The sequence below is a fragment of the Streptomyces sp. NPDC021115 genome, assembly GCF_044333065.1.
Classification (GTDB): Bacteria; Actinomycetota; Actinomycetes; order Streptomycetales; family Streptomycetaceae; genus Streptomyces.
Genome location: NZ_JBIRQF010000002.1, coordinates 1 through 112,492, shown reverse-complemented (window position 1 = coordinate 112,492; position 112,492 = coordinate 1). Strand labels below are relative to the sequence as shown.

The window sequence follows — 112,492 nt, the reverse complement described above, 5'->3', positions numbered from 1 at the left end:
TGGGGCACTTCGCCCTCACGCTGGGGCTGCGACCGGCCCTGGCGGCGGCCGACGGCGCCCGGGTCGTCTCGGTCAGCTCCGCCGGGCACCTGCTCTCGCCGGTCGTCTTCGACGACCCCCACTTCGCCTTCCGGCCGTACGACCCGTGGCAGGCGTACGGCCAGTCGAAGACCGCCAACATCCTCTTCGCCGTCGGCGCCGCCGCCCGGTGGGCCGACGACGGCATCGTCGTCAACGCCATCGCCCCGGGCTCCGTCCCGACCAACCTGACCCGCCACATGGACAGGGCCCCGGGGACGGTCGCGGAAGGGCTGCGCAAGACGGTCGAGCAGGGCGCGGCCACCACGGTCCTGCTGGCCGCCTCGCCCCTGCTGGAGGGCGTCAGCGGACGCTACTTCGCGGACTGCGCCGAGGCCCTGCCGGTCACCCGGCGCCCGTCCATGGCCCCGGTCACCGCCGAGTTCATGAACGCCGTCGCCCCCTACGCCCTCGACCCGGCGTCCGCCGACCGGCTGTGGGAGGAGTCCGTCACCGCCCTGCGTAGCGCATGAAGCGGGCCGTCTCGGCCAAGAGCAGAGACGCGCCCGGAACGGCGCAAAGCACGAAATCCCACCGAGCGGGTGAATCGGGACCCATCCGGTAATCTGAACCGCTCACATTCTGGGGGGACTTGTGCGACAGACATCGACCACCGTGACGGCTGCGCTCGCCTGCCTGGCGCTGGGTGCCGCGCTCGCCGGATGCACCCACGGTGCCTCCGCGGAGGCACCCTCCCCCTCGAAGGAGCCCACGGCCCGGCAACTGATCGACACCGCGAACGACACGATGAAAGCGCTCACGTCGGTGACCATCGACGCGAACTCCTTCGACGCCTCCGGCGAAGACCGTTCCACCCGCCTGAGGACCGACCTCAAGGGCAGGTGCGCGTACAAGACGACCTGGCCCGCGGGTCCGCGCATCGAACAGATCCGGATCGGCGAGACCGACTACGTCCGCACCAATCGCGCGTACGACAAGCGGTGGCCGGGCAAGGGCGGGCCCGACACCCACGACTCGAACCGCTGGATCACGTCGCCCTCAAGCGAGGCGCCCGACAACGGGCTCGCCGACTGCACATGGGACTTCACCACCTTCGGCGTGGCGAAGAAGCGCGGACCGAGCGAGGTCGACGGCCGCCCGGCGATTCGGTTGATCGTGACGGACAAGGAGGACGAGGGAGGGGCCTACAACTTCCACATCGCCACCGAGGGCAAGCCGTACATCCTCAAGGTCGTCTACGAAGGCGCTGAGTACCACAGCGTGACAACGTTCAGCGCCTTCGACGAGCCCTTGGACGTACGGCCTCCGGCCAAGGCCGTCGGGGGCTGAGCCGCCGGGACCCGTCAGTCCCGCGTCAGATCCCAGGCGTTGCCCAGCCAGCCGTCGTGGGAGCCGAGGAGGGCGACGAGGGCGGCGGTGGTGCGGGGGTCCCACCAGTCGGCGAGCACTTCCAGTTCGAAGGCGCTGCCGGAGCCGCTGTGGTAGTCGAGGACGACGCGGCGGTCGACGCGCCACTTGGTGCGGCGCGGCGGGCGGGCGACGTCGCCGCTGCCGCTGACGATGCTGCCGACCGCGATGGCCAGTTGGAGGGGCGAGATCAGCCACCACATGAACCACCAGATGGGCCGCCCCTTAAGCCCGACCGCGGGCGCCGCGCCTGCCTGCTGGACGGTCCAGCGGGTGCGGACCCGGCCTCCCCTCATGGCGGGTTCGCGGGTGATGCGGGCGACCGGTTCGTTGGCGGCGCCCAGCACCTCGTACGTGGCCGGGCCGCCCTTGGCCGCCGAGGCGGTGACCACGTGCGCGAACACCTGCTGGCGGTGGTGGTCGGCCCAGAGGGTGAAGGCGCGGGTGCCGTCCTTGCGGGCGGCGCGGTAGGCCTTCAGGTCGCCGCCCGGCGGGTCGCGGCGCTCAGGGAAGACGGCGGGATGAGTGGTGCGGCCGGGCTGCGGGGCGCTGTCGGAGATCCGTATCTTCCAGGTGACGCGCCCGTCGTTCGGCGGTTGTTCGTTCTTGCTCAGGGTCCGACCGCTCAGCCATAGGAACTGACTCATCCCCGTATTCCCCCGTTGGTGTGCCACGTTGACCCGGTGTTGGAGCGGACTCTATCGGTCCGGTTGAACCGGCGACGCGTCAGGCGAAGGCGGACAGCAGCAGGGTCATGCCGAGGCCGAGCACGCTCACCATCGTCTGCACCGCGGTCTGCGTCTTCGCGGCCTGCGTCAGGCTCATCCCGAAGGACTCCTTGACCAGCCAGAATCCGGCGTGGTTGACGTAGTTCAGGCCGAGCGAGCCCGAGCCGATGGCTATCACCAGCAGGGACGCCTCCAGGCCGCCGCCGGTGCCGATCAGCGGGGCGACGATGCCGGTGGCGGAGACGATGCCGACGGTGGCGGAACCGGTGGTGAGGGACAGGAGCAGGGCGACCAGCCAGCCCAGGACGATCAGGTTCATGTGGGCGCCCTCGGCGGCCGAGGCGATGGCGTCGCCGATGCCGGAGTCCTGGAGGACCTGATTGAACGCACCGCCACCGCCGATGATGAGCAGGATGGAGGCGATGGACTGGAGGCTGCCCGTCATCGAGCGGCGGGTCTCCTCGCCCTGGCCACGGGCGCTCAGGACGGTCAGGCCCAGGGCGAAGAGGAATCCGGCGAGCATCGCGATGAGGGGTTCGCCGATGAAGATCAGCGCGGAACCCAGCCGACCGGATTCGTCCAGCGTGGTCTCGGCGAGGGTACGCAGCAGCATGAGGACGACGGGGATGAGGACGGCGCACAGGGCCAGCCCGGTGGGCACCCGGCGGCGGTTCGGGGCGTCCGGGCTGTCCGGGCTGCGCTGGGCGCCGGGACCGCCCGCGTCCGCGGTGGCCGGGGCACCGGACCGCGGTCCGGTGCCGGTGAACTGGGCCACCAGCTCCGTGTCCGGGCGGACGTCGGCGAGCCGGGGCGCGATCCACCGGGCGTAGACGGGACCGGCCAGCACGATGGTGGGGACGGCGCAGATGGCACCGGCCAGGAGGGTGAGGCCGAGGTCGGCGTGGAGTCCGGTCATAGCGGTCAGCGGGCCGGGGTGGGGCGGCAGCATGCCGTGCAGCGTGCAGAGCGCCGCGATGGCGGGCACGCCCAGCAGGACGTACGGGGAACCCTTGGTGCCGCCCTGCGCCTCCAGCCTGCGGGCCACGCTGAAGATCAGTGGCAGCAGCACGATCAGACCGACCTCGAAGAACATCGGCACGCCGATGACGAAGGCGGCGCCCGCGACGAGCCACGGCAGCCGCCGGGTGCTGGACCGGTCGACGATGGCGTGGGCGATGGCGTCGGTCGCACCCGAGTCGGACAGCAGGCGGCCGAGCATGGCGCCCAGCGCCAGCGTGATGCCGACGTCGCCCAGGGTGCCGCCCGCGCCCTCCTCGATGGACCCCGCGAGTTTGCTGACGGGTTCACCGGCCGCCAGTCCCGTGCCGACGGTGACGACGATCAGTGCGACGAACGGGTGGAGGCGCAGGCGGGAGTTGATGAGGAGGATCAGCGCTGCGATCGCCACGGTCAGGATGAGCAGCAGTGACCAGGCGTGCGTGGTCATCGGGACTCCTTCGTGGATACCCCGGCCTTCAGGCCGGGGAGGAAACGAAGCTCCTGCGGGGCAGGGCAAGGGAAGAAGAATCGCCGCCAGGGCGATTCGGCGTCTGGGGCCATCCACCAACAGGCGTTTTTCACACGGGAGCTGATAGCGTGTGAGGTATGACGCGGCAGGTCAAGCGGGCGTTCAAGTACCGCTTTTACCCCACGGACGAGCAGGCGGCCGAGCTGTCCCGCACGTTCGGCTGCGTTCGCCTCGTGTACAACAAGGCTCTGGAGGACCGCACCCGGGCCTGGTACGGCGAGCAGCGCCGCCTCTCCTACGTGCAGTCGTCCGCCGCACTGACGGAGTGGAAGAAGACAGAGGAACTGGCCTTCCTGACGGAGGTGTCCTCCGTCCCGCTCCAGCAGGCGCTGCGGCACCTGCAGGCGGCGTTCGGGAACTTCTTCGCCAAACGCGCGAAGTACCCCCGGTACAAGAGCCGGAAGAGGTCCCGGGCGTCTGCCGAGTACACCCGCAGCGCCTTCACCTGGCGCGACGGGCGACTGACGCTTGCCAAGATGGCCGGGCCTCTCGATATCCGCTGGTCGCGTCCCCTCCCCGAGGGGGCGGAGCCGACGACGGTGACCGTCTCCCGTGACAGCGCCGGACGCTGGTTCGTCTCGATGCTGGCCGAGGACACCATCACCCCGGCACCCGCCACTGGCACGGCGGTCGGTCTGGATGCCGGGATCACCTCCCTGGTGACGCTGTCCACCGGGGAGAAGATCGCCAACCCGAAGCACGAGCGGCGTGACCGCGCTCGTCTCGCGAAGGCGCAGCGGGAGCTGTCCCGCAAGGCGAAGGGCTCCGGCAACCGGGCCAAGGCCCGGGTGAAGGTGGCCAGGGTGCATGCCCGGATCGCTGACCGGCGCCGGGACTTCCTGCACAAGCTGTCGACTCGGCTCGTCCGTGAGAACCAAACGGTCGTGATCGAGGACCTCACCGTCCGCAACCTGCTGAAGAACGGCAAGCTCGCGCGCGCCATCTCGGATGCGGCCTGGACGGATCTGCGCATGATGCTGGAGTACAAGTGCGCCTGGTACGGGCGCGAACTCGTGACGGTCGACCGCTGGTTCCCCAGCTCCAAGCTGTGCGGGGCCTGCGGCACGGTTCGCGAGAAGCTGCCGCTGAACGTCCGCGAGTGGACGTGCGACTGCGGCGCTGCGCATGACCGCGATGTGAACGCGGCACGCAACATTTTGGCCGCCGGGCTGGCGGTGTCTGCCTGTGGAGACGGTGTAAGACCTCAACGGGAGTCCTCCCGGACGGGGCGGTCGTCGGTGAAACAGGAACCCCAGCGGGCGACCGCTGGAATCCCCCGCCTTTAGGCGGGGGAGGAAGTCAAACGGTGGTGCCTTTCAGGAGGTGCGGTGCGCGCGCCTCGTCGGCGCGAGGTGCGGGGGTGTCGAGTTCCCGGTGCGAGGTCTCGGGGAGGAGGGCGACGGCGATGACGGCGAGCCCGTAGGCGGTGCCCGCGAACAGGCCGATGCTGGTGCCCATCCCGAGCCGGTCGCTGAGGAAGCCGACGAGGGCGGGGAAGGCCGCCGCGACGATGCGGCCGAAGTTGTAGCAGAAGCCCTGCCCGGTGCCGCGCACCGCGGTCGGGTACAGCTCGGCGAAGATCGAGCCGAGCCCGGCGGGGATGCCCGCGGAGAAGAAGCCGAGCGGCATGCCGAGGAAGAACATCTGGGGGTGGCTGATCGGCAGGAACAGATAGATCACGACCGAGACCAGGCACAGCACCGCGAAGAACATGATGTTCTTCCGGCGGCCGATCCGGTCGGCCAGGACCCCCGAGGTGAGGTAGCCGAGGAACGAGGCGGCGATGAACGCCGCCAGATAGCCGCTGGTCTCCAGCACCGACAGGCCGTGGGTGGTGCGCAGATAGGTGGGCAGGAAGGTGGTGAGCGCGTAGTAGCCGCCGTGGCTGCCGAGGCCCAGCAGCGCGCCGAGGAGCGTGACCCGCAGCAGGTCCGGCTTGAAGATCCGCAGCAGCGACACCCGGTTCCCGGCCCGCTCGGCCCGCTGCCGGTACAGCGGCGGATCGGTGACCTTGCGGCGGATCATGACGACCAGTACGGCCGGCAGCGCACCGAGCCAGAACATGACCCGCCAGGCCCACTCCTCGGGGAACAGGCTGAACAGGACGGTGTACGTCACCAGGGCGAGCCCCCAGCCCAGCGCCCATCCGCTCTGTACGGACCCCAGCGCCCGGCCGCGGTGGCGGGTCCCCATGTACTCGCTGACCAGGACGGCCCCGGCCGCCCATTCGCCGCCGAACCCGAAGCCCTGCACACTGCGCAGCACCATCAGTTGGGGGTAGTCGGCGGTGAAGCCGATGAGGACCGTGGCGACGGAGTACACGACGATCGTCCACCGCAGCACCCGGACCCGCCCGTAGCGGTCGGAGGCCCAGCCCGCCAGCCAGCCGCCGACGGCCGTGAAGAGGAGGGTGACGGAGGCGAGCGTGCCCGCGGCTCCGGTGCTCAAGTGCCAGCTGGCCAGCAGCGTCGGCAGGACGAGCCCGAACATCTGGGCGTCGGCTGCTTCGAGCGTCCAGCCGCCGAAGGCGGCCCAGAACGCGCGTTTCTGTGGGGCGTCGGTGTCCCGGTACCAGGCGAACATGCGGCGGCTCTCTTCAGTGGTGCGGGGAGCGTGAGCGAGAGGGGGCGGGTCAGCGGATGTCGATGCGGTAGCGGAAGGTGTGCGCCGGTCCGCGCGAGCGGCGGTACTCCAGCGGCCTGGCGTCATGGGAGCGGGCGACGCGCTCGACCACGGCCACCGGCTCGGAGCGCCCGCAGCCGAGCAGCAGCGCGTCGGCCGCGCTGGCCGCCTCGATGGTCAGCTCCTCCGTCGCGGCCGCGACGATCTGACCGCAGTGGCGTTCGTACGTCGGGTACAGCAGGTCGCCGAGATCGTCGGCGCCGATGCGCTCCAGCGGCTCGAACAGCGGAAGCGGAAGCCAGATGTCCTCGACGAGGACGGGCTGCTCGTCGTAGAGCCGCAGCCGGTGGAGGTGCAGCACCTCGCTGCCGGGGGCGAGCTGGAGAGCGGACGCGATGGCCGGCGTGCTCACCTGCCGGGCGGCGGAGAGGATGCGGCTCTGCGGGAAGCCGCTCCCGGCGGTGCCGAACCGGAAGAAGCGGAAGAGGGACGCGTCCAGGGACGCCCGCCGGACGAACGTCCCGGTGCCCTGGCGCCGCTCCAGCAGCCCCTCGTCCACGAGGTCGCGGAACACCCGCCGCATGGTCCCCAGGGACACCCCGTAGTACGCGACCAGGGCTGATTCGGCGGGCAGCGGCTCATCCGGCGACCACTCCCCCGACCGGACGCGCTCGGCGATCACCTCCCGGAGCCGGGCGTGCAGCGGCAGCCGGGGGTCGGTCCGGGCGAGGGCGGCCGCTCCGGGGCTGTCCGGCGTTCCGGGGCTCCCCGGTGCGGGTGAGATGGAGTGCATGGCGAGACAGCATGGTCCGGATTCCTGCTGACGTCTAGTCCTTCATAGGACTATTCTTCGTGTGATGACCTTCACCGAGCCCCCGCCGCCGCCCGCCGCCGTCGACACCCACGCCCATGTCTTCGCGCGCGGACTGCGGCTGGCGGACGAGCGGCGGTACAGCCCGGACTACGACGCCACGGTGGACGCCTACGTATCGCTGCTGGACGCCCATGGCCTCGCGGCCGGGGTCCTGGTCCAGCCGAGCTTCCTCGGCACGGACAACGCGTATCTGCTGGCCGCCCTCCGCGCGGCGCCGGACCGGCTGCGCGGCGTGGCCGTCGTCGGCCCCCGGACGCCGGGGGACGAGCTGGACCGGCTCGCGGAGGCGGGCGTGCGCGGCATCCGCCTCAATCTGATCGGCCGCCCGGTGCCCCCGCTCGGCGAGGAGCCGTGGCAGCGGCTGGCCCGGGAACTCTCGTCGCGCGGACTCCATGTGGAGGTGCAGGCGCGGCAGCGGCAATGGGCGGAGCTGGAACCGTGGCTGCTGCGCTGGCCGGGCCCGGTGGTCGTCGACCATCTGGGGCTTCCGGCGCACCCCTCGCTCTCGTACCCCGGCGCGGGCGCGCTCTCCCGGCTGTTCGCCGCCCCGCAGGTGTGGGTGAAGGCGGCCGCGCCGTACCGTTCGGCGCCCCGGGCGGCCACGGCGATGCTGCGGCGCCTGCTGGATGCCGGGGGCGTCGAGCGGATGGTGTGGGGCAGCGACTGGCCGTGGACCCGCCATGAGGAGGGCCGGGTCTACGGCACCACCCTGACCTGGCTCACGGCGGAGCTGAGCGCCGCCGAGACCCAGCGGGTGCTGTGCGCCAACCCGGCCCGGCTGCTCGGCTGGACGCCGCCCTTCGCGGCAGCTGACCGCACCCGCACGGCGGCCGCCCGGCGCGCGTAGGCTCGCGGCATGAGCAGCGAGACGATGAGCGGCGGGACGACGCGCAAGCCCCTCGTCGCGATCCTCAGCGGGGCGGGCATCTCGACGGATTCCGGCATCCCCGACTACCGCGGCCCGCAGGGGCTGTGGCGGCGCGACCCCGACGCCGAGAAGCTCGTGACGTACGACTACTACATGACCGACCCGGACATCCGGCGCCGCTCCTGGCAGATGCGACGCCAGAACCGGACGCTCCGGGCGGAGCCGAACGCCGCGCACCGGGCGGTGACCGAGCTGGAGCGCTCCGGGGTGCCCGTGCGGGTCATCACGCAGAACGTGGACGGGCTGCACCAGCTGGCCGGAATGCCCGAGCGCAAGGTGCTCGAACTGCACGGCACCGCGCGGGTCGTGCAGTGCACCCACTGCGAGGAGCGCTCCGGGATGGACGAGGCGCTGGAGCGGGTCGAGGCGGGTGAGACGGACCCGGCGTGCCGGGAGTGCGGCGGCATCCTGAAGTCGGCGACGGTGATGTTCGGGCAGAGCCTGGACCCGGAGGTGCTGACCGAGGCGGTCGCGGTGGCGCGGGCGTGCCAGGTCTTCATCGCCGTCGGCACCAGCCTCCAGGTCCAGCCCGCCGCTTCGCTCGCCGGGATGGCCGCCGAGAGCGGCGCCCGGCTGATCATCGTCAACGCCGAGCCGACGCCGTACGACGCGCTCGCGGACGAGGTCGTCCGCGAGCCCATCGGTACGGCCCTGCCGACGCTGCTGCGCGGACTGGGCGCCGGGGGGCACGAAGCGCCCTAGCAGGGCCCGGGGCGCGGCCTACGGCATCGGCCGAACGGACGACCGGTCAGCAGCGCCCTCAGAAGAGGCCGGTCGGTTGCCGCCGGGCCTCGAAGTCCAGCAGCCGCCGCTTGCGGTCGAGCCCGCCGCCGTAGCCGGTGAGGCTGCCGGTGGAGCCGACGACGCGATGGCAGGGGACGATGATGCCGACCGGGTTCTTGCCGTTGGCCAGGCCCACGGCGCGGGAGGCGGTGGGCTGTCCGATGTGGTCGGCGAGCATCCCGTACGTCCAGGTCTCGCCGTACGGGATGCCGCGCAGCGCGTCCCATACGCGGCGCTGGAAGGGCGTGCCGGTCAGCCGGAGCGGCAGGTCGAACGCGGTCAGCTCGCCCGCGAAGTAGGCGGTGAGCTGGGCGACGGTGGCGGCGAAGGGGGCGTCGTCGGGGTCGCCCGGGGCGCCGAAGGTCTCCTCGGGCGGGCGGTGGCGCTGCTCGGTCATGTAGAGGCCGGACAGCTCGGCGCCGGTGGCGACCAGGGTGAGCGGGCCGTACGGGCTGTTGACGACGGTGTGGGTGCGGGTCACGGGGCGATTCTCCTCGTTCGTACGAGCCCGGCGCAGGCGGTTCAGGCGGGCAGGCGGTTGATGGCGTGGCCGTCGTCGTCGGCCCAGAGGTACTGGACGGCGTACGCGCGCCAGGGCCGCCAGCGGGCGGAGTGGCGGGTCAGGGCCCCGGGCGTGGCGGGCAGCCCGAGACCGGCGGCGGCCTTGCGGACGCCGAGGTCGGTGGCGAGGAACGCGTCCGGGTCGCCGAGTCCGCGCATCGCGATGACCTCGACGGTCCACGGCCCGAGCCCGGGCAGCGCGGTCAGCCCGGACCGGGCCTCGTCCCAGTCGCTGCCGACGCCGAGCGCGACCCGCCCCTCGGCGAGCGCGCCGACCAGCCCGGTGAGGGTGGCGCGGCGGGTGCGCGGCATGGCCAGCGCCTCGGGGTCGAGCCCGGCGAGGGCGGCGGCGGTCGGGAACAGGTGGGTGAGCCCGCCGCCGGGGTCGGCGACGGGGTCCCCGTGCGCGGTCACCAGGCGGGCGGCGAGGGTGCGGGCGGCGGCCGTGGACACCTGCTGCCCGAGGACCGCGCGCACCGCGAACTCCTCCGCGTCCACCGACCGCGGCACCCGCCGCCCCGGCGCCTTGTCGACCAGCGGTTGCAGCTGGTCGTCGGTGCGCAGCAGATCGTCCACGGCGGCCGGGTCGGCGTCCAGGTCGAGCAGCCGGCGGCAGCGGCTGATCGCCCCGGACAGGTCCCGCAGGTCGGCCAGGGACAGCTGGCAGGCGATGTGGTCGGGGCGCGGGGCGAGCGCGACGACCCCGGGCCCGTACGGCAGCCGCAGGGTGCGCCGGTATGCCCCGTCGCGCCACTCCTCCACCCCGGGTACGGCGGTGGCGGCGAGGTGGCCGAAGAGGTTGTCCGGGCACAGCGGGGCCCGGAACGGCAGCCGCAGCGTCAGCGCCCCCGGCACGGCGGGCAGCGGCCCGCCCGCGGCGCGCTGCCGCAGCTCGGTCGGGGAGAGCGCGAAGACCTCCCGTACGGTCTCGTTGAACGCCCGGATGCTGGCGAACCCGGCCGCGAACGCGATGTCGGCCATCGGCAGCCCGCTGGTCTCGATCAGCAGCCGCGCGGTCTGCGCCCGCTGCGCCCTGGCCAGCGCGAGCGGCCCGGCGCCCAGCTCGGCCAGCAGCTGCCGCTCGATCTGCCGGGTGCTGTAGCCGAGCCGCCCGGCCAGCCCCGGCACCCCCTCCCGGTCGACGACGCCGTCGGCGATCAGCCGCATGGCGCGGGCCACGAGGTCGGCCCGCTCGTTCCACTGCGGCGATCCGGGGCTGGCGTCGGGGCGGCACCGCTTGCAGGCCCGGAAACCGGCCTGCTGGGCGGCCGCGGCGCTCGGGTAGAACCGCATGTTCTCGGGCTTCGGACCGACGACCGGGCAGCTCGGACGGCAGTAGATGCGGGTGGTGACGACGGCGATGAAGAACCATCCGTCGAAGCGGGCGTCCTTGGCCCGTGCGGCCCTGAGGCACCGGTCGGTATCGGTGTACATGCGTCCAGCATCGGCCACCGCGCGCCGCCGGGCTCGCGGGAATCCGACATCGACGTCGGCGCCCGGCCACCGCCGGGCAACCGGCGCCCCCATCCGGGGATTTTGCGACGGAACAGCAGACCGGAGCCCTGGTGATCGGCATGATGAAGAGGTGACGGAACACCGAGAGATACCCCTGGCAGACGGCACGTCCGTACGGCTGGAACTCGCCCCCGTGGGCGACGCCCCGCTCACGGACGCCTACGGGGACGTGGGCGGCGTCGGAGGCGTGACCCCGGTGGGGCGGGGGACCCGGGCCGCGGCGGCGCTCGCCGACGCCGGGCTCGGCGTCGTCCTCCAGGGTCTTGGCTCGGTGCTCCAGGACGTGCACGACGCGGTGCGCTCGGCGCCCCATCCGCCGCAGGAGTTCACCGTCCAGTTCGGGGTGCAGGTGGGCCAGGACCTCAAGCTCGGCATCGTCGGGGCGAACGGGAACGCCAGCCTCACCATTTCGGCCACCTGGCGGCCGGACGAGCAACCGGGGCGGACACCACCGCCGCAGCCGCCCTCGCCCGACCCCGCGGGCTGACCCATGGGCTGGTTCCACCCGCGCGGGTCCGTGCCGCGGCCCGCCGTGTCGATCCTGGCCAAGGACGACGGAAGACCCGCGGGCGCCGGGGTCCTGCTGCCCGGTCAGCATTTGCTGACCTGCGCCCATGTGGTCAACAGCGCCCTCGGCAAGGACATGCTGGCCCCCGATCACCCGGGAGCGGTCACCGTCGCGGTACGGATGCACGGACCGGAGCACACCGTCGAGGCCGACGCCGAGCTGACGGCCTGGATCCCGCCCCGGAGGGACGACGGGGGCCTGGGCGCCTTCGAGTGGAACGGCGACCTGGCCGTCCTGCGGCTGCCCGGAGCGCTGCCGCCCGTGTTCGAGCCGCCGCGCTGGCACCCCATGGCCCGGCGGCAGTTCGTCCGCGCCTGGCACGGCAGCGGCGAGCCCGGGGTCTTCGCCGACGCCGAAGTGAGTGAGTGCGACGGGCGGTTCGGCTACTTCGACGGGGCCGAGCGCGCGTTGGACATCGAACCCGCCTACAGCGGCGGCCCGCTGTGGTCGAACGAGGAGCGCGCCGTCGTCGGGCTGGTGACGGCGAAGCTGCGCGTCCGGGGCGAGCTGCGGCGCGCCTGGGGCATTCCCTGGCAGCGCGTGGCGTGGGAGCTGCGCCGCGCCGGAGTGGACCATCTGCTGCCGCGGCCCGACGAGGACGTACGCGACCAGCCGGTCTACGCGGAGCTGGCCGCCCTGCTGGACGGGCCGCTGTCGCTGTCCGAGGGCTGGGTGCGGTGCTGCCGCGCGGTCGCCCGCCAGTGCGGCCTGGACCACCGCGCGGACGGCGCGCCGACCGCCGACGAGTTCGCCCTGCTGCTGCTCACCCGGGGGCGGGCCCTCCCGGCGCTGGTCGAGGCGGTGCGCCCGACGGCGGGGCAGATCGCCGACGAACTCCTCGCGCTGGGGCGCCGCCACGGGCTGCCCAAGCTGCTCACCCCGGTCGAGTACGAGCGGTTGCTGCGGCTGCTGCGCGCCCTGCCCCCGGCTTCGGCCGCCGGTGTCCCCGGGGCCGTCCGGGCGGCGCTGTCGCTGGCGGCGGCGCTGCCGGGCGCGATGCTGGCCGGGTTCGGCGCCGAGGACGACGACGGCGGCAGGGGCGGCAGGGGCGACAACGGCGGCAGCGGGCCCTTCGAGGCGCTGATCGCCCGTCTTGAGGGCCTGTACGGCGACAGCGCGGCGACCGACGACGGCCGCACGGCCGTCCCCGGGCTGCTGCGCGCCGTGGAGTTCGTGGCCGCCGGCTGCTGCCCGTCGGCGGAGCGGCGCGCCGAGCTGTGGGCGTGGAACCAGGCCGTGGCGCGCCGCCTCGGCGTCCATGACGCGGCGTTGCGGGACCGCCGCCATGACGCCGAGCGGTGGGCCCGGGGCGCCTCCCGGGGCTCCGGGCCGCCCCGGGTGGTGGCCGAGCTGTCGTCCTGCGGGCCCGCGCCGGTGCCGGACGGTGAGGAGCGCTACCGGCTGCGGCTGTGGTGCGACGACGGGGACGGGCTGCGCCAGGTGTCCGACGACAGCGAGCGGCCCCGCGGCGCGGAGGAGGCGGCGCGGGAAATCCTCGACGCGGTCGGCTCGTTGCGGCGTCCGGACCCGGCGGGCCCGCGCTTCGTCATCGAACTGATCGTGGACCGGGACACCTTGGAGGTGCCCGCCGACGCCTGGAAACCGGCCGGGGCGGGCGCGCTGCTCCCCCTCCCGCTCGGCGCGCCGTATCCGCTGGTCGTCAACTGCCCGGAGCTGCGCGAGCTGAACGGCGAGGCGATGCTGGACCAGTGGCGGGAGCGCTGGGCCCGGCTCGACTCCGAGGAGCCCGTGCACATCGACGACGCCACGGCCCCCGACCCGGAGGCGGTGTGCGGGCTGCTGATGGAACGGCTCACCGCGCACGTCACGGTCGATGTCGCGGCCCATCGCCGGGCGGGGGTGGTCCAGATGTGTCTGGCGGCGGGCGTTCCGGTGGTCCTGTGGGACCGCAGCGGGCAGCCGGGGTCACCGGCCGTGCGGCACGCGACCGAGGTACGGGCGCGGGAACTGCCGGAGGCGATACGGACGTACCGCACCAGGACCCTCCAGCGACCGGCCGACTACCCCGGGCGGCCGGTCCTCGCCTGGGCCGACGCCGGGCGGGCGCTGCCCCGGCTGGACCTGGTGGACCCCACGGAATGACGCGGCGCACGGGCCGAAAGCAGGGACCGAGAGGAAGGTTCACGGATGAACGCACGGGAACAGCAGGGCTGGCGGCTGTTCCGGGGGGACGGCGTACCCCGGCAGGTGGAGATGCCGCCCGCACCGCCGTGGCGCCGCTTCGGCAGCGGTACGGGAGACGCGGACCGGGCGGCTTCCGGCGCCGCCCGGCCGTCGCCGTACCTGATCTCGCCCGAGCACGCGGACGTGGTCAACGCGGCCCTGCATCTGCGCCGCCCGCTGCTCGTCACCGGCAGCCCGGGCACCGGCAAGTCGTCCCTCGCCCGGGCGGTCGCGCACGAACTGGGCCTCGGCGAGGTGCTGCGCTGGCCGGTCAACAGCCGCTCCACCGTGCAGGACGCGCTCTACCGTTACGACGCGATCGGGCGGCTGCGCGAGACGGCCCTGACGCGCGACCGCGGCGAGGCCGAACCCGGCATCGGCACCTTCGTACGGCTCGGCCCGCTGGGCACCGCCCTGGTGCCGGGCGAACGGCCCAGGGCGCTGCTCGTCGACGAACTCGACAAGGGCGATGTCGACCTGCCGAACGACCTGCTGACCGTGTTCGAGGAGGGCGAGTTCGAGATCCCCGAACTGGCCCGGCTGCCCGAGGACCAGTCGGAGGTGGACGTGCTCACCGAGCGCCCCGGCGAACGGGCCATGGTGCGGCGGGGGCGGCTGGTATGCGAGGAGTTCCCCGTCGTGGTGATCACCAGCAACGGCGAGCGCGACTTCCCGCCCGCCTTCCTGCGCCGCTGCGTACGGCTGGAGCTGCCCACTCCCGACGAGGAGCGGCTGCGGGCGATCGTCACCGCGCATCTGGGAGAGGAGGCGCTGGAGGAGGTCGATCAGCTCCTGGATGTCTTCCTGCGGCGGCGCGCGGCGCGCGAACTGGCCACCGATCAGCTGCTGAACGCCGTGTTCCTGCGGTCCGGCGGGGTGGACGTGACGGGCGAGGGGCTGCTGGAAGCGGTGCTGCACCGGCTGGGCGGGGCGGTGTGACGCATGGGCGGCGGCGACGGGCGGCGGGAGCAGCTGGAACGGCTTGACGAGGCCATCACGGTCCTCGCCGCCGGGGGCCTGTACATGTCCCGGGAAGAGCTGCTCGACGCCCTCTGGCTGGCCGGGCGGCTGCCCGAGCACGACGCCGAGGGGGCGCCCCTGGAGCGCGCGACGGCGCGCGACGGCGCCGTGCTCCCCGACCCACGCCCCGCCGTCCCGGCCGTACCCGCAGCCGTAACCGCACCACCCGTCCCGGCCCCGCAGGCCCAGCCCCCACGGCAGGACACTCCGCCGACCGCCCCACCGCCGGAGCGGGAAGCACCGGCGGCACCGCCACGGGACCGTCGCCCCGCCGACCGCGCCCCGCGCGGCCTCTACGGCGGCGGCCACTCCCCCGACGCGCCCGGCCCGGACACCGAGTCACCCGATGTACGGCGCGGGCTGCCGCTGCGCGTGCCCGAGGACAAGGCGCTGCACCAGGAACTCTCCATCGGCCGCGCCCTCCGCCCGCTCAAGCAGCACCGCCCCAACCCGCTCAAGCGGGAGTTCGACGAGGTCGCCACGGCGGCGGCGCTCGCCGAGACCGGGCTGCCCGATGTGGTCACCCGGCCCGCCCGCGAACGCTGGCTCGACCTCGCGCTCGTCGTCGACGACGGCACGTCGATGCTGCTGTGGCGGCGGCTGGCCGTCGAGCTGCGTACGGTGCTCCAGCGCTCGGGCGCCTTCCGCGTCGTACGGGTGCTCGGCCTGCACACCCGCGGCGCCGACGCCCCCGCGCTGCGCACCCGGGCGTACGATCCGGACGCGCCCCACCTCCCCACGACGGCGCTGTCCGACCCGTCCGGGCACACGCTGGTGCTGGTCGTCAGCGACGGGGTGGGCTCGGCGTGGCGCGACGGGCGGATGGCCCAGGTGCTGGCGCGCTGGGCGGGCGTGGGGCCCACGGCGGTGGTGCACGCCCTGCCGCCCCGGCTGTGGGACAGCTCCGGCATCCGTACGCGGCGCTGGCAGGTGCGGACCCGCAGGCCAGGCTCGGCCAACACGGACTGGACGGTCGCCGATCCGGTGCTGCCCGCCGCCCTGGCCCGGTTCGACGGGGTGCCCGTGCCCGTGCTGGAACCGGAGGCCGGACCGCTGGCCGACTGGGCGCGGCTGATCGCCTCCGCGAGCGGCACGGCCGTCCTGCCCCTCCTGGCCCCGCCACGCGGCGGCCCGGTGGCCGTCCGCCCGGCCCCGGCTCCGGCTCCGTCTGCGGCCGACGAACTGAGCCGCGTCCAGCTGTTCCGGGACGCGGCGTCCCCGGAGGCGTACCGCCTCGCCGCCCATCTGTCGGCGGTCGCCCCGCTGCCGGTGCCGGTGATGCGGATGGTGCAGAAGGCGGTGGAGGGGCGGTCCGACACCGGTCGGCTGGCCGAGGTGTTCCTCGGCGGGCTGATGCGCCCGGTCGAGCCGCCCGCGTCGGCGGGCCAGGACCCGCTGCCGCCCGAACACCGGCCCTTCGCCTTCACCGACGCCGCCCAGCGGGCGCTGCTGGGCGCGGTGCCACTGGCCGAACTGGTCGCCACCAGCCGGACGATCGGCCGCCGCCTGGAGGAACTGGCGGGCCGCTCCCCCGACTTCCCCGCCTGGCTCGCCCACACGGCGGGCCCCGACCGCCTCCCACCCGGTGCCCGCCCGTTCAGCACGGTCGAACGACGCCTCGCGGCCCGCCTGGGCGCGCCGCCGCAGTCCTCGGCGTCCGAGAGCCGTTTGGCGGCGCAGCACTGGCGTCGCGTGGGGCCCGACGATCCCCGCACGATCGGCCCGTACCGGCTGACCATGGCCGGACCGCCCGGATCGCGGATCATCCCTTATCTGGGCCGGGACGCCTACGGTGCGGAAGCCGTCGTCCAGATCGCCCAGCAGACGAGCGGCAACGAGGCCGCCGAGCTGCTGGCCGTGCAGGCGGAGGCGCTGCGCCGCATGGACGGCCGCTACGCCCGCCGTCTGCTGCGCGAGGGACTGGACGACGACGTTCCGTGGATCGCGGAGGAGCTTTTCCTCGGGGAACGGCTGGACTCCGTCCTCCACGGCAGCACCAAGCCGCAGGACGGCCATGCCGCTCTCGCGCTCGCCCGCAAGGTCGTGGACGCGGTGCGCCTGTGCGCGGACGCGGGCATGGTGCACACCGACCTCACCATCAGCACGGTGCATGTCGCCGGTGAGGACATCATTCTGACCGGCTGGTCGTCGGCCACCATCGACGGCGTGCCGTCCCCGGCGGTCCCCGCGGCCTGGCGCCCCGTGGACAACGTCGAGGCGCTGGGCAACATCCTGCTGAGCCTCGGCGGCGGGTGGGGCCCGACGCCGACCGGCGATGACGGCGACATGCCGCTCTGGGACGGCCCCGCCTGGGAACCGCTCCGCAGGCTGGTGATCGCATGCCTGGACACGCGCGACCACCCCACGGTGGGCTACGTCTGGGGATTCGTCACGTACTTCCAGCCGAAGGCGCCCGAGGCGCCGAGTCCCCCGCTCCGCGTCCCCGCGCGCGAGGACGTCCACGAGCCGACGCCCCCCGTACGGGAGGCCGAACCGAGCGGCAGCCTGCCGTCGTTCGACGAGTACCAGGCCCACCGCAGGCTCGGCGGCAGCGGGGGGTATGACGTCTATCTGGCCCGTGAGCGGCGCAGGTCCCGCGATGTGGTGATCCGTACCGCCCCGGGCGCTCATCAGGAGTTGCGGGCCGAGAGGGAGGCGCTGCGGCGGATGTCCGGGCACTACGCGCCGAGGTGGGTCGCCGGGGGAACCCATCCCTCCCCGCCCTGGATCGTGACGGAGTACGTCTGCCTCCCCGGCGGCTCCCCGGCCCCGACGCTCTCCTCGCTCCTGGCCGACGGGGCACCCCAGCTGGACCCGGTGTACGCCGCCACCATCGGGCTGCGCCTCGCCGAGGCGGTCAACATGTGCGCGCTCAAGGGCATCGTGCTCAGGAAGCTGACAGCGGACAGCGTGCTCGTCGTCGGCCGCACGGTGAAGCTGACCGGCTGGACGGACGCGGCCATCGACGAGCGCGGCATCAGGGCTCCAACCCACGCGGACAACGTCTACGCCCTGGGCTGGATTCTCCGCGCCATCGCCGACGCCCAGCCGACCCCTTCGATCTTCGCGGACGAACAACTGTGGCGCGATCCCCAGCTGCTCTCGATCATCGGTGCCTGCCTCAGCGAGCGCCGGGGCCGCCCGACCGCGGGCCAGGTGGCGGATGTCTTCGTACGGTGTCTGCCGTCCGCGTCCGGCTCCCCCATGCCGTACGACGTTCAGTCCACGGACACCCAGATCCCCGACGACACACCGGCCGTGCCCGCCCCCGGACCTCAGTCCCGCCCCCGCCGTCTGGCCTCCCGCTTCCGCTTCGGCGGAAGGGCCCGTGACGCCGAGCGGCAACGCAGACTCGACCTGATCCGTACGCCGTTGACGACCACCCACCGCATCGTCGTGACCGAGCCGGTGGGGACCGGGCGGACCGCGACGACGCACGTGCTCGGTGCGATCCTCGCGAGCGAACGCGAGGACAAGGCCATCACGGTCGACGCGCTCACGCTCGGCACCTCCATGCCTTTCACCAGACAGACCCCGTCCGGGCTCGAGATCCTCATGGGGATCTCCCACGAGGACCACCGCCGCGTCATCACCGAGCTGAGCGACCGGTACGCGGTCGTCCTCGCCGCCACCGGTACGTTCCTCGACACCAGACGGGGAATCTTCGACCTCGCCGACCAGCTGATGATCGTCACCACGACATCCGCGGAGCACCGGTGGAGCGCGCACGCGATCCTGGACCGGCTGGAGGAGAACGGTTACGAAGAGCTGGTACGCCGCGCCGTCACCGTGATCGAAAGATCATCGGAGACCGAGGCCCGGCCGAACGACGACCTGGCCGAGCGGTTCCGGGCGCGGTGCCGCGGTGTGGTGGTCGTGCCGTACGACGAGCACACCGCCACGCAACACGACATCGACCTCGACCAGCTAGCCCCCAAGACCCTCGACGCGTACCTCGACCTCGCGGCGCTGGTCGCGGAGGGGTTCCCCGGGGCCGCGCGATAGCGCGCTCGCGGAGGGCCTATCCTCTACGCCATGTCGTCCGCCGAACTCATCCGCATCGTCTCCCGTTCCTCCCCCATGGCCCTGGCCCAGGTCGAGCGGGTCCGCGCCGAGCTGGCCGCGCTGCGGCCGGGTATCCGTACGGAGGTCGTGCCGGTCACCACCTCCGGCGACCGGTGGATGGGCGATCTGTCGAAGCTCGGTGGGAAGGGCGCGTTCACCAAGGAGGTGGACGCCGCGCTGCTGGCGGGCGAGGCGGATCTCGCGGTGCACTGCATCAAGGACGTGCCCGCCGACCGGCCGCTGCCCGCGGGCACGGTCTTCGCGGCCTACCTCAAGCGGGACGACATCCGGGACGCGGTGATCCACCCCCAGGGGCTGACGCTGGACCAGATGCCGGAGGGGACCAGGATCGGCACCTCGTCCGTGCGGCGGGTCGCCCAACTGGCCGTCACCCACCCCCACGTGACATGCGTGCCGATGCGCGGCAACGCCAACCGGCGGCTGGAGAAGCTGTACGCGGGCGACTGCGAAGCGCTGATGCTGGCCGTCTCGGGGCTGGAGCGGATCGACCGCACCGACGTGATCAGCGAGATCCTGCCCGTGGAGACGATGTGCCCGCCCATCGGCGCCGGGGTCCTGGGGCTCCAGTGCCGGGAGGACGACACCGCCACGATCGACGCGGTCGCCGGGCTCGGCGACACCGACGTGTGGAAGGAGACCACGGCCGAGCGGATGCTGCTGCACGTGCTCCAGGGGCACTGCAACTCCCCCATCGCGGGCTACGCCAAGGCCGAGCGGGACGGGCGGCTGTCGCTGCGCGCCCGGGTGTTCAGCCCGGACGGCAAGACGGTGCTGGACGCGCACGAGTGGGCGGGCCCGCTGGACCCGGCCACCCTGGGGACGTCGGTCGCGGTGGCGCTGCTGCGGCAGGGCGCGCGCGAGGTCATCGACAGCATCCCGCACTAGGATTTCCGCACTTTACGATCTGGATTGGTCAGGTAGGCACGCACCAAGGTCATGGCGGACCGGGTCGCGACTGGGCAGCCTTAGAGGCGCTTTCAGCGCATTCGCACCCATCCGACCTCCGGGAGGAAGACGGACATGACCTCGATGACGAACCGGGCCGGGAAGGGCCCCCGCCGACGCGGCCTGCGGCGCACCCTCTTCGGCGCCGCCCTCGCGTTCGGCCTGGCGGCCCTCACCCCGCTCACGGCCGAGGCCGCGGCCTCGCAGAGCGCGAGCTACGGCACTCTGCCGGGCGAGGGCAAGTACCCCGAGCAGACCGCGTGCTCCGGCCGCTACACCCAGCCGAACGTGCCCGGCGGGGCGACGAAGAGAGCGGTCTACCAGGGGCGCACCATCACCCTCAGATACCTCTACAACTCCGGCTGCGGTTCGTACGCCCGCATCGAGAACGCACCGCAGGGCTGCGCGGCGCACAGCAACCGGCTCGACGGCTCCAAGATCGTGTGGGTGCTGGAGACGGTGGCCCCCGGGACCGACTCCGCCTCCACCAAGGTGATCAGCAAGGTCGACGGCCGGAAGACCCGGGCCGTCCTGATCTGCGACGACCAGACGCTGGCCGCGACGGCCTGGTACTGACGGTTCAGTCCCGCGCGAACCGCACCCGCAGCGAGCCCGGTCCACGGGTGAACACGCCCCGCTCGGGCGGCGGGGCGCCGTCGGCGAAGGTCATCTCGGGGAAGGCGTCGAGGAGTTGGTTGACGCCCACCTCGACCTCGGTCTTCGCCAGCAGCGCCCCCACGCAGAAGTGCCGGCCGAGCGCAAACGCCAGGTGGTCGGCGGCCGCGGAGAAGGCGCTGCTGGTGGTGAGGTCGTCGCGGAAGATGTCGAAGGTGTCGGGGTCGGCGTAACGGCTCTCGTCGCGGTTGGCGGCCCCGATCAGACAGGTGACGGTGGCGCCCGCCGGGATGGTGCCGCCGCTCACCTCCACGTCAGCGGCCGTCTGACGGAAGATCATGTGCACCGGTGGGGTGTAGCGCAGCGTCTCGGCGAAGGCCGCCGGGATGAGCGAACGGTCTTCGCGGACGGCCGCCAGCTGCTCGGGGTGGGCCAGCAGGTTGCGGAAGAGCCCGGCGATGGCCTTGTCCGTGGTCTCGCCGCCTGCGGCGAGCAGCAGGCTGACGAACGCCTTGATGTCCTCGTCGCTCATCGCCGTGCCGTCGATCTCCGCGGTGCACAGGACGGACAGCAGGTCGTCGCCCGGGGCTGCGCGGCGGCGCTGGATGATCGGGATCATGTACGCCGCGAGTTCATCGTGGGTGCGCAGACCGGCCGCCGTCACCTCGGGGTCCTGGCTCAGATTGCCCAGGAAGTCGATCATCGAGGTGTACCAGGCGTGGAACCGGTCGTGGTCCGCCCGGTCGAGGCCGAGCATGTCGACGATCACGTTGATCGGGAAGCGGGTCGCGTACTGGGCCACCAGATCCGCTTCCGGCGCGTCCCGGAAGCCGTCGATCAGCTCCCGGGAGTTGCGCTCGATGGCGGGCAGGAACTTCTCCCGCAGGTCCTTCCCCCGGAAGGCGGGCGCCACCAGGGCGCGGCGTACGGAGTGCTCGCGCCCGTCCATCTGGACGATGGTCCGGCCGTGCACCGGCTCCAGCTGCCACTCGTAGTTGTCGCTGGTGAACGCCGGGTCCTTGAACGCCCGGGCGACGTCCTCGTAGCGGGAGACCCCTCTCCTGGGCGGGCGTTCGCGGCCGCCGGCCCCGAGGCGCCCGATGACCATGAGGGCCCGACTTACTTGATCGAGTGTCAGGTCGGGCTCAAGGCTAGGTACGGCGGAACGGCGCGTCCAGATCGCCTCCCCGGTCTCCCCTCGGCGCGCCCCTACCGTCCCCGCAGCCGCCGCCACACCGCGCGGGCCGCGTGGTGCCCCGACATGCCGTGGACACCGGGGCCCGGCGGAGTGGCGGAGGAGCAGAGGAAGACCGCGGGGTGGGGGGTGGCGTAGGGGACGCGGGCGAGCCGGGGGCGGATGGCGGCCTGAAGGCCCTCGAAGGCGCCGCAGGCGATGTCGCCGTCGATGTAGTTGGCGTTGCGGGCGGCCAGTTCGGGGGGACCGGCGACCGCGCGGGCCAGCACCAGATCGCGGAAGCCGGGGGCGAAGCGGTCGAGCTGGCGCTCGATGGCGTCGGTGAGGTCGCCCGTCCAGCCGCTGGGGGCGTGGCCGTACACCCAGAAGGTGTGCTTGCCCTCGGGGGCGCGGGTGGGGTCGATCAGGCTGGGCTGGGCGGAGATCAGGAAGGGGACGTCCGGGGCGTGTCCGTCGAAGGCGGCGCGCAGGGCGGTGCCGATCTCGCCCGCGCTGGGGCCGATGTGGACGGTCCCGGCGCGGTGTGCCTCCGGTGCGGTCCACGGCATCGGGCCGTCCAGCGCGTAGTCGATCTTGAAGGCGCCGGGCCCGTAGCGGTAGCGGCGGTACGCGTTGCCCAGCCCCGCGATCCGGGCCAGGGCACGCGGTGAGGTGTCGAAGATGTACGCGCGGGCCGGGGGCAGCTCGTCGAGCCGCTTGACCTCCGCGCCGGTGTGGACGACCCCGCCGTGCTCGCGCAGATACGAGCCGAGCGCGTCCGCGATCGACTGCGAACCGCCGCGCGGGATCGGCCAGCCGACCTCATGGGCCGCGATCGCGAAGATGAGGGCCAGTCCCCCGGTGGCCGGGGCGCTGGTGGGCGCGATGGCGTGACCGGCGAGCCCGGCGAGCAGGGCCCGCGCCTTCTCGCCGCGGAAGCGGCGGCTGAGGACAGAGACCGGCAGGACGGCGTTCAGCCCGAAGCGGGCCCAGGTCAGCGGGTCGCGCGGCACCCCGTCCCACTGGGCGCGCAGTACGTCGGGGGCGAAGGTGGACCATTTGCCGAGGTAGGGAGCGAGGAGGCGGCGGTACGCACCCGCGTCGCGCGGGCCGAGCGACCGGGCGGTCTCACCGACCGAGCGGGCCAGCACCGCGGCGCTGCCGTCCGGGAAGGGGTGGGCGAGCGGCAGCTCGGGATGCAGCCACTCCAGGCCGTGGCGGGCCAGCGGCATCCGGTCGAACGCCGGGGAGCCGATGGCGAGGGGGTGCACGGCGGAGCAGGGGTCGTGCCGGAAGCCGGGCAGGGTCAGCTCCTCGGTGCGGGAGCCGCCGCCGATCGCGTCGGCGGCCTCGAAGATCTCCACCGCGCAGCCGCGGCGGGCGAGTTCGACCGCCGCGGTCAGCCCGTTCGGCCCGGCACCCACCACTACCGCGTCGAGCATCGACGGCACGTCGGCTCCTCCTCGTCCTCGCCTTTGAGGACCGGCCCCTTCCGGGACCGGTGGATCCCGGTGGATCCGGTGGATCAGTCAGCCGGCGGCGGCCAGCAGGCCCAGGATATGCCGTACGGTCGCCTCGTTCCGCGCGGCCGTGAAGGGAAGCGCGTTACCTCCGGCGATACGGAACGGCTCGCCCGTAAGCGTCGCGCTCGCCCCGCCCGCCTCGGCGACCAGCAGCAGCCCGGCGGCGTGATCCCAGGCGTTCTCCCAGGTGAAGGCGATCGCGTCGAGGTGGCCACGGGCGATGTTCAGATACTCCAGGCCCGCCGAGCCGCACGGGCGCGGTGCCACACCCTCGGTCCGCAGCCCGGCCAGGGCGCGCTTCTCCCCGTCGGTGGTGAAGTCGTAGTGGGATATGGCGACTTCGAGCGGCTTGCCCGGCTCGGGCGCACCGGCGCGCAGCGGCTCCCCGTTGAGCACCGCGCCCCCGCCGCGCCGTGCGACGGCCATCAGGTCCTGTGCGGGCGCGAACGTCCAGGAGGCGAGGAGTTCGCCGTGGTGGGCGAGGGCGACGAGGGTCGCGAAGCCCGTGTCGCCGTGGACGAACTGCCGGGTGCCGTCCACCGGGTCGACGATCCATACGGGCGCGTCCCCGCCGAGGTGCTTGAGCAGCCCGGGATCGGCGTGCACGCCCTCCTCGCCCACCACGACCGAACCGGGCAGCAGCGCGGTGAGCGAGGCGGTCAGATGCTCCTCGGCCTGCCGGTCGGCGGTGGTCACCAGGTCGTGCGGGCCCTTCTTCTCCACGATCTCGTGGGCGGCGAGCTGCCGGTAGCGCGGCATGATCTCCGCGGCGGCCGCCGCACGCACCGCCTGCTCCACCTCGGAGAGATCGCCGGCAAGAAAGTCATCGAACATGTGGTCATCGAATCACGTGCCGCCGACAACCGGTGACCGGGCGGCGGCGGGGCGGTGGCATCGGCGTGAACCGTTCCCAGGGAGCCGCGGAGGCCCTTGCGCAATCCCTCTGCGCAATCCATTGACACCTGGCTGAAACACGACCTACGTTCCTGGCAACACAATTCACTAGTGAATAGATATTCACTCCAAGGACGTGCAGATGCTCAGCACAGACCCAGCCGGCGCCGCGCGGTTCCGGGCGCGCCGCCGCCGTATCGCCGACGAAGACCCGGACGCACAGGTCCGCGAGCTGCGGCAGCTGGCCGCCGAGGTGCGCCGGACCGTGGTGCAGATGATCGACAGGGCGCAACTCGGCCACATCGGCGGCGACCTGTCGGTGACCGACATCCTCGTCACCCTCTTCGGCGGGGTGCTCGACGTGGATCCCGCGCAGCCCCGCAGGCCCGACCGCGACCGGTTCATCCTCAGCAAGGGGCACTGCGCGGCCTCGCTGTACGCCACGCTCGCCCACTGCGGCTACTTCCCGCTGTCCGAGCTGTCCACGTTCATGGCCCCGCTCTCCGCGCTCAACGGCCATCCGAACCGGACCAAGGTCCCGGGCGTCGAGACCAACACCGGGCCGCTGGGCCACGGCTTCCCCGTCGCGGTCGGCTGCGCCCTGGCCGCCCGGCTCGCGGGCCGCCCGTACCGCACGTACGTCGTCCTCGGCGACGGCGAGCTCCAGGAGGGGAGCAACTGGGAGGCGGCCATGACCGCCGCCCACTACGACCTCGGCTCCCTCACCGCGATCGTCGACCGCAACCGCCTCCAGCAGGGTGCCCGTACCGAGGAGACCAAGCGCCTGGAGCCGCTGGCGGAGAAGTGGACCAGCTTCGGCTGGGAGGCGCGCGAGGTGAACGGGCACGACCACGCGCAGCTGCTGTCGGCGATGCGCCCCTCCCCCACCGGCAGGCCGGTCGCGATCATCGCGAACACGGTCAAGGGCAAGGGCGTGTCGTTCATCGAGGACCGCGTCGAGTGGCACCACAAGGTGCCCGACACCGGGCAGGTGCGCGCGGCGCTGGAGGAGTTGAGCCGATGACCGCAGGACTCATACCGGAGAACGCCGCGCAGACCTACGACTGCCGCCAGGCGTTCGCCGAGGAACTGATCGCCCTGGCCGCCGAGGACCCGCGCATCGTCGCCGTCTGCAACGACTCGGTCGGATCGAGCAACCTGGTGCGCTTCCGGGAGCTGTACCCGGACCGCCTGATCAACGTCGGCATCGCCGAGCAGGACCTCGTCGGCGTCGGAGCCGGGCTCGCCAACGGCGGGCTCGTCCCCTTCGTGAGCGCGGCGGGCCCGTTCCTCACCGGCCGGGCCACCGAGCAGATCAAGACGGACGCCGCCTACAACGGGCTGCCCGTCGTCCTGTGCGGCCAGAGCCCCGGCATGGCGTACGGGGAGCTGGGGCCCACCCACCACTCGATCGAGGACCTGTCGTGGATGCGGGCCATCGCGGACCTGGCCGTCGCGGTCCCGGCCGACCCGGCACAGACGCGCGCCGCCGTCCGCTGGGCCGCCTCCCATGACGGCCCGGTCTATCTGCGCATCCCACGGTTCAAGATCCCCGCCGTCACCCCGCAGGACGCGCCGTTCCGGCCCGGGCACGCCCTCCAGCTGACCGACGGGGACGACATCACGGTGATGGCCGTCGGCACGATGGTCTCCCGGGCGCTCACCGCCGCGGAGACGCTGCGCGCCGAGGGGATCGGCGTCCGCGTGCTGAACATGACCTTCGTCGAGCCGATGGACCTCGACGCGGTGCTGCGTGCCGCCCGCGAGACCCGCGGCATCGTCACCGCCGAGGAGGCCACCACCACGGGCGGGCTCGGCGCGGCGGTGGCCAGCGTCGTCGCCCAGAACCGTCCGGTGCCCATGCGGATCCTGGGGGTGCACCGCAGGTTCGCGCCCACCGGCAGCGCCTCCTTCCTGCTGGAGCACTTCGGCCTGACCGCCGACGGCATCGCCGTCGCCGTCCGGGAGTTGCTGGCCCATGAGCACCGCTGAACCACTCGTCCTCGCCATCGACCAGGGCACCAGCGCGACCAAGGCGATCCTGGTCGACCGGACCGGGGCCATCGTCGCCCGCGGCTCGGTCCCCCTGGAGCTGTCCACCCCCGCCCCGGGGTGGGTGGAACAGTCGGCGGAGGAGATCTGGGACGGCTGCGGGCGGGCCGTCGCCGCGTGCCTCACCGGCCGGGACCCCTCGTCCGTCGCGGCCATCGGCCTGAGCACCCAGCGCGAATCGCTGCTGCTGTGGGACCGGGCGACCGGGGAACCGCTGAGTCCGCTGGTGAGCTGGCTGGACAAGCGCACCGCCGGCGATCCGGCGCTGGTGCGGGCCGTACCGCACGCGGAGCTGGTCCGCGAGGTCAGCGGGCTGCCGCTGGACCCGATGTTCTCGGCCCCGAAGGCCGCCTGGCTGCTGGACCGGTACGACCCCGACCGCCGCCGCGCCCGCGCGGGCGAGCTGTGCCTGGGCACGGTCGACTCCTGGCTGCTGTTCAAGCTCGGCGGCGCCCATCTCATCGAGGTCGGCAACGCGGCGCGCACCCAGCTGCTCGACGTGCGCCGGTGTGCCTGGGACCGGCGGCTGACCCGGATCTTCGACGTACCGCTGGAGGTGCTGCCCCGGGTCGTACCGTCGCAGGGCCCGTTCCCCGGCACCCGGGGGCTGGCACCGCTGCCCGACGGGGTGCCGGTCACCGCGGTGCTCGGCGACTCCCACGCGGCGCTGTTCGCCCACGCGGGCTGGGCGCCGGGGACGGTCAAGGCGACGTACGGCACCGGGTCGTCGGTGATGGCGGTGGTCCCCTCGGCGGCCCGGGTCTCCTCCGGGCTGTGCCTGACCGTCGCGTGGCAGACCGGCTCCGGCCCGACCTGGGCGGTGGAGGGGAACGTCCGCTCCACCGGCGCCACCGTGAACTGGCTGGCGGGCGTGCTCGGCCACGGCCCCGCCGAACTGGCCGAACTGGCCGAAGACAGCAGCGAGGGTGTGGTCGTCGTCCCCGCCTTCGGCGGACTTGGCGCCCCCTGGTGGGACGAGAACGCGGTGGGCCTGATCAGCGGGCTCACCCTGGGCACCCGCGCCGGGCACCTCGCACGCGCCGCGCTGGAGTCGATCGCGTTCCAGGTCGAGGACGTGGTGGCGGCGGTCGAGCGGGAGACGGGCCCGGTCACCCGGCTGCTCGCGGACGGCGGTCCGACCGGCAACCCGGTACTGATGCGACTCCAGGCCGACACCGGCGGGCGGCTCGTCGAACGGGCCCTGGCCCGCGACCTGTCGGCCCTCGGCGCGGCCCATCTCGCGGGGCTGACCCGCGGGGTGTGGGACCGGGCCGCCCTGGAACGGCTGGACCGGCCCCGCGAGAGCTACGCGCCGAGCGGCGACGAGACCACCCGGGCCCACCGGCTCGCCCACTGGCACACCGCGGTACGCCGCGCCCGACTCCAGGCCGCGACCGGCGAGGACGCCCCGCCCACCGCCGTACCGCACCGCACCCCCGCACCCCCGGCCGCCCAAGGAGCGTCATGACAGCCAGATACGCCGGACAGGGCGTCGTGGTCACCGGGGCCGCGCGCGGCATCGGCCGGGGGATCGCCGCCCGGTTCGCCGGTGAGGGCGCCGATGTGCTGCTGGTGGACACCTCCGCCTCCGTCGAGAACACCGCCCGGGAACTGGCCGCCGACAGCGGCACCCACACCCTCGGCGTCCGGGCGGACGTCACCTCCCCCGACGACGTGGCCCGCGTCGTCGCGCTCGCCGAGTCCGCCTGGGATCGGCTGGACGTCCTGGTCAACAACGCGGGCGTCATCACCATCAGCAGGCTCGAAGACCTCACCCTCGACGACTGGCAGAAGGTCCTCGCCGTCAACACCACCGGCACCTTCCTGTGCGCCCAGGCCGCCGCGGCCGCCATGCGGCGGTACGGACGCGGCGGACGCATCCTCAACGCCGCCTCGGGACAGGCCCGGCAGGGATTCCTCTACACACCGCACTACGCGGCCAGCAAGTTCGGGGTGGTCGGCCTCACCCAGTCCCTGGCCAAGGAGCTGGCCGGGGACCGGATCACGGTCAACGCCTACTCCCCCGGGATCGTCGGCAGCGAGATGTGGGACTACAACGACCGCGCGTGGGGCCGGCTGCTCGGCCGTTACGCACCCGGCGAGCTGATGGCCGAGTGGATCGCGGGCATCCCCCTCGGACGCGCCGGAACCCACGACGACATCGCCAACCTGCTGCTCTTCCTCGCCTCGCGGGAGGCGGAGTACATCACCGGCCAGACGATCAACGTCGACGGCGGGATGTTCATGAACTAGCTCCGACGACGTCGGAGGACCACTCGGAGGTTTCGATGAGCACGACCGGCAAGGCCGCCACGGCCGTTGACGCCGCACCACCCCCCTCGGACGCCCAGCGGCCCCGACTGCCGTCCTGGGTGACGGGAGTCCTCACCGGATCGCGCGGCCCCGCCCTCGGCCTGCTCGCCATGTGCGTCGTCTTCTTCATCGCGACGCCGTACTTCCTCACCCAGAGCAATCTGCTCAACATCGTCGACCAGACCGCCGTCCTCGGTCTGCTCGCGCTCGGCATGACCGCGGTCATCGTGATGGGCGGCATCGACCTCTCGGTCGGCGCCACCCTGGCCCTCGCCACCATGGTGGTCGGCTGGCTCTCGCACGACCAGGGATGGCCGCTGTGGCTGAGCGCGCTGACCGCCATCGGCGTCGCGGGCGGCTGCGGGCTCGCCAACGGACTGGGCATCACCTACACCAAACTGCCGCCGTTCATCGCCACGCTGGCGATGATGTCGATCGCCCGCGGCCTGGCCAACGTCATCACCGACGGACAGCAGATCGTCGGGTTCCCCGACTGGTTCGACAACCTGTCCACCACCCGGTACGTCGGCATCTTCACCGTCTGCACCGCCGTGCTCGCCGCGCTGTACGTGGCGGGGTGGGCGTACATGCGCTACCGGAGCGGGGGCCGCGCCCTGTACGCGATCGGCGGCAGCTCCGAGGTCGCCCGGCTCGCCGGGATCGACGTCAAGCGGCGGACCGTGCTCGTCTACACCGTGACCGGTGTGCTGGCGGGCCTGGCCGGGGTCTTTCTGACCATGCGTCTGGACTCCTCGCAGCCGAGCGCGGGCACCGGTTACGAACTCGACACCATCGCCGCCGTGGTGATCGGCGGTGCCAGCCTCAGCGGCGGCGTCGGCTCGGTCACCGGAACCCTGATCGGCGTACTGATCATCGGCGTGCTGCGCAACGGCCTCAACCTGCTGGGGGTATCGCCGTTCATCCAGCAGATCGTCATCGGCCTGGTGATCGCGCTGGCCGTGATGCTCGACGTGCTCCGCCGCCGCGAAGCGCGCTGACCCGCACAGACCCCGCACACCCCAAGGAGTGGTTCCCATGAGGACACGAGCTTTTCCGAAGACATCCATGACCACGCGCGGCGTGATAGCCACCGGCGTCGCGGCCGCCATGGTGGTCGGCGTCACCGCCTGCGGACGCGGCGGCAACGGCGCGAAGACCGCCGACGGCAAGCAGATCACCATCGGTCTTGCCGTGGCCAACCTCCAAGCCGACTTCTTCAACCAGATCAAACAGTCCGTGACCGCCGAGGCCAAGAAGAAGGGCATCAAGGTCGTCGTCTCCGACGCCCACGGCGACGCGGCCACCCAGGTCAACCAGATCCAGGACTTCATCAGCCGTCAGGTCAGCGCCATCATCTACATCCCCGCCGGTGCCACCGCCGCGGGCGTCCCCGTGAAGGCGGCCAACCGCGCCAAGATCCCCGTGGTCACCGTGGACCGCAACCCACCCGGCCAGCCCGGCAAGTCGTTCATCGCCAGCGACAGCGTCGCGGCCGCGCGGACGCTGGGCGACTACGTCGTCAAGGAGTCCGGCGGCAAGGGCCAGCTGGCCATCCTCCAGGGCCAGATCGGCACCACACCGCAGGTGGACCGGCAGAAGGGGTTCGGGCAGGCCCTCAAGAAGGCGCCCGGCATCAAGGTGGTGTCCCAGCAGCCCGCCGACTGGGCCCAGGACAAGGCGTACTCCGTCGCCCAGGACATGCTCCAGGCCCACCCCGGCATCGACATCCTGTGGGGCCAGGCCGACGCGATGGCACTCGGCGCCGCCCAGGCCGTCAAGGCGTCCGGCTCGCACAAGAAGCACCTCATCGTCGGCTTCGACGGCGACGTCGCCGGGCTCAAGGCCGTCCGCCGGGGCACCGTCGACGCCACCATGGTCCAGCAGACCCGCAAGATGGGCCGGATGTCGGTGAACACCGCCGTGGACATCATCAAGGGCAAGAAGGTCCCGGCCGAACAGCTCCAGCCCGCCTTCCTCCTGACCAGCAAGGACAAGAAGAAGGCCGACCAGTACATCAAAACCCACCCGTAGACGAGGCGTGGAGGAGACGCGGCGATGACGAACACCGTCAAGCACCCGGCGCCCGGCCCCGCCCAGGGCCTGGTCGTACGGGGGATATCCAAGCGGTTCGGGGTCACCCAGGCGCTCGACCGGTTCGACCTGGAGGTGCGCCCCGGGGAAGTGGTGGCGCTGCTCGGCGAGAACGGCGCGGGCAAGTCCACCGTGTCCAACGTCATCGCGGGCACCTTCCCCTCCGACACCGGCGATATGACGTGGCAGGGGCGGCCTTACGAGCCGAAGTCCCCCGGCGACGCCATCAGCCACGGCATCGGCCTGATCCATCAGGAGATGCGTCTGCTGCCGGACCTGTCGGTGGCCGAGAACGTGTTCCTCGGGCGGCTGCTGCGCCGGGGCGGGCGGATCGACCGGGGCGAGATGAACCGGCGGGCCCAGGAACAGCTGCGGCGGCTCGGCCTCGACATCTCCCCGACCCGCCTGGTGCGCACCCTGCGGGTGGCCGAGCAGCAGCAGGTCGAGATCGCCAAGGCGCTGACCCTGAAGGCGCGCCTGCTGATTCTCGACGAGCCCACGGCCGCCCTCGGCGGCGAGGAGACCGATCACCTCTTCGAGCGGATCGACGCCCTCCGCGACGAGGGCATGTCGTTCGTCTATGTGAGCCACCGGCTGGAGGAGATCGCCCGCATCTGCGACCGCGTCGTGGTGATGCGCGACGGACAGCTCGTCGCCGCCCATGACACCGCGCAGGTGCCGGTGGTCCAGCTGGTGGAGGAGATGGTCGGGCGCAGCATCGAGCGCATCTTCCCCGACACCGGAACCGCGGGCGCCCGTGAGGTACTGCGGGTGCGGAACCTGACCGGGCCGTCCTTCCAGGACGTGTCGTTCGGCGTCCACGAGGGCGAAGTCCTCGGCATCGCGGGCATCGTGGGGGCGGGCCGCACCGAACTGGTGCGGGCCGTAGCGGGCGTCGATCCGGTGACCGGGGGAACGGTGGCCGTCGACGGCCGGGACCTGCGGCTGCGCGGGCCGAAGGACGCCATCGCCGCGGGCGTGGTGCTGGTGCCGGAGGACCGCAAGGGCCAGGGCGCCGTCCTGGACCTGTCGATCGGCGACAACGTGGCCCTGCCCAACCTCGACCGCATCTCCCGCCGCGGCTGGCTGGGCCCGCGCCGGGTGGCGGCGGTGGCCTCGGAGGCCATCGGTCTGCTGACCGTCAAGGGGCGGCCCGGACAGCCGGTGCGGACGCTGTCCGGCGGCAACCAGCAGAAGGTCGTCATCGCCAAGTGGCTGGAGCGCAGGCCCAAGGTGGTCATCCTGGACGAGCCGACCCGCGGCATCGACGTCGGGGCGCGGGCCGCGATCTACGAGGTCATCGCGGACCTGGCCCGCTCCGGCATGGCCGTCGTCGTGGTCAGCTCCGACCTCGACGAGGTCCTGGGCCTCTCCCACCGGGTGCTCGTGCTCAGCCGGGGGCGGCAGCGGGGCATCCTCCCGGCGGCCGAGGCCACCGACGCCGCGGTCATGCACCTCGCCACGGCATGATGCGGCTATGAATCCCCACAACCGGACCGGCACCCCCGCGACCCGCACCACGCGCATGGCGACCAGCGACGAGCAGCTGCGGCTGATGACCCGGATCGCCCGGCTCTACCACGAGCAGGGCATGCGGCAGCCGCGCATCGCCGAGGAGCTGCACATCTCCCAGGCGCGCGTGTCCAGGCTGCTCACCCAGGCCGCCAAGCTCGGCATCGTGCGCACCATCGTGGTGCCGCCCGAGGGGGTCTTCGCCGAGCTGGAGGAGGAGATCGCGGCCCGGTACGGGCTGCGCGACGTGGTGGTCGTCGATGTCGAGGGCGAGGCCGACTCCGTCATCCCGGCGCTCGGCGCGGCGACCGCGGTCTATCTGGAGACCACGCTCATGGAGGGCGACCGGCTGGGCATCTCCTCGTGGAGCGCCACGCTGCTCGCGGCGGTCGAGGCCATGCGCTCCCGGCCGGGCGGGCGGTTCCTGGAGGAGGTCGTCCAGCTGATGGGCGGGGTGGGCGATCCGCAGGTCCAGGTCCAGGCGACCCGGCTGATGGGACGGCTCGCCGAACTGACCGGTGCGGAACCCGTCTTCATGTCGGCCCCCGGGCTGGTCGCCGGTGCCACCGTACGGGACGCCATCCTCGCCGACCCCAAGGTGAGCAGCGTGGCCGCGGCGTGGAAGAACCTCACCATCGCCATCGTGGGCGTCGGCAGCCTCGAACCCTCGCCGCTGCTGCGCCGCAGCGGCAACATCTTCTCCGACGACGACCAGGAACAGCTGCGCGCGCTCGGCGCGGTGGGCGACATCTGCCTGCACTTCTTCGACGAGCACGGCACCCTGCTCGACACCGAGCTGAACGACCGCGTCATCGGCATCACCCCCGAGGTCTACCGCGCCGTGCCGCGCCGCGTCGCGGTGGCCGGAGGCGACCGCAAGTACGCGGCGATACGGGCCGCGGTGCTGGGCGGCTGGGTCGATGTCCTGATCACCGACCTGGGAGTGGCCCGCAGGCTGGCGGGCCGCCCCGACCGAACCGAACGACAAGCGACCTGAAGCCCGCCGCGGCGGCCGCACCCACCTCTTGAGGAGCTCCCATGTCCGTCCCCCTCCTCCCCTCCTTCCGTCTCGACAACAGCGTGGCCCTGGTGACCGGAGCGGGCAGCGGCATCGGCCGACGGCTGGCGATCGGGCTCGCCGGGATGGGGGCCGATGTCGGCTGCCTGGACCTGCCGCACAGCGATCTGGCCGGTACGGTCGAGGCGATCGGGGCCGCGGGGCGGCGCGCGGTCGCCCTCCCCGCCGATGTGACCCGAGCGGAGGACCTGGCGGAAGCGGTGGCCACGGTCGAACGCGACCTGGGCGCCCTCCGGCTGGCCGTCAACGCCGCGGGCATCGCCAACGCCGCCCCGGCCGAGGACATGCCGCCGGAACAGTGGCAGCAGGTCGTGGACGTCAACCTGACCGGGGTGTTCCTCTCCTGTCAGGCGGAGGGCCGGGCGCTGCTGCGCAACGGCGGTGGTTCCATCGTCAACATCGCCTCCATGTCCGGCACCATCGCCAACCGGGGGCTGACCCAGGCCCACTACAACGCCTCCAAGGCCGCCGTGATGCACCTGACGAAGAGCCTGGCCACGGAGTGGTGCACCCGCGGCATCCGGGTCAACAGCGTGAGCCCGGGCTATACCGCCACGCCGATGAACCTGCGCCCCGAAGTCGCGACGCGCGTCGCCCAGTTCGAGGCGGACACCCCGCTGGGCCGGATGGCGACGGTGGACGAGATGGTCGGCCCCACCGTGTTCCTGCTGAGCGACGCGGCGAGCTTCGTCACCGGAACGGACCTGCTGGTGGACGGTGGGGTCACCTGCTGGTGACCCCACCGCACGGGGTTCAGGCCCAGCGGGACAGGCCCGACGCGGCGAGCCAGGCGGCGTTGCCCGCCAGCAGCTCGAACGGGTCGTGGTCGGTGATGTCGATCTCCGCGACGTGCCAGACCGGCCCGGCCCCCGCGGCGCGGACGGCCGCCGGGGTGTCGACGTCGCCGGTGCCCAGCGGGGTCTGCGGCGCGTCCCGCCGCGCGGGCCCGTCCTTGAGGTGGACGGACACGGCGCGGGCCCCGAGCCGTGTCAGCACCTCGGCGGGGTCGGCTCCGGCCACGGTCGCCCAGTAGACGTCGAGTTCGGCGAGGAGCGCGTCGTCCGCCGAGGCCCAGAACGCGTCGTAGCCGGTGCGTCCGTCGGGCAGCGCCGCCCACTCGAAGTCGTGGTTGTGGTAGCCCAGCCGCAGCCCGGCACCGGCCAGCGCCTGCCCTGCCGTGTTCATGGCGTCCGTGAACGCCGCCACCCGGCCGGGGTCGCCGAAGACGTCCTCGTCGAAGCCGCTGACCAGCCGGGGATGCGGTACGAACACCGTGTCCGCGCCGATCTCGGCGCACTCCTCGGCCAGCGAGCCCACGTCGTCGGGCAGCCCGGCGTGGGTGGCCGAGACCCGCAGGCCCGCGGCGTCCAGCCCGCGCCGCAGCGCCTTGGCCGCCGCCAGCCGGTCCGCGGCGCTCCGGTGCGCGAAGCCGAGGCCGAAGGGCTCGACGTAGCGGAAGCCGATCTCCGCCAGGCGTGCCAGCGTGCGGTCCTGGTCCTCGGCGAGCGCGTCACGGACGCTGTACAGCTGTACAGAGAGCAGACCTTGCCGGTCCATGGCGCTCCTCTCGTGGGGCGGGGCGCGGGCTCAGCCGATGACGAGCGGGCGCAGGGTGCGGTGGGCGATCCGCAGCCCCTGGATCACCTTGTCGTCCGTCCCGCCCCAGACCGGGTCCTCGTGCTCGACGGAGAGCGTTCCGGTGAAGCCGTGCTCGTAGAGCCGGTCGACCACGCGCGTCCAGTCGACCTGCCCGAGACCCGGCACCCGGTAGCGCCACCAGCCGTTGTCCCAGGGGTCGGGGCGATCGACCGCCTTGCCGAAAACGCCGTACCGGTCGATGTCGCCGCTGCCCAGCTCGACGTCCTTGGCCTGGGCGTGCACGATGCGGTCGATGTAGGGCGCGATGGTCTTCACCGGGTCGATGCCGATCCAGGTGAGGTGCGAGGGGTCCCAGTTGAGGTAGAGGTCCAGCGAGAACATCCACTCCCACAGCTCAGGGGAGTAGGCCAGGTTGCCCGGATAGCCGTCGGGGTGCCAGCCCTCCATGACGCAGTTCTCGATGATGACCTTCACGCCGCGCTCGCCCGCGTAGTCGACGAGTTCGGGGAAGACGCGCTCGGCCTCCCGCAGGTTGTCCGTGACGGGCCTGGTCCAGTCCCGGCCGATGAACGTGCCGACGTAGGGCACGCCGAGCGCCGCGGCCGCGTCCACCGCGTGCTTGAAGTGGGTGCGGATCTCCGCCCGGCGCTCCGGGTCGGGGTGGAGGTGGTTCTCGTAGTAGGCCAGCGCGGACAGTTCGAGGCCGTGCTTGGCGAACAGCGCGAGCGTCTCCTCGGCGCGCTCCGCCGGGAAGTCGGCGACGGGCAGATGGCTCGCCTCGAAGTCGCGTCCCCCGGTCCGCGGCCAGACGGCGACCTCCAGCGCCTCGTAGCCGTTGCCGCTCGCCCACTCCGCGATGCGCGGGAGGGACCAGCCGGGGAGACATGCCGTCAGGAACCCGAGTTTCATCTCTTCACACCTCTGTCCACGAGCCGTTACGGGAGGATCGGAGAACCGCCTCGGTGATGCGGGCGGCGCGCAGTCCGTCGTCGAAGGTCGGCAGGCCCTCCGGCCGATCGCCGCCGATCGCGGCGTAGGCGTCGGCGACGAACGCCTCGAAGCACTGCGCGTACCCCTGGGGGTGCCCCGGGGGCAGGACCGAGAGGCGCCGCTGTTCGGCCGAGCCGCGGCCGGGGTCGCGGCTGACGACCCGGGCGCCGTCCTCGCCGCCCAGCCAGATCGTCTCCGGGTTCTCCTGGTCGAAGACCGCGCTGGCCCGCGCGCCGTCCAGCTCGAACCACAGCCGGTTCTTCCGCCCGGCGGAGACCTGGGAGACGGTGGTGGACGCCAGGACGCCGGAGGCGGTGCGCAGCAGCAGCGCGGCGCAGTCCTCGGTACGGACGTCCATGTACTCCTCGGACGCCGACGGCTCCGCGCCCGCTGAGGGCTCCCCGTCCGAGGAGTCCGCCGCGAACGTACCCGCCCCGGCGGCGGGCCGCTTGTCCACGGCGACCGACATCGAGGCGGTGACCTCGGCGAACCGTTCGCCCGACACCCACTCGACCAGATCGCACCAGTGCGAGCCGATGTCGGCGAAGGCCCGGGACGGGCCCCCGGCCACCGGGTCCACGCGCCATCCCGACGCCTGCGGCGAGAGCATCCAGTCCTGGAGATAGCTGCCGTGGATCAGATGCCAGCCGCCGAACTCGCCGTCGATCCGGCGCGCCCGGATCTCCCGGACCAGCGGGTGGTAGCGGTAGACGAAGGGGACGGCGGCCACCAGCCCGCTGCGGCGGGCCGTCTCCGCCATGCGCTCCGCGTCCGCGACGGAGACCGCGAGGGGCTTCTCGCACACCACGTGCTTCCCGGCGTCGAGGGCGCGCAGCGCGTACGGCGCGTGGGTGGCGTTGGGCGAACAGATGTGGACCACGTCCACCGAGTCGTCGTCGAGGAGCGCGTCCAGGGAGGGATAGGCGGGGACCGCCCACTCCTCGGCCACCCGCGCGGACCGTGCGGGGGTGGAGGCCAGGACGCCGGTGATGCGGGCACCGGCGAGCGCCGCGGCCCTGCGGTGGATCGCGCCGATCATCCCGGCGCCGACGATGGCGGTGCCGATTGCTGTGCCGTGCGGTGGTGGGGGTGTGATGACAGCCCTCCCGGGAGGAACATCTGTGCTCGGTTTCGTCCGGCGGTGAGCCTAAGACAGCGATTACCGCCTCACAAGAGATTGAATTCTGCATCTTGTGAGTCATAAAAACCGTCAGAATTGCTGTACGGTGACCGACCATGGGAGCGCAGACGACGGACCCCCGCCCGATACCCCGGCTGTCGGTCGCCGGACTGCGGCCGCAGAACACCGGCGGCCCCGTGCACAGCTCGCTGGCCCGGCTCATCGCCTCGGGCCTCGCCGACAGCCGCGCCGACCTGGTCAAGGCCACCGGCCTGGCACGGTCCACGGTGGCCCGGCACCTCGACACCATGATCGACGCCGGGGTGGTCACCGAGGGCGGAACCGTCACCCGGCCCGGCCGCGGCCGCCCGCCGCTCCAGCTGGCGCTCAATCCCCGGGCCGGGGTGGTCGGGGTGGCCGACGTCGGCGCCCACAGCGCCCGGCTGGCCCTCGCCGACCTGTCGCAGCACGTCGTGGCGCAGGAGGAGGTCGCGCTGGACGTGGCGCAGGGCCCCGAGGCCACGCTCGACCTGCTGACGGAACGGCTGCGCCGCATGCTGGCCGAATCGGCCGGGGCCGACCGCCTGTCCGCCCTCGTCGTCGGCCTTCCGGGGCCCGTCGACGCGCGCGCCGGCACGCCCGTACGGCCGCCCATCATGCCCGGCTGGGACGGCTTCCCGGTCGGCCGGACCATGACCGAACGCTTCGGCTGCCGGACCTTCGTCGACAACGACGTGAACCTCATGGCCCTCGGCGAGGCCCGCGCCCTGCCGGAGGGCGAGGCGCCGCTGCTCTTCATCAAGATCGGCACCGGTATCGGCGGCGGTCTCGTCTCGGCCTCCGGGGAGCTGCACCGCGGCGCGGAGGGGGCGGCGGGCGACATCGGGCATCTGCGGGTGCCCGGCGCCGACGACACGGTGTGCAGCTGCGGGAACATCGGCTGCGTCGAGGCCGTGGCGTCGGCCACCGCGATGGCGGCCCGGCTCGACCGGGAGGACGCGGGCCTCGCCGAGCACGAACGGCCGCGCGGCGCCGCCGACCTCGCGCGGCTCGTCCGCGACGGCCACCCCGGGGCCGTACGCGTCGTCCGCGAGGCCGCGGCCACGATCGGCGAGGTGGTGGCGCTGCTCGTGCATGTCTACAACCCGGCGCGGATCGTCATCGGCGGGGCGATCGCCGCCGCCAGCGACGATCTGCTGGCCCGGATCCGCGGCGTCGTCTACCGCCGGGCGCTGCCGCTGGCCACGCGGCGGCTGTCGCTGACCCAGAGCGTGCTGGGGATGTCCGCCGGGGTGGTCGGCGGGACCGTGGTCGGCGTGGAACACGTCCTCTCCCCCGAGGGCATCGGCGACGTAGTGGCCCATTCCGCCGCGCGCTCCACCGCGCGTTCCTCCTGACCGGCCCCTTGACCCCGCCGGGAAGCCGGTGCTTGCACATGGTCCGTTTCGACGACAGCGGTTTCGTCCAACTCCGTTGCCCCGAGGCGTCGTTCCGTCGCTGCCCCGTGCCGTGGCGCCCGACGCCCCCTCACACCGGGAGAGACCCGTGCTGCTCGCCGACCCCGAGGTGCGGGTCGTCGTCAACATCACCCCGCCCGAGCGCCGCGTCGAGCGGATCGGTGTCACCGTCGCCACCCACGCGACCGCGGTGCTCCAAGTTCGCCTCCGGCGCGCTGGCCACGGCCATGTACAGCTTCGACGTCCGGGACACCGCCCTCCCCCACGGTGCTGGACCTCGTACGCCACCTCGGCGGCGACCTGCACCGGGCCTCCGCCGACTTCGCGTTCCATGTGCTGGAGGTCCTGGAGCGGCTGGACGGCATCTCGCCGGAGGACGGCGCCGTAGAGATCACCAGCACGGTGAAGCGCCCGGCGCCCCTCCTCGACGCCGAGGGGAAACGCTGACCGGGCAGCTCAGGGGCGGCGCGACGCGGCGGTGAACAGATTCTCGGGGTCGTACTCCCCCCGGATGCGGTCCAGCCGCTCCTCGTGGCTGCCGAAGAGGGCGGGCCGCAGGGCCTCGGCCTCCTCGCCGAGCCCGGCGAAGTTGACGTACGTGCCGCCGGTCGAGAAGGGCACCATGGCGTCCCACGTCGAGCGCGCCCAGCCGATGGCGGTTTCGTCGAGCCGGGCATCGTGCCAGGTGGCGTCCATGCTGACGTTGACGCGCGCGGAACGGTGGGCGTACGCGCTGTCGTCGGCGGGAACGCGGGCGATGGCACCGCCGAGGCTGCGGATGACGATCAGGCTCTCCGGGGTCGGCCGCCGGGCGTCGTGGTCGACCAGGGTCCTGATCGCCTCATCGGTCAGCTCGTCCAGGAAGTGCGACTTCATGTAGTAGCGCCCGCCGTCGGGGAACATCCCGTCCGACATGCGCTGCATCGCCACGTACGGCATGGGCCCGCTCAGGTCGGCGAGCGGCGTGCCCAATTCGCCCAGGGGTGCCAGCGCGGCGGTGGCGGCGTCGTCCTTCACCGGTCCGGCGTACAGCCCCAGCACCACGACGGCCTTCGAGCCGTGCAGTTCGTGCGGGATCCCCGGGTCGGCGGGGACGCTCCACAGGGCGAGCTCCGGCGAGACGGTGTCCGGGACGGCGCGTACGGCGTCGCGGAAGTTCCGCAGCACGGTCCCGGCGTCCTCGTACGGGTAGAGGAGCAGCGCGGCGGAGACCTCGGGGCCGAGCGGGTGCAGGCCGAACTCGAAGGACGTGACGACGCCCAGGCCCCGGCCTCCGCCACGGACCGCCCAGAACACCTCGGGGTCCTGATCACGGCTCGCGGTGCGCACCCTGCCGTCCGCCGTGACGATCTCGACGGATCGCAGACCGTCGCAGCTCAGCCCGTGGGCGCGCATCAGGTGCCCCATTCCGCCGCCCAGCGTGAGTCCGGCGACACCGGTGATCGAGACCTCGCCGCCGGGTGTGGCGAGCGCGGACAGCTGTGTCTCACGGTCGAGTTCCCCCCACGTCACCCCGGCCTGGACGCGTGCGGTGCGCGCGTCGGGGTCGACGTACACGCCCTTCATCCGCGAGAGGTCGATCACCAGCCCGTCGTCACACACCGCGCTGCCCGCGACCTGATGAGCGCCGCCACGGATGCTGACGACGGGGCGGTACGCGCGGGCGACCTCCACCGCGTCGACCACGTCCGCCGTGCCCGCGCACCGTGCGATCACGCCGGGGTGCCGGTCGATGAGCCCGTTCCATACGGCGCGCGCCTCGTCATAGGCGGGATGTGCGCGATCGATCACCTCGCCCCGGAGCGATTCGCCGAGCCGTTCCGCGATCGCCTGCTCCCGCGCGGCCTGTGCTGTGTCCCGCTGCTCCTTCGGCATGGGGTGTCACCTCATCCGGCGCCCATCGTCCGTTATGTCCCACCCCCTCTTCCCAGGCTAGGCCAGGAGCGGCGGCCGCACACAGGGCCGCCGCCGACCCGACGGGTTCCCGATTTGTCATGTCTCGGCTAACGTGACGAACGAGCTTGGGAGCGCTCCCACACCCCTCTCGCCCATCCCCGCCGGAGGACCCGATGACCCTCGTGTCGCACCGCCGCCGCACCGTGTCAGCCGCCGTCGCCGCCCTGGCCGTGACGGGCCTCGCCGCCCCGGCCGTCTCGGCCGCCCCCTCCCCCGGGGCCGCGGCGGCCGCCTGCAACGCCACCGGATTCTGCGAGGACTTCGAGTCCCAGAGCGGCACCACCCCCGCCGGGCGCTGGACCACGACGGTGGCCAACTGCTCGGGCACCGGCACCGCCACCGTCGACTCCACGGTGGCGCACACCGGCACCAAGTCGGTGCGGGTGACCGGCCGGGCGGGCTACTGCAACCACGCATTCGCCGGGACCTCCCTGTCCGCCCTGCCGGCGACCGGCGACCTCTATGTGCGCTTCTGGGTCCGCCACACCACCGCGCTGCCCGCCCAGCACGTCACGTTCGCGGCCATGAAGGACCCGAACGACAACGGCAAGGATCTGCGCATGGGCGGCCAGAACAAGGCCCTCCAGTGGAACCGCGAATCGGACGACGCCACCCTCCCCGCCCAGTCCCCGGCGGGCGTCGCGCTCTCCACCCCGCTGCCCGTCAACACCTGGACCTGCCTGGAGTTCCGCCTCGGCCGCGGCGCGGGCCGCCTCGACACCTGGGTGAACGGCGCGCTCGTCACCGGCCTGGTGGTCGACGGCACCCCGACCCAGGACGTCGACCAGCAGTGGCTGGCCCGCGGCGGATGGCGGCCCGCCCCGACCGATCTGCGGCTGGGCTGGGAGAGCTACGGCGAGGGCGACGACACCCTCTGGTACGACGACGTGGCCGTGGGCACCTCCCGCAACGGCTGCGGCTGACGCCGCGCGCACGCATTTCCCGCCACCCGCACCGAAAAGCCCCTTCCGACCGGAAGGGGCTTTCGGCATTTCCGGATTGGCGCCAACAGCGGCTGCCCCGCTAGAATTTGAGTCGGCACCAAGAAAAGGGGAAGCAGTGGCAGTTCGCTTTGTTCAGGTTCCGGAAACCGAGAAGAATGAGGAAGGAGTTCAGGAAACCGTCACGCCGGTCGTGGTAAACGGACAGACGGTCGAGACGCGAATCTATGGGCGCACGGTAATTTACTGCGACCTCGAACCCGATGTCACCACGGATGTCCATTCGGTGGAGATCGTGGTTCCCACCTGGGTCGAGGAGGAATACGAGACCGGCGAGCAGAACGAGGACGGCAGCAACACCATCGCCATGCGGCAGGCCCTGCGTCCTGAGCGCCGGACCGTGGACCTGGGCCCGGATTCCCTGAAGGCCCTCCAGGAAGCGCTCCAGCCCTTCGCCGTGGTCTCCCGGCCCTCGGAGGAGCCCGCCCCGAAGAAGCGCGGCCGCCCCGCCAAGAAGGCGGCCCAGACGCCTCCGAGCGCGAGCTGAATCCGCAGGGGCGGGACCGAAAGCGGCCCCGCCCCCGCGCATTCCGGCCGGAATCAGCCCCGCACGGTTCACCTCCGCGTTCCGGATGAGCTCTACCGAGCCAATCCCCTCCAGGTAAAGGAAGGTCATTTTACGGTAGCAGCACAGGCAACGGCGCCAGGGAGACGAACACAGGGAGGGGGATACACAAAGGTTGAGCCGGCGTGGCCTGTGGCTGCTCCGCGAACTCGCCGACGACTTCGGATACGCACCGATCAACGGGGGCAAACAGGCGTGGATCCGGATCGACACGGGTGCTGTCCCCCGCTCTATCGACTGCCGCACCGACAGCGCCCACGCGGTGTTGGCCAGCCAGGCAAGGTACCGTCCCAGATGTCCGGCCAGGGCCGCCGCCTGCTCCGAGCTCAGCCCGTCCGGCTCGGAGGACGTCCGCGCCGCATCGACCTGCGCGAGAAGCGAGTTCACGAGCATGTGCGCACAGGTAACGGCGGCCGTACCGTCCAACCGGCCCGCGAGAGCGGCTTTCGACAAGCGGTGGAGTGCCTCCGGATGAAGGGCGGCGCGGGCCCCTGTGCCCGAAGCGACACCAGTCAGCTCCTCGACGCGGTCACGCACAGCGTTGCCATCGCCGGCCACCACCGCAGCGTCGAGCTCGCGGAGGTAGGCGAGCAGGACCTCGTCAGCAGCGATTCGGCCGGGCAGTCAGCAGGCCAGCGCCAACAGCATCGCCCCGATCCAGCCGACCACCACCCAGGCTCGGAAGGCGATATGGGCATCAATCTCGCGTAATGACGGCCGAGCGCTCGACGCCGGGAACGCAAGAGCGAAAATCACCGCCTCGCCGGTCAGGATGGTCGCGAAGAACGCCACGCTGAACTATGCCGAAGCGATGATCCCGTCATTCCCGACCGGAGCCGCCACCGCCAGTGGCACGACGCACGCCACGGCCACCGCAGACACCCACGGCCCTAACTGCCGGCGCGGAACGCGCCACCGGATACTTCCCGCTGCTGGCATCGTGCCTCCCCGAAGGCTGATCGCCTCTGCCGTACTGCGCCATCCTATGAATCACGACTCACGGAAGACAGGCGGCCACCACACAACGGAACTCCGCGACCTGGCGATCCGCAGACCTGTCCGCGTCCAGGTAGCAACACCCTCTGCACTGAGGCGGTGGGCATGGCACGCGCCGGACAGCCTCGTATCGAATCCGCTACACTCCGTCACGAGTCGCGTGATCGGGACAGGATGCGCATCATGACAGCGATGATCGAGCATCCGGCGACCGTGACCACCGACGAGGGTCCGGAGGCGTTCGAGCGACTGTGCCGCGACCTGGAGCGGGCCAGCGCCGCCCTCCCGGACGGCTATCGCGCGGAGATTATCGGGGGAAAGATCGTCATGTCGCCGTGGTCCCAGGGCGTCTACAACGATGTGCTGGACTCCCTGCTCGACCAGCTGACACCGCACGTCCCGGCGGGCCATCGGGCGCGTACCACACCGAACCTGTATCTCTTCCCGGAGTCCGCCCGCGCGTATGGCCCGGATCTGCACGTCGCGGACCGGGCGGCCACTCGAGTCCGGAGCATTCACCTGCCGGGGTCGGCGCTCGCCTTGGCCGCGAAGCAGACGTCCGTCTCCACCAGGGAGGTGGACTGGGGCGAGAAGGTGGAGGTGTACGGCAAGGCGGAGGTGCCGGTGTACGTCCTGCTCGACATGCAGGAGGGCACCGTCACGGTGTTCCACGACCCGACGCCGGATCTCGGCTACCGGCAGCGCTCACAGATCAAGTTCGGTGAGGAGATCGGCGTTCCGGCGCCTTTCGGATTCACGCTGCGCACCGACGGCTGGGAGAGCTGAGCGGCCCGGTGTGCGGTGCCGTTCGTCGCCCGGGCGGCGAACGGCACCGGGCTCGGTACCGAGTTGGGCGCGCGTGTCAGCAGCAGGAGGTGTGCGTGTGCTCCTCCCGGTGCCACCAGTAGCGCTCCCGGGCGGGTTCCTGCGGTACGTCCGGGGCCGGGGCCGCGGCCGGGCGCGCGGAGGCGGCCGTGGTGGGCCGGGACGACGGACGGTCCGCGACGAGATCGTCCACCGAATGCACCACGCCTCCGACCACCACCTGCCGCACCGCCGCGGCGGCCGCGATGTCCCGCAGCGGATCGCCCTCCACCAGGGCCAGATCGGCGAGTTTGCCGGGTTCGACGGTGCCGAGATGGGCGCTCAGGCCCAGCGTCCGCGCACCCGTGACGGTGGCGGAGCGCAGCGCCTGGAGCGGGCTGGCGCCGTAGCGCACCATGGCCTGGAGGTTGAGGTGGTAGTAGATGCCAGGGGGAACCAGGGGGCTGTCGGTGCCGACCCCGACCTGGGCACCGCCCTCCAGCAGCCTGCGCACCGTCGCACCGTGGCGTGCCACGAAGGCCAGCAGGTCGGTCGGCTTCTGCTCCCGGGCGTCCGCCACGCCGGTACGGAACTCCTCGTACTCCGCCTCGGTCAGCAGTGACGTCAGCCGCTGGTCGCCGACGGCCCACGCGGCGTACCGGTACAGCGCCGCCCGGGTGGCGGGCAGCCCCGCGCCGGAGAGGCCGAAGGTCGGGGTGAAGGCCATACCGGAGGCGATGAGCGGTTCGGTCATGTCCTGGTAGGCGTGGCCGAGATGGGTCTCCTTCTGACGGCGGCCGTAGCGGCTGGTGCCGCCGAGGTGTTCGGTGCCGTCGGCGCCGAACCCGAGCGGGCCGAACAGGTAGTGCGAGGTGGCGCGCAGCCCCAGCCGGTGCCCCGCGCGCACGGCGGCGCGCTGGAGCGGGTACGGAAGTCGCACATACGTCTTGACCAGGTCATGGCCGAGTGCTTCGGCCTTGGCCAGTTCGCGCGTCAGCTCTTCCTCTCCGGTGACCGGGCGTCCCGAGGAGTAGTAGATCCGGGAGCCGTCGATCAGATCACCGGCCGCGAAGACGCGCGGTCCGGTGCGGCGGCCGGAGCCGATGGCCTCCTTGGCCTCGACCGCCGCGTAGTGCGCGGTGCCCGGCGAGCGCAGCGAGGTGACGCCGAAGGACAGCCACAGCCTCATGGTCTCGGACCGCGCCCAGGGGCCGTGTTCATGAACGGCGATCAGACCGGGTATCGCGGTCAGGTGCCGTGCGTCGACCGTACGGTCCCCGCGGACCGTTCCGGGCTCGGCCAGTCGCTCGACGCGGTTGTCCTTGATGACGATGTCCACATCGCGCCGCAGTGTCGCGGCCGTGCCGTCCCAGACGGCGCCGACTCGCAGCACGGTCCGCCCCGAGGGCCTGGTCCGCCGCCAGGTCAGCCCGGCCGGGACCGTCCTGGCGCGGCCGGTGCGCGCGTCGGCGCGGCGCAGACGGCCGTCGGAGAGGTACAGCAGGGACGCCGAGTCGGCGCTCCAGCTCGGCGCGTCGGCCGTCTCGCGGTTCAGCCGCCGGGCGGTGCCGGTGGGGCGGCCGGCCGTGTCGAGGGCGCTGAGGTACAGGGTGCCGCCGACGACGTACGCGGTGTGCCGGCCGTCCGGCGCGTGGACGGGCCCGGCGTCGATGCGGTTGGCGAGGGACTTCGCGGGCACCGGCTCGTCGTAGTGGGTCTCACCGGTGGCGAGGTCGACGGTCAGGATCTGGTTGGCGCCCTCCCGGTACCGGGGGGTGACGGGCACCAGCGCGGCGCAGGACAGCCGGGTGCCGTCGGCCGAGAAGGTGGGCCTGCCGGGGGCGTTGAGCGGTCCGGTGACCTTGCGCACGGTGCCGGAGGAGACGTCGACGGTGTGCACGGTGCCCGCCGCGAGGCAGAAGGCGACGGTCCGGCCGTCGGGGCTGTAGACCGGACCGTACGCCTCGCCCCGGAGGCTGGTCAGCCGGCGGTTCTCGCCGCTGTGGAAGTCGTGGGTCCACAGTTCGACGGCGTCGCCTCCCCGGTCGCTGACGTACACCAGGGCGGAGCCGTCCGGGTGCCATGCGGGGGCGGTGTTGAGGCTCCCGTCGGACACCACGGCCTTGGGCGCGGAGCCGGTGCGCGCGACCCAGATGTCGCCGAGCGCGGCGAAGGCGACGCTGCGGCCGTCCGGCGAGAGGGAGGGGCTGACGATGCCTTTGACCTGGCGGGGCGCGGTGGAGTCGAGGTCCGTCGCCGCGGGCCGCTCGTGGACGCGGGGCACGGTGAGGTGGGCGGTGAAGGGGATGTCCCGCACCTTTCCCCCGCGCGGGGCGGGGCCGCCCAGGGTGCGGCGGCGGACCTTTCCGTCGGCGGTGTAGAACACCTCGTCGCCGGACGGCCAGCGGGCCGCGAACGGGAACACGTCCTCGCCGTCGTCGGACACCGTCTCGCCGTCGACGACCAGGCGGGCCGCCGCGGAGGTGAGGTGGACGTACGCCAGGCGCCCGCCGTCCGGGGAGAGCGAGGGGCCAGCGACCCGGCCTTCGGCGACGGTGACGAGCGTGGTGCGCTTTCCGTCGGCACCGGCCTTCACCACGGTCCGCGGGGCGTCGCCGGTGCCGCTGGTGAACACGATGGCGGTGCCGTCGGGGTGCCAGAAGGGCTGCGCCTCCTGGGCGGTGGCGTCGTCGCCGGGCGCCGCCCAGACGCGGGACGCGCCGCTGTCGAGGTCGAGTACGTGGATCGCGTAGCGGCCCTCGGTCTCGGCCGCGTAGGCGACGCGCCTGCCGTCCGGGGAGAAGCGCGGCTCGCGGTGGTCGGCCGCCCCGGACGTCAGCCGACGTGCCCCGGTGCCGTCGGCGCGCGCCAGCCAGAGGTGGAAGTTCCCGTCGGTGTAGCCCTGGTAGACCAGGTGACGGCCGTCGGGCGAGAAGTCGGGTTCGGTCGCTTCCTGGTCGATGCCGGTCAGCCGGGTCGCCTCACCACCGCGGGCGGGGACCGACCACACCATGTTGAGCAGGTCCAGCACCACCGTCCGGCCGTCCGGCGACAGGGCGGCGGAGGCGTTGGTGGCCTCACCGACGACGATCCGCCGGGCGCCGTCCCCGGTCTCCTCGGCGCCCTCGGCCGCGTGCGCCACGGAGTCGGTGCCGGTCAGCCGGCCGCCCAGCCACAGCGACCCCGCCCCTGCCGCCGCCGTGCCGCTTCGCCGGATGAGTGTCCTGCGTGAAATCCCCACCGCTGTGCCCTTCTCTCGAAGATCGCGATTGTGCTGCAACCTAAAGGCCGAGTCAGGCACGGGGAAAGATCAAGGAAATAGGTGTTATCTGAAATTAACCAGTTCCGTCAGGCCCAATTGGCCGGTTCGGCCAGGGAGTAGGACGAGGCGATGCGGTGCTGGTCGTGGAGGATCGTCAGCGTCGAGGGGCCCGCGGGGGTGCCGTCGCGCCAGGCCGTGCAGTAGATGCCGCTGGACCAGCGGATGGTGCGCGAGGTGGACGGCAGCAGGGTGATACCGGTCGTGCTGACGGTCTTCTTGCCGTTCAGCCAGACCTCGAAGGCGCCCTGGCCGCTGTCGGCGAGCTTGAGGCGTACGACGATACGGATCCAGGTTCCGCGCAGATCGGCGATGGACCCGACGGTGCCGGAGACCGCGCGGCCGCCGTACTGGATCTTGTTGCCCATGACGAACATCAGCAGCCAAGGGCCCTCCGGATCCTCGGGGGAGAACTGCTGGAAGGTGACGTTCTGATCGTGGAACCGCCAGCCGGAGCCCAGGTAGATGGCCTGGCCGTAGTAGCGGTCCTCGTCGACGCTCTGCGCTCCTTGCCGGATGACTTCGCTGTGATAGCCACCGGTCTCGTTGATGTAGGTCTGGGTCGCCGCGATGGCGTCGGCGCCCTTGTAGGTGGGGTTGTCGACGGTGGTGATGGTGCCCTGCTTCTGGGCGTAGCCCTTGTCCCAGCCCGCCACACTGCCCCGGTTCTGGAAGAACACTCCCTCCGGCAGGTCGGCGGCGGCCGCCCGGCCGGAGGGAGTGATCGCGGCGAGGGGCCCGGCTAAGCCGAGACCTCCGAGCACTGTAAGCGCCTGTCGTCTCTTCATGCCCGGAGATGATGGACTCGACCTCGCCAAGGGTCAAGAAGTGTGCCCGAAGAGATCCGATGACTGACCGGCCGCCCTATGCGGTCAGGGCTGGGATGACCTCGGTGCCGTACGCGTCGATCGTGCGCTCCTTCGCGTCGTGCATCGCGTACACCGCGAACTGGTCCACGCCCAGTCCCCGTAGCGTGCGCAGCTTTTCCACATGGGCCTCCGCCGGGCCGAGCAGGCAGAAGCGGTCGACGATCTCGTCGGGGACGAAGGCCGTGTCGGGGTTTCCGGCGCGGCCGTGGTGGCTGTAGTCGTAGCCCTTGCGCTGGGCGATGTACTCGGTGAGGGATTCGGGGACGGCGCCGGAGTGTTCGCCGTAGCGGGAGACGAGGTCGGCGACATGGTTGCCGACCATGCCGCCGAACCAGCGGCACTGCTCCCGGGCGTGGGCCACGTCGTCCCCGATGTACGCGGGCGCGGCGACGCAGATGGTGATCGCGTCCGGGTCGCGCCCGGCGTCGGCCGCGGCGGCGCGGACCGTGTGGACCATCCACTCCGTCAGGAACGGGTCGGCGAGCTGGAGGATGAAGCCGTCGGCCTTCTGCCCCGCGAGGGCGAGGGCCTTGGGCCCGTACGCGGCCATCCAGACCGGCAGCCGGCCGCCGTCCTTGATCCAGGGAATGCGCATCGGGCTGCCGTCCACCACGGCCTCCCGGCCCTCCGCCAGGTCGCGGATGGCGTCGATGGCGTCGGACAGCCGGGCGAGGGTGTTCGGGGTGCGGCCCGCGACCCGCATCGCGGAGTCACCGCGGCCGATGCCGCACACGGTGCGGTTGCCGTACATGTCGTTGAGGGTGGCGAAGGTGGAGGCGGTCACCTCCCAGGTGCGGGTGCCGGGGTTGGTGACCATGGGGCCGACGGTCAGCCGCTCGGTGTGCTCCAGGATGCGGCTGTAGATGACGAACGGCTCCTGCCAGAGCACCGCGGAGTCGAAGGTCCAGCCGTAGCGGAAGCCGTTGCGCTCGGCGCGGCGCATCAGGTCGACGACGTCCGACGCGGGCGGATCGGTCTGCAGGACGAGTCCGAAGTCCATAACCTGGCCTCCTAGCTGAGGTACTGACAGGTCGAGCGGCGGACGAACTGGCCGTGTCCGGCGCGGCCGGTGTAGGCGCGTCCGTCGATGACCGGGAGGCCGCGCGAGAGCACGGTCTCGACCTGCCCGGTGATCCGCTTGCCCTCGTAGGCCGAGTAGTCGACGTTCATGTGGTGGGTCTCGGCCGAGATGGTCTGCTGGGCGGACGGGTCGTAGATGACGAGGTCGGCGTCCGAACCCGGGGCGATGGTGCCCTTCTTGGGGTAGAGGCCGAACATCCGGGCCGGGGTGGCGCAGGCGATCTCGATCCAGCGGCGGCGGGTGATGTGGCCGTCCACGACACCCTGGTGGAGCAGGTCCATGCGGTTCTCCACGCCCGGCATCCCGTTGGGGATCTTGGAGAAGTCCCCGCGGCCCATCTCCTTCTGGCCGGTGAAGCAGAACGGGCAGTGGTCGGTGGAGACGACCTGGAGGTCGTTGGTCCGCAGCCCCCGCCACAGCGCGGCCTGGTGCTCACGCGGCCGCAGCGGTGTCGAGCAGACGTACTTGGCGCCCTCGAAGTCCGGTTCGGCGAGGTTGTCGGTGGACAGGAACAGATACTGCGGGCAGGTCTCGCCGAAGACCGGCAGCCCCTTGTCGCGCGCCTGCGTCAGCTCCGCGACGGCCTCCTCCGCCGACACATGGACGACGTACAGCGGCGCCCCGGCCACCCGCGCCAGCTGGATGGCCCGGTGGGTGGCCTCGGACTCCAGCAGCGCCTTGCGGACCTCGCCGTGGTAGCGGGGATCGGTCCTGCCCTCGGCGAGGGCCTGTTCGACCAGGACGTCGATGGCGATGCCGTTCTCGGCGTGCATCATGATCAGCCCGCCGTTGGCGGCGCCGCGCTGCATGGCGCGCAGGATCTGCCCGTCGTCGCTGTAGAAGACGCCGGGGTAGGCCATGAACAGCTTGAACGAGGTCACGCCCTCGTCGACGAGGAGGTCCATCTCCTTCAGGGAGCCCTCGTCGACATCGGAGAGGATCATGTGGAAGGCGTAGTCGATCGCGCAGTTGCCGCCCGCCTTCAGATGCCAGGCGTCCAGCCCCTCGCGCAGCGCGTGGCCCTTGGTCTGGATGGCGAAGTCCACGATGGTGGTCGTACCGCCCCAGGCCGCGGCCCGGGTGCCGGTCTCGAAGGTGTCGGCGGCGAAGGTGCCGCCGAACGGCATCTCCATGTGGGTGTGCGGATCGACCCCGCCCGGGATGACGTACTTGCCGGTCGCGTCGATCGTACGGTCGGCGGTCCAGCCGCGCGCGACATCGCTGTCGGACGCGGCCAGCGCCACCACCCGCTCGTCCTCGACCAGGACGTCGGCGTGGATCTCCTCGGCGGCGGTGATGACGAGCCCGCCGCGGATCACGGTACGAGGCATCAGCGCGCACTCCTTCCCGGCTGGGGGCCCGATTGGACTTGGGTGGCTTGCAGGGCGGCCGTGCGCAGGGCGGCTTCGAGGATGTCCGCGCCCTCTTCGGCCTCCGCCACGGTGAGGCTCAGCGGCGGGGCGATGCGCAGGACGCTGCTGTTGTGGCCGCCGCCCTTGCCGAGGAGCAGCCCGCCCTCGCGGGCGGCCTCCAGCACGGCCGACGCGGTCTCGGGCGACGGATCGCCGGTGCCCGGCTCGACCAGTTCGACGCCGATCATCAGCCCGCGGCCGCGTACCTCGGTGACGGCGTCGAGCCCGGCGCAGGCCGCGCGCAGCCGCTCGATGAGCAGCCCGCCGACGCGGCGGGCGTTGCCCTGGAGGTCGTGCTCGACCAGGTGGTTGAGGTTGGCGAGACCGGCGGCCATGGTGACCGGGCTGCCGCCGAAGGTGGAGATGGAGTTGGCGCCCAGGCAGTTCATGACCTCGGCGCGGGCCACGACCCCGCCGATCGACATGCCGTTGCCGATGCCCTTGGCGAAGGTGAGGACGTCCGGCGGGCCCGCGGCGTCATGGGCCTGCCAGCCCCAGAAGTGGTCGCCGGTGCGGCCCCAGCCGGTCTGCACCTCGTCGGTGATCCACAGGATGCCGTGCCGGTCCAGCACCTCGCGGAAGGCGGCGAACAGCCCGTCGGGCGGGGAGGTGAAGCCGCCCACGCCCTGGATCGGTTCGGCGATCAGCGCGGCGACGTTGCCGTGCGCCTGGCCGAGGATGTCTTCGAGGTCGGCCACGCACGCGTCGATGAACGCGCCGTCCGACAACCCGGCGAACGGCCCCCGGCCGCGCACCCCGCCGTGCACGTACAGCGTCTGGAGCGGCGAGATGCTGGTCGGCGACCAGGAGCGGTTGCCGGTGATGCCGACCGTCGAGAACGACCGGCCGTGGTAGCTGTTGCGCATCGCCAGGATCTGGTTCGAGCGGCGGTACGTGGTGGCGAGCAGCATCGCCGTGTCGTTGGCCTCGGTGCCGGAGGTGGTGAAGAAGACCCGGGCGTCCGGGATGCCGGACAGCCGCGCGACGCGCTCGGCGAGGTCGACCATCGGGCGGTCGAGGTAGAGCGTGGAGCTGTGCAGGATGCGGCCCGCCTGCTCGGTGATCGCCTTGGTGACCTCGGGGAGGGCGTGGGCGGTCATCGTGGTGAGGATGCCGCCGAAGAAGTCGAGGTAGCGGTTGCCGTCCGCGTCCCAGACGTGGCGTCCCTCGCCGTGGGTGATCTCGATGGGCCGCTGGTAGTAGAGCGCCAGCCAGTCCGGGAGGACGGCCCGGTGGCGTGCGTACAGATCCTCGCCGGTGGGGGCGCCGGTGGGGTGCTCGCCGGTCATGGCTTCACCAGCTCGTCGTAGGCGTCGGGGCGGCGGTCCCGGTAGAAGGCCCATTGCTGCCGCACCTCGTCGACGAGGCCGAAGTCGAGGTCCCGGACGACCAGTTCCTCTTCCTTGTCGCTGGCCACGTCGCCGACGAACTGGCCGCGCGGGTCGACGAAGTAGCTGGTGCCGTAGAAGTCGTTGTCGCCGTACTCCTCGGTGCCGACGCGGTTGATCGCCGCGATGAAGTACTCGTTCGCGACCGCGGAGGCGGGCTGCTCCAGCTGCCACAGGTGCGAGGACAGTCCGCGGGAGGTGGCGGACGGGTTGTAGACGAGCTGCGCACCGGCCAGCCCGAGCGCGCGCCAGCCCTCCGGGAAGTGGCGGTCGTAGCAGATGTACACCCCGACCTTGCCGACGGCGGTGTCGAACACCGGCCAGCCCAGGTTGCCCGGCTTGAAGTAGTACTTCTCCCAGAACCCCTTGAGCTGGGGGATGTGGTGCTTGCGGTACTTGCCGAGGTAGCTGCCGTCGGCGTCGATCACGGCCGCGGTGTTGTAGTAGAAGCCGGACTGCTCGACCTCGTACACCGGGACCACCATGACCATTCCGGTCTCCCGGGCCAGCGCCCGCATCCGCCGTACCGTCGGCCCGTCCGGGACCGGCTCCGCCCACTGGTAGTGCTCCGGCTCCTGCACCTGGCAGAAGTACGGGGCGTTGAACACCTCCTGGAAGCCGATCACCTTGGCTCCCTGGGCGGCCGCCTGCCGGGCGTACTCCTCATGCTTCGCGATCATCGATTCGGTGTCGCCGGTCCAGGTGCACTGGACGAGCGCGGCACGTACGACGTTGGCCATGATCAGCTCCTTCACAGCAGTGCTCCGGGGGCTTGCCCCCGTCGTCAGCCTGTGTCTACGCACGTAGAGTCTCGCTGTGGTGAAGAACGTAGAAGCGCACTCACCACTCTGGCAATACCGCCGCCGTTACTCAACGAAGACGATCACTTTTCACGATATGTCGGGCTGGTGGGCTGGTGAGTGTCAGCCCGCGCCGGGTATGCCCGCCACCCGGAGGGCATGCGCGAGGTCGTGCTGGCTGCCCGGGGACACCGCGCTCGCCGCCTCCAGCAGCGGGGGCACCAGCGCGCCCGGCTCCTCGGCCGCCGCCTCGGCCACCTCGGCGGGCGTACGGGCCCGTATGAACGCCGCCAGCAGCAGCGCCACCTCGCTGTGCGCCGCGTTCCCGAGGAGCGCGAGCGCGGTCTGCGCCACCTCGGGGGCGGGCCGCGCGACGCTCTGCCGCAGCAGCCGCTCCCCGTCGGCCTCGCGGCCCGCCGCGACCAGCGCCTCAGCGGCGGCGGCGAGCCGCTCGGGCGGCAGCGAGGACATCTCCCACAGCAGCGTGGCCACGTCGGCGCCGAGCCCCGCGCGCTCCAGCTCCGCCGCCAGCACCGGCAGCCGCACGGCGGACCAGACGGCCGTCTCGCACAGCACGGCGTGCGCCTCCCCGCTACGGCCCTCCGCACGCAGCCGCCCCAGCCGCGCGACGGCCTCACCGGCCGCCCGCCGGGCCTCGGCCAGTTCCTGCTGCTCACTGGCCCGGGCCCGCTCCTCGGCCTCCCGTTCCCGCTTGCGCGCCCCGCCCCGCCCGCCGAAGCGGCCTCCGCGCGGCGCGGCCCCGGCCCCCGCGAACCGCGCCCCGCGCGGCCGGGCGGGCGGCTCCGCGGCCGCCCCGGGGCCCGGCTCCGGGCCCCCGTCGTACGCCGCGGCGAACCGCGCCCCCCGAGGCCGAGGCGGCGCCCCCTCCGGCGGCGGCGCGTCCTCGGCGTCCCCCTCCTGCCGCCGCGCCCCCAGCCCGGCAGCCGAAGGATCCTGCAACCCGCCCAGCGCCCACGACGACCGCGCCGCGCCGGGCGGCGGCGAGCCCTCGCCCCGCGGCCCCGGCCCGGCTTCCCCGCCGGACGGCCGCTGCCCGGCGCCGGGCGCCCCCGGGGCCGACGGGCCGCCGAAGACCGCGGACAACGGCCCCTCACCCAGCGGCACGGACCCCGCACCACCCGGCGGGGGGCTCCCGTCCGGGCCTGCCGCCGACGGGCGGCCCTGCGACCCGCCCACGGTCCACGCCCCCACCGCGTCGGACACCTCCCCAGCCTGCGGCCCCGGCGAGGCACCGGGCGCCCCCGGGGCCGACGGGCCGCCGAAAATCGCGGACAGCGGGCCCTCGCCCAGCGGCGCCGACCTCGCGCCACCCGGCCGGGGCTGCCCGGCCGGACCTGCCGCCGACGGGCCTCGCGGGCCGCCCGTGCCCCACGACACCGGACCGGCGCCGGGCAGCCCCGGTCCGGGCGCGCCGCCGAACGGCTGACCCGCGGCCGGGGGGCCGCCAGGGGCCGCGCCCGGTGGGGGCGGGAGGGCGGCCAGGCGGGCGGTGAGTTCTTCGCAGCGGGCCGTCGCGCGGTGGTGGTCGTCCTGGGCCCAGGCCAGGGCGGCGTCGACGGGGTCGCCGTCGGGGGTGGTCTCGGCACCGGCGCGCTGGGCGGCTTCCAGGTCGTGTTCGCGGTCGGCGGCGGCGAGGCGTTCGCGCCGCATCGCGGCCAGGCGGGCGCTCAGCGCCTCGCGGGTGCCGGGGGCCGCGTCGTGGGCGGTGATCGAGGCGCGGTACAGGGTGGCGGCGCGGGCGGCGGCCACGTTGGCGGTCTGGGCGCCGCGCTGGGCGGAGAGGTCCTGGAGGAGGGCCTGCACGACGTCCCAGGGCGGGATCTCCTCACCGGCGAGGCAGGCGCGCAACCCCTCGGGGTCGCGCTGCGCGAACACCGCGTACCAGCCCTGCTCGGGGTCGATACGCCGGGTCAGCGCCCGCAGATAGCTCGCGAACTCCTCGATCGCCGCCGGGAGTTGTCTGCCCGCCATCGCCACCCCCGCATTCGACATCCCGCATGTTACGGACCCGGCCAGCGGCGCGCTACGGCCACATTTCCGGATTCGCACATATTACGGTGGCGGCCGGGCCGGGGCCCGGCCGCCACCGTGGACCATCCGACGATCAGCCCGCGGGCCGGACCACCATCGCCGAGCCGCCACCCCGCCGCTCCGTCTCGGCGGCGGCCAGCCACCGGCCGTCACGGAGCAGCTGGACGCCGGTCGCGGCCCCGATCTCGGGGTTCTGCTTGAAGGCGTGGCCGAGCTTTTCCAGCCGGGCCCGCTCCGGGCCGTTCCACAGCCCGGGCTCCAGCTCCGTCTGGGCGGCGTTGCGCTGGCTGGCGCGCGGCGCGGCGATCGCGTCGACCAGCGGCATGCCCCGGTCGAGGTGGTTCAGCAGGGTCTGGAGCACGGTGGTGATGATCGTGGCGCCGCCGGGCGAGCCGAGCGCCAGCACCGGCTTGCGGCCGTCGAGCACGATCGTCGGCGACATGGACGAGCGCGGCCGCTTCCCCGGGCCCGGCAGGTTCGGGTCGTGGACGGCGGGGTCGGCGGGCGTGAAGGAGAAGTCGGTCAGCTCGTTGTTGAGCAGGAAGCCCCGGCCGGGGACGGTGATGCCGCTGCCGCCTGTCTGCTCGATGGTGAGGGTGTACGCGACGACGTTGCCCCACTTGTCGGCGACCGTCAGATGCGTGGTGTTCTCGCCCTCGTACGTGGTGGGGGCGGCGTGGCCACGGGTGTCGCAGGAGCCGGGGGCACCCGGGTTCGCCGGGTCACCGGGGGCGAGCGGGCTCTTCAGCACCGCGTCGGGCTTGATGAGGCAGGCCCGGGAGTCGGCGAACCGCTGCGAGGTGAGCGCCTTGGTCGGGACGTCCTCGGCGGCCGGGTCGCCGACCCAGCGGCCGCGGTCGGCGAAGGCTATCCGGGAGGCCTCGATGTAGCGGTGCAGATAGTCGCGCTCGCTGAGCTTGGAGAGGTCGGTGCGCTCCAGGATGTTCAGCGCCTCGGCGACGCTGGTGCCGCCGGAGGACGAGGGCGCCATGCCGTACACGTCCAGGCCGCGGTAGGAGGTACGGGTCGGGGCCTGCCGCTTCGTTCCGTACGCCCGCAGGTCCTCGGCGCGCAGATCGCCGGACCGCACCACACGCTGCGCCTTCGGATCGACGGGGGGCTTGCGCACCGTCGAGACGATGTCGCGGCCCACCTCGCCCTTGTAGATCGCGCCGACGCCCTTCTTGGCCAGCAGGGCGTAGGTGCGGGCGAGGTCCGGGTTGCGCAGGGTCGAGCCGACGGCCGGGAGCTTGCCGCCGGGCAGGAACAGCTCGGCGGTGGCCGGGAAGTCCTTGAAGCGGTCCTCGTTGTCGGCGGTCTGCTCGCGGAACGTCTTGTCGACGGTGAAGCCGTCGCTGGCCAGCCGCTCGGCGGGCTTCAGCACCTGGCCGAGCGACCGGGTGCCCCAGTCGTCGAGCGCGTCGCTCCAGGTGGCCGCGGTGCCGGGGGTTCCGACGCTGAGCCCGCTGGTGACGGCGTCGTCGAACGGCAGCGGCTTGCCGTGCTTGTCCAGGAAGAGGCCCTTGTCCGCGCTGAGCGGGGCCCTCTCGCGGCCGTCGAGCGTGGAGACGGTGTGCCGCTTGGCGTTGTAGTAGACGAAGTATCCGCCGCCGCCGATGCCCGCCGAGTACGGCTCGGTGACCCCGAGCGCGGCCGCCGTCGCCACCGCCGCGTCCACCGCGTTGCCGCCGCGCCGCAGCACGTCGATCCCGGCCGCCGAGGCGTCCGGGTCGACGCTGGAGACCGCGCCGCCGTAGCCGGTGGCCACGGGCGTCTTGGCGGGTGTGCCTCCGCTCCGCGGTCCGGCGGCCTGCGCACCGGCCGGGGCGATGCCGAGCGCGGCGACCATTCCGGCCGCGGCGGCGAGCGCGGGCAGCGCGCGCCGGGCGGCGCGCGCCGTGGACCTGGTTGCTGCGGCTGGTCGTGCGGCGTGCCCCATCCGGACCTCCAAGCAGGCGACAGAGAGAGCGGAGCCTACCCGTGACGCTCATGTTCACGACAGAGGGCGAGTGCCCCTGGAACATCCGCTCGAACACCACTCGGATGGCAGCTACGATGCGCGGCCATGACTGACACCGTGCAGGACCTGATCGCTTCCGGAGCGGCCCTGATCGTGGGGCTGGCGCTCGGCTGGGCCGTGCACTCGGCCGCGAGGCGCCGGGGGCGCGCCCGCGAGCAGCGCTTCTTCGGCCTGCCCGACGGCTCGGAATGCGTGCTGGTCACCCACCGGGACAGCACCTCGGCGCACTGGTCCATCCCCCGCCACGACGCCCTCGCGCTGCTCGGGCTCGCCTCCGTCGTGGAGAACTGCGGCGCGCACGCCGAGGTCGCCCCGCACGACACCGGGCTCCAGGGCTTCGGCGCGCGCACCGAGTTCTGCGTCGGCGATCCGACCGCGCACCGCCGCCTGTCCGCGCACATGGCGAACCTGCTGCCGGGCGTGACCGTGCACCAGGGCGACGAGTCCGGCACGGACCGCGGCACCTACACCATCGGCGGCACCGAGTACCGGCCCGAGCCCGGCGCGGTCGAGCACGTCCTGGTGGCGCGGCTGACGGCGGGCGACGGCGGCCGTCCGGTGTTCCTGGCCGCCGGGCAGCGCCCGGTCACCCACCGCGCCGCCGTACGCCATCTGGTGCGCAACCGCGCCAAGCTGGCCCGCAAGTACGGGGCGCAGGGCTCGTTCTGTCTGCTGCTTAAGGTGGTCAACTCCCAGGCGTACGGCCCGGATGTGGTCGAGCTGGTCGCGGACGTCACCAAGCCCGCCACCACGGGAAGCGGCAAGGCGTCGGCCAAGACGCTGCTCAAGGAGGGGTGAGCCGGGGGCTTATCGCATCGCGGACGGCCCGGGGGACCGCCCCGCCCGCATCGTTACCCAGGCGTAACTTACCGCGCTATTACCACCGGTAAGTCCGCGAGGTTACCGTCAGGTCACTTAGGCCCTCCCGGGCCTGCACCGGTGCTCCTCCCCCCCCCTCTTGCCCCCACGGCATCCACGTCTGGAGCGACAGTGACCCCTGCCCGCCGCGGCTTGCGTACCACCACCGCCGCCTCCCTTTCGGCGACCGTCCTGGCCGGTGCGACCTTCGTCCTCGCCCCCGCCGCCCAGGCCGTACCCGCCGCACCCACGTCGGCAACCGCCGCCGACACCTCCGTACGGTTCGTCGACATCCCCGGCGACGGGGGCACCACCCTGGCCGCCAACGTCGTCGCCCCCGCGGACACCTCGGGCCGCCTCCCCCTCGTCGTGCTGCCCACCAGCTGGTCCATGCCGCAGATCGAGTACCTCGCGCAGGCCAAGAAGCTCGCCGAATCCGGCTATGTGGTGGTCAGTTACAACACCCGCGGCTTCTGGCAGTCCGGCGGCCGGATCGAGACGGCCGGGCCGCCCGACGTCGCCGACGCGTCCAAAGTCATCGACTGGGCCCTGGCCAACACCGCCGCCGACCCCGACCACATCGGCATGGCGGGCGTCTCGTACGGCGCCGGGATCAGCCTGCTCGCCGCCGGTTTCGACCAGCGCATCAAGGCCGTCGTCTCGATGAGCGGCTGGTCGGACCTGATCGGCTCCATCTACAGCGGCCGCACCCAGCACTCCCAGGCCGCCGGACTGCTCGGCGGCGCGGGCGCCCTCACCGGCCGCCCCAGCGACGAACTCAACCAGATCCTGAAGGACTTCCTCGGCTCCAACCTCGCCAAGGAACAGGACATGATCGAGTGGGGCCGCAAGCGTTCGGCGGCCACCTACCTCGACAAGATCAACGCCAATGGCGCGGCCATCATGCTGGGCAACGCCTGGGGCGACTCCATCTTCCCGCCCAACAGCTACGCCGACTTCTACGAGAAGCTGACCGGCCCCAAGCGGCTGGAGTTCCGGCCCGGCGACCACGCGACCGCCGAGTTCGGCGGGCTCTTCGGGCTGCCGAACGACACCTGGGAGCACAGCAAGCGCTGGCTCGACCGCTACCTCAAGGGCGACCGCAACGGCATCGACCGCGAGCAGCCGGTACAGCTCATGTCCCGCACCGGCGGCGGCTACGAGGGCTACGCCAGCTGGTCAGCCGTGCCCTCCGAGCGGCGCCGGGTGGCGCTCGACCGGTCCGAGACGGTCACCGCGAACCACGACTCGGGCGCCAACGCCGGGACCGTCCTGCTGACCGGCGCCCTCGACCAGTTCCTCAAGCTCCCGCCGCTCGCCTCGATCCCCCTGCTGCCGCGCTCGTACGCGGCCGTCTGGCAGACCGGGGCGTACGCCACCGAGCAGCGCATCCGCGGCACGGTGTCCCTGCACACCACCCTCACCAGCGACAAGTCCGACGGCACCGCGGTCGCCTACCTCTACGACGTGGGCCCGCTCGGCGTCGGCAAGCTCATCAGCAACGCACCGGTCACCTTCCACGACCGCACCCCGGGCAAGCCGTTCCCCGTCGACCTGGACCTGTTCTCCACCGCGTACGACGTCCCGGCCGGACACAAGCTCGCGCTGGTGGTCGACACCGTCGACCCGCTCTACATCGAGCACAACCCGGACGGCGCTCACCTCACCTTCTCCTCCCCCGCCGCCGACCCCTCGTACCTGTCGGTCCCGGTGCGCGACTAGGGAGCGGCGGTGTCGCCCGGCAGCGGGGCTCCCGGGCCGGGCGGCGCCACCTTTACCTTTTCCGTCTTCACGCTGCGCCGCTGGCGCTTGGCCACCCAGTTCGCGCACCACGACAGCAGCATGCACATCCCGATGTAGACCGGTGAGATGACCATCACGACGGGGATGAACGGCAGGTCGTAGTCGAGGTTGGACGCGATGAGCTTGCCCGCGTGCAGGAACTCCTCGTAGGTGATGAGGAAGCCGAGCGAGGTGTCCTTCAGGGCCACCACCAGCTGGCTGATGATCGCGGGCAGCATCGCCCGTACCCCCTGGGGGACCAGGACGTACGTCATGACCTGCGTCTTGCGCATGCCGAGGGAGTACGCCGCCTCCCGCTGCCCGCGGTCCACCGCCGTCACACCCGTGCGGAACACCTCGGCGAGCACCGAGCCGTTGTACAGGGTCAGCCCGGTGACCAGGGCGGGCAGGGGCTGTACCTTCAGCGCCACGAAGACGAAGAAGATCATCACCAGGACGGGCATCGCGCGGAAGAACTCCACGACGAGGGTGGCCAGCCAGCGCACCGGGGAGTGGTCGGAGAGGCGCCCGGCGGCCAGCACCCCGCCCAGTGCCAGCGAGAGGACGGCGGCGAGGCCGAACGCCTTGAGGGTGTTGGCGAGGCCGCGCAGCAGGAGTTCCTGGATGCCCGCGTACTCGAAGGGCATCCACTTGCGGTACGCGAACTGGCCCGTGTCGACAAGGAGATAGATCACCCAGGCGAGCAGGGCCAGCAGCACCAGCGCGGCGAGCGCCCCGTAGAGGCGGTGACGGCGGACGGTGCGGGGGCCCGGGACGTCGTAGAGGACGGTGGTGGCGGTCAACGGGGCACTCCCCAGCGCTTCTCCAGCGCGGTGAAGATCGCGCTGATGGTCAGGGTCACGAGCAGATAGCCGACGGCGATCCAGACGAAGGACCAGACGACGCTGTAGCCCATCTCGTTGAGCGGCTTGTACGTGCCGAGCAGTTCGGTGACGCTGAACGACCCGGCGATGGCCGAGTTCTTGGCGAGCGCGATCAGCGTCGAGCCGATCGGCGGGATGACCGCGCGGAACGCCTGCGGCAGCACCACCGCGCCCAGCGTCTGCTCGAAGGTCATGCCCAGGCTGCGGGCCGCCTCACCCTGCCCGACCGGCACCGTGTTGATGCCCGAGCGCACCGCCTCGCAGATGAATGCCGAGGTGTAGCAGCCGAGGGCGAGCACCGCGAAGACCGTGAACGGCAGGATCAGCCCGAAGCGCGGGAGGCCCAGCATCACCGCGAAGAACAGCAGCGTCAGCGGGGTGTTGCGGAGCACCGTCACCCAGGCGGTGCCGAAGGCGCGCAGACTGGCGACCGGCGCGACCCGGAAGGCGGCCATCAGGACGCCGAGCGCGAGGGCGAGCAGCGAGGCGTAGACGGTCAGCTCGATGGTGCCGAGCAGGCCGCGGCCGTAGAGCGCGAAGTTCTGGGTGAGCACGTCCATGGATGCGGGGCCTCAGTGGTAGCGGTCGACGGCGGGCGGTTTCGGGGCGGGCACACCGGACAGGCCGAGGGTCGCGTTGTACGCCCGTCTCCAGTCGCCGTTGCGCTCATGGGCCTCGATGGCGTCGTCCAGCGCGAAGCGCAGCGCGGTGTCGTGCTTGGGCACGCCGACGCCGTAGGGCTCCTTGGAGAAGGGCTTGCCGACGAGCTTCAGCTCGTCGGGGGCCTTGGCCGCGTAGCCGAGCAGGATGACGTTGTCCGTGGTGACCGCGTCGACCTGGAAGCTGAGCAGGTTGTCCACGCACACCGAGTAGTTGTCGTACGCGACCGCGTGGGCCTTGGGGTAGTCGTGCTGGATGCGCTGGAGCGGAGTGGAACCGGCCGCCGAGCAGACCGTCTTGCCCGCCAGGTCGCCGGGGCCGTGGATGTCGTTCGTGTCCTTGCGCACCAGCAGCGACTGCCCGGCCATGTAGTACGGACCGGCGAAGCCGACCAGCTTCTTGCGCAGCGGATTGATGGTGTAGGTGCCGACGTAGTAGTCGATCTGGCCGTTCTGGAGCGCGGTTTCCCGGTTGGCGGAGGCGATGCTCCGGAACCGGATGGTCCGGGGCGGGAAGCCGAGGGACGCCGCCATCATCTTGGCGATCTCGATGTCGAAGCCGGAGTAGCGGCCGGTGGCCGGGTCCTTCTCGCCCAGATAGGGCTGGTCCTCCTTGACCCCGACGGTCAGATAGCCGCGCCGCTTCGCCTTCCGCCAGGTGGGCGAGGCGGGCAGCCGGAAGGTGGTGGCCACCCGGTAGCGGGGCAGCTGCTCGGGCTTGGGGCCCTTGGCGGGCGGGCTGCCCGCCTTGCCGCAGCCGGTGAGGACTCCGCAGCAGCTGAGGGCGAGCAGCAGCGCGAGGACGGCGGTCAGGGTGCGCCTCATGTCGTCATCACCCCGCTCAGTGCTTGAGGATCTTGGAGAGGAAGTCCCTGGCCCGGGCGGACTCCGGCGCCTTGAAGAACTCCTCCGGACTGCGGTCCTCCACGATGCGGCCGTCGGCCATGAAGACCACGCGGTTCGCGGCGTACCGGGCGAAGCCCATCTCATGGGTGACGACGGCCATCGTCATGCCGTCCCGGGCGAGCTGGCGCATGACCTCCAGCACCTCGTTGATCATCTCCGGGTCGAGCGCCGAGGTCGGCTCGTCGAAGAGCATCACCTTCGGGTCCATCGCCAGCGCGCGGGCGATGGCCACGCGCTGCTGCTGACCACCGGAGAGCTGGGCGGGGTACTTCTCCGCCTGGTCCGCGAGGCCCACCCGGTCCAGCAGTTCCCTGGCCCGCCGCCCGGCCTCCGGCTTGCCGCGCCTGCGGACCTTCATCTGCGCGAGCATCAGGTTGTCCAGCACGGTCCGATGGGCGAACAGATTGAACGACTGGAAGACCATCCCCACTTCGGCCCGCAGCCGCGCCAGCTCCCGGCCCTCCTCCGGCAGCGGCCGCCCGTCCACCACGATCGAGCCGGACTGGATGGTCTCCAGCCGGTTGATCGTCCGGCACAGCGTGGACTTCCCGGACCCGGACGGCCCGATGATCACCACGACTTCGCCGCGGCCGACGGTGAGGTCGATGTCCTGGAGGACGTGCAGCGCGCCGAAGTACTTGTTGACGCTGCGCAGCTCGATCAGTGGTTCACCAACGGCCATACCGCGCAAGCTATCCACACAAAAGCGGCACTTCGGTCAGGACACGCACCGAGGGTGCCGATACCGCCCCATAGGGGTGGATACCGCCCGGTCGCGGGCCCCCTCAGACCTCCGAGACCTCCGCGTACAGCTGGGACAGCTCGGGGGCGCCGTCCGCGGCCCACTGCTGGCCCGCCTCGACCACGTCGACCTCCCGGCCGGAGCCGAGCCGCACCACGGGGCGGCCGTTGGGCCACACCTGCCAGACGGCACCCGGAACGGTACGGACGATGACCGTGCCCAGATACAGCCCGGCGTCGTTACCGAGCCAGGGCAGTTCCTCCGGGTCGTCGCGCCAGCGCGGGACCAGTTGGTCCAGCGCCTCCAGGGACCCGGCCGAGTCGTCGAGTCCGATGCCCGCCTGCGCGGCCCGCGCGCGCAGCAGTTCGCACTCGGAGAGGAGTTGTGCGACGCCTTGGGGGTCCGCCTCCTGGGCGCTCATCAGAGCCGTACCGGAGGCCGCGCCGTGCCGCTTGCGCCAGTTGTCCAGGAAGGGGATGTTCATACATCTCAGCGTCGCACCAAGCGCACGGGCGCACCACAGGGCGCGCTGTGGGCTCCGTGACCCGTTGCTTGTCTTGACGACACCCGGCCGTCTTTCTACGTTCGCCATGCACCTGTCGAATCGCCGGTCGGGTCGGTTACGAGAGGGGACACACATGCGCGTCGAAAGACCATGGAACGTGGCCGGGATCGTCGCGGGAGGTGCCACCCTCGTACTCCTCGCACCGGCCGCGCCCTCGGTGGCCGCCCAGGCCCCCAGCACCACGAAGCCGCTCCCCTTGGAGCGGCTTTTCGACAACCGGGCGGTCGGTGACGACGCCTCGCCGGGTACGGCGGACTTCGACGGGGCGGGCAACTCCCTCTCCGCGCAGGACCTGCGGGCCGCGGGCTGGACGCCCGGACGCGTCATCGCCCTCGACTCGGCGGGCCTGGCCTGGCCGCGGAGCGCGGGGTCGTCTCGGGCAGACAATGTGATCGCCGACGGGCAGTCGGTGCGGCTTGGGGGGCGCGGCGACGCGCTCACCTTCCTGGTCGCGAGCAGTTCCCCGGGCGGCCCCGGCGCCGGGGCCGGCGGCACCGGCCGCGTCCGCTACCGGGACGGCTCGTCCGGTACGTACACCCTGAGCGCCCCCGACTGGCGTGCGGGCCCCGCCGCCACCAAGGCGGTCGGCCTCCCGCACCTCAACACCGCCGACGGGCAGCGGGCGGAGGCGGCCCGGCTGTACGCGGTGACGGTGCCGCTCCGGGGTGGCCGCGAGGTCGCCTCCGTGACCCTGCCGAAGGATCCCGGTCCGGGCGCCGACCTCCACGTCTTCGCCGCCTCGCTGCGGCAGCCCGCGCGGGGCTGGACGGGCAGCTGGGCCGCCAGCACCGCCGGATACACCAAGGTCGGGCCGTGGACCGACCAGACGCTACGGCTCGTCGTGCACACCAGCGCGGGCGGGCCCGGCGCCCGGGTACGGCTGGAGAACACCTTCGCCGCCGCCCCCGTCGCCATCGGCCACGCGACCGTCGCCCTCCAGGCGGACGGCGCTGCCGCGAGCGGCTCCCCTGTACCGCTGACCTTCCGTGGCCGGGCCGGTACGTCGATCCCGGCGGGCGCGCAGGTCTTCAGCGATCCCGTGAAGTTCCCCGTCCCGGCCGACGCGAACCTTTTGGTCAGCATTCACCTTCCCGGGCCGGTCGCGGCCGTGCCCGTGCACACGCAGGCCACGCAGCGTTCCTTTCTGAGCGCGCCGGGCAGCGGTGACCGCACGGGTGAGACGGGCGCCGACGCCTATACCGGCACCCTGACCACGTGGCCGTTCCTCACCGGGGTCGACGTCCGGGGCGGCCCCGGGTCTGTGGTCGCCCTCGGCGACTCCATCACCGACGGCACCAAGTCCACGATGGACGCCAACCGGCGCTGGCCCGACGTCCTCGCCCGGCGGCTGCGCGCCCAGTCCGGTGCGTCCGGTGTGCCCGCGTACGGCGTCGTCAACAGCGGCATCTCCGCCAACCGCGTGGTCACCGACGTCTACCCCGGCGACGGGGTCTCCACCGTCACCAGTGGGGTGAGCGCGGGCAGCCGCCTGGAGCGGGACGTCCTCGCGCAGACCTCCGCCCGTACGGTCGTGATCTTCCAGGGCATCAACGACCTGCGCTGGGGCACCTCGGCCGAAGACGTCATCGCCGGGCTGAAGGGCCTCGCCGCGCGGGCGCACGCGCGGGGGCTGCGGGTGGTGGGCGGGACGATCACGCCGTGCGAGGGCGAGTCGCTGTGCACCGCCGACGCGGATGCCCGGCGTTCCGTGGTGAACGCCTTCATCCGCGACAACGGTGGGGTGTTCGACGCGGTCCTGGACTTCGACGCGGTCGTACGGGATCCCGCGCGCCCGGCGCGGATCCTTCCCGCGTACGACAGCGGCGATCACCTGCACCCGGGGGACGCGGGACTGCAGGCGATGGCGGAGTCGATCCCCCTGCGCTCGCTGGTCGGCTGATTCCCCCACCCCGCCCCTTCCCGAAACCAGGGGCAAGCCCCCGGCCCCCCACGGGGCTCCGCCCCGGCCCCCACTGGGGCTGCGCCCCAGCCCCCTCCATGGGTTCCGCCCCGGACAGATGGGGGGGCTCCCCACAGGGGGGCTCCGCCCCCAACCCCGCCGGGCTACGCCCCTGGACCCCGGCCTGGGGCTGCGCCCGGACCCTGAACTGGGCCCCGCCCCGGGCCCCCTCGGGGGCTCCGCCCCCATACCCCGGCCGGGGCTCCGAACCCCGTTGTGGGCAATCGTTCCGCGGAGGGGGCACCTCCCAGCGGTAGCTGGGGGAGGAACGGGTGGGCACAACCCACCCACCGGGCCGCACCCACGCACGAAAGCCCAGGGGGTACCCCGGGCAGGCGCAGCGGCCGCCGGGCCGCGCCCGCGCGTGAACGGGCAGGGGGGCACCCCGGCGGGCGCGGGGGCCCGGGGGTTAGCCGCGGATGTCCACGACCACCGGGGCGTGGTCCGACGCGCCCTTGCCCTTGCGTTCCTCGCGGTCCACGTACGCATCGCCCACCGCATCCGCGAAGGCCGCGTTGCCGTAGACCAGGTCGATCCGCATGCCGCGGTTCTTCGGGAAGCACAGCTCCCGGTAGTCCCAGTATGTGAAGGGGTGGTCGTACTTCAGGGGGCGGGGGACGACGTCCGACAGGCCCGTGTCGCGCAGGGCGGTCAGGGCCTCGCGCTCCTTGTCCGTGACGTGGGTGAGGCCGTCGAAGCGGGTGCGGTCCCAGACGTCGTCGTCCGTCGGGGCGACGTTGAAGTCGCCGAGGACGGCGAAGGGCCGGGGGCCCTTCGCGTCGTCGGTCACGGTCTCCCGCAGCACGTCCAGCCAGCGCAGCTTGTAGTCGTAGTGCGGGTGACCGATCTCGCGGCCGTTCGGCACGTAGACCGACCAGACGCGGACCGGGCCGCAGGTGGCGGCTATGGCGCGGGGCTCCTGGTCGCCGTCGTAGTCGGGGCCGCCGGGGAGGCCGGAGACGACGTCGGCGAGGCCGACCCGGGAGAGGACCGCCACCCCGTTCCACCGGCCGGTGGCGTTGACCGCGGCCTCGTAGCCCAGCTCGCGCAGGGGCTCGAAGGGGAACGCGGCCTCGGCGCACTTGGTCTCCTGGACGCACAGCACGTCCGTGCCGCTGCTCTCCAGCCAGGCGAGCAGCCGCGGCAGCCGGGCGGTGATCGAATTGACGTTCCAGGTGGCGATGCGCATGGGGGACAACCTACATCCCGGGTACGACAGCCTAGAGCGGGAGCGTTTCGCCCGGCAGCAGCCGGATGTGTTCCGCGGCGCCCGTGCCCGGGCCGTCAGGGCCCAGCATCCGGCCGTACACCTGCGGCGCCAGGCCGGACAGCAGCGCGTCGTGGATGTCGACCGCGCGCCGCGGGGCGACCTCACGCACGTAGTCGAGGATCTCGGAGAACTTGTTCCACGGCGCGTGCAGCGGCAGCAGCAGGGTTTCCACAGGACGGTCCGGCACGGTGAGCGCGTCGCCGGGGTGGAAGACCGCGCCGTCGACGACGTAGCCGACGTTGGTGATCCGGGGGATGTCGGGGTGGATGACGGCGTGCAGCTGGCCGTGCACCTCGATGTCGAATCCGGCCGCGCTGAACGTGTCGCCCTCGCCGACCGTGTGGACCCGGCCCGGGTAGGCCGCCGAGATCCGGTCGGCGACGCTGGCGAGGGTCCAGATCTGCGCGCCGGGGCTGGCGTCGAGCGCCGCCCGCAGCTGCTCCTCGCTGAAGTGGTCGGGGTGCTCGTGGGTGACGAGGATCGCGTCCGCGCCGACCGCCGCGTCCTGTTCGGTGAAGGCTCCGGGGTCGATGACGAGCCGCTGCCCGTCCTTCTCCAGCCGGACGCAGGCGTGGCCCTTCTTGGTGAGCTTCATGGGGATCATTGTCCTCCCCCGTCGCTCGCGTCACTCGTCGGGACTGGTCTCCTCGGCGATGACCCGCTGGGCGACCGCGAAGGCGGAATTCGCTGCGGGCACCCCGCAGTAGATGCCGGTGTGCAGCAGCACTTCCTTGATCTCGGTCGGCGTCAGCCCGTTGCGCAGGGCGGCCCGGGTGTGGAAGGCGAGCTCGTCCAGGTGGCCGCGGGCGGCCATGGCGGTGAGGGTGATCACGCTGCGGGTGCGGCGGTCGATGCCGGGCCGGGTCCACACCTCGCCCCACACATAGCGGGTGATGAAGTCCTGGAAGTCGCCGGTGAAGTCGTCGACCTTGGCCTCCGCGCGGTCCACATGGGCGTCGCCCAGCACCTCGCGCCGGACCTTCATGCCCTGGTCGTAGGTGTCGGCGCGGCCGTCGGGCGCGGGCTCGGGCGGCCGGGTGTAGCCGATCTCGACGGGCGGGGCCGTCGGCGGCGCGGCGGCGGGCGGGGCGGTGCGCGGCGGGGCCGGAGCGGTGACCGGCGGCGGCACCGGCGTCAGCACGGGCTTGACGGAAGGCGCGGAGACCGCCGTCATCCCGGTGGGGTGGTCCGAGGACTGCCACGAGCTGGAGAAGTGGCGTACGAGCAGATCGGTGACGGCGGCGGGCTGTTCGACGGGCGCCAGATGCGAGGTGCCGGGGACCAGCGCGAGCCGGGCGTCGGGTATGCCCGCGACCAGGACGCGGGCGTCGGCGGCCGGGGTGACCTGGTCCTCGGCCCCGGCCAGGACGAGCGTGGGGGCGCCGATGCGGCCCAGCTCGGGGCGGATGTCGAACGCGGCCAGCGCCTCGCACGCGGCGATGTAGCAGCCGGGGTCGGTGGTGCGGACCATCTGGACGGCCCAGTCGACGATGGCGGGCTGGGCGGCGGCGAAGGTGGGGGTGAACCAGCGGTCGGGGGTGGCGCGGGCGATCGGGTCGAGGCCGTTGGTGCGGACCACGACGCCGCGCTGCCGGAAGGAGTCGGCGGTGCCGAAGCGCGGGGAGGCGGAGACGAGGGCGAGTGAGCCCACTCTCAGGGGATGTCGTAGCGCCAGTTCGGCGCCGATGGCCCCGCCGATCGAGCAACCCGCGTAGCCGAAGCGGTCGATGCCCAGCATGTCGAGGGTGGCCAGCAGCCGGGTGGCCAGTTCCGCCACGGAGGGGGCGGGGTGGGCGGGGGCGCCGCCGTGGCCCGGCAGGTCGAAGCGGAGGACGCGCCAGTGTCGGGACAGCTCGGGTATCTGGCGGTCCCACATGTGCCATGTGGTGCCCAGCGAGGGCCCGAGGACGAGTACGGGCCCGTCCTCGGGGCCGTCGGTCCGGTACTGAAGTGTCTTGGTCTCGCTCACCCGGAAACGGTATCCCGAACGTCGTAGCGGTCCCTACGGCGTGATGGTGGAGACTACATAGACCTTCGGATGAGCCGGATTGTCGTTCCTGACCGTGATCCTCAGCTTGGGCTGCGGATCCTTCTGCTTGATGACCATTCCGGACCAGTCGTGACCGGCGGCTCCGACGTGCCAACCGACCTTCTTCGCCTGCTCTCCGGTGATGGTCACCGCCCCCTTCTCCAGGGCGGAGCTGCTGGTGCCGAGCTTGGCCAGAAAGCGGTCCAGTCCGTCGCGGGACGTGACGAACTGCACGTACAGCGAGCTGACCTTCCAGGAGTTCGTCTCGAAGGAGGCGACCTTCCGGGAGTGCTGCGGAACCGGAATGTCGTAGATGCGCCGCTGCACCCGGGACGGATAGCCCGCGGACAGCCCCTTGGACTTGGCCGCCTGCACCTTCTCCGACCCGCCGTCGCGGCTCTGCATGGCGGAGATCGCCAGATACCCGGCCGGGATCGCGATCAGCAGGAAGACGATCACGGCCCTGAGCCAGCGGCGCCGCGGACGGCGGCCGCCGTCGCCGGAGCCGACCGGCGGGGCGGGCGGACCGGGGGTACCGGGCCGCTCGGACACGGGGCTGCCGTTGGCACCGGACACGGGGGCTCCTCCGGGGCGCTGCTCTGCGGTGTTCATTCGCGGCCCGCCTGACCGCGCGGCGCCAGCCGCAGCGGGGAGGTGGACCCGGCGCGCTCGTACCGCTCGACCCGGCGGCGGGTGGCGCGGCGGAAGCGGCGGGCGACGAGCCGGGCGAGGTCGGCGGCGCCGACCATCCCCGCCTCGGGCCCCAGCTGGGCCTTGACGATACGGGCCTCCGGCCGGTAGCCGCGCCCGGTGAGGGTGCGCCGGAAGGCGTCCCTGGCCGGGACGATCAGCAGGTCGTCGGCGGCGCTGACGCCACCGCCGATCACGAAGCAGGAGGGGTCGAGGGCGGCGGCGAGGTTGGCGATGCCGACGCCGAGCCACTGGCCGATGTCCTGGAGGAGTTCGATGCACATGGCATCGCCCTCCCGGGCCAGCTCGGTGATGAGCGGCCCGGTGATCTCCTGGATGTTGCCGCCGACCCGGTCGTTGATCCCGTACGCCACGGGCGACTCGGCGGCGGCCAGCTCGCGGGCCTCCCTGACCAGCGCGTTGCCGGAGCTGTACTGCTCCCAGCAGCCGCGGTTGCCGCACGGGCAGCGGTGTCCGGCGGGCACGACCTGCATATGGCCGAACTCCCCGGCGACCCCGTACTTGCCGCGCTTGACCTGGCCGTCCTCCAGGATCGCGCCGCCGATGCCGGTGCCGAGCGTGATCATGACGAGATGGTCCTCGCCGCGTCCGGCGCCGAAGCGCCACTCGGCCCACGCGGCCGCGTTCGCGTCGTTGTCGACCATGACGGGCACGGCGAGGCGCTCGGCGAGCCGGTCGCGCAGCGGCTCGTTGCGCCAGGACAGATGCGGTGCGAACAGGACCCGGTTGCGGTCCGCGTCCACCCAGCCCGCCGCCCCGATGCCGACCGCGTGCACATCGTGCCGGTCGGACAGGTCCAGGACGAGCTCGGTGATGGTGTCCTCGACGACCTTGGGGCTCTTGGACTTGTCGGGCGTCTCGGTGCGCACCTTCTCCAGGATGTTGCCGTCGGCGTCGACGACCCCGGCCATCACCTTGGTGCCGCCGATGTCGATGCCGACCGTGGGGACCCGCGGCGCGCTCAGGTGCGAGCGGCGCTCACGCGTGCCGACGGTCCGCAGCACGGTGGCCCGGGCCGAGCCCCGGTGCACTCTTTCGCGGTAGATGCTCATCGGCCGGCCCCTTCACCGGTGCGGGGGATGCGGTCGCTGCGGGTGCGTGCTCGCAAGAGTTCGTCGTCCCTGCGGGTGTCTCGGGAGGCCGGGGCCTCGGCGTGCGGTGGTCAGACGCGGGTGGGGCCCGCCGTGCGGTGGTCGGCGCGGGTGGGGCCCGCCGTGCGATTGTGCCTCAACCACCCCGCACGGTGCATTGCACACCCGCCCCGGACGGCGCTCACCGGGCCAGCTCGTGACTGAGCTGTTCCAGTTCGCTGCCGCCCGCCATCTGGCGGGTCAGGTCGTCCAGGGCGATCTCCTCCTTGGCGTGGCTGCCCGCCATCGCGCCTCGCTTGAGAAGGACGAAACGATCGCCGACCAGGTAGGCGTGGTGGGGGTTATGTGTGATCAGTACCACTCCGAGCCCGGCGTCGCGCGCGGCGGCGACGTACTTCAGCACCACCCCGGACTGCTTGACGCCCAGCGCCGCCGTCGGCTCGTCCAGGACGAGGACCTTCGCGCCGAAGTGGACGGCGCGGGCGATCGCCACGCACTGGCGCTGACCGCCGGAGAGGGTGCCGACGGGCTGGTCGACGTCGCGCAGGTCGATGCCCATGCGCAGCAGCTCGCGGTGCGTGGTCTCGCGCATGGCGGACACATCCAGGCGGGCGAACGGGCCCCGGCCCTTGCGGATCTCGGAGCCGAGGAAGAAGTTCCGCCACACCGGCATCAGCGGAACGACGGCGAGGTCCTGGTAGACCGTGGCGATACCGCGGTCCAGGGCCTCGCGCGGCGAGCCGAGCCGGATCTCCTCCCCCTCGACGGCGAGGGTGCCCTCGTCGTGCTGGTGCAGCCCGGCGACGATCTTGATGAGGGTGGACTTGCCCGCGCCGTTGTCGCCGAGGACGCAGGTGATCCGCCCGGCGTGGACGTCGAGCGAGACGCCCTCCAGGGCCGTGACGTTGCCGTAGCGCTTGCCGATCTCGCGCAGCGCGATCAGCGGAGTCCCGGATGTGGTCATGCGCTTGCCTCCGCCCGCTTGCGGACCCACCAGTTGAGCAGCGTGGCGAGCAGCAGCATCGCCCCGAGGAAGAACTTGAACCAGTCCGCGCCCCACTGCGCGTACACGATGCCCTTGTTGGTCATGCCGAAGATGAACGCGCCGACGGCGGCGCCGACCGCCGAGCCGTAGCCGCCGGTGAGCAGGCAGCCGCCGATGACGGCCGCGATGATGTACAGCAGCTCGTTGCCGACGCCCTCACCGGACTGGACGGTGTCGTACTTGAACAGCAGGTGCTGCCCGGAGATCCAGGCCGCCAGGGCGACGCCCATGTAGAGGCCGATCTTGGTGCGGTTCACCGGTACGCCGACCGCGCGGGCCGCCTCCTTGGCGCCGCCCACCGCGAAGATCCAGTTCCCGGCGCGGGTGCGCAGCAGGACCCAGGTGGCGAGCGCGATCAGGGCGAACCACCACACCACGGTGATCTGGAGCTCCACGTTCCCGATGGTCAGCTGGGAGGCGAAGACCTGGCGGGCGGAGGGGAAGCCCTCCATGTCGGCGATGGTCTTGGTGGAGACGGTCTCGCTGATCAGCTTGGTGAAGCCGAGGTTGCAGCCCTGGAGGATCAGGAAGGTGCCGAGCGTGATGATGAAGCTCGGCAGGTTGGTGCGCACCAGCAGATAGCCGTTGAAGAAGCCGATGGCGAGGGTGACCAGCAGCGACACCCCGACGCCGACCCAGACGTTCGCCGTCATCTGGTACGAGAACATCGACGAGACCAGCGCGGACGAGGTGACCAGCACCCCGGTCGACAGGTCGAACTCGCCGCCGATCATCAGCAGCGCGACCGGCACCGCCATGATCCCGATGGTCGAGGAGGCGTACAGCACGGTGCTGAGACTCGACCACTGGAGGAAGGAGTCGGCGGCGATCGAGAAGAAGACGAAGACGGCGGCGGCGCCGACGACCGCGCCCAGCTCCGGGCGGCCCGCGAGGCGGCGCAGCAGCGGGGTGCGCGCCACCGGGCGCGCGTCGGCGTCGGTCTTCCGCGGCCCGCTCTCCTGCGGCTCGTCCTTCTGCGGCAGGGAATCGGTGTCCGCGCTCATCGGGTGCCCCGCTTCGTGAACGCCGCCAGCTTCTTCGCGTCGTCCTTGGTGACGATCTGCGGGCCGGTGAGGACCGGCTGGCCGCCGCCGAGCACGTCCGCGTTGTAGCGCTGGAGCCAGAGCAGGTCGACCGCCTCGTAGCCCTGGAGGTACGGCTGCTGGTCGACGGCGAAGCCCAGGGTGCCGTCCTCCAGTCCGGCCGCGACCTTCGCGTTGAGGTCGAAGGTGTCGATCTCCGCCTTGCTGCCCGCCTGCTCGGCGGCCTGGGCGGCGGTGTCGGCGAACGGCGCGCCGAGGGTGAGGACGGTGTCGATGTCGTGGTCGGACTGGAGCTTGGCCTCGATGGAGGACTGCACGTCGGGCATGTTGGTGCCCTCGACGTAGATCTTCTCCAGCTTGCCGTCGAAGGTCTTCGCCGCGCCGTCACAGCGCTGCTCGTGGCCCACGTTGCCCTGTTCGTGCAGGACGCACAGGGCCTTCTTGCGGCCGCGCTTGTTCAGCTCGTCGCCGACGGCCTCGCCCGCGATGGTCTCGTCCTGGCCGACGTGGGTGAGCGCGCCGAACTCCTTGGACTCGGCGGAGCCGGAGTTGACGGTGATCACCGGTATTCCGGCCTTCTCGGCGCGCCGCACGACGGACTTCATGGCGTCGGGCTTGGCGAGGGTGACGATCAGGCCGTCGACCTTCTGGTCGATGAATGTCTGGACCAGCTGGGCCTGTTCCTTGCCCTCCTTGTTGTGGGCGTAGAGGAACTTGACGTTGTCCTTGACGGCGGCCTGTTCGGCGCCGTTCTGGACGATGTCCCAGAAGGTGTCGCCGTCGCCGGAGTGGGTGACCATGGCGAACGTCATCCGTGGGGTGTTGACCGCCGCGTGCCCGGAGGCCGCCTGCGCGGCCCGCTTCTCGGCACGCAGCCCGCCGGTGCTGCTGCATCCGGCCAGGGCCGCCCCCAGCAGTGTCGCCAGCACGGCGGCGGTCGTCGCGCGTGCCCTTGTCCCAACTCTGGCCACGAAGAAGCCTCGTCCCTCTTGTCCCGTTTCATGTCGGTGGCCGGGAGCGACATGATCGGCCCCGGCCGCCGCCAAGTATCCGTTACGGGGCGCGACCGGGGTGGTGGCGGGGGCCGGGGGGGTGTCTCAGGGACGTACGAGCAGCTGGAACTCGAACGCGTAGCGCGAGGCGCGATAGGTGTGGGAGCCGAACTCGACGGCGCGGCCCGTGTCGTCGAAGGTGGTCCGCTCCATGGTGAGCAGCGGCGCGCCCTCGGGCTCACCGAGCTCCACGCCCTCCTCCGCGGTGGCCGCGCGGGCGCCGACCGCCTGGCGGGCGCTGTGGAGGGTGATCCCCGCGGCGCGCATCAGCCGGTAGAGGCCGGTGTCCTCCAGTTCCGCGCTGTCCAGCTTGAGCAGCCCGGCCGGGAGCCGGTTGGACAGGTGGGCCATGGGCTCGCCGTGCGCCAGCCGCAGCCGCTCGATCAGCACCACCTCGGTGCCCTCGGAGATGCCGAGCGCCGCGGCGACCTCGGCGGTGGCGGGCTCGGTGGTGTTGCGCAGCACCCGGGTGGCGGGACGCTGGCCCGCGGCCTCCAGGTCGTCGTAGAGGCTGCTCAGCTCCAGGGGGCGCTTGACCTGGCTGTGCACCACCTGGGTGCCGACGCCGCGGCGCCGCACCAGCAGCCCCTTGTCGACCAGGGACTGGATGGCCTGGCGGACGGTGGGGCGGGACAGCCCGAGCCGCCCGGCCAGCTCGATCTCGTTGCCGAGCAGGCTCCCCGGTGCCAGCCGCCCCTTTTCGATCGCCGACTCGAGCTGCTGGGACAGCTGGAAGTAGAGCGGGACCGGGCTGCTGCGGTCCACGCTGAACTGGAGCGCGTCCGCCCCGCCGGATGAGTCTTCTTCCTGCATTGCCACGGAGCGAGCGTAGCCGGATGAACTGATGACGGGAAGTCGTGAAGTTCGGTTGTCCGGACAAACTACGCAGAGGAATCGACAACGCTGTCGTTCGTGTCGCTGCGTAACCAGCAGAGTGCGCGATGGCCCGGGCCCACCTCCGCCTCGGGCGGCCGCCGCGTACAGGCTTCCATCGCGTACGGGCAGCGCGGCCGGAACCGGCAGCCGTCCCCCACCACCACCTCGCGGCGCTCCGCGTCCCGCCGCGCCCGCTCCGCCAGCCGCTCCGAGCGGGCCGCGCGCGCCCGCTCGCGGCCGCCGGCCGAGCTGGGCGCGGCGGCGGCCAGCGCCTGGGTGTACGGGTGGCGGGGCGCGAGGATCACCTCGTCGCTGGGCCCGCGCTCCACGATCTCCCCGCGGTACATGACCATCACCTCGGAGGCGAAGTGCCGGGCGGTGGCCAGATCGTGGGTGACGTACAGCAGGGCGAGCCCGCGCTCGTCCTTGAGCCGGTCCAGCAGCCCCAGGATCTCCAGCCGGATCGACACGTCGAGCATCGACACCGGCTCGTCGGCCAGCAGCACCCCGGGGCCCGGCGCCAGCGCGCGGGCGATGGCGACGCGCTGCCGCTGCCCGCCCGACAGCTCGTGGGGGCGCTTGCGCGCCACGTCGGCGGCGGGCGTGAGGTTCACCGAGCGCAGCAGCTCCCGCGCCTTCTCCTCGGCGTCGCTCCCGCGCCGCGCCTGCCCGTTGACCAGCAGCGGGCGGATGAGGTGGTGGCCCACGGTGTGCGCGGGGTTGAGCGAGGCGAACGGGTCCTGGAACACCATCTGTACGGCCCGCCGGTACTCCTTGCCCCGGGTCCGCCGCGCCCCGCCGAGCCGCACCTCCCCGGCGGTGGGCGCCACCAGCCGGGACAGGGCGCGTACGACGGTGGACTTGCCGCTTCCGGACTCCCCCACGAGCGCGAGGGTGCGCCCGGCGTGCAGCGCGAACGACACCCCGTCCACGGCCCGGAACGGCACCCGGCCGCGCTGCGGGAAGTCGACGGTGAGGCCGGTTGCCTCCAGTGCGGTCACGGCTGCCGCCCTTCGGGTCGGGGGGCCGCCCCCGTGCGCGCCACCGCGTGCAGATGGCAGGCGGCGGAGGTGCCCGGGGCGAGGGGAACGAGGGGTGGGGGCGTGGTGGCGCAGGGGGCGAAGGCGTGCTCGCAGCGCGGGGCGAAGGGGCAGCCGGGCAGGGTGTCGCGCAGGTCCGGCGGGGAGCCGGGGATGCCGCGCAGGGCGCGGCGTTCGCCCCCGAGGTCGGGGAAGGAGCGCAGCAGGCCCTGGGTGTAGGGGTGGGCGGGGTCGGCGGCGATCCGCTCCGCGGGTCCGTACTCGACGATCGAGCCCGCGTACATCACGGCCAGCCGGTCGCTGATCTCCAGCAGCAGCGACAGGTCGTGGGTGATGAAGACGACGGAGAAGCCGAGTTCGTCGCGGAGCCGCTGCACCTCGTCCAGGATTTCGCGCTGGACGACGACGTCGAGCGCGGTCGTCGGCTCGTCCATGATGACGATCTCGGGTTCGAGCGCGAGCGCCATGGCGATGACGACGCGCTGCCGCATGCCGCCGGACAGCTCGTGCGGATACGCCCGCACCCGGACCGGGTCGATGCCGACCATGTCGAGGAGGGCGCGGGCGCGCTCGTACCGCTCGGGCCCGCGCATGCGGGGGCGGTGGGCGCGGAAGATGTCGTCGAACTGGCGGCCCACGGTGGTCACCGGGTTGAGCGCGTTCATGGCGCTCTGGAAGACGACGGACAGCCGGTCCCAGCGGAAGGCCCGCAGCGCCTCGCCCCGGAGCGCGAGCAGATCCGTTTCGGCGCCGGTGCGGTCGCGGTGCACGACCCGCCCCCCGGTGAGCCGCGCCGGAGGGCCCAGCATCCGGGCCACCGCGTACGCGAGCGTCGACTTGCCGCAGCCGGACTCGCCCGCGATGCCGAGGAGTTCGCCGCGCCGCAGATCGAAGCTGACGTCGCGGACGGCGTGGGTGGGGCGTTCGCCCTCGTACGTCACGCTGATGTGCTCGGCGCGCAGCACCACGTCGTCGGCCTGCTCCGTCATCGGTTCGCCTTCCGTACGTTCCCTGCGCGCAGGCGCGGGTCGAGGACTTCGTCCAGGCCGAAGCTGATCAGCGACAGGGCCGTGCCGAGGGCGGCGACGCACAGCCCCGGCGGGATGAACCACCACCAGGCCCCGCTGGTGAGCGCTTCCGCGTTCTGGGCGAAGTAGAGCATCGTGCCCCAGGTGAGCAGGGACGGATCGGCCAGGCCCAGGAAGGCCAGACCGGCCTGGGTGAGGATCGCGAAGATCACCGCGAAGATGAACTGGGAGACGATGATGGCGAGTTCGCCTGGCAGGATCTCCACCAGCACGATCCGCCACCGCTTCTCCCCGTACACCCGCGCCGCCAGCACGTAGTCGCGGCTGCGCAGCGACAGCGTCTGGGCGCGCAGCACCCGGGCGGAGGCGGCCCAGCTGGTGAGGGCGATGACGAGGATGGTGGACCAGGCGCCGCCGCCCTTGACGTACGCGGCGACGACGATGACCAGCGGCAGCCCGGGGATGACCAGGAAGACGTTGCTGATCAGGGACAGCGCCTCGTCCGCGAGCCCGCCGAGGAAGCCGCCGCCGATGCCGACGACGACGGAGACGACGGTCGCGATGAGGGCGGAGGCGGCGCCGATCAGGAGCGTGCCACGGGCGGAGACGACGAGTTGGGCGAAGACGTCCTGCCCGGTCTGGGTGGTGCCGAGCCAGTGCGCCCCGGAGGGGGCCTGGCCGAGGTCGGTGGTGAAGGCGTTGGCGTCCCGGATCAGCAAGGGTCCGACCACGGCGGTGAGGACGAAGACGGCGAGCAGGGCGAGGCCGGTGGCGAAGCGGCGGGAGCGCAGCGCGGGACGCAGCCAGCCGCGCCCGCCCGCGCGGGTGGCCGCCCCGGGGGCCGCCGGGGTCGCGGGGGCGGTGGGCGCGGTCATCGGTCCTGCCTCGTGCGGGGGTCGACGAAGCCGTACACCAGGTCCACCAGGAAGTTGGCGGCGAGCACGCCGAAGGTGATGACGAGGAACACGGCCTGCATGAGCGGGTAATCGGTGTTCTGGACGGCCTGGAGCAGGGTGAAGCCCATGCCGGGGTACGAGAAGACGATCTCCATCACGAGCGAGCCGCTGACGATGAAGCCGAGCGAGATGGCGAATCCGGCGACCGAGGGCAGCACGGCGTTGCGGGCCGCGTAGCCGACCATGATCGTGCGCGGCGGCAGCCCCTTGGCCTCGGCGGCGACGACGTAGTCCTCTGCCAGGGTGGAGACCATCATGTTGCGCATGCCGAGCATCCAGCCGCCGACCGAGCTGAGCACGATGGTCGCGGCGGGCAGCACTGCGTGTTCGGCGGCGGAGGTGAGGAACGCGCCGCTGAGGCCGATGTCCAGCGTCTCGTCGTAGCCGCCGCCGAGCGGCAGCAGCCCCCACACCTGGCTGAAGAGGTAGAGGAGCAGCAGCGCGAGCCAGAAGTAGGGGATCGCGGCGAGGAAGGTGGTGGAGGGCACGAGGGAGTCGAACCAGCTGCCGCGCCGCCAGCCCGCCAGGGTGCCGAGGGTGAGGCCGAGGGCGACGCTGAGGAGGGTGGCGGCGCCGACCAGGACCAGCGTCCAGGGGACGGCGTCGCCGACGACATCGGTGACCGGGCTCGGGAAGTACGTGACGGAGAGCCCGAAGTCGAGGCGGGCGAGCGCGTGCAGATAGTCGCCGTACTGGACGAGGAGGTTGCCGTGGCCGAGGCCCAGCATGGCGGCCAGGGCCTCTTCCTGACCGGGTCCGACGGGCCCGGACTGGGCCTGGCGGGCGAGCATCATCTCCACCGGGTCGCCGGGGATGAGGCGCGGGAGGAAGAAGTTGACGGTGACCGCCATCCAGGCTGCGACGGCGTAGAAGCCGAGCTTGCGCAGGAGGTAGCGCACGCTGTCCGCCCCCGCCGCTACTTGCCCGCGACCGGTTTGATGCGGGCGGCGACCCAGCCGCCGTCGGGGTCGAGCCAGATGGAGGGCGCGGCGTACAGGTTGTCCTCGGTGGGATAGCCGGTGACCCGGTTGCCGTTGAATTCCTGCTCGTTCTGCCCGGAGAAGAGCGGGATGATCGGCATGTCCTTGATGAATTCCCGCTGGATCGTGTAATACCAGGGCTTCTGTTTCGCCAGGTCGGTGGTTTCGCCGATCTTGTCGAGCGCGCGGTCGATGGTGGCGTTGGCGTAGCGGCCGAAATTGCCGACGTTGGTGGACTGGCCGATCTTCGGCGGAATGGAGCTGTCCAGCATCTGGGCGTAGTAGGCGCGCGGATCAGGGGTGTATCCGGCGTTGTCCAGGAGCATCTGGAACTGGCCGCGGGCCCGGTTGTTGGACCACTGGCTGTACGACTCGGCCTTGACGACGAGGTCGATACCGGCCTTCTTCAGCTGGGCCTTGGCCATCTGGGCGACGCTGACGTAGTCGGTCCAGCCGGAGACGAGTTCGACCGATACGGACAGCTTCTTGCCGTTCTTCCGCCACATGCCGTCCGGCCCCTTGGCGTAGCCGGAGTCGGTGAGGTGGCCCGCGACCTTGTCCTGTCCGGTCTCCATCGTCGCGTCCTTCAGCGACGGGTCGAGGACGGACTGGTAGTTGGGGAGCAGCAGCGCCATGGGGTTGGCGGCGGGCGCCTGGCCGTCGTACACGCTTCTGTCCATGAAGTCGCGGTCGAGGGCGGCGCTGATGGCCTTGCGGACGTTCACGTCGGCGGTGGGCCCGCGCTGGGCGTTGGGGATGAAGGAGGTGGTGGCCAGCGGAATGTTGACCAGGTCGAACTTCTTGTTCTTGGCGAGGTAGTTCTTCTTGATGTCGGGGATGAATCCGCCCGCCCAGTCGATCTGCCCGGAGGCGACCGCGGCGTTGGCGGCGTTGTTCCCGGTGAAGCCGCGATACCGCATGATCTTGAAGTGCGGAAGGCCCTTGACGTAATAGTCCTTGCGGGCGACCAGATCGTATGTCGTGCCCTTGACGGACTTCACCTTCCAGGGGCCCGTGCCCACCGGATTCGGGTTGAGCGAGGTCGTCCTCTCCTTGGCGGAGAGCGCGGACCAGATGTGCCGGGGCAGCATCTTCATCTTGCCGAGGAGGAAGTACTCCTTGGTGTAGGCGGACTTGGTGAAGGTGATGACCGCGGTGTGCTTGCCCTCGGCGGTCGCGGAGGCCACCGGGAGGGCGTACATGTTGAGCGCCTTGTCGTCCTTCGCCATCTGGAAGGTGTAGGCGACGTCCTCGGCGGTGAAGGGTTTGCCGTCGTTCCAGGTGACGTTCTTCCGTAACTGGATCCGGATGGATTTCCCGTCGTCCGCCCAGGTGTACTTGGTGGCCAGCCACGGGTCGACCTCGCCGGTTTTCGCCGCGTTGAAGTGGAACAGCGGCTCGTAGATCATTCCGTTGGTCGCCTGGAGCGGCTGCGGCGCGAACGGATTGAAGTTGCGGACGAAATTGCCGGTGGACCCGGTGGACACGGTCAGCACCCCGCCGGCGCCGCCTCCGCCGCTGCCGCCACCGCCGCAGGCGGCGAGGGTGCCGGAGAGCGCGAGTGCGGCCGCCGCGGCGATCGCCCGGCGCGGACGGCCTGTGCTCATCAACGTCATGGTGTCCCCTCGGTATGCCGCTCGGTATGCCGCGCACCTCCGGCCGCCGTGAAATTAAGGGGCTCCGTCAGAGGGTGTCAATAGAGCCGACAGCGACTCCCCGCTGAACCGGCTTAGTGGCGGCCTTGTCGAATCCGTCGAATACCCAGGTCCGGCCGTACAGAGCCACATTCAGTCGATCTAGGGACTCGAATCGGCCTTCGTACGACCTCCGTCGATGCCGTTGACTCTAAACCGGTTTAGTTCTTCACTGCTTGAGTAGCCCACGCCTTCCGGAAACCGGCCAAGGGAGAGTCCGTCGATGCAGCGCCCCTCCGCCCGGCTCACCGCCCACGACCGCCCCGTCACCTGGCTCGGCGCCAACTTCTGGTCCAGGACCGGCGGCCCGCTCATGTGGCGCGCCTACGACGGCGAGGTGATCGACGCCGAGCTGCGGGTGCTGCGGGACCACGGGCTGACCATGACCCGCTCGTTCTTCTACTGGCCCGACTTCCATCCCGAACCCGACCGGCTCGACGAAGAGCTGTGCGCGCGCTTCGCCGACTTCCTCGACCGGCACCATGCCCTCGGCATGACCACCGTCCCCACCTTCCTGGTCGGCCACATGTCCGGCGAGAACTGGGACCCGTCCTGGCGCGGCGACCGCGATCTGTACGGCGACGTCTGGCTGGTCGCCCGGCAGGCGTGGTTCGCCCGCGAGACCGTGCGCCGCTTCGCCGCGCATCCGGCCGTCGCCGGATGGCTGGTCTCCAACGAGATGCCGATCTACGGGCGCGAACCGGGCACCTCCGCCCCGCCCGCGCCCCGCGAGACCGTCGCCGCGTGGGCGCAGCTGCTGGTGGACGCCGTGCGCGCCGGGGGCGGCACCCAGCCCGTCTCGCTCGGCGACGGCGCCTGGGGGCTTGAGAACTCCGGCCACGACAACGGCTTCCGGCTCCGCGACACCGCCGAGCTGTGCGACTTCCTCGGCCCGCACGTCTACCGCATGGAGGACGACCCGGTGCGCCAGCACTACGCGGCGGCCTGGGTGTGCGAGCTGACCGGCACCTTCGGGCGGCCGGTGATCCTGGAGGAGTTCGGGGTCAGCTCCGCCTTCGCCTCGGGCCCCGGCGCGGCCCGCTACTACCGGCAGACCCTGCACAACAGCCTGCTGGCCGGGGCCACCGGCTGGATCGCCTGGAACAACAGCGACTACGACGGGCTGCGGGAACAGGACCCGTACCGCCACCACGCCTTCGAGATGCACTTCGGCCTGACGGCATCGGACGGCACGCCCAAGCCGCAGCTGGTCGAACTGAAGGAGTTCGCCCGGGTCCTGGACGAGGTGGACTTCGCCCGCTGCCACCGCGCCCCCTCCGACACCGCGCTCCTGGTGTCCTCGTACCTCGACACGCCCTACCCCTTCACCCGCCCCGAGGACCGCGGCTACGTCGGGCAGACCTGCCGTCAGGCGTGGGTCGCCGCCCGCCTCGCCGACGCCCCGGCGGCCGTGGTGCGCGAGAGCGAAGGACCGCTGCCCTCCGGCGTGCTGCTGTGGCTCGTCCCCTCCACCAAGCAGCTGCTCTCCCCCACCTGGTACGACCTGGAGCGGCGGGCCCGCGACGGCGCGACCGTCTACGTCTCGTACTCCCCCGGCGCCCACGACGAGCAGCGCGGCCCCTGGTACGCCCATCTCGACGCGCTCTTCGGCGTCCGCCACCAGCTGGAGTACGGACTGCTCGACCCCATCGAGGACGACGAGGTCACCTTCACCCTCACCCGCCCCTTCGGCACCCTCCCCGAGGGCGCGCGCCTCACCTTCCGCGCCGCGGGCGCCCGGGCGTTCCTGCCCGTCGAACCCGACGGCGCCGATGTCCTCGCGGTCGACGGCCACGGCCGCCCGGCGCTGCTGCTGCACACGGTGGGCGAGGGCTCGGTGGTCTTCTGCACCTACCCGATCGAGCACATGGCCGCGGTCACCCCGCGCGTCAACCCCGAGGCCACGGCCACCCTGTACGACGCCCTCGCCGCCCACGCCGGAGTCCACCGCCCGGTCACCGTGGGCGACTCCCGCGTCGCGGTGGACCGCCTCGTCCACGACGACGGCCGCGGCTTCGTCTGGCTGGTCAGCCAGGTCCCCGAGGAGCTGACCGTCAAACCGTCCGTCCCCGACGGCACCCCCCTGCTGGAGCTGACCGGCGCCCCTGCCGACACCGTCACCCTGCCCCCGTACGGGGTGCGGGTGCTGCGGCTGGGCACGGCCCGGGGGTAGACCGGGCCGCTCAGCGGGCGCCCTTGGGGGCCGGGGTGAAGGCGACGGGCAGGGCGGACAGGCCGCGGACCCAGGCCGAGGGGCGCCAGAGCAGTTGGTCGCGCGGCACCGCGAGCCGTACGTCCGGCAGCCGGTCCAGGAGCACCTCCACGGCGGTCTTCGCGATCGTCTCGGCGATCTCCTGGGCCGGATGCGGGCAGCGGTGCTCGCCATGGCCGAAGGAGAGGAAGGCGCTGTTGCCCTCGGTGAAGGCATCGGTGTCGGGGCGCACCAGGGGGTCGGTGTTGGCACCGTGGAAGCCGAGGATCAGCAGATCGCCCTTGCGGATGTGCTTCCCCGCCAGGGTGGTGTCGCGGGTGGCCCAGCGGGCGGCGAGGTTGGCGACCGGGGTGTCCTCCCACAGCACCTCGTTCATGGCCTGCCCGACGCTGTGGCGGCCGCCGGAGAGCGAGAGCGCGAAGCGCTCGTCGGTGAGCAGCAGCCGCAGGGTGTTGCCGATCCAGTCGGCCGTCGGCTGGTGGCCCGCCGTCATGATGACGATGAGGTCCTGGACGAGGAGCTCGTCGGAGTACCCCCGGTACGCGGTGACCAGCCGGGACGCCACGTCGGGCGCGGGCGCGGACCGCTTCGCCGACGCGAGCTGGCGCATCACCAGGTAGACGTGCTGGTACGCCTCGAGGGCGTTCTCCTTGCCGTCGACCGCGTCGTTCATCGCCTGGACGAGGGCCGGGCCCTCGGCGTCGGGGATGCCGTAGATGTGGGCGAGGACCAGCTCCGGCAGCATCCGGGCGTAGTCGGCGATCAGCTCGGCCTCGCCCCGGTGGCAGAACTCGTCCACCAGCCGGTCGGCGATCAGCTCTGCCTGGCGGCGCAGTTCGTACGGGTCGACGGCCTCCAGGGCCTCGCCGATGGCCTCGGCGCGCCGCTGGTGGTCCTCGCCGGTCGCGTACACCACGGACGTCTGATCGCGGCTGATCAGGGGCGCGAGCGGCCAGTTCTCGGGGATGTTGTCCCACTGGTTCCACCGGTTGGCGTCCCGGGTGAACAGCCCGGCGTCGCTGGTGACCTGGTGCAGTTCGCGGTATCCGAGCACCAGCCAGCCGGGTATGCCGCCGTCGAGGAGGACCGGGGCCACGGGACCGTGCTCGTCCCGCATCTCCCCGTACACCCCGAAGGGGTTGGTCTGGAAGCCGGGCCCGCTCAGCGGTCGCGCGCCCCGGTGGGCGGGGCAGCCGGGCGGCGGTGTGGCGGTGGCGGCCGCGGCGTTCTCGGACAACTGTTCGGGATGGGTCATCAATCGGGTCCTTGTGCACGAGTGGACGTAAGCCAGGCCAGAATAGATCGCATAGCCGATCATGTGTCAGGACCCGGCAAACCCCGGCGCGAGCGAACGCGCCGGGGTTCGTGACGAACGTGGTGCCCCGTCAGTGGGGCGGGTCGGGCAGCTGGGTGAACACGCACGTCCCGACCGGCCGGGTGTTGGGGCAACGGCCCTCCCACACCTCTTGCGACTTGGTCAGCACGGTGACGAAGAGCGGACCGCCCTGGACGTCGTCGGTGTTGGACGCGAGCGTGGCTTCGAGAACATCGCGGGGGCCGCCCACGGACTGCCATCCGCCGACAGGGGTGCCCGGATTCGTCGACTCGTCGACCGACAGGACGTAGACCTGACCGTTGCACACCGTCGAGATGTACTTCGCGCCCACTCCGGCCGCAATCACACCTTCGTTACCGGCGGAGTCGACGTCGACACAGCCCTTCGACTTCTCGTACCCGTTGTGGTTCTCGCGCCCGGTGCGGCCGGACTGCGACGTGTCGTCGTTGCGGCCGGACTGCGACGTGTCATCGCTGCGGGCGGACTGCGACGTGTTGTCGTTCTCGGGCTGCGGCTCGGTCGCCGCCGCGCTGGTCCCCATGGCCGTCGCGAGGGCCGCGACGGTCATGGCTATGGCAAGCTTTCGCTTCTGCCTCATTCGATTCGCTCCTCTGTGGAGAAAGCGGTTCGTAACCTGGCAGAACAGGCTTACCCGGAAAATATTATTTCGGTCGGATGGGCCCACGTTTTCACTCAACTGGGCGCTTCAGCCACTCGTCCGCGTACTTCTGATACGTCCCGTCATGCGTCGCCAAGTGCACCCACTGGTCGACGTATTCCTTGAACTGCGCATCGGCGCGCGGCAGCGCGTACGCCTTCTCCGAGAAGGAGAACGGCTTGTCCGGGTGGACCGCGCACAGTTCCGGGTGGATCTTCGACTGGTAACGCGTCTCGCTGGCGTCCGTCATCATCACATCGGCACGGCCGTCGATGATCTCGTCGAAGATCGTGGTGTTGTCGGGGTGGACGGTGAGGCTGGCGCGCTTGATGTGGGCGCGGGCGAACTGCTCGTTGGTGCCGCCCGGGTTGACCACCACCCGGACGCCCGGCCGGTCGATGTCGTCCAGCGTCTGGTACTTCTTCTCGTCCTCGCACCGCACGATCGGCGTCTTGCCGTCGGTCAGATACGGCTCGCTGAAGGCCGCCGTGCGGGCCCGGGCCAGGGTCACCGACACCCCGCCCATGCCGATGTCGCAGCGCCCGGCGGCGAGGTCGTCGACCAGCTTCGCCCAGGTCGTGGCGACGAACTTCGGCTTGGCGTCGAGGCTCTTGGCCAGGTTGCCCGCCATGTCGATGTCGATGCCGGTGTAGGCGCCGGTCTTGGCGTCGCGATGGCTGAACGGCCGGTAGTCCCCCGTGGTGCACACGCGCAGCACACCGCGCTGCGGCACTTGGTCCAGCAGGGTGCCGTGCCGTGGGGTCGCGCCGGTGGTGCGCTCGGCCGCCGGTCCTTCGGCCAGGGCCGAACCCCCGGCGGTGGCGGCGAGCACGGCGGCGACGGTGGCGAGCGTGGCGGCGCGTCTCATGGGGACTCCTCGGCAGGCGGCATGATCACGGCGCGCTCAGCGTGGCAGAAGACGCCGTCCGGGTGAACCCGTCGACCACCTGCCGGAATCCCGGGAGCCGGTGTGAGCCGCCGTCAGTACCCTTCCGGGTCGGGCCCGTCCAGCGGCGGACCGGCGTCCGCGAGGCGGGCCAGCAGCTCGGAGGCGCGCTTGGCCACGGTGTCCCGGTCGCCCTCGGACAGCGCCGAGCCCATCCCGCAGGCGACCGCCCCGGCGGCGATCCAGTCCGGCGCGTCGGCCACGGTCACCCCGCCGGTCGGCACGAAGGCGGCCTGCGGCAGGGCGGCCCGTACGTCCTTGATCCAGCGCGGCCCGAACGCCGCCGCGGGGAACAGCTTCAGCGCGTCCGCGCCCAGCTCCATCGCGCGCACCGCCTCGGTGGGGGTGGAGACGCCGGGGAAGACCGGCAGTCCGTAGCGGTGGCCGGTGCGGATGACGTCGGGGTCCAGGCTCGGCGAGACCAGGAAGCGGGCCCCCGCGTCGACGGCCATCCGGGCGGACGCGCCGTCGAGCACCGTGCCCGCGCCGATCACCGCGTCGTCGCCGACCTCCCGGATCAGGGTGGTGACCGCCTCCAGCGCGAAGGGGGTGGTCAGCGAGATCTCCAGGCTGGTGATGCCCGCGGAGAGCAGGGTGTCCGCCGTCGCCGTGGCGTGGTCGTAGCTGTCGCTGCGAACGATGGCGAGGACGCGCTGCGCGAGCGCGGCCCGGGTGATCTCCCAGCGGTACACGGCAGTCGCCGCCTTTCCTCTCCTAGGGTCTGCTGCCTGATCGTGCCGCGCCCCTGTGCCTGTGGGATATGCGGCGGTGAGCGGTATGCGGTTGACGATGTGCGGTGCTGTGCTGCGGTTGATGATGTGCTTCTTCCGGACCGTTACGAGGGTGTCGTCGCGGGGAGCGTGAACCCCGCTCCTAGCGGTGGACCCCGTCGCCCCCGTTGATCAGCTCGGCGAGCGCCCGGTCCCGCGCGAGCGCCGACGGCAGCCCGTCCGTGTCCGAGGCCCCCTGGACCACGAGCGCCGCGACGCACGCGGCCTCGGCCAGCGCCCGGGGCTCGGACAGCCCGCGCAGCCTGGCCGACAGATACCCCGCGGCGAAGCCGTCACCCGCGCCGATCGGGTCGACCACCGGCACCGCGTGCGGCGCCTGCTGCCAGCTGCCGTCGGAGGTGAGGACGGTGGCGGAGTGGTCGGCGCGCTTGATCACGACCTCCTGGGTGCCGCCGTCCAGCAGCTCCCGCGCGGCCTCGTCGGCGGGCTGCGCGGTGAGCAGCTCCAGCTCGTCCTCCCCGGCCAGGACCAGATCCGCCTCGCGCAGCAACGGCCCCGCCGTCTGCGCCCACTGGGCGGCGCCGCCCAGCTTGCGGCGGACGTTCGGGTCGAAGGACACCTTCGCCCCGGCCTCCCGGGCCAGTTCCACCAGCCGTCGGCTGGCGGCCGCCGCGGTCGGCGAGAGCATCGGGGTGATCCCGGATATGTGCAGCATCCGGGCGCCGGCCAGCGCGTCGGGGCTGATCTCGTCGGGGGTCAGCCGGGACGCGGCCGACCCCATGCGGTAGTACTGCACGTCGATCGAGCGGTGCGGATGGCTGTCGCGCAGCAGCAGCCCGGTGGGCGCCTGCTCGTCCACGACGGCCTGCGAGACGTCCACCCCGTCGGCGCGCAGCTCGCGCAGCACGGCCTCCCCCGCCGGGTCAGCGCCGACCCGGCCGAGCCAGCGCACCGCGTGGCCGAGCCGGGACAGCCCGGCGGCCACATTGGACTCGGCTCCCGCCACGGAGCGGCGGAAGTGCACGGCCCGGTCGAGCGGGATTCCCGGCTCCGCGAGCAGCAGCAGCATCGCCTCGCCGCACGTGACCACTTCCGGACCGTTCGCCACCGCTGCCTCCCCACGCGTCCACTTCTACGGGAACGGTATCGGCAACCACCGACAAACGGCGGGGCGGGGGGAGGAGATCGTTCGTAAAGAGGCCGAGATCTTCTCCGGACCGGCGCGCGTGCACAGCACACCGGCCCCTGAGTGCGCACGGCACAACGGCCGCTGCCCGGACGGGGCGGCGGCCGTTGTACGTGGGGGGTGGCGGGTCCTGCGGGTGGTGCCGTGCACCGTACGACCGCGGTGCGCCGTACGGCTGGGGGCGGCGGCTCAGCAGCCGCGGTCCACCAGGTCGAACGACTCGTAGTGGTCCGCGGTGTAGTAGTCCTCGTCCGTCTTCTTGCCGGTCACGATGCGGCGGGCGCCGCGGTCGTCGGAGCCGGGGGTGATGACGGTGTACTCGTGGTAGTAGCCGGAGGACTGGGCCGGAAGGATGCCCTCGCGGTTCTGGAAGACCGTGCCGTCCTGCGGGAACGGGTACGGGCCGCCCTTCTCGATCAGGTCGAGGGTGTCATGGGCCTGGGACGGCAGCTTCGAGTAACAGATCTCGCCGACGTCCGCGACGGCCTGCGCCGATGCGACGGCCGCGGGTGCGGCCGGGGTCGCGGTGGCCGTGACGGCCGTGCCGCCGATGAGGAGCGAGGCGGCGAGGGCGCCGAGGGCGCCGATGCGGGCAATCCGTGGGGGGATTTTCATGCCCCTAGCATGACGCGCGTAGAGCATGGCATGTCAATGCCAAGTAACCGCTGTTTTCGCGGAGTTCACACGATGCGGGCGAAGCGCGAGGGGGCGTGACCGAACCGTGATTTTGCCCCTGAGGCAAGCTTTTTGCCTGAGAGGCGAAGGGCTCGCTATACCGGAGACATGAACCCGCTCCCCGAGGGGGACCCCGCCGAGCCGCCCGCGGAACCCTCCGCCGAGCTGCCCACCGTCGCTCCCCGCCTGCGGGATCTGCGGCGCGGCAGCGGGCTGACCCTGGAGGCCGCGGCCCATCGCGTCGGGCTCTCGCCCGCGCATCTGTCCCGGCTGGAGACGGGCCGCCGCCAGCCGTCGCTGCCGATGCTGCTGTCCCTGGCCCGTACGTACGGAACCACGGTATCCGACCTCCTCGGCGAGGCGCCGCCGAACCAGGACCCCATCGTGCGCGCCGACCGCATGGAGGCGCAGCAGGCGGGCGGCTGGACGTACCAGCGGGCCGGTGGCTCCGGCCGGGCGATGCAGGCGCTGCGGCTGCACGTGCCGGAGGGCTCGGGCGCCCAGGACGAGCTGGTGCGCGTCCACCCGGGCGAGGAGTGGCTGTACGTGGTGAGCGGGCGGCTGCGGCTGACCCTCGGCGACGCCGTCCACGTCCTCGGCCCCGGCGACGCGGCCCACTTCGACTCGCTCACCCCGCACCGCATCGCCGCCGCCTCGCCCGGCGGCACGGATCTGCTCTTCGTCCACACCCTGCTCCAGAGCGGGGCCGCCGAGCTGTGCCTCGGCGCCCCCGCCCGCCGCGGAGGAAGGCCCGCTACGCCATGAACGACGCGACCCCGAACCCCCCGCACCCCGACCCGGCCCGCGGCACGCCCCCGAGGACGACGCGGGAGCAGGACCGCGCGCCGATCCCGGTCACCGTCCGGGTCTTCATCTACGTCGTCGGCGTGCACGTCTTCGCCGGATTCCTCTATCTGCTGTTCTACCTGGGCGCCTCCAAGTAGCGTGCGGCCCAGCCCGTCGGGGGTCGGGAAAGCGCGTACGCCGGGCATACGGTCCCGTGACCGCCCCGCCCGGGAAGGGAGCCCACCGATGGAGGACCGCGCGGCGTCGAGCGCCCGCACGATGTGGACCCTGTTCGAACCGCTCCACGCCGTCACCTACTTCGCCCCCGAGGCCCTGGCGGCGTACGAGGACGCGGGGCTGCGCGGCTTCTGGCGCGGCTACTTCGCGTGCCGTGCCGCGCCACTGGGCCCGGTCGGTCCTGAACCCGTCGCCGCCGCGTTCTTCTCCTTCGCGCCCGCCATGGTCGCCCGCGCCCTGCCCGACGTCTGGCAGCTGACCGCCCCCGAACGCGCCCTGGAGATTCGCCGCGCGGGCACCGTGGCCGCCCTGCGGCGCCTGCTCACCGGCCAGGAGCGCGCCGCGGAACGGGCCGCCGAGGCCCTGGTCCCCCGGGCCGCCGGGCTCGACACCGCCGGGCGCGTGCTGGCCGCCGCCCACGCCTCGCTGGACTTCCCCGACCGGCCCCTGGACCGCCTGTGGCACGCCGCCACCCTGCTGCGCGAACACCGCGGCGACGGCCATGTCGCCGCCCTCGTCGCCGCCGGGCTCGACGGCTGCCAGGCCCTCGCCCTCCGCGCGGGCACCGACATCCCCCGCGCCGAACTCCAGCCCTACCGCGGCTGGACCGACCAGGAGTGGGAGGCCGCCCGCCTCCACCTCACCGAACGCGGCCTGCTCCTCCCCGACGGCACCGCGAGCCGCGACGGGCGCGAGCTCCTGCGCGCCGTCGAGTCAGCCACCGACCGCGCGGCCGAACGCCCCTGGCGCGCCCTGACCCCGGACGCGGTCCGCGACCTCACCACCCTCCTCACCCCGCTCTCCCGCACCTGCGCCGAAGCCCTCCGCTTCCCCAACCCGATCGGCCTGCCGAAGCCGAGTGGCGGCTGAGACGCGCGCCACACCCGCGCCTGTCACACTTCACCGCTCCGTTCCGTCAAGGAGGTACAACGACCTACAAGGACCCGAGGAGCACCCCATGGACGCTCGCTTGAACCTGTTCGGCAACCAGACCGCGGCCGCGTTCCTCAAGCGCATCAACGCGGCGGGCCAGGCCGTCTCGGACTCGCCCCTGCCGCCCGCGACCCAGGAGCTGGTCAAGCTCCGCGCCAGCCAGATCAACGGCTGCGGCTTCTGCACCGACATGCACAGCAAGGAGGCCGCCCACGCCGGGGAGACCTCGGTGCGCCTCCACCTGGTCGCGGCCTGGCGCGAGGCCACGGTCTTCACCGACGCCGAACGCGCCGCCCTGGAGCTGACCGAGCAGGGCACCCGCATCGCCGACGCGGCCGGCGGCGTCACCGACGAGGCCTGGGCGAACGCCGCCAAGCACTACGACGAGGACCAGCTCGCCGCCCTGGTCTCCCTCATCGCCCTCATCAACGCCTACAACCGCCTGAACGTCATCGTCCAGCAGCCCGCCGGGGACTACCAGGTCGGCCAGTTCGGCTAGAGGGCCGTGGGCGCGCCGGACCCGGGGCGCCGGGCCCGGCGCAGGGCCTCGATCTCGGCGAGCGGATCGCGGGGCTCCGGGAAGCGGGGCGCACAGCCGGGGCACGCGTACGCCGTCCCGCCGCCGACGCTGCCGCCGTGCTCCACCGCGACGACGACCGGCTCGTTCGTCGGCCGCTGGCAGCGCGCACAGACCTGCGACGTCACCGCGCGCCCTCCTCACCGAGCGCGTCCACCAGCGCTCCGTGCAACCGTGCGGCATCGGTGAGGTAGCGGTCGGGGCCGACGGGGACGCGCCAGTGGGTGCCCGGCCGGGTGGTCCGGTGCCCGGGCGGTACGCCGAGGTAGCTGGCCGTGGCGGTGGACGGGCCGAGTACGCGTACGTGTCGTACGTCCCAGCCATCGGCGGTCCCGGGCCGCACCAGCCAGTACAGGGGCCCGTACCGGTCCTGGATGACGGCGCCGGAGTCGGCGCCGAGCAGCTTCAGCGCGCGCTCCCCCACGGCCTCGGACGCCCTGACGGCATCCCACCACCGGCCTGCGGGCAGGACGGTGAGTTCGTGTCCGCTGGGCGGCGTCCATCGCTGGGCTCTGATCCTCACGTCGGGCTCCCCTCATCGCTCCTGCTCACGACGAGAGAACTGCGGTCGGCACACTGGCGGCCGGACGGGCCGCGTGACTTCGCGGCGGACTTTTCGCGAGATCACGGACTTTCCGTGTCGGTGGTACCCACTACGGTGAGTGAGTGGACGAATCGCAGACGCCGTTCGCACGTGAGTGCGCGGCACGTGGCTGGGGTCGCAGCAGCGCGTTCCTCCGCGCGTTCGACGCGACGGCGGACCTGTTGGGCGAGCATGTAGCGCTCACCGACCGGCAGTTCCGGCGCTGGCGCCGACCCGATCCGCCCCGCCCACGGCCACGGGCCTGGCGCGTGCTGCACGCCATGTTCGGCGTGAGCCCGCTGGATCTGGGCTTCCCCGGCCCGGAGCCGAGTGCCACTCTGGACGGACTACCTGGCCGTTATGAGGGGGTGAACGTGGAACGTCGCGCCTTCGTCGCCGACTCACTGGGCAGCGCCGCTGGTCTGGCGCTCGGTTCCCGGGACGCGGTCGGCACGGCACACGTGGTGGAACTCCGCGAGGGCCTGCGTTCTCTCTACGCTCTCGATGACGCCTACGGCGGTGATGCGATCCGCTCATTGGCTGTCCGTCACCTCAGGCGAATCCGCCGCATCATCAACATCGGCACATACCCTGACACCATCAGCCGTCAGCTCCAGCTCCTCGCGGGAGAAACGGCGAACCAATGCGCCTGGCTGTACTACGACGCCGACGACCAGGACACCGCACGCCGCTACTACGGCGAGGCGCTGACCGCTGCCACCATGCTCCGCGACGAGAGCCTTCACATCTTGGTACTCGTGATGCTCAGCATGCAGGCCAGCCACGAAAACCGCCCGCGCGACGGCTACGAACTCGCCCGCGCCGCCCGCGAGCGCGCCGTTCCACTGGGCTCGCCTCTCCTGCTCTCTCTGATCGCCTCGCGGGAGTCGCGGGCGCTGGCTGTCATGCGGGACGACAGGGCGGCGCGGAAGCGGCTCGCTGAAGCCATGCGGCTGGTGGACCGTTCAGATCGAGGGCGACCTGCCCCGAAGTGGGCGGCCTTCCACGGGCATGCTGAGCTGGCTTACCGGCAGGGGATGCTCTACACCGAGACGGGGCACGACAAAGCGGCTGTGCCTTTCCTGCGCGCCGCCCTCGATCATCAGACCCGCACGTACGGACGTAATCGCGCCCTGTACCGGCTCACTCTCGCCCGCACCCTGGTGCAGGCCGGAGAGGTCGACGAGGGCGCGGCCGAAGCGCTAGCCAGCCTCGAACATCTCGCCGAGGTCGAATCTGGGCGTGTGGCCCGGTCCCTGCACGAGGTCCGGGCGTTACTCGGCGAGGCGGATGCGGTGAGCGCGCGGGACGCGGCCGAGGGGCTGACCGCGTACACCGAGGGAGAACTCTGATGGACCAGGTGACCTACGAGCGGTACGAGAGCGCCGAGGCGTCCCGGCTCGACGCACTTCTCCCGGCGTACGAAGAGGTGTACGCCGAACCGCCGTACTGCGAGGGTCCCAGCGACGTCGCCGAGTTCATCGAGCGATTCCGGCTCCAAGCCCGGCGCCCGGGCTTCCGCTTGGTCCTCGCCCGCGAAGGCAACGAGGTCGTCGGCTTCACCTTCGGCTATCTGCTGCCCGCCGACACCGGCTGGTGGGACGGCCTGGTGGAGGCCGTGCCCGAGAACTTCACGGACGAGACAGGCGAACGGACCTTCGCCATCATCGAGTTGGCCGTGCGCAAGCCGTGGCGCCGCCAGGGCGTCGCGGCCGAGTTGCACTCCCGCCTCCTCAGCGACCTCTCCGCGGAGCGGGTCACGCTGACGATGCGACCGGAACCCGAGGCCGCACCGGCCCAGTCGGCGTACGCGGCGTGGGGTTACCGGACAGTGGGACGGTCCCGGCCATGGGACGAGGCACCGCTGTACGACACCATGGTCCTCGACCTGCGCTGAGACGAAACCGGGGGAGCGAATGAGCGCTGAGGCGGCGGCCATCAACCTCGGCCGCACCGTGGCGACGCGTGTCGTACGGCTGTGGCTGGATCCGCGTACGCGGGAGCGGGAGAGCCGGATGGAGATGTCCGCGCTCATACGGCGGCGCATACCGGGGCTGCGTGACCAACGCGGTGTGGAGCGGCAGTTCGAACAGATCGCGGACGCGGTCGCGGCGCGGCTGGAACCCATGTGCGGCCATGAGTTCCGGGATCTGGACGAGGGGGGACGCCAGGCGGCGCTCGACGCCGTGACGGCGGCGTTCGCCCACGCGGACCTTTCCGACGCGGCGATCCTCGGGTCGGATGCCAACCCCGCCGAACTCGCCCGCCGGGTACGGACCGCCGCTCCCCCGCCGTCCGGGCTGGGCGACGCGGCCACGCAGTTCTACGAGCTGCTGCTCGCGGAGTGCTGCGACTGCTACGTGCGCATCCTGCTCCGGCTTCCGGTCTTCACCGAGCGGGCCGTGACGGAGCTGCTGGGGCGGGTGAGCGAACTCGGCTCGGAGCTGAGCCGGGTGCTGGAGCGGCTCCCCGTCAGGTCGCTGTACGCGCCGCAGGGGGCGGACCATGACGCCGCGTTCCGCCGTGAGTATCTGGAGTTCATCAGCCACACCCTGGACACCGTGGAGCTGTTCAGCTTCACGGCCGGTCAGGCGCCGCGCACCAAGCTGTCCGTCGCATACGTCAGCCTCCGGGTCAGTACGGACGGGGACGGACGGACACCACGGAGGTCGGCCGATGGGCCCGACCATCGCCTGCGGACGGGCATCGGCTCATGGGGTGGCGACGAGTACGAGTCGTCGGCGAGCGTGCGGGTCGAGGCGGCGCTGAAGCGGTCGCCGCGCATCCTGCTGCGGGGCGAGGCGGGCTCCGGCAAGACGACCCTGCTCAACTGGCTTGCCGTGACGGCCGCACGGGGCACGTTCAGCGGTGACCTGGCCGACTGGAACGGGCTCGTCCCGGTCCTGGTCAAGCTGCGGCGTTACGCGTCACGCGACCTGCCACGCCTGGAAGAGCTGCTGGACGCCACGGCCGGGCCGCTGACCGGCCACATGCCCCGCGCCTGGGTGGACCGCGCGTTCCAGGCGGGCCGGGTCCTGCTGCTCGTCGACGGGGTGGACGAACTGGTTGCCGGCGAGCGGCGCAAGGTCCGCGACTGGCTGCGGCTGCTGCTCAGCGCGTACCCGGACACCCGGGCCGTGGTGACATCCCGGCCGACCGCCGCGCGCGGCGACTGGCTGCGCGCGGAGGGGTTCGCTCCGGTGGGGCTGGAGCGGATGACGCCCGCCGATCTCAGGGCCTTCGTACGGCAGTGGCATCAGGCCGTGGGAGCCCAGGGTGGTGATCTGCCGTGCGATCCCGAGGAGTTGCCGCACTATGAGCGGGCGCTGCTGGCAGGTCTCCAGGACCGCCCGCATCTGAGGGCGCTGGCCGCGAGCCCCCTGCTCGCGGCGCTGCTGTGCGCGCTGCACCTCAGCCGACGCCGACGGCTGCCACGAAGCCGCCTGGAGCTGTACCGCATCGCCCTGGAGTTGCTGGTGCAGCGCCGCGACGCGGAGCGCGGGGTGCCCAGCGCGCTGGACGTTCAGCTCAGTCTGAGCGACAAGCTGAGTGTGCTGCGAGATCTGGCCTGGCGGCTGTCGGACAACAACCGCAGCGAGATCGCCATGGACAAGGCGCTCGTCCACACGACGGCCAAGGTGACTTCGATGCGCCATCTGGACATCAATGGTGATCAGGTCCTGGACCACCTCGTGATGCGTTCCGGGGTCTTGCGTGCCCCGGCCGAGGGCCGTATCGACTTCCTGCACCGCAGCTTTCAGGAATACCTGGCGGCCGAGGAGGCGGCGGAGGAGGACCGCATCGGAAATCTGGTCGAGCGGGCCCATCTGGACACCTGGCGGGAGACCATCATCATGGCCGCCGGACACGCCCATCGCAGCCAGCGGCAGGAGCTCATCGACGGAATCCTCGACCGCGCGTCGGCCGAGCGCCGTCACGCGCGTGCGCTGCGGCTGCTGGCGGCCTCCTGCCTGGAGACCATGGGCTCGGTACCGGAGGAGATCGGGAAGCGGCTGGACGAGAACCTGGAGAAGCTGACGCCGCCGCGACGGACGAGCGACGCCACCTCGCTCGCGGCCGTGGGAGATCCCGTACTGCGCAGACTGCCGCGCTCTCTGGACGGCCTCACCGCGACGGTCGCCAGGAGTGCCGTGCGAACGGCGGCGCTCATCGGCGGGGAGAGAGCACTCGATCTGCTGGAGGCTTACGCGGAGGGCGGGCATGCAGATGTGCACCAGGAACTCGCCGATGCCTGGGAGTACTTCGATCCCGACCCGTACGCCCAACGCGTCCTGGCCAGACTTCCTCTGGAGCACGTCCTGCTCAAGCTTTCCCACCCCAGCCAGTGGGCTGCGGCCACACGGATGCGGTCGATGCGGAAGGTATGGATCAATTTTCCCATGGCCTCCGGACTCGGGCCGATCGAGGAACTCCCCGAATTGTTCGATCTGGGAATCTTCCAGCTGAGGGATGACAACGACCTCAGCCCGCTCACCTCTCAGCCAAGGCTCGGAAAGTTCTCGATCCACGGAAACACCGCCCTGAGCGACGTCACACCGTTGACCGCGCTCCCCCATCTAAGGGATCTGAGCCTCACAGGCTGGACCTCTCTCCCGCCCGTGCCCGAAATTCCTCTGCCGCGGTCTCTGACCGTACTGGGCTTGGGCTTTCTTCCTGCCGACACCGATCTGGGATTCCTGAACTGCCTGCCCCCGATCGAAAGCATGAGCCTGGATGGCTCGGGGACTCCGCGCAATGTCGCGAACCTTTCTGTCATGTCGAAGGTTTGGCGACTGCGTCTGAGCAGACTCGACTTGTCCGGATGCCTCGATATCTTCTCGGCCTCTGTTCATGCGACGGATCTGCGCTTCTACCGCTGCGCCTTCCCGGCCGACCTCGGCGCGCTGAACACCATCGAGCCTCTGACCAAGGTGTTCTTCGGCCAGTGCCACGGCCCCGTCCCCGGCCCGCTGGATCTCTCGTCCCTGAGCGGCCGCCCGGCCCACCGCCCGCTCACTGTCGAGGTGGGCCGCACGCAGACCGTCACCGGGACCGACCGCCTCGGCCCCGGTATACGCGTCCGCTACCTCTAGGAGTTGTCCTGCCGATCAGTGACCAGCACATCCGAACCAGCGCAGGGCAGGTGGCGCGTGCCGTGATCAGCGCATGAGCGAGTACTCCTGGCCTTCCGAAAACGGGAGGTTCCAAGTAGCCGGTGCTGCCGCGGCCTGGGCTGAGACGGTTCACGCTTTACCTGTCGGCGCCCCAATCGCCGGTGAGGTCCTTGGTAGGCAACCTTTCGGGGCTTTCCTCTCCATTGACGGCCATCCTGAAGTCATTGGCCTGGCCAGAGTCGACAAGATGCCCAGGTGCATGGAATTGCCGACCGTGGGGCAGTTCGTCACCGGCGAGGTGGTGTGGCACGCCGAGCACAATCACCAGGTGGGGATCGTGCTCCGCGAGTGGGCTGAGCACGAGAACCTGCTTCCTCGGTTCGTGGAACGTGTCGGTCAGATCGTCACCGGACGTGTCACGAAGATCGCGCCAATCGGATTCTTCGTACGGATCGCCGACTGTGTCGAGGGGCTCGTTCCGCTCACCGAGCCGGTCGCGGACCTTGCGAAGGTTGTCCGCGAGGACCACGACGTATCTGTGCGGATAGTGGCTGTCGACCTCGAGCGGACCTGCGTTCTCCTGTCAGCCCAAGGTGTCGCCCAGGGGCTGCTGTGACAGTGGAACGATCGGCCGATACGCCAGGGCCTGATCGACCACCTCATCGGCCGATAGATCCCGCTCCGGTGGCCAGAAGATCAAGCCACTGACGTACCCGGTTGGACATGCCAGGCCCTTGTCGAGCATGTCCAGCCAACGATCCGCCTCCTCTTCGAAGGCATAGTCCGCATCCATGATCCTCTGCACGAGGGCAACCGCTGCGATCCGGTTCATCTCCACTGCACCCATGATCGCCCCTCACTCCCGAGCAGGCCGCCGCCCTCGCCCAGAACCCGCCGCCCGCCGCACGCCGTACGCCAGCGCGCCCGCCGCCAGCACCGCCGCTCCCGTCGCCACGGACGGGAGCGGCAGGGCGAAGGCCAGGGTCGCGCAGCCGAGCAGGCCGACGGCCGGGACGGGGCGGGCGGGGCGGCCCTCCGCGGGGGTGAGGGTCCAGACGGAGGCGTTGGCGACGGCGTAGTAGACGAGCACGCCGAAGGAGGAGAAGCCGATCGCGCCGCGCACGTCCGTGGTGGCGGCCAGGACGGCGACGACCGCGCCGACGGCGAGTTCGGCGCGGTGCGGGACCTGGAAGCGGGGGTGGACGGCGGCGAGGGCGGGCGGCAGATGGCGGTCGCGGGCCATCGCGAGGGTGGTGCGCGAGACGCCGAGGATGAGCGCGAGGAGGGAGCCGAGCGCGGCGACCGCCGCGCCGGTGCGGACGACGGGCGCGAGCCCGGGGGCGCCCGCGGCGCGGACCGCTTCGGCGAGCGGGGCGGTGGTGTGGGCGAGGCGGTTTGGGCCGAGGACGGCGAGGACCGCGAGGGCGACGGCCGCGTACGTGACCAGCGTGATGCCGAGGGCCAGCGGAATCGCGCGGGGGATGGTGCGTTCGGGGTCGCGCACCTCCTCGCCGAGGGTCGCGATGCGCGCGTACCCGGCGAAGGCGAAGAACAGCAGCCCGGCGGCCTGGAGGGTGCCGCCGAACGTGGCGTCGGCGCCGAGGTCGAGGCGGGCGGCCTCGGCGGTGCCGCCGGTCAGGCAGGCGACCACAACGGCGGCGAGCACGGCCAGGACGAGTGCGACGATCAGCCGGGTGAGCCAGGCGGCCTTCTGGACGCCCGCGTAGTTGACGGCGGTCAGCGCCACCACGGCCGCGACGGCGATCGCGTGCGCCTGTGCGGGCCATACGTAGGCGCCCACCGTGAGGGCCATCGCGGCGCAGGAGGCGGTCTTGCCGACGACGAAGCCCCACCCGGCCAGATAGCCCCAGAACTCCCCCAGCCGCTCGCGGCCGTAGACATAGGTGCCGCCGGACTGCGGATAGCGGGCGGCCAGCCGGGCGGAGGAGGTGGCGTTGCAGTACGCGACGACGGCGGCCAGCGCGAGCCCCGGCAGCAGCCCGGACCCGGCAGCGGCGGCGGCCGGTCCAAGCGCGGCGAAGATCCCGGCGCCGAGCATCGCCCCGAGCCCGATCACCACGGCGTCGAACACGCCGAGGTGCCGTCGCAGTTCTCCGGGAGCGGCTCCCGTCGGCGTTGCCATCGACTCGCTCCTCAGGGCGGCGGACATCGGGGCCCACGATAGGCGGGGGTCAGCCGCTCACGTCCATGCGCTGGGTGCCGATGACCGACAGCAGCCGCAGCGCCTCCTCGGACGAGGACCCCGGGGTCGCGGTGTAGATCACGACCCGCTGGTCCCGGTCGGTGATGTCGAGGGCATCGCAGTTGACGCTGATGCGGCCGACCAGCGGGTGCTGGAAGGTCTTGCACAGGGTCGGCTGGGCGCACACGTCGTGGGAGGCCCACAGCCGAGTGAACTCCTCGCTCCCGGCGCGGAGATCACGCACCAGCTGGGTCACCTCGGGATCGTCGGGGTAGCGGGCGGCGGTGGCGCGCAGGCGCTGGGCCACGGTGCGGGCGAACGCGTCCACGTCCGACACGCCGTACAGCCGCCGTTCCCCCGGGTTCGGTCCGAGGAAGGCGCGGCGTGCCAGGTTGCGGTCGCGCGGCGGCACCGCGGAGAAGTCCTCCATGAGGGCGGCGGCGAGGTCGTTCCAGGCCAGCACCTCGTACGTCGCGGACGTCACGATCGCGGCGGCCTGCGGCAGCCGGTGCAGCAGGTCGAGGATGCTCCGCGGCACCTCGCGCGAGGGCCCGGGCGGCGGGCCCGGCGGCGCGCCCGCGAGGTGGTGGAGGTGGTCGCGTTCGGCGTCCGACAGGCGCAGGGCCCGGGCCAGCCCGGCCAGCACCTCGCGCGACGGGCGCGGGCCGCGGGCCTGTTCGAGCCGGGTGTAGTACTCGGTGGAGATGAACGCGAGCTGCGCCGCCTCCTCGCGGCGCAGCCCCGGGGTGCGGCGGCGCGGCCCGGCGGGCAGCCCCACCTCGGCGGGGGTGATCCGCTCGCGCCTGCTGCGCAGGAAGGCCGCCAGTTCTCGTCTGTCCACGGCCCCAGTGTGCGCGGGGCCGTGGGGCGTATCCAGGTACCGCCGGTGCCTGGATGGGTTCCGCGGCCGGACGCAGGCTCGCTGCCATGGACAACACACGGACCAACGAAACCGAGGCGCCGGGCCTGCTGTCCGGCAAGGTCGCCTTCATCACCGGTGCCGGGCGCGGCATCGGCGCCGCCGCGGCGCGGCTGTTCGCCCGGGAGGGCGCCCGGGTGCTGCTGGCGGCCCGTACGGAGGACCAGCTGAAGGCCGTCACCGAGGAGGTACGGGCGGCGGGTGGCAGCGCCGACTACGTGGTGTGCGATCTGGCCGACGCGGCGAGCGTGCGCGCCGCCGTGGACCGGGCCGTGGAGCGGTACGGACGGCTCGACGTGGCCTTCAACAACGGCGCGACGATCACTCCGCCCGGTCCGATGGACCAGGTGCCGGAGGCCGACTTCGACCACCTCTACGCCGTGAACCTCAAGGGCCCGTGGCTGGCCATGGCCGCCGAGATCGCCGCCATCCGGGCCACCGCGGGGGCGGGCGCCATCGTCAACAACTCCAGCATCGGCAGCCTGCGCGGCAACCCCGAACTGCCCGCCTACGGGGCGATGAAGCGGGCGGTGAACAGCCTCACCGAGTCGGCCGCCGTCACCTACGGCCCTGAGGGCATCCGGGTCAACGCCATCGCGCCCGGCTCCACGCTGACCGAGATGATCCGCACCTGGGAAGCGAATTCGCCCGGTCTCCTGGAGCGGCTCACGGCGCACACCCCGCTGGGCCGCACGGCCGACCCGGAGGAGATCGCCCAGGCCGCCGCCTGGCTCCTGAGCGACCGCGCCTCGTTCGTGACCGGCACGGTGCTCAGGGTGGACGGCGGCGCCAGGGCCTGACCCGGCAGGGGGCTACGCCCCGCCCAGCTCCTCGTACCGCGCGGCCAGCCGCTTCGCGCCGTCGGCCGTCAGGGAGCCGTGGAGGTGGAGGCGGGCGACGCCGCCGTCCGGATAGATGTCCATGCGGACGTGGGTCACCGGCGGGGCCTCGTGGAGGAGGAAGCGGTGGACGGTGTCCGGCTGGAGGGGGCTGCGGGGCAGGAGCTCGGTCCAGGGGCTGTCCGGGTCCGCGGTGGCGTCGCGGCCGTACAGGGCGGCCCAGCCTGCGGCGTTGCCCTTGTAGCAGCCGGTGTCGATCTCGACGGCGCGGATCCGGGCCTGTTCGGTGAGGCGGTAGCGGACCCAGTCGTTGCCGCGGTCGCGGCGGCGGCGGGTCTCCCAGCCCTCGTCCATCTTGCGGGAGCGGCCCGGCTGGATGGAGTTGGCGGGCGGGGAGAAGAAGCGGTCGGAGGCGTCCTCGGCCGCGCCGCCGTTCTCCAGGGCGGCCAGGTCGAAGGTGCCGAGGGCGGTGAGCCAGGCCGGGTCGGGGACGACCTCGCCGTGGACGCGGAGCCGGGCGACGCCGCCGTCGGGGTGCTGCTTGAGCCGCAGATGGGTGAAGCGGCGGGGTACGGAGACGGGGAAGCCGTTGGCCGCGTGGCCGCCGACGGGGGTGCGGGGGACGAGGGTCGTCCACTCGGTGTCGTCGGCGAGCAGGTCCGCCGGGGACGGGGTGCCCGGCACCGAGGCGGCCTCCACGCTCACCGCCTGCGGGTAGTTGCCGCGGAAGTGGGCGGTGTCGACGACGAGGCCGTGGACGACGCCCGGCGCGCCCAGCCGGATCAGGGCCCAGTCGTGGTCCTCGTCCGTGGGGTGCGGGGTCTCGGCGGAGGCCCCGCGGCGGCGCCGGGTCTCCCAGCCGTCCATGACCTTGCCCTTGTGGCCGAAGGCGGCGGGGTCGAAGTGCGGCGGCTCGGGCCGCAGCAGGTTCTCGCGTTCGGCGAAGAACTCGTCGTTCGCGGCGATCACGCTTCCGCCGAGCCGCCGGTCGGCGAGGTCGGGGAACCGGTCGAAGGGGAAGTCGGCGGTGCGGTAGTCGGCGTACGGGTCGCCGCCGCCGTACGGGAGGGCGTCGCCGGTGTAGTGGGGGGTCGGCGCGGTCATACGCGGGGGAGCCTTTCCAGAAGACGGCCGGTCGGGAGGGGATCGGTCGGTGCGCCGTGGTCGGCGATCTTGCGGCCGCGCAGCCAGGTGGACCGTACGACGCCGTGCAGCGTCTTCCCGGCGTACGCGGTGACCTGGTTGCGGTGGTGGAGGGCGACGGGGTCGACGCAGAACGTGTCGTCGGGCGCCAGGACGGCGAAGTCGGCGTCCCGGCCCGCCTCGATGGCGCCCTTCTGGCGCAGCCCGACCAGGGCGGCGGGGGCGGTGGACATCCACCGCGCGACGTCGGTGAGGGTGTGGCCGCGGCGGCGGGCCTCGGTCCAGATGGCGGGCAGGCCGAGCTGGAGGGACGAGATACCGCCCCAGGCCAGCCCGAAGTCGTCGGTCTTGAGGTCCGCGGTGCACGGCGAGTGGTCGGAGACGACGCAGTCGATGGTGCCGTCGGCCATGCCCTGCCACAGCGCGTCCTGATTGGCCGCCTCGCGTATCGGCGGGCAGCACTTGAACTCGGTGGCGCCGTCCGGGACCTCCTCGGCGGTGAGGGTGAGGAAGTGCGGACAGGTCTCGACAGTGACCCGGACGCCCTCGCGGCGGGCGGCCGCGATGAGCGGCAGGGACTCAGCGGACGACAGATGCAGCACGTGGACCCGGGCGTCCAGCTCGCGGGCGAGGCCGATCAGGCCCTCGATGGCCCGGTTCTCGGCGGCGCGCGGGCGGGAGGCGAGGAAGTCGGCGTAGCGCGGGCCGCTGGGCGGCGGGGCGCCGTCGATCAGCTGCGGGTCCTCGGCGTGGACGATGAGCAGCCCGCCGAAGCCCGCGATCTCGCCGAGGGCGGCCTTGAGCCCGGAGGGGTCCAGCTGCGGGAACTCGTCCACACCGGAGTGCAGCAGGAAGCACTTGAAGCCGAGGACCCCGGCGTCGTGGAGCGGCCGCAGATCGGCTGTGTTGCCGGGGATGGCGCCGCCCCAGAAGCCGACGTCGATGTGGGCGGCCGGGCGGGCGACGTCCCGCTTGATCTCCAGCGCCTCGACGGTGGTGGTGGGCGGGATGCTGTTGAGGGGCATGTCGACCAGGGTGGTCACGCCGCCCGCCGCGGCGGCGCGGGTGGCGCTGGCGAAGCCCTCCCAGTCGGTGCGGCCGGGGTCGTTGACGTGGACGTGGGTGTCGACGAGCCCGGGGAGGAGGACGTCGTCGCCGAGGTCTTCGATCCGCGCCCCTGACCGGTGGGCGCCGGGGCCGGTGTCGTACGGCAGGACGGCCAGGATGCGGCCCTCGGCGACGGCGACGGAGGCGGCGCGCTGGCCCTCCGGAGTGATGACGCGCGTCGACCGCAGCAGCAGGTCCGGGTTCAGGTCCGGGTCCGGATCGGGCACCCCAGCTCCCCTCGATGTTTCCGTAAAACGGAATATGTTTTCCGTTCGAAGTCTTCCCTTCTCCTCCGATCTGGTCAAGACTTCCCAGGCACCCCCGTTCGATTCCGTAGCATGAAAGTGGATTTTCGATACGTAGAACGTGGCACCGGGAGGGACCGGTAGGCTTCCGAAGGCCGGTCGGCCGCGGTATCCGACGCGGGCGCGAGACCGGTGCCGCCCGCTGCGAAAGGAAACGCCGACGTGCCGTCCGCCGAGTCCAAGACCGCCGCCGCCAACGCCGGCGGCGTCCAGTCCCTGGAGCGCGCCTTCGACCTTCTGGAGCGGATGGCGGACGCCGGGGGCGAGGTCGGGCTGAGCGAGCTGTCCGGCAGCAGCGGCCTCCCGCTGCCCACCATCCACCGGCTGATGCGCACGCTGGTGGCCTGCGGTTACGTACGCCAGCAGCCCAACCGCCGGTACGCGCTCGGCCCCCGGCTGATCCGGCTCGGCGAAAGCTCGGCCCGGCTGCTGGGCACCTGGGCGCGGCCGTATCTGGCGCGCTTGGTGGAGGAGACCGGCGAGACCGCGAACATGGCGCTGCTGGACGGGGACGAGGTGGTCTACGTCGCGCAGGTGCCGTCCCGCCACTCCATGCGCATGTTCACCGAGGTCGGGCGGCGGGTCCTGCCGCACAGCACCGGCGTCGGCAAGGCGCTGCTGGCCAGCACGCCCCCGGACGAGGTACGCGCCCTCCTGGCCAGGACCGGCATGCCCGCCGCGACGAAGAAGACGATCACCTCGCCGGACGAGTTCCTGGACGCGCTGCGGCTGGTGCGCGAGACGGGGTACGCGGTGGACGACAACGAGCAGGAGATGGGCGTGCGCTGCCTGGCCGTGCCCGTACCGGACTCCCCCACGGCGGCCGCCATCTCGATCTCCGGCCCGGCGGGCCGGGTGACGGACGAGGCCACGAAGGAGATCGTCCCGATCCTGAAGGAGGTCGCCGTCGACCTGTCGGCCGCCCTGGCCAGCACGGACGGCACCTGAGGCGGCACCTGAGGCGGCACCTGAGGCGGACGCTAGCGCGACACCGTACCGAAGAGGTCGATCGCCGAGCGGACCGCCCGCAGGGACGGATTCAGGGCGCTGACCGAGCCCAGGGCGCCCGCCACCAGGAGCAGCGAGCGGCGGAGGCGGTGCAGTTCGGGGCTGCCCGTGCGGGCCATGGCGTCGAGTGCGGCCAGCTCGTCGTCCGCGATCGCCCGGTCCGGTAATTCCGCCGGGTGGGCGGCCAGGTCACGCCTGAGCCGGGCCACGGCAAGGCGCAGCTCCGCCACCCTCGGGTCTTCCTCGGTGCACGCCACTGCGGCGCCCTCCACGTCGGACAACACGGCCCTTCTCCCCCTCGCGCGCGGCTGCACGAGCCGGCCCTCCCTCTCCCCTGCCCCTCCGGACGTCGAATCGGACACAAGGGGCTGCGGATCAGTTAACGCCACCGTGTGCGCAGTGCGCCATACGGAGAGCGAAAATCAGACCGGCTGGGATGAACCGTCCACGCGGCGCCCTGGTGCGGTAAGCAGGGGTCATGGATCGCACCACTGAGGACAACGCGCAGGTCGCCGGGTTGCTGCTGGCGGCGGGCGGGGGACGGCGGCTGGGCGGGCGGGCCAAGGCGCTGCTGGAGTACCGGGGCAGGCCGCTGGTGGAGCACGCGGCGCGCGCGCTGCGGGAGGGCGGCTGCGCACCGGTGCACATCGTGCTGGGTGCCGCCGCCGCAGAGGTACGTGAGCGGGCCGAGCTGCCGGGGTGCGTCCTGGTCGACAACCCCGACTGGGCGGACGGCATGGGCACCTCGCTGCGGGCCGGGCTGGCCTCGCTGCGCGCCACGGGGGCGCGCGCGGTGCTGGTCACGCTGGTGGACCAGCCAGGGATCGGGGCACCGGCGGTGGCGCGCGTACGGGCCGCCTGCGGCGCGGCGGGAAACCCGGTGGGGAGCCTGGTGACGGCGGTGTACGGCGCCGAGCGGGGGCATCCGGTGCTGTTCGGCGCCGACCGGTGGGCCGAGGTCGCGGCGAGTGCGGAGGGGGATCGCGGGGCACGCGCGTATCTGAGGGCACATCAGGCCGAGATCACCCGGGTCGACTGCGCGGACATCGCCCGCGTGGACGACATCGACACCCCCGAGGATCTGGCGCTGCTGCGGTGACCTCCCGCACAGTGAGCCCCCTATGCCCCCTATGCAGTGAGTTTCACATCGACAACCGATTGAACTTCCACGATGAGGAAATTAATATCCAGAATTGCTATCGACCTAGGAGTGAACGCCCATGTCCGCACCAGCGCCGTCCCCGCTGGCCATCGTCGACGCCGAGCCGCTGGAGCGTCAGGGAGAGGTGCTGACCGACGCGGCCCTGGCCTTCCTGGCCGAGCTGCATCACCGCTTCACCCCTCGCCGCGACGAGCTGCTCACCCGCCGCGCCGAGCGACGGGCGGAGATCGCCCGTACCAGCTCGCTGGACTTCCTGCCGGAGACCGCGCACATCCGCGAGGACCCGGACTGGCGCGTGGCGGAGGCCCCGTCCGCGCTCCAGGACCGCCGGGTGGAGATCACCGGTCCCACCGACCGCAAGATGACGATCAACGCGCTCAACTCGGGCGCCAAGGTCTGGCTCGCCGACTTCGAGGACGCCTCCGCCCCCACCTGGGCGAACGTGATCGGCGGCCAGCTGAACCTGACCGACGCGTATGAGCGCCGGATCGACTTCAGCACCCCCGAGGGCAAGAGCTACGCGCTGCGCCCCGCCGAGGAGCTGGCCACCGTCGTCGCCCGGCCGCGCGGCTGGCACCTGGACGAACGCCATCTGCGGGACGCGGAGGGCCGCCCGGTGCCCGGCGGGCTGGTCGACTTCGGTCTGTACTTCTTCCACAACGCACGCCGCCTGCTCGACCTGGGCAAGGGCCCGTACTTCTACCTGCCGAAGACCGAGTCGCACCTGGAGGCCCGCCTCTGGAACGACATCTTCGTCTTCGCGCAGGACTACGTGGGCGTTCCGCAAGGGAGCATCCGCGCCACGGTGCTCATCGAGACGATCACGGCCGCGTACGAGATGGACGAGATCCTGTACGAGCTGCGCGACCACGCCTCCGGGCTCAACGCGGGCCGCTGGGACTATCTGTTCTCCATCGTGAAGAACTTCCGCGACGCGGGCCCCGCGTTCGTCCTGCCCGACCGCAACGCGGTGACGATGACCGCGCCGTTCATGCGCGCCTACACCGAACTGCTGGTCCGCACCTGCCACAAGCGGGGCGCCCACGCGATCGGCGGCATGGCGGCCTTCATCCCCTCGCGCCGGGACGCCGAGATCAACGCGGTCGCGTTCGACAAGGTGCGGGCCGACAAGGACCGCGAGGCGAACGACGGCTTCGACGGCTCGTGGGTCGCCCACCCCGACCTGGTCCCGGTCGCCCGCGAGTCCTTCGACGCCGTCCTCGGCGAGCGCCCGCACCAGAAGGACCGGCTGCGCGAGGACGTCCGGGTCACGGCGGGCGAGCTGATCGACATCGCCTCGGTGGACGCCAAGCCCACCTTCGACGGCCTGCGCAACGCCGTCCAGGTCGGCACCCGCTACATCGAGGCGTGGCTGCGCGGCCTCGGCGCCGTCGCCATCTTCAACCTGATGGAGGACGCCGCCACCGCGGAGATCTCCCGCTCCCAGATCTGGCAGTGGATCAACGCCGGAGTGATCTTCGAGGACGGCGAGAAGGCCACCGCCGACCTGGTGCGCACGGTCGCCGCCGAGGAGCTGGCCGCGATCCGCGAGGAGGTCGGCCCGGAGGCGTTCGCGGCCGGCCGCTGGCAGCAGGCGCACGACCTGCTGCTGAAGGTCGCGCTGGACGAGGACTACGCGGCCTTCCTCACGCTGCCCGCGTACGAGCTGCTGGACTGAGCGCTCGCACGTAGGCGACAAGGGGCCCCGGGACGCGTTCCCGGGGCCCCTTTACGGCCCTTACGACGTGAAGAGCTGGCTTCGCGGCACGATCTGCTGCGGCTGGTCGGGGCTGGACCACAGCAGCTTCATATGCGCCTCACCGGTCTGCTCGGTGTACTCGATCTTGATGGCGTGGCGCTGCCCGGCCCGCAGGGCGACGGTCGCCTTGTCGACCTTCGCCGTGTGCGGGGTGGTGCTGTCGATGACGAGCTTGCCGTCGATCCACACCCGGGCCGTGTCGTCGGAGACCGTGGTGAGCGTGTACGTCTGGCTGTAGCGGGGCACGAGCGAGCCGGTCCAGCGGACGCTGAAGCGGTCGGCCGGGACCCGGGCGTCCGGCGAACCGGCGGAGCGCCAGGCGTGGTTGACGGCCGGGTCGGTCCGGGTGACGGCCGGCGGCCCGGTGAAGGTGTCGTTCGCGAACACCTCCTGCCGCAGCCCCGTGCCCTTGCCCGGGGGCACGGACGCCCCGGACGGCTTGACCGTCAGCTCGATCACGGACGCGGTGGTGTTCACCGGCCCGCCGGACGGGATGAGGTCGTAGCCGTCCCCGGCCGCCCTGACCGTGACCTTCTGCCCGCTGCCCAGCACCCGCGCCCCGGTCACCTCGAACGGCGCCTTCGCGGTGAGGTGGAGGGGCTGCCCGGCGGTGGGCCAGGACGTGACGGACGCGTAGAGCCTGTTCCCTGACCGGCTGACCGCTCCCCACGTCGGCTCGGCCACCAGCCCGGCGTCCCCCGCGCCGTACACGGCCCGGCCCTGACCGGACGTCCGCAGCCAGGAGCCGATCTCGCGCAGCCGGTCGACGGACGGCTGGGGTATCCGGCCGAACTTGTCGGGGCCGACGTTGAGCAGGTAGTTGCCGCCGCGGCTGGCGATGGCGAGGAGGTTGCGGGTGAGGGTCTGGGGCGACTTCCAGTTCTGGTCGTACTTGGCGAATCCCCAGTGGCCGTTCAGGGTCATGCAGGACTCCCACAGCTGGCCGTCCACCGGGGCGTCCGGGATCTCCTGCTCGGGGGTGCCGTAGTCGCCGTCCACGACGCGGCGCTTGCCGACCCGGTTGTTGACGACCAGATCCGGGTCGAGACCGCGCAGATACGATTCGAGCTGTTCGCCGTCCTTCGGGGACCAGGGGTTGGTCGGGTTGTCCGCGTCCCATTCGCCGTCGAACCACAGCAGCGCCGGGTCATAGCCGTCGATCAGCTCTTTGAGCTGCGCGTACATCCGCTTCTTGTACTGCGGGAAGGTGGCCGGGTCGGCGAAGTCGGGGTCGTGCCAGTCCCAGATCGAGTAGTAGAAGCCGAGCTTGATCCCGGCCCGGTCGGCGGCCTTCTTCAGCTCGGCGAGGATGTCGCGCCGCTTGTCGAACGAGGAGTGGTCGCGCAGGTTCCAGGTGTTCTGCTTCGTCGGCCACATCGCGTATCCGTCGTGGTGCTTGGACGTGATGACGATGTAGCGCTGACCGGCGTCCTTGGCCGCCTTGACGACGGCCTCCGCGTCGAAGGACGAGGGGTTGAAGCCCTGCGCCATGTCCTCGTACGCGCTCATCGGGATCTGGCAGTTCCGCTTGATCCACTCCGCGTCCCGGCAGACGGTGCCGTCGGGCCGGGTGTACTCGCCCTCCGCTTGCGAGTACGCGCCGAAGTGGATGAACATCCCGAACCGGTCCTGCCGCCACCAGTCGGTGCGGGCGGAGGTGAACGGGTCGTCGGCCGCGTAGTCGGTGCCGGGACCGGGCTCGGCGGCGACACCGGGACGGGGTACGGCGGTGGCGGAGGGTCCGGTGAGGGTCAGCGCCAGGAACAGGCCGAGCAGCAGGCTCAGACCTCGGGACAGGGATAACGCCCGTGCGGGCACACGCATGGCGGCTCCTGTGCTCGTTAAGGGGTCGGACAGGAGGGCTGGCCAGCCGCGTACCGGAACCTAGAACCGCAAAGGTGGGATGTCAACGGGGCGTAAAGCGCCACAGTCACCCCGGTGACGCCGTACGACCACTCCGTACCGACCGACCCCTCCGACGTATCACCCCTCGGCCGCGATGCGGGCCAGCCGCCGTGCCTCGTCCCGCGCGTCGCGCGCGATGGCGTCCTCGTCGGCGGTGAGCAGCCGCCCCGCCTCCACCACCGGCTCGCCGTTCACCAGCGACAGCGTCACCGGCGCCGCCGGGCCCAGCACCAGCGCGGCGACCGGGTCGGCGATGGTCGAGTGGCCGATGCCGTCCAGCTTCCACAGCACCAGATCGGCCAGCTTGCCCGGCTCCAGCGACCCGATCTCGTCCTCGCGGCCCAGCACCCTGGCCCCGCCGTGGGTGCCGAGCCGCAGCGCCTGGCGGACCGTCAGCGCCTGCTCGCGGTGGTCGCCGAGCCGGTTGATCAGCAGCGCGTTGCGCAGCTCGGTGTGGAGTTCGCCGGACTCGTTCGAGGCGGTGCCGTCCACGCCGAGCCCGACCGGGACCCCGGCGGCGAGCAGATCCGGCACCCGGGCGATCCCGGCGGCGAGCCGGGCGTTGGACGACGGGCAGTGGGCGACGCCGGTGCCGGTGCGGGCGAAGGCGGCGATGTCGGAGTCGTTCATGTGGACGCAGTGCGCCATCCACACGTCCTCGCCGAGCCAGCCGGTCCGCTCGAAGTAGTCGGTCGGGCCCGTCCCGAACCGCTCGTGGCAGAACGACTCCTCCTCGACCGTCTCCGAGCCGTGGGTATGCAGCCGTACGCCCTTGCGGCGCGCCAGCTCGGCGCTCTCCCGCATGAGTTCGGTGGTGACGGAGAACGGCGAGCAGGGCGCGACCACGATCCGCAGCATCGCGTCCGGCGAGGCGTCGTGGTGGGTGTCGATGGCCGCCTCGGTGGCCGCGAGGGCGTCCTCGGTGGTCTCGACGGCGAAGTCCGGCGGCAGCCCGCCGTCCGAGCTGCCGAGGTCCATGGAGCCGCGCGCGGCGGTGAACCGCACGCCCAGCTCGCGCGCCGCGCGGATCTCGGCGCCCAGCAGATCGCCCGCGCCGCGCGGGAAGACGTAGTGGTGGTCCATGGCGGTGGTGACGCCGCCGCGCACCATCATCGCGAGGGAGCCGCGGGCGGCGGCGTACACCATCGGCTCGTCGATCCGGGCCCAGGTGGGGTAGAGCGCGACCAGCCAGTCGAAGAGGTTGTGGTCCTGGGCGAGGCCGCGGGTGAGCCACTGGTAGAAGTGGTGATGGGTGTTGACCAGGCCCGGGGTGAGGAGATGGCCGGTGCCGTCGACCCGGCGCACCACCCCGTCCAGGCCGCGCGGCGCGGAGCCCGGGCCCACCGACTCGATGCGGTTGCCCGCGACGACGACATGGCCCGAGGCGTACTCGGTGCCGCGCGCGTCCACGGTCGCGACGGCGCAGTTCTCGATGACGATGCGGTGCACGGGGCGGGGCCCTTCCCTGTCGGGGGTCAGTCGGTGGGAATCCTGGGCTCGGCGCCGTCCCGCAGGACGGTGGCCTCGATGAGCCCGTACGGCCGGTCGGCGGCGATGTAGACCTCGTTGTCGTTGGTGAGGCCGAAGGGCGCCAGGTCGACCAGGAAGTGGTGCTTGTTGGGCAGCGACAGCCGTATCTCGTCGATCCCCGGGCGCCGCTCGATGACGCGCGTACCCATCGCGTACAGCGTCTGCTGGAGCGAGAGCGAGTACGTCTCGGCGAAGGCGGCCAGCAGATCGGCGCGCGCCCCCTCGTGCGCGGCGTCCCAGTCCGGCTCCGGCCGCGCGCCGTCGCTCCAGCCGTGGCGCCAGCGGGCGTGCACGTCGGTGGCGAGGATGCGGTCGCGGGTCTCCGGCAGGGTCGTGTACGGGTCCTTGACGTAGCCGTGGAACTCGGAGTCGGTGGAGTTCATGACGGTGAGGTCGCGGAGGCCGGAGAGCACTTCCCAGTCCCGGCCGTCGTAGTGGATCTGGGCGGTACGGGTCTCCTGGCCGGCGCGGACGAAGGAGTGCCGGGCCTCGGCCCCGGTCTCGATCCGCTCCCAGGCGTACTCCTCGATCCGCACGCGGGCGGTGCGGATCGCCTCCTGGCTGCCGACGAAGTGGCGGGCCAGCTCTATGCCGAAGTGTTCGGCGGTGTCGACGCCGTGCTTCTTGGCGAAGGCGTACACCGTGTTCTTCATGGAGTCGGTCGGCAGGACCCCGGTGTTGTCGCCGTGGCGGTGTACGTCCGCCAGGTCGCCGGAGAGCGCGACGGAGACGTTGAGGTCCTTGATGTGGTGGACGTCGCCGTCGCGCACCATCCGGACCACGCGGGTCTCCGCCTTGCCGTACTGGTTCTGGCCGAGCATGGGCATCGGGCTCAACTCCCTCGGTATACGGAGTAGCCGAACGGGGTGAGCAGCAGCGGCACGTGGTAGTGCTCGCCGGGCTCGACGGCGAAGACGGCCGTCACCTCCGGGAAGAAGGGCCCGCGCGACTCGGTCTCGAAACGCAGCCGCACCTGGGTGGTGCCCTCGGGCAGGGCGGGCAGATCCTTGCAGCGGCCGTCGGCGTCGGTGCGGGAGGCGGCGTGCACCGCCCAGTCGGCACCGCCCGCGGGGCGCGCCGCCAGCTCGACGGGGACGCCGGGGGCCGGGCGGCCGAGGCTGGTGTCCAGGATGTGCGTGGACACGGTGGTGGCGGTCGTCATCACCCTTCTCCTTCCGCGGTGAGGAGGTTCGTCAGCCGGATGCGATTGATCTTCCCCAGTTCGGTGCGGACGATCTCGCGTTCGGTGGCCGTGCCGTTGCCGATCCGGTGGCGGAGGGCGGTGCGCATCTCCTCGCCGGTGCGGCCGGTGGCACAGATCAGGAACACATGGCCGTGGCGCTCCTGGTACGCGAGATTCAGCTCCAGCAGCTCCGCGCGCAGCTCGTCCCCCACCCCGCTCTGCTCGCGGGCCGAGGTGGCGTCGCCTGGCGTCGGCCGCCCGATGGGCGGATGCCCGGCCATGGCCTCGGCGAGGTCGGCGCCGGTCAGCCCGGCCATGGCCGCGTCGGACGCCGCCAGCACCGCCTCCACGTGGCGGTACGGCCGCCCGGCGGCCACCGCCGCGCCCCAGGCCCGGCTGGTGCACACCTCGTACAGCAGCGCGGCCACGTCCGTCGGGCCCGCCGCGTTGAACCGGGCCAGGCCCGGTGGAGCGCTGGTAGTCACACCCGAAAGCTAGGAGCTTCCCCCGAAGACGTCAACACTTTGTTGAAGACAGGGCCGGAAACGCGGGTTCCGGGCCCGCCCCCGGCACGACAGGATGGGTCCATGACCGCTGACCTCGCCGCACGGCTGCCGGACCGCTTCTGGTCCGTCCCGTACGTCGGCGCGCGCTTCCCCGGCTCCGCGGCGGTCGCCGAGCGCCCGGACCTCGCCGAGGGCGCGAACTGCCAGCTGTTCGCGTACGCGGTGCTGCGCCACTACGGCCTGGAGCCGCCCGCCCTGCGCTCCAGCGACCTGTGGGCCGACACGGCGGCGACGACCCGCGTCACGGCGGCCCGCCGCCCCCTCGACCTGCTGCTCTTCAACGCCGCCGGCGACGCGTACGGCGCCCACGTGGGCGTCTGGGCCGCCCCCGACCGGGTCCTCCACCTGTGCGCCGAGGCGGGACGCCCCGCCGTATGGCCCCTGAGCGCCTTCGCCGCCCGCCCCCGCTACCGCACCCTGATCGGCGTCAAGCGGGTCCGTCCAGCGACTGGCGCTGCCGCACCGCGCCGCCGATCCGGGTGAGCGCGGCGGGGAGGCGCCACGTACTGGTGACCGTGACCCCGGCCAGGCGGTCGGCCAGCGACCTTCGGGAGCCCACCAGCGCCAGCCCCGCGTTGCAGGCGAAGAACGCCACGGCGATGATCCAGCACAGCACGGAGAGCACGACCTCGCCCCCGGCCAGCAGGCAACAGGCCAGCCCGTACCAGCCGACATCGGCCAAGGTGATCACCGTCGCGCGCACGGCCGCCTGGCCCCGCCCGGGCCGGGCGCCGTCAACGCGCCGCACGACGGACAGGGCCGTCAACGCCTGCCCCGGGGTGCGGCTCAGCAGGGCGAGCGAAAGGAAGTGATAGGCGAAGGCGAACAGGAACAGCGCCCCGAAGGCCTGCCAGACGGAGTTCACCGCGAAGCGCCACAGGGACTCCCCGACGCCCTGGCCCGCCCCCACCAGGTCGCCGTCCGAGGTGATGACCTTCCACGCGCTCGTCCCGGCCAGGCTCGTGACGTCGGTCGCCTCGGCACTGATGCGGTGGAAGGTGAACCAGCCGAGCAGCACGGCCACCGCCCCGATGACGACGAAATCGAGCGCCCACGCGCACAGTCGGCGCGTCCGCGCCGGGCTGCCCGGCGCCGCTTGTCGGAACATCAGTCCCCCCGATGTTGATGTAACGATGACCTGAGTGTACGGACGCCTAGGCAGTTTCGTTTGGATCAGCGTGCTGACCAAAGGAAGATGCCCGCGATGTGGAGTCCGGCCAGGTAGATGGTCGCGGTCTTCTCGTAGCGG

Annotated in this window: 104 protein-coding genes (1 of these 104 cut by a window edge); 42 read left to right on the top strand and 62 right to left on the bottom strand. The window is 72.2% G+C overall.

The window, feature by feature from the left end; translation table 11 throughout:
* Positions 1-551, top strand: the 3' portion of a protein-coding gene (locus tag ACH4TL_RS06175) for an SDR family NAD(P)-dependent oxidoreductase (RefSeq protein WP_398311172.1). The gene continues 397 nt to the left of window position 1, outside the view; 551 of the gene's 948 nt are visible here — the last part of the coding sequence; its start codon lies off the left edge, out of view; it ends in the stop codon at positions 549-551.
* Between the two features lie 121 nt (positions 552-672).
* Positions 673-1,368, top strand: a complete 696-nt coding sequence (locus ACH4TL_RS06170; protein ID WP_398425176.1) for a hypothetical protein — start codon at positions 673-675, stop codon at positions 1,366-1,368.
* A gap of 14 nt (positions 1,369-1,382) precedes the next feature.
* On the opposite strand, the gene ACH4TL_RS06165 is transcribed toward ACH4TL_RS06170, so the two are convergent.
* Both ACH4TL_RS06165 and ACH4TL_RS06160 read right to left on the bottom strand, forming a co-directional pair.
* Positions 1,383-2,093, bottom strand: coding sequence for a hypothetical protein (locus ACH4TL_RS06165; RefSeq protein WP_398311178.1), 711 nt, complete (start codon positions 2,091-2,093; stop codon positions 1,383-1,385).
* A gap of 79 nt (positions 2,094-2,172) precedes the next feature.
* Complete coding sequence (locus ACH4TL_RS06160) at positions 2,173-3,621, bottom strand: GntP family permease (protein ID WP_398311181.1); 1,449 nt, start codon at positions 3,619-3,621, stop codon at positions 2,173-2,175.
* 158 nt (positions 3,622-3,779) lie between these two features.
* Between ACH4TL_RS06160 and ACH4TL_RS06155 the strand changes: the two genes are divergently transcribed.
* On the top strand, positions 3,780-4,988 hold the full coding sequence (locus ACH4TL_RS06155) for an RNA-guided endonuclease InsQ/TnpB family protein (protein ID WP_398311184.1): 1,209 nt from the start codon (positions 3,780-3,782) through the stop codon (positions 4,986-4,988).
* A gap of 13 nt (positions 4,989-5,001) precedes the next feature.
* Here the strand turns inward: ACH4TL_RS06155 and ACH4TL_RS06150 are convergent, their stop codons facing one another.
* Together ACH4TL_RS06150 and ACH4TL_RS06145 are read right to left on the bottom strand one after the other, a co-directional pair.
* Entirely contained in the window at positions 5,002-6,285 is a 1,284-nt protein-coding gene (locus ACH4TL_RS06150; protein ID WP_398311187.1) for an MFS transporter, read from the bottom strand.
* A gap of 49 nt (positions 6,286-6,334) precedes the next feature.
* Entirely contained in the window at positions 6,335-7,117 is a 783-nt protein-coding gene (locus tag ACH4TL_RS06145) for a GntR family transcriptional regulator (protein WP_398311190.1), read from the bottom strand.
* A 64-nt stretch (positions 7,118-7,181) separates the two neighbouring features.
* Here ACH4TL_RS06145 and ACH4TL_RS06140 point away from each other — a divergent pair, with 64 nt between their 5' ends.
* A complete protein-coding gene (locus ACH4TL_RS06140; protein ID WP_398311193.1) occupies positions 7,182-8,045 on the top strand; it encodes an amidohydrolase family protein in 864 nt (287 codons plus the stop codon).
* A gap of 24 nt (positions 8,046-8,069) precedes the next feature.
* Positions 8,070-8,828, top strand: a complete 759-nt coding sequence (locus ACH4TL_RS06135; protein ID WP_398311637.1) for an SIR2 family NAD-dependent protein deacylase — start codon at positions 8,070-8,072, stop codon at positions 8,826-8,828.
* 58 nt (positions 8,829-8,886) lie between these two features.
* On the opposite strand, the gene ACH4TL_RS06130 is transcribed toward ACH4TL_RS06135, so the two are convergent.
* Both ACH4TL_RS06130 and ACH4TL_RS06125 read right to left on the bottom strand, forming a co-directional pair.
* Positions 8,887-9,390: a methylated-DNA--[protein]-cysteine S-methyltransferase gene (locus ACH4TL_RS06130; protein ID WP_398311196.1), complete on the bottom strand. Its 504-nt coding sequence runs from the start codon at positions 9,388-9,390 to the stop codon at positions 8,887-8,889.
* 41 nt (positions 9,391-9,431) lie between these two features.
* Complete coding sequence (locus ACH4TL_RS06125) at positions 9,432-10,904, bottom strand: AlkA N-terminal domain-containing protein (RefSeq protein WP_398311199.1); 1,473 nt, start codon at positions 10,902-10,904, stop codon at positions 9,432-9,434.
* Positions 10,905-11,055: 151 nt separating this feature from the next.
* On the opposite strand from ACH4TL_RS06125, the gene ACH4TL_RS06120 reads away from it, so the two are divergent.
* The 6 genes from ACH4TL_RS06120 to ACH4TL_RS06095 all read left to right on the top strand — a co-directional run bounded on the left by ACH4TL_RS06120 (position 11,056) and on the right by ACH4TL_RS06095 (position 20,364).
* Positions 11,056-11,472, top strand: coding sequence for a CU044_2847 family protein (locus tag ACH4TL_RS06120; protein ID WP_398311202.1), 417 nt, complete (start codon positions 11,056-11,058; stop codon positions 11,470-11,472).
* Between the two features lie 3 nt (positions 11,473-11,475).
* On the top strand, positions 11,476-13,656 hold the full coding sequence (locus ACH4TL_RS06115; RefSeq protein WP_398311205.1) for a trypsin-like peptidase domain-containing protein: 2,181 nt from the start codon (positions 11,476-11,478) through the stop codon (positions 13,654-13,656).
* A gap of 45 nt (positions 13,657-13,701) precedes the next feature.
* Entirely contained in the window at positions 13,702-14,676 is a 975-nt protein-coding gene (locus ACH4TL_RS06110) for an AAA family ATPase (RefSeq protein WP_398311208.1), read from the top strand.
* Positions 14,677-14,679: 3 nt separating this feature from the next.
* Positions 14,680-18,762, top strand: a complete 4,083-nt coding sequence (locus ACH4TL_RS06105; RefSeq protein ID WP_398311211.1) for an SAV_2336 N-terminal domain-related protein — start codon at positions 14,680-14,682, stop codon at positions 18,760-18,762.
* A gap of 30 nt (positions 18,763-18,792) precedes the next feature.
* Entirely contained in the window at positions 18,793-19,728 is a 936-nt protein-coding gene (gene hemC, locus ACH4TL_RS06100; protein ID WP_398311214.1) for a hydroxymethylbilane synthase, read from the top strand.
* Positions 19,729-19,863: 135 nt separating this feature from the next.
* A complete protein-coding gene (locus tag ACH4TL_RS06095; RefSeq protein ID WP_398311217.1) occupies positions 19,864-20,364 on the top strand; it encodes a hypothetical protein in 501 nt (166 codons plus the stop codon).
* Between the two features lie 4 nt (positions 20,365-20,368).
* Here the strand turns inward: ACH4TL_RS06095 and ACH4TL_RS06090 are convergent, their stop codons facing one another.
* From ACH4TL_RS06090 to ACH4TL_RS06080, 3 genes are all read right to left on the bottom strand, one after another.
* Positions 20,369-21,511, bottom strand: coding sequence for a cytochrome P450 (locus ACH4TL_RS06090; protein ID WP_398311220.1), 1,143 nt, complete (start codon positions 21,509-21,511; stop codon positions 20,369-20,371).
* A gap of 101 nt (positions 21,512-21,612) precedes the next feature.
* Positions 21,613-23,019 (bottom strand): phytoene desaturase family protein, encoded by a 1,407-nt coding sequence (locus tag ACH4TL_RS06085; protein WP_398311640.1) that lies wholly within the window; start codon positions 23,017-23,019, stop codon positions 21,613-21,615.
* Positions 23,020-23,106: 87 nt separating this feature from the next.
* Positions 23,107-23,934 (bottom strand): inositol monophosphatase family protein, encoded by an 828-nt coding sequence (locus ACH4TL_RS06080; RefSeq protein ID WP_398311223.1) that lies wholly within the window; start codon positions 23,932-23,934, stop codon positions 23,107-23,109.
* Positions 23,935-24,136: 202 nt separating this feature from the next.
* On the opposite strand from ACH4TL_RS06080, the gene ACH4TL_RS06075 reads away from it, so the two are divergent.
* From ACH4TL_RS06075 to ACH4TL_RS06035, 9 genes are all read left to right on the top strand, one after another.
* Positions 24,137-25,018 (top strand): transketolase, encoded by an 882-nt coding sequence (locus ACH4TL_RS06075; protein ID WP_398311226.1) that lies wholly within the window; start codon positions 24,137-24,139, stop codon positions 25,016-25,018.
* Positions 25,015-25,986 (top strand): transketolase family protein, encoded by a 972-nt coding sequence (locus tag ACH4TL_RS06070; RefSeq protein ID WP_398311229.1) that lies wholly within the window; start codon positions 25,015-25,017, stop codon positions 25,984-25,986. Before ACH4TL_RS06075 ends, ACH4TL_RS06070 begins: the two co-directional genes overlap by 4 nt.
* On the top strand, positions 25,973-27,514 hold the full coding sequence (locus ACH4TL_RS06065) for an FGGY family carbohydrate kinase (protein WP_398311232.1): 1,542 nt from the start codon (positions 25,973-25,975) through the stop codon (positions 27,512-27,514). Before ACH4TL_RS06070 ends, ACH4TL_RS06065 begins: the two co-directional genes overlap by 14 nt.
* Positions 27,511-28,299, top strand: a complete 789-nt coding sequence (locus tag ACH4TL_RS06060; protein ID WP_398311236.1) for an SDR family oxidoreductase — start codon at positions 27,511-27,513, stop codon at positions 28,297-28,299. Before ACH4TL_RS06065 ends, ACH4TL_RS06060 begins: the two co-directional genes overlap by 4 nt.
* Before the next feature lie 35 nt (positions 28,300-28,334).
* Complete coding sequence (locus tag ACH4TL_RS06055; protein ID WP_398311239.1) at positions 28,335-29,357, top strand: ABC transporter permease; 1,023 nt, start codon at positions 28,335-28,337, stop codon at positions 29,355-29,357.
* A 67-nt stretch (positions 29,358-29,424) separates the two neighbouring features.
* The gene (locus ACH4TL_RS06050; RefSeq protein WP_398311242.1) at positions 29,425-30,390 is read left to right on the top strand and encodes a sugar ABC transporter substrate-binding protein; all 966 of its coding nucleotides are present in this window, start codon (positions 29,425-29,427) and stop codon (positions 30,388-30,390) included.
* A 24-nt stretch (positions 30,391-30,414) separates the two neighbouring features.
* Positions 30,415-31,920, top strand: a complete 1,506-nt coding sequence (locus ACH4TL_RS06045) for a sugar ABC transporter ATP-binding protein (protein WP_398311245.1) — start codon at positions 30,415-30,417, stop codon at positions 31,918-31,920.
* 7 nt (positions 31,921-31,927) lie between these two features.
* Entirely contained in the window at positions 31,928-32,959 is a 1,032-nt protein-coding gene (locus ACH4TL_RS06040) for a sugar-binding transcriptional regulator (protein ID WP_398311248.1), read from the top strand.
* Positions 32,960-33,000: 41 nt separating this feature from the next.
* Positions 33,001-33,777, top strand: coding sequence for an SDR family oxidoreductase (locus ACH4TL_RS06035; RefSeq protein WP_398311251.1), 777 nt, complete (start codon positions 33,001-33,003; stop codon positions 33,775-33,777).
* 16 nt (positions 33,778-33,793) lie between these two features.
* On the opposite strand, the gene ACH4TL_RS06030 is transcribed toward ACH4TL_RS06035, so the two are convergent.
* Genes ACH4TL_RS06030 through ACH4TL_RS06020 form a run of 3 tightly spaced genes read right to left on the bottom strand, consistent with a single transcriptional unit; the run spans position 33,794 to position 36,683 of the window.
* Positions 33,794-34,597 (bottom strand): sugar phosphate isomerase/epimerase family protein, encoded by an 804-nt coding sequence (locus ACH4TL_RS06030; RefSeq protein ID WP_398311254.1) that lies wholly within the window; start codon positions 34,595-34,597, stop codon positions 33,794-33,796.
* 30 nt (positions 34,598-34,627) lie between these two features.
* Positions 34,628-35,548 (bottom strand): sugar phosphate isomerase/epimerase family protein, encoded by a 921-nt coding sequence (locus ACH4TL_RS06025; RefSeq protein WP_398311257.1) that lies wholly within the window; start codon positions 35,546-35,548, stop codon positions 34,628-34,630.
* 4 nt (positions 35,549-35,552) lie between these two features.
* The gene (locus ACH4TL_RS06020; RefSeq protein WP_398425208.1) at positions 35,553-36,683 is read right to left on the bottom strand and encodes a Gfo/Idh/MocA family protein; all 1,131 of its coding nucleotides are present in this window, start codon (positions 36,681-36,683) and stop codon (positions 35,553-35,555) included.
* A gap of 182 nt (positions 36,684-36,865) precedes the next feature.
* On the opposite strand from ACH4TL_RS06020, the gene ACH4TL_RS06015 reads away from it, so the two are divergent.
* Positions 36,866-38,146 (top strand): ROK family protein, encoded by a 1,281-nt coding sequence (locus ACH4TL_RS06015; RefSeq protein WP_398311260.1) that lies wholly within the window; start codon positions 36,866-36,868, stop codon positions 38,144-38,146.
* A 130-nt stretch (positions 38,147-38,276) separates the two neighbouring features.
* Here ACH4TL_RS06015 and ACH4TL_RS06010 read toward each other — a convergent pair whose 3' ends face one another.
* Positions 38,277-38,459, bottom strand: a complete 183-nt coding sequence (locus ACH4TL_RS06010) for a hypothetical protein (protein ID WP_398311263.1) — start codon at positions 38,457-38,459, stop codon at positions 38,277-38,279.
* Between the two features lie 14 nt (positions 38,460-38,473).
* Here ACH4TL_RS06010 and ACH4TL_RS06005 point away from each other — a divergent pair, with 14 nt between their 5' ends.
* Positions 38,474-38,653, top strand: coding sequence for a hypothetical protein (locus ACH4TL_RS06005; protein WP_398311266.1), 180 nt, complete (start codon positions 38,474-38,476; stop codon positions 38,651-38,653).
* 9 nt (positions 38,654-38,662) lie between these two features.
* Here ACH4TL_RS06005 and ACH4TL_RS06000 read toward each other — a convergent pair whose 3' ends face one another.
* On the bottom strand, positions 38,663-40,081 hold the full coding sequence (locus ACH4TL_RS06000) for an FAD-binding oxidoreductase (RefSeq protein ID WP_398311269.1): 1,419 nt from the start codon (positions 40,079-40,081) through the stop codon (positions 38,663-38,665).
* A gap of 194 nt (positions 40,082-40,275) precedes the next feature.
* Between ACH4TL_RS06000 and ACH4TL_RS05995 the strand changes: the two genes are divergently transcribed.
* Both ACH4TL_RS05995 and ACH4TL_RS05990 read left to right on the top strand, forming a co-directional pair.
* Positions 40,276-41,085, top strand: coding sequence for a hydrolase (locus ACH4TL_RS05995; RefSeq protein ID WP_398311273.1), 810 nt, complete (start codon positions 40,276-40,278; stop codon positions 41,083-41,085).
* Between the two features lie 304 nt (positions 41,086-41,389).
* Entirely contained in the window at positions 41,390-41,650 is a 261-nt protein-coding gene (locus ACH4TL_RS05990; RefSeq protein WP_398425174.1) for a hypothetical protein, read from the top strand.
* A 702-nt stretch (positions 41,651-42,352) separates the two neighbouring features.
* Here the strand turns inward: ACH4TL_RS05990 and ACH4TL_RS05985 are convergent.
* A complete protein-coding gene (locus tag ACH4TL_RS05985; protein WP_398311279.1) occupies positions 42,353-42,520 on the bottom strand; it encodes a hypothetical protein in 168 nt (55 codons plus the stop codon).
* A 387-nt stretch (positions 42,521-42,907) separates the two neighbouring features.
* Here ACH4TL_RS05985 and ACH4TL_RS05980 point away from each other — a divergent pair, with 387 nt between their 5' ends.
* Positions 42,908-43,510 carry a Uma2 family endonuclease gene (locus tag ACH4TL_RS05980; RefSeq protein ID WP_398311282.1) on the top strand — a complete coding sequence of 201 codons (603 nt, stop codon included), beginning with the start codon at positions 42,908-42,910 and terminating at the stop codon, positions 43,508-43,510.
* 76 nt (positions 43,511-43,586) lie between these two features.
* On the opposite strand, the gene ACH4TL_RS05975 is transcribed toward ACH4TL_RS05980, so the two are convergent.
* The 8 genes from ACH4TL_RS05975 to ggt form a co-directional block, all read right to left on the bottom strand.
* Positions 43,587-46,769, bottom strand: a complete 3,183-nt coding sequence (locus ACH4TL_RS05975; protein WP_398311285.1) for an amidohydrolase family protein — start codon at positions 46,767-46,769, stop codon at positions 43,587-43,589.
* A gap of 107 nt (positions 46,770-46,876) precedes the next feature.
* Positions 46,877-47,611 carry a polysaccharide lyase gene (locus tag ACH4TL_RS05970; protein ID WP_398311288.1) on the bottom strand — a complete coding sequence of 245 codons (735 nt, stop codon included), beginning with the start codon at positions 47,609-47,611 and terminating at the stop codon, positions 46,877-46,879.
* Between the two features lie 100 nt (positions 47,612-47,711).
* The gene (locus ACH4TL_RS05965; protein ID WP_398311291.1) at positions 47,712-48,716 is read right to left on the bottom strand and encodes a TIGR03842 family LLM class F420-dependent oxidoreductase; all 1,005 of its coding nucleotides are present in this window, start codon (positions 48,714-48,716) and stop codon (positions 47,712-47,714) included.
* An 11-nt stretch (positions 48,717-48,727) separates the two neighbouring features.
* On the bottom strand, positions 48,728-50,128 hold the full coding sequence (hydA, locus tag ACH4TL_RS05960; protein ID WP_398311294.1) for a dihydropyrimidinase: 1,401 nt from the start codon (positions 50,126-50,128) through the stop codon (positions 48,728-48,730).
* A complete protein-coding gene (locus tag ACH4TL_RS05955) occupies positions 50,128-51,498 on the bottom strand; it encodes an aspartate aminotransferase family protein (RefSeq protein ID WP_398311297.1) in 1,371 nt (456 codons plus the stop codon). The genes hydA and ACH4TL_RS05955 overlap by 1 nt, the downstream gene beginning before the upstream one ends.
* A complete protein-coding gene (locus tag ACH4TL_RS05950; protein WP_398311300.1) occupies positions 51,495-52,337 on the bottom strand; it encodes a nitrilase-related carbon-nitrogen hydrolase in 843 nt (280 codons plus the stop codon). Before ACH4TL_RS05950 ends, ACH4TL_RS05955 begins: the two co-directional genes overlap by 4 nt.
* Positions 52,338-52,520: 183 nt before the next feature.
* Positions 52,521-54,410, bottom strand: a complete 1,890-nt coding sequence (locus ACH4TL_RS05945; protein WP_398311303.1) for a hypothetical protein — start codon at positions 54,408-54,410, stop codon at positions 52,521-52,523.
* Positions 54,411-54,522: 112 nt separating this feature from the next.
* Positions 54,523-56,388, bottom strand: a complete 1,866-nt coding sequence (gene ggt / locus ACH4TL_RS05940; protein WP_398311306.1) for a gamma-glutamyltransferase — start codon at positions 56,386-56,388, stop codon at positions 54,523-54,525.
* 126 nt (positions 56,389-56,514) lie between these two features.
* Here ggt and ACH4TL_RS05935 point away from each other — a divergent pair, with 126 nt between their 5' ends.
* The gene (locus ACH4TL_RS05935; RefSeq protein ID WP_398311309.1) at positions 56,515-57,267 is read left to right on the top strand and encodes a hypothetical protein; all 753 of its coding nucleotides are present in this window, start codon (positions 56,515-56,517) and stop codon (positions 57,265-57,267) included.
* A 192-nt stretch (positions 57,268-57,459) separates the two neighbouring features.
* Positions 57,460-59,049, top strand: coding sequence for an alpha/beta fold hydrolase (locus ACH4TL_RS05930; protein ID WP_398311312.1), 1,590 nt, complete (start codon positions 57,460-57,462; stop codon positions 59,047-59,049).
* Here the strand turns inward: ACH4TL_RS05930 and ACH4TL_RS05925 are convergent.
* The 5 genes from ACH4TL_RS05925 to ACH4TL_RS05905 all read right to left on the bottom strand — a co-directional run bounded on the left by ACH4TL_RS05925 (position 59,046) and on the right by ACH4TL_RS05905 (position 62,784).
* Complete coding sequence (locus tag ACH4TL_RS05925; protein ID WP_398311315.1) at positions 59,046-59,912, bottom strand: amino acid ABC transporter permease; 867 nt, start codon at positions 59,910-59,912, stop codon at positions 59,046-59,048. The genes ACH4TL_RS05930 and ACH4TL_RS05925 overlap by 4 nt on opposite strands.
* Complete coding sequence (locus ACH4TL_RS05920) at positions 59,909-60,553, bottom strand: amino acid ABC transporter permease (protein WP_398311318.1); 645 nt, start codon at positions 60,551-60,553, stop codon at positions 59,909-59,911. Before ACH4TL_RS05920 ends, ACH4TL_RS05925 begins: the two co-directional genes overlap by 4 nt.
* A gap of 12 nt (positions 60,554-60,565) precedes the next feature.
* Complete coding sequence (locus ACH4TL_RS05915; RefSeq protein WP_398311321.1) at positions 60,566-61,477, bottom strand: glutamate ABC transporter substrate-binding protein; 912 nt, start codon at positions 61,475-61,477, stop codon at positions 60,566-60,568.
* 16 nt (positions 61,478-61,493) lie between these two features.
* Positions 61,494-62,240, bottom strand: a complete 747-nt coding sequence (locus ACH4TL_RS05910) for an amino acid ABC transporter ATP-binding protein (RefSeq protein WP_398311324.1) — start codon at positions 62,238-62,240, stop codon at positions 61,494-61,496.
* A 103-nt stretch (positions 62,241-62,343) separates the two neighbouring features.
* Positions 62,344-62,784, bottom strand: a complete 441-nt coding sequence (locus ACH4TL_RS05905; protein ID WP_398311327.1) for a DUF6278 family protein — start codon at positions 62,782-62,784, stop codon at positions 62,344-62,346.
* 154 nt (positions 62,785-62,938) lie between these two features.
* Between ACH4TL_RS05905 and ACH4TL_RS05900 the strand changes: the two genes are divergently transcribed.
* On the top strand, positions 62,939-64,765 hold the full coding sequence (locus ACH4TL_RS05900) for an SGNH/GDSL hydrolase family protein (protein ID WP_398311330.1): 1,827 nt from the start codon (positions 62,939-62,941) through the stop codon (positions 64,763-64,765).
* Between the two features lie 469 nt (positions 64,766-65,234).
* Here ACH4TL_RS05900 and ACH4TL_RS05895 read toward each other — a convergent pair whose 3' ends face one another.
* The 14 genes from ACH4TL_RS05895 to ACH4TL_RS05830 form a co-directional block, all read right to left on the bottom strand.
* Entirely contained in the window at positions 65,235-66,014 is a 780-nt protein-coding gene (locus tag ACH4TL_RS05895; RefSeq protein WP_398311333.1) for an exodeoxyribonuclease III, read from the bottom strand.
* A gap of 31 nt (positions 66,015-66,045) precedes the next feature.
* Positions 66,046-66,690 (bottom strand): MBL fold metallo-hydrolase, encoded by a 645-nt coding sequence (locus ACH4TL_RS05890; RefSeq protein WP_398311336.1) that lies wholly within the window; start codon positions 66,688-66,690, stop codon positions 66,046-66,048.
* Between the two features lie 30 nt (positions 66,691-66,720).
* Positions 66,721-68,064, bottom strand: coding sequence for a 4-carboxymuconolactone decarboxylase (pcaC, locus tag ACH4TL_RS05885; RefSeq protein ID WP_398311339.1), 1,344 nt, complete (start codon positions 68,062-68,064; stop codon positions 66,721-66,723).
* A 33-nt stretch (positions 68,065-68,097) separates the two neighbouring features.
* Entirely contained in the window at positions 68,098-68,700 is a 603-nt protein-coding gene (locus ACH4TL_RS05880) for a hypothetical protein (protein ID WP_398311342.1), read from the bottom strand.
* Positions 68,701-68,732: 32 nt separating this feature from the next.
* The gene (locus tag ACH4TL_RS05875) at positions 68,733-69,887 is read right to left on the bottom strand and encodes an ROK family glucokinase (protein WP_398311345.1); all 1,155 of its coding nucleotides are present in this window, start codon (positions 69,885-69,887) and stop codon (positions 68,733-68,735) included.
* Positions 69,888-70,107: 220 nt separating this feature from the next.
* A complete protein-coding gene (locus ACH4TL_RS05870; protein WP_398311348.1) occupies positions 70,108-70,890 on the bottom strand; it encodes an ATP-binding cassette domain-containing protein in 783 nt (260 codons plus the stop codon).
* Entirely contained in the window at positions 70,887-71,975 is a 1,089-nt protein-coding gene (locus ACH4TL_RS05865; RefSeq protein WP_398311351.1) for an ABC transporter permease, read from the bottom strand. The genes ACH4TL_RS05870 and ACH4TL_RS05865 overlap by 4 nt, the downstream gene beginning before the upstream one ends.
* Positions 71,972-72,943, bottom strand: a complete 972-nt coding sequence (locus ACH4TL_RS05860) for a sugar ABC transporter substrate-binding protein (protein WP_398425173.1) — start codon at positions 72,941-72,943, stop codon at positions 71,972-71,974. Before ACH4TL_RS05860 ends, ACH4TL_RS05865 begins: the two co-directional genes overlap by 4 nt.
* Before the next feature lie 168 nt (positions 72,944-73,111).
* Positions 73,112-73,879: a GntR family transcriptional regulator gene (locus tag ACH4TL_RS05855; protein WP_398311646.1), complete on the bottom strand. Its 768-nt coding sequence runs from the start codon at positions 73,877-73,879 to the stop codon at positions 73,112-73,114.
* Between the two features lie 68 nt (positions 73,880-73,947).
* Positions 73,948-74,943 (bottom strand): ABC transporter ATP-binding protein, encoded by a 996-nt coding sequence (locus ACH4TL_RS05850; protein ID WP_398311358.1) that lies wholly within the window; start codon positions 74,941-74,943, stop codon positions 73,948-73,950.
* Entirely contained in the window at positions 74,940-75,971 is a 1,032-nt protein-coding gene (locus tag ACH4TL_RS05845; protein WP_398311361.1) for an ABC transporter ATP-binding protein, read from the bottom strand. Before ACH4TL_RS05845 ends, ACH4TL_RS05850 begins: the two co-directional genes overlap by 4 nt.
* Positions 75,968-76,885, bottom strand: coding sequence for an ABC transporter permease (locus tag ACH4TL_RS05840; protein ID WP_398311364.1), 918 nt, complete (start codon positions 76,883-76,885; stop codon positions 75,968-75,970). The genes ACH4TL_RS05845 and ACH4TL_RS05840 overlap by 4 nt, the downstream gene beginning before the upstream one ends.
* Positions 76,882-77,865 (bottom strand): ABC transporter permease, encoded by a 984-nt coding sequence (locus ACH4TL_RS05835; protein WP_398311367.1) that lies wholly within the window; start codon positions 77,863-77,865, stop codon positions 76,882-76,884. Before ACH4TL_RS05835 ends, ACH4TL_RS05840 begins: the two co-directional genes overlap by 4 nt.
* A gap of 17 nt (positions 77,866-77,882) precedes the next feature.
* A complete protein-coding gene (locus ACH4TL_RS05830) occupies positions 77,883-79,553 on the bottom strand; it encodes an ABC transporter substrate-binding protein (RefSeq protein ID WP_398311370.1) in 1,671 nt (556 codons plus the stop codon).
* A gap of 310 nt (positions 79,554-79,863) precedes the next feature.
* On the opposite strand from ACH4TL_RS05830, the gene ACH4TL_RS05825 reads away from it, so the two are divergent.
* The gene (locus ACH4TL_RS05825; protein WP_398311373.1) at positions 79,864-81,813 is read left to right on the top strand and encodes a cellulase family glycosylhydrolase; all 1,950 of its coding nucleotides are present in this window, start codon (positions 79,864-79,866) and stop codon (positions 81,811-81,813) included.
* 10 nt (positions 81,814-81,823) lie between these two features.
* Here ACH4TL_RS05825 and ACH4TL_RS05820 read toward each other — a convergent pair whose 3' ends face one another.
* The 6 genes from ACH4TL_RS05820 to ACH4TL_RS05795 all read right to left on the bottom strand — a co-directional run bounded on the left by ACH4TL_RS05820 (position 81,824) and on the right by ACH4TL_RS05795 (position 87,324).
* On the bottom strand, positions 81,824-83,107 hold the full coding sequence (locus ACH4TL_RS05820) for a cytochrome P450 (RefSeq protein WP_398311376.1): 1,284 nt from the start codon (positions 83,105-83,107) through the stop codon (positions 81,824-81,826).
* 130 nt (positions 83,108-83,237) lie between these two features.
* Positions 83,238-83,786, bottom strand: coding sequence for a hypothetical protein (locus tag ACH4TL_RS05815; protein ID WP_398311379.1), 549 nt, complete (start codon positions 83,784-83,786; stop codon positions 83,238-83,240).
* Positions 83,787-83,877: 91 nt separating this feature from the next.
* Entirely contained in the window at positions 83,878-84,714 is an 837-nt protein-coding gene (locus ACH4TL_RS05810) for a transporter substrate-binding domain-containing protein (RefSeq protein WP_398311382.1), read from the bottom strand.
* 113 nt (positions 84,715-84,827) lie between these two features.
* On the bottom strand, positions 84,828-85,484 hold the full coding sequence (locus ACH4TL_RS05805) for a bifunctional 4-hydroxy-2-oxoglutarate aldolase/2-dehydro-3-deoxy-phosphogluconate aldolase (RefSeq protein WP_398311385.1): 657 nt from the start codon (positions 85,482-85,484) through the stop codon (positions 84,828-84,830).
* Between the two features lie 181 nt (positions 85,485-85,665).
* Positions 85,666-86,631, bottom strand: a complete 966-nt coding sequence (locus ACH4TL_RS05800) for a sugar kinase (protein ID WP_398311388.1) — start codon at positions 86,629-86,631, stop codon at positions 85,666-85,668.
* Between the two features lie 267 nt (positions 86,632-86,898).
* Positions 86,899-87,324: a ribonuclease gene (locus ACH4TL_RS05795; RefSeq protein ID WP_398311391.1), complete on the bottom strand. Its 426-nt coding sequence runs from the start codon at positions 87,322-87,324 to the stop codon at positions 86,899-86,901.
* A gap of 168 nt (positions 87,325-87,492) precedes the next feature.
* On the opposite strand from ACH4TL_RS05795, the gene ACH4TL_RS05790 reads away from it, so the two are divergent.
* The 4 genes from ACH4TL_RS05790 (at position 87,493) to ACH4TL_RS05775 (ending at position 89,839) form a co-directional block, all read left to right on the top strand.
* A complete protein-coding gene (locus ACH4TL_RS05790) occupies positions 87,493-88,149 on the top strand; it encodes a helix-turn-helix domain-containing protein (RefSeq protein ID WP_398311394.1) in 657 nt (218 codons plus the stop codon).
* Positions 88,146-88,328 (top strand): DUF6126 family protein, encoded by a 183-nt coding sequence (locus ACH4TL_RS05785; protein ID WP_398311397.1) that lies wholly within the window; start codon positions 88,146-88,148, stop codon positions 88,326-88,328. The genes ACH4TL_RS05790 and ACH4TL_RS05785 overlap by 4 nt, the downstream gene beginning before the upstream one ends.
* A gap of 88 nt (positions 88,329-88,416) precedes the next feature.
* Positions 88,417-89,277: a hypothetical protein gene (locus ACH4TL_RS05780; protein ID WP_398311400.1), complete on the top strand. Its 861-nt coding sequence runs from the start codon at positions 88,417-88,419 to the stop codon at positions 89,275-89,277.
* Between the two features lie 88 nt (positions 89,278-89,365).
* Positions 89,366-89,839, top strand: a complete 474-nt coding sequence (locus ACH4TL_RS05775) for a carboxymuconolactone decarboxylase family protein (RefSeq protein ID WP_391176753.1) — start codon at positions 89,366-89,368, stop codon at positions 89,837-89,839.
* Here the strand turns inward: ACH4TL_RS05775 and ACH4TL_RS05770 are convergent.
* Together ACH4TL_RS05770 and ACH4TL_RS05765 are read right to left on the bottom strand one after the other, a co-directional pair.
* On the bottom strand, positions 89,836-90,045 hold the full coding sequence (locus ACH4TL_RS05770) for a hypothetical protein (protein WP_398311404.1): 210 nt from the start codon (positions 90,043-90,045) through the stop codon (positions 89,836-89,838). The two genes, ACH4TL_RS05775 and ACH4TL_RS05770, sit on opposite strands and share 4 nt — an antisense overlap.
* Entirely contained in the window at positions 90,042-90,440 is a 399-nt protein-coding gene (locus tag ACH4TL_RS05765) for a hypothetical protein (protein WP_398311407.1), read from the bottom strand. The genes ACH4TL_RS05770 and ACH4TL_RS05765 overlap by 4 nt, the downstream gene beginning before the upstream one ends.
* A 143-nt stretch (positions 90,441-90,583) precedes the next feature.
* On the opposite strand from ACH4TL_RS05765, the gene ACH4TL_RS05760 reads away from it, so the two are divergent.
* The 4 genes from ACH4TL_RS05760 (at position 90,584) to ACH4TL_RS05745 (ending at position 96,230) form a co-directional block, all read left to right on the top strand.
* The gene (locus tag ACH4TL_RS05760; protein WP_398311410.1) at positions 90,584-91,852 is read left to right on the top strand and encodes a hypothetical protein; all 1,269 of its coding nucleotides are present in this window, start codon (positions 90,584-90,586) and stop codon (positions 91,850-91,852) included.
* Complete coding sequence (locus ACH4TL_RS05755; protein ID WP_398311413.1) at positions 91,852-92,397, top strand: GNAT family N-acetyltransferase; 546 nt, start codon at positions 91,852-91,854, stop codon at positions 92,395-92,397. The genes ACH4TL_RS05760 and ACH4TL_RS05755 overlap by 1 nt, the downstream gene beginning before the upstream one ends.
* 19 nt (positions 92,398-92,416) lie before the next feature.
* Entirely contained in the window at positions 92,417-95,593 is a 3,177-nt protein-coding gene (locus ACH4TL_RS05750; protein WP_398311416.1) for an NACHT domain-containing protein, read from the top strand.
* Between the two features lie 73 nt (positions 95,594-95,666).
* Positions 95,667-96,230 carry a S1 RNA-binding domain-containing protein gene (locus ACH4TL_RS05745; protein ID WP_398311419.1) on the top strand — a complete coding sequence of 188 codons (564 nt, stop codon included), beginning with the start codon at positions 95,667-95,669 and terminating at the stop codon, positions 96,228-96,230.
* Here ACH4TL_RS05745 and ACH4TL_RS05740 read toward each other — a convergent pair.
* From ACH4TL_RS05740 to ACH4TL_RS05730, 3 genes are read right to left on the bottom strand one after another with little or no spacing between them, the layout of a single operon-like run.
* On the bottom strand, positions 96,198-96,461 hold the full coding sequence (locus ACH4TL_RS05740; protein ID WP_398311422.1) for an e9imm peptide: 264 nt from the start codon (positions 96,459-96,461) through the stop codon (positions 96,198-96,200). The genes ACH4TL_RS05745 and ACH4TL_RS05740 overlap by 33 nt on opposite strands.
* A 9-nt stretch (positions 96,462-96,470) precedes the next feature.
* Complete coding sequence (locus tag ACH4TL_RS05735) at positions 96,471-97,757, bottom strand: APC family permease (protein ID WP_398311425.1); 1,287 nt, start codon at positions 97,755-97,757, stop codon at positions 96,471-96,473.
* A 49-nt stretch (positions 97,758-97,806) separates the two neighbouring features.
* On the bottom strand, positions 97,807-98,658 hold the full coding sequence (locus tag ACH4TL_RS05730; protein ID WP_398311428.1) for a helix-turn-helix transcriptional regulator: 852 nt from the start codon (positions 98,656-98,658) through the stop codon (positions 97,807-97,809).
* 86 nt (positions 98,659-98,744) lie between these two features.
* On the opposite strand from ACH4TL_RS05730, the gene ACH4TL_RS05725 reads away from it, so the two are divergent.
* Positions 98,745-99,536: an SDR family NAD(P)-dependent oxidoreductase gene (locus tag ACH4TL_RS05725; protein ID WP_398311432.1), complete on the top strand. Its 792-nt coding sequence runs from the start codon at positions 98,745-98,747 to the stop codon at positions 99,534-99,536.
* Between the two features lie 12 nt (positions 99,537-99,548).
* Here the strand turns inward: ACH4TL_RS05725 and alc are convergent, their stop codons facing one another.
* Together alc and allB are read right to left on the bottom strand one after the other, a co-directional pair.
* Positions 99,549-100,679, bottom strand: a complete 1,131-nt coding sequence (gene alc, locus ACH4TL_RS05720) for an allantoicase (RefSeq protein WP_398311435.1) — start codon at positions 100,677-100,679, stop codon at positions 99,549-99,551.
* A complete protein-coding gene (gene allB / locus ACH4TL_RS05715) occupies positions 100,676-102,052 on the bottom strand; it encodes an allantoinase AllB (RefSeq protein WP_398311438.1) in 1,377 nt (458 codons plus the stop codon). Before allB ends, alc begins: the two co-directional genes overlap by 4 nt.
* A 240-nt stretch (positions 102,053-102,292) precedes the next feature.
* Between allB and ACH4TL_RS05710 the strand changes: the two genes are divergently transcribed.
* The gene (locus tag ACH4TL_RS05710; protein ID WP_398311441.1) at positions 102,293-103,078 is read left to right on the top strand and encodes an IclR family transcriptional regulator; all 786 of its coding nucleotides are present in this window, start codon (positions 102,293-102,295) and stop codon (positions 103,076-103,078) included.
* 32 nt (positions 103,079-103,110) lie between these two features.
* Here ACH4TL_RS05710 and ACH4TL_RS05705 read toward each other — a convergent pair whose 3' ends face one another.
* The gene (locus ACH4TL_RS05705; protein WP_398311444.1) at positions 103,111-103,422 is read right to left on the bottom strand and encodes a DUF5955 family protein; all 312 of its coding nucleotides are present in this window, start codon (positions 103,420-103,422) and stop codon (positions 103,111-103,113) included.
* Between the two features lie 194 nt (positions 103,423-103,616).
* Between ACH4TL_RS05705 and ACH4TL_RS05700 the strand changes: the two genes are divergently transcribed.
* Together ACH4TL_RS05700 and aceB are read left to right on the top strand one after the other, a co-directional pair.
* Positions 103,617-104,237, top strand: coding sequence for an NTP transferase domain-containing protein (locus tag ACH4TL_RS05700; RefSeq protein ID WP_398311447.1), 621 nt, complete (start codon positions 103,617-103,619; stop codon positions 104,235-104,237).
* Positions 104,238-104,358: 121 nt separating this feature from the next.
* The gene (gene aceB / locus ACH4TL_RS05695) at positions 104,359-105,978 is read left to right on the top strand and encodes a malate synthase A (RefSeq protein ID WP_398311450.1); all 1,620 of its coding nucleotides are present in this window, start codon (positions 104,359-104,361) and stop codon (positions 105,976-105,978) included.
* A 60-nt stretch (positions 105,979-106,038) separates the two neighbouring features.
* On the opposite strand, the gene ACH4TL_RS05690 is transcribed toward aceB, so the two are convergent.
* From ACH4TL_RS05690 to uraD, 5 genes are all read right to left on the bottom strand, one after another.
* The gene (locus ACH4TL_RS05690) at positions 106,039-107,883 is read right to left on the bottom strand and encodes an alpha-L-fucosidase (protein ID WP_398311453.1); all 1,845 of its coding nucleotides are present in this window, start codon (positions 107,881-107,883) and stop codon (positions 106,039-106,041) included.
* 159 nt (positions 107,884-108,042) lie between these two features.
* Positions 108,043-109,413: an 8-oxoguanine deaminase gene (locus ACH4TL_RS05685; RefSeq protein ID WP_398311456.1), complete on the bottom strand. Its 1,371-nt coding sequence runs from the start codon at positions 109,411-109,413 to the stop codon at positions 108,043-108,045.
* A gap of 26 nt (positions 109,414-109,439) precedes the next feature.
* A complete protein-coding gene (gene pucL / locus ACH4TL_RS05680; protein ID WP_398311459.1) occupies positions 109,440-110,321 on the bottom strand; it encodes a factor-independent urate hydroxylase in 882 nt (293 codons plus the stop codon).
* A gap of 5 nt (positions 110,322-110,326) precedes the next feature.
* Complete coding sequence (gene uraH / locus ACH4TL_RS05675; protein WP_398311462.1) at positions 110,327-110,656, bottom strand: hydroxyisourate hydrolase; 330 nt, start codon at positions 110,654-110,656, stop codon at positions 110,327-110,329.
* Positions 110,656-111,162 (bottom strand): 2-oxo-4-hydroxy-4-carboxy-5-ureidoimidazoline decarboxylase, encoded by a 507-nt coding sequence (gene uraD / locus ACH4TL_RS05670; RefSeq protein ID WP_398311466.1) that lies wholly within the window; start codon positions 111,160-111,162, stop codon positions 110,656-110,658. Before uraD ends, uraH begins: the two co-directional genes overlap by 1 nt.
* Before the next feature lie 102 nt (positions 111,163-111,264).
* Here uraD and ACH4TL_RS05665 point away from each other — a divergent pair, with 102 nt between their 5' ends.
* Complete coding sequence (locus tag ACH4TL_RS05665) at positions 111,265-111,726, top strand: hydrolase (protein ID WP_398311469.1); 462 nt, start codon at positions 111,265-111,267, stop codon at positions 111,724-111,726.
* Here the strand turns inward: ACH4TL_RS05665 and ACH4TL_RS05660 are convergent.
* Positions 111,671-112,351: an RDD family protein gene (locus ACH4TL_RS05660; RefSeq protein ID WP_398311472.1), complete on the bottom strand. Its 681-nt coding sequence runs from the start codon at positions 112,349-112,351 to the stop codon at positions 111,671-111,673. The two genes, ACH4TL_RS05665 and ACH4TL_RS05660, sit on opposite strands and share 56 nt — an antisense overlap.
* Positions 112,352-112,492: the final 141 nt, after the last annotated feature.

Coding starts and splice junctions, on each gene's coding strand:
- ACH4TL_RS06135 (WP_398311637.1), top strand. CDS start 8,070: ATGAGCGGCGGGACGACGCGCAAGCCCCTCGTCGCGATCCTCAGCGGG.
- ACH4TL_RS06095 (WP_398311217.1), top strand. CDS start 19,864: ATGACCTCGATGACGAACCGGGCCGGGAAGGGCCCCCGCCGACGCGGC.
- ACH4TL_RS05855 (WP_398311646.1), bottom strand. CDS start 73,879: ATGCAGGAAGAAGACTCATCCGGCGGGGCGGACGCGCTCCAGTTCAGC.
- ACH4TL_RS05945 (WP_398311303.1), bottom strand. CDS start 54,410: ATGTCGAATGCGGGGGTGGCGATGGCGGGCAGACAACTCCCGGCGGCG.
- ACH4TL_RS05840 (WP_398311364.1), bottom strand. CDS start 76,885: ATGACCGCGCCCACCGCCCCCGCGACCCCGGCGGCCCCCGGGGCGGCC.
- ACH4TL_RS06145 (WP_398311190.1), bottom strand. CDS start 7,117: ATGCACTCCATCTCACCCGCACCGGGGAGCCCCGGAACGCCGGACAGC.
- ACH4TL_RS06055 (WP_398311239.1), top strand. CDS start 28,335: ATGAGCACGACCGGCAAGGCCGCCACGGCCGTTGACGCCGCACCACCC.
- ACH4TL_RS05905 (WP_398311327.1), bottom strand. CDS start 62,784: ATGAACATCCCCTTCCTGGACAACTGGCGCAAGCGGCACGGCGCGGCC.
- ACH4TL_RS05965 (WP_398311291.1), bottom strand. CDS start 48,716: ATGGACTTCGGACTCGTCCTGCAGACCGATCCGCCCGCGTCGGACGTC.
- ACH4TL_RS05750 (WP_398311416.1), top strand. CDS start 92,417: ATGAGCGCTGAGGCGGCGGCCATCAACCTCGGCCGCACCGTGGCGACG.
- ACH4TL_RS05700 (WP_398311447.1), top strand. CDS start 103,617: ATGGATCGCACCACTGAGGACAACGCGCAGGTCGCCGGGTTGCTGCTG.
- ACH4TL_RS06125 (WP_398311199.1), bottom strand. CDS start 10,904: ATGTACACCGATACCGACCGGTGCCTCAGGGCCGCACGGGCCAAGGAC.
- ACH4TL_RS06155 (WP_398311184.1), top strand. CDS start 3,780: ATGACGCGGCAGGTCAAGCGGGCGTTCAAGTACCGCTTTTACCCCACG.
- ACH4TL_RS05815 (WP_398311379.1), bottom strand. CDS start 83,786: ATGAGGCAGAAGCGAAAGCTTGCCATAGCCATGACCGTCGCGGCCCTC.
- ACH4TL_RS05735 (WP_398311425.1), bottom strand. CDS start 97,757: ATGGCAACGCCGACGGGAGCCGCTCCCGGAGAACTGCGACGGCACCTC.
- ACH4TL_RS05780 (WP_398311400.1), top strand. CDS start 88,417: ATGGAGGACCGCGCGGCGTCGAGCGCCCGCACGATGTGGACCCTGTTC.
- aceB (WP_398311450.1), top strand. CDS start 104,359: ATGTCCGCACCAGCGCCGTCCCCGCTGGCCATCGTCGACGCCGAGCCG.
- ACH4TL_RS05830 (WP_398311370.1), bottom strand. CDS start 79,553: ATGAGCACAGGCCGTCCGCGCCGGGCGATCGCCGCGGCGGCCGCACTC.
- ACH4TL_RS05820 (WP_398311376.1), bottom strand. CDS start 83,107: ATGACCCATCCCGAACAGTTGTCCGAGAACGCCGCGGCCGCCACCGCC.
- ACH4TL_RS06025 (WP_398311257.1), bottom strand. CDS start 35,548: ATGAAACTCGGGTTCCTGACGGCATGTCTCCCCGGCTGGTCCCTCCCG.
- ACH4TL_RS06060 (WP_398311236.1), top strand. CDS start 27,511: ATGACAGCCAGATACGCCGGACAGGGCGTCGTGGTCACCGGGGCCGCG.
- hemC (WP_398311214.1), top strand. CDS start 18,793: ATGTCGTCCGCCGAACTCATCCGCATCGTCTCCCGTTCCTCCCCCATG.
- ACH4TL_RS05665 (WP_398311469.1), top strand. CDS start 111,265: ATGACCGCTGACCTCGCCGCACGGCTGCCGGACCGCTTCTGGTCCGTC.
- ACH4TL_RS06115 (WP_398311205.1), top strand. CDS start 11,476: ATGGGCTGGTTCCACCCGCGCGGGTCCGTGCCGCGGCCCGCCGTGTCG.
- ACH4TL_RS06050 (WP_398311242.1), top strand. CDS start 29,425: ATGACCACGCGCGGCGTGATAGCCACCGGCGTCGCGGCCGCCATGGTG.
- ACH4TL_RS05660 (WP_398311472.1), bottom strand. CDS start 112,351: ATGTTCCGACAAGCGGCGCCGGGCAGCCCGGCGCGGACGCGCCGACTG.
- ACH4TL_RS06035 (WP_398311251.1), top strand. CDS start 33,001: ATGTCCGTCCCCCTCCTCCCCTCCTTCCGTCTCGACAACAGCGTGGCC.
- ACH4TL_RS05755 (WP_398311413.1), top strand. CDS start 91,852: ATGGACCAGGTGACCTACGAGCGGTACGAGAGCGCCGAGGCGTCCCGG.
- ACH4TL_RS05740 (WP_398311422.1), bottom strand. CDS start 96,461: ATGGGTGCAGTGGAGATGAACCGGATCGCAGCGGTTGCCCTCGTGCAG.
- ACH4TL_RS05950 (WP_398311300.1), bottom strand. CDS start 52,337: ATGGCCAACGTCGTACGTGCCGCGCTCGTCCAGTGCACCTGGACCGGC.
- ACH4TL_RS05935 (WP_398311309.1), top strand. CDS start 56,515: ATGACTGACACCGTGCAGGACCTGATCGCTTCCGGAGCGGCCCTGATC.
- ACH4TL_RS05920 (WP_398311318.1), bottom strand. CDS start 60,553: ATGGACGTGCTCACCCAGAACTTCGCGCTCTACGGCCGCGGCCTGCTC.
- ACH4TL_RS06090 (WP_398311220.1), bottom strand. CDS start 21,511: ATGGTCATCGGGCGCCTCGGGGCCGGCGGCCGCGAACGCCCGCCCAGG.
- ACH4TL_RS06075 (WP_398311226.1), top strand. CDS start 24,137: ATGCTCAGCACAGACCCAGCCGGCGCCGCGCGGTTCCGGGCGCGCCGC.
- ACH4TL_RS06030 (WP_398311254.1), bottom strand. CDS start 34,597: ATGGACCGGCAAGGTCTGCTCTCTGTACAGCTGTACAGCGTCCGTGAC.
- ACH4TL_RS05995 (WP_398311273.1), top strand. CDS start 40,276: ATGACCCTCGTGTCGCACCGCCGCCGCACCGTGTCAGCCGCCGTCGCC.
- ACH4TL_RS05785 (WP_398311397.1), top strand. CDS start 88,146: ATGAACGACGCGACCCCGAACCCCCCGCACCCCGACCCGGCCCGCGGC.
- pucL (WP_398311459.1), bottom strand. CDS start 110,321: ATGCCCATGCTCGGCCAGAACCAGTACGGCAAGGCGGAGACCCGCGTG.
- ACH4TL_RS06160 (WP_398311181.1), bottom strand. CDS start 3,621: ATGACCACGCACGCCTGGTCACTGCTGCTCATCCTGACCGTGGCGATC.
- uraH (WP_398311462.1), bottom strand. CDS start 110,656: ATGACGACCGCCACCACCGTGTCCACGCACATCCTGGACACCAGCCTC.
- ACH4TL_RS05725 (WP_398311432.1), top strand. CDS start 98,745: ATGGACAACACACGGACCAACGAAACCGAGGCGCCGGGCCTGCTGTCC.
- ACH4TL_RS05745 (WP_398311419.1), top strand. CDS start 95,667: ATGAGCGAGTACTCCTGGCCTTCCGAAAACGGGAGGTTCCAAGTAGCC.
- ACH4TL_RS05900 (WP_398311330.1), top strand. CDS start 62,939: ATGCGCGTCGAAAGACCATGGAACGTGGCCGGGATCGTCGCGGGAGGT.
- ACH4TL_RS06070 (WP_398311229.1), top strand. CDS start 25,015: ATGACCGCAGGACTCATACCGGAGAACGCCGCGCAGACCTACGACTGC.
- ACH4TL_RS05910 (WP_398311324.1), bottom strand. CDS start 62,240: ATGGCCGTTGGTGAACCACTGATCGAGCTGCGCAGCGTCAACAAGTAC.
- hydA (WP_398311294.1), bottom strand. CDS start 50,128: ATGCCTCGTACCGTGATCCGCGGCGGGCTCGTCATCACCGCCGCCGAG.
- ACH4TL_RS05865 (WP_398311351.1), bottom strand. CDS start 71,975: ATGAGCGCGGACACCGATTCCCTGCCGCAGAAGGACGAGCCGCAGGAG.
- ACH4TL_RS05845 (WP_398311361.1), bottom strand. CDS start 75,971: ATGACGGAGCAGGCCGACGACGTGGTGCTGCGCGCCGAGCACATCAGC.
- ACH4TL_RS06040 (WP_398311248.1), top strand. CDS start 31,928: ATGAATCCCCACAACCGGACCGGCACCCCCGCGACCCGCACCACGCGC.
- alc (WP_398311435.1), bottom strand. CDS start 100,679: ATGACCGCGCCGACCCCCCACTACACCGGCGACGCCCTCCCGTACGGC.
- ACH4TL_RS05690 (WP_398311453.1), bottom strand. CDS start 107,883: ATGCGTGTGCCCGCACGGGCGTTATCCCTGTCCCGAGGTCTGAGCCTG.
- ACH4TL_RS06065 (WP_398311232.1), top strand. CDS start 25,973: ATGAGCACCGCTGAACCACTCGTCCTCGCCATCGACCAGGGCACCAGC.
- ACH4TL_RS06085 (WP_398311640.1), bottom strand. CDS start 23,019: ATGCTCGACGCGGTAGTGGTGGGTGCCGGGCCGAACGGGCTGACCGCG.
- ACH4TL_RS05775 (WP_391176753.1), top strand. CDS start 89,366: ATGGACGCTCGCTTGAACCTGTTCGGCAACCAGACCGCGGCCGCGTTC.
- ACH4TL_RS06140 (WP_398311193.1), top strand. CDS start 7,182: ATGACCTTCACCGAGCCCCCGCCGCCGCCCGCCGCCGTCGACACCCAC.
- ACH4TL_RS05980 (WP_398311282.1), top strand. CDS start 42,908: ATGACAGCGATGATCGAGCATCCGGCGACCGTGACCACCGACGAGGGT.
- ACH4TL_RS06045 (WP_398311245.1), top strand. CDS start 30,415: ATGACGAACACCGTCAAGCACCCGGCGCCCGGCCCCGCCCAGGGCCTG.
- ACH4TL_RS05895 (WP_398311333.1), bottom strand. CDS start 66,014: ATGCGCATCGCCACCTGGAACGTCAATTCGATCACCGCCCGGCTGCCG.
- ACH4TL_RS05795 (WP_398311391.1), bottom strand. CDS start 87,324: ATGAAAATCCCCCCACGGATTGCCCGCATCGGCGCCCTCGGCGCCCTC.
- ACH4TL_RS05870 (WP_398311348.1), bottom strand. CDS start 70,890: ATGACCACATCCGGGACTCCGCTGATCGCGCTGCGCGAGATCGGCAAG.
- ACH4TL_RS05915 (WP_398311321.1), bottom strand. CDS start 61,477: ATGAGGCGCACCCTGACCGCCGTCCTCGCGCTGCTGCTCGCCCTCAGC.
- ggt (WP_398311306.1), bottom strand. CDS start 56,388: ATGGGGCACGCCGCACGACCAGCCGCAGCAACCAGGTCCACGGCGCGC.
- ACH4TL_RS05875 (WP_398311345.1), bottom strand. CDS start 69,887: ATGAGCATCTACCGCGAAAGAGTGCACCGGGGCTCGGCCCGGGCCACC.
- ACH4TL_RS05810 (WP_398311382.1), bottom strand. CDS start 84,714: ATGAGACGCGCCGCCACGCTCGCCACCGTCGCCGCCGTGCTCGCCGCC.
- ACH4TL_RS06015 (WP_398311260.1), top strand. CDS start 36,866: ATGGGAGCGCAGACGACGGACCCCCGCCCGATACCCCGGCTGTCGGTC.
- ACH4TL_RS06110 (WP_398311208.1), top strand. CDS start 13,702: ATGAACGCACGGGAACAGCAGGGCTGGCGGCTGTTCCGGGGGGACGGC.
- ACH4TL_RS06000 (WP_398311269.1), bottom strand. CDS start 40,081: ATGCCGAAGGAGCAGCGGGACACAGCACAGGCCGCGCGGGAGCAGGCG.
- ACH4TL_RS06080 (WP_398311223.1), bottom strand. CDS start 23,934: ATGTTCGATGACTTTCTTGCCGGCGATCTCTCCGAGGTGGAGCAGGCG.
- ACH4TL_RS06150 (WP_398311187.1), bottom strand. CDS start 6,285: ATGTTCGCCTGGTACCGGGACACCGACGCCCCACAGAAACGCGCGTTC.
- ACH4TL_RS05790 (WP_398311394.1), top strand. CDS start 87,493: ATGAACCCGCTCCCCGAGGGGGACCCCGCCGAGCCGCCCGCGGAACCC.
- ACH4TL_RS05825 (WP_398311373.1), top strand. CDS start 79,864: ATGCAGCGCCCCTCCGCCCGGCTCACCGCCCACGACCGCCCCGTCACC.
- ACH4TL_RS05890 (WP_398311336.1), bottom strand. CDS start 66,690: ATGAAGCTCACCAAGAAGGGCCACGCCTGCGTCCGGCTGGAGAAGGAC.
- ACH4TL_RS06165 (WP_398311178.1), bottom strand. CDS start 2,093: ATGAGTCAGTTCCTATGGCTGAGCGGTCGGACCCTGAGCAAGAACGAA.
- ACH4TL_RS06105 (WP_398311211.1), top strand. CDS start 14,680: ATGGGCGGCGGCGACGGGCGGCGGGAGCAGCTGGAACGGCTTGACGAG.
- ACH4TL_RS05955 (WP_398311297.1), bottom strand. CDS start 51,498: ATGACCGGCGAGCACCCCACCGGCGCCCCCACCGGCGAGGATCTGTAC.